Annotated in this window: 104 protein-coding genes, 1 tRNA gene, 1 other RNA gene, 1 pseudogene and 1 riboswitch (1 of these 108 running past the window's edge); of the genes and pseudogenes, 55 read left to right on the top strand and 52 right to left on the bottom strand. The window is 73.9% G+C overall.

Annotated features, from left to right (window positions below; genetic code table 11):
* Nucleotides 1-64: 64 nt before the first annotated feature.
* Entirely contained in the window at nt 65-1276 is a 1212-nt protein-coding gene (locus ACZ501_RS02910) for a PucR family transcriptional regulator (protein WP_361604162.1), read from the bottom strand.
* Nucleotides 1277-1357: 81 nt separating this feature from the next.
* Between ACZ501_RS02910 and ACZ501_RS02905 the strand changes: the two genes are divergently transcribed.
* On the top strand, nt 1358-2017 hold the full coding sequence (locus ACZ501_RS02905; protein WP_361604165.1) for a pirin family protein: 660 nt from the start codon (nt 1358-1360) through the stop codon (nt 2015-2017).
* On the opposite strand, the gene ACZ501_RS02900 is transcribed toward ACZ501_RS02905, so the two are convergent.
* Complete coding sequence (locus ACZ501_RS02900; RefSeq protein ID WP_362460031.1) at nt 2018-2836, bottom strand: serine hydrolase domain-containing protein; 819 nt, start codon at nt 2834-2836, stop codon at nt 2018-2020.
* A gap of 60 nt (nt 2837-2896) precedes the next feature.
* Between ACZ501_RS02900 and ACZ501_RS02895 the strand changes: the two genes are divergently transcribed.
* Entirely contained in the window at nt 2897-3340 is a 444-nt protein-coding gene (locus ACZ501_RS02895) for a MerR family transcriptional regulator (RefSeq protein WP_361604168.1), read from the top strand.
* A 30-nt stretch (nt 3341-3370) separates the two neighbouring features.
* Here the strand turns inward: ACZ501_RS02895 and ACZ501_RS02890 are convergent, their stop codons facing one another.
* The 3 genes from ACZ501_RS02890 to ACZ501_RS02880 all read right to left on the bottom strand — a co-directional run bounded on the left by ACZ501_RS02890 (nt 3371) and on the right by ACZ501_RS02880 (nt 6403).
* Nucleotides 3371-4225 carry a DUF4429 domain-containing protein gene (locus ACZ501_RS02890; RefSeq protein WP_468792045.1) on the bottom strand — a complete coding sequence of 285 codons (855 nt, stop codon included), beginning with the start codon at nt 4223-4225 and terminating at the stop codon, nt 3371-3373.
* Nucleotides 4226-4322: 97 nt separating this feature from the next.
* Nucleotides 4323-5552, bottom strand: a complete 1230-nt coding sequence (locus ACZ501_RS02885; protein WP_468792665.1) for an alpha/beta hydrolase — start codon at nt 5550-5552, stop codon at nt 4323-4325.
* Nucleotides 5553-5716: 164 nt separating this feature from the next.
* Complete coding sequence (locus ACZ501_RS02880; protein ID WP_468792042.1) at nt 5717-6403, bottom strand: TetR/AcrR family transcriptional regulator; 687 nt, start codon at nt 6401-6403, stop codon at nt 5717-5719.
* A gap of 143 nt (nt 6404-6546) precedes the next feature.
* On the opposite strand from ACZ501_RS02880, the gene ACZ501_RS02875 reads away from it, so the two are divergent.
* Both ACZ501_RS02875 and ACZ501_RS02870 read left to right on the top strand, forming a co-directional pair.
* Nucleotides 6547-8142, top strand: a complete 1596-nt coding sequence (locus tag ACZ501_RS02875) for an MFS transporter (RefSeq protein ID WP_468792039.1) — start codon at nt 6547-6549, stop codon at nt 8140-8142.
* A gap of 199 nt (nt 8143-8341) precedes the next feature.
* On the top strand, nt 8342-8731 hold the full coding sequence (locus tag ACZ501_RS02870) for a peptidase inhibitor family I36 protein (protein WP_361604179.1): 390 nt from the start codon (nt 8342-8344) through the stop codon (nt 8729-8731).
* Here the strand turns inward: ACZ501_RS02870 and ACZ501_RS02865 are convergent.
* Nucleotides 8712-9506 (bottom strand): potassium channel family protein, encoded by a 795-nt coding sequence (locus tag ACZ501_RS02865; RefSeq protein ID WP_362459934.1) that lies wholly within the window; start codon nt 9504-9506, stop codon nt 8712-8714. The two genes, ACZ501_RS02870 and ACZ501_RS02865, sit on opposite strands and share 20 nt — an antisense overlap.
* A gap of 139 nt (nt 9507-9645) precedes the next feature.
* Nucleotides 9646-12393, bottom strand: a complete 2748-nt coding sequence (gene aceE, locus ACZ501_RS02860) for a pyruvate dehydrogenase (acetyl-transferring), homodimeric type (RefSeq protein WP_361604186.1) — start codon at nt 12391-12393, stop codon at nt 9646-9648.
* A gap of 446 nt (nt 12394-12839) precedes the next feature.
* Here aceE and ACZ501_RS02855 point away from each other — a divergent pair, with 446 nt between their 5' ends.
* From ACZ501_RS02855 to ACZ501_RS02830, 6 genes are all read left to right on the top strand, one after another.
* Nucleotides 12840-13265, top strand: coding sequence for a DUF3052 domain-containing protein (locus ACZ501_RS02855; protein WP_361604189.1), 426 nt, complete (start codon nt 12840-12842; stop codon nt 13263-13265).
* Nucleotides 13266-13439: 174 nt separating this feature from the next.
* Complete coding sequence (locus ACZ501_RS02850) at nt 13440-13898, top strand: peroxiredoxin (RefSeq protein ID WP_361604212.1); 459 nt, start codon at nt 13440-13442, stop codon at nt 13896-13898.
* 159 nt (nt 13899-14057) lie between these two features.
* Nucleotides 14058-14633, top strand: coding sequence for a TerD family protein (locus ACZ501_RS02845; protein ID WP_030160471.1), 576 nt, complete (start codon nt 14058-14060; stop codon nt 14631-14633).
* Between the two features lie 123 nt (nt 14634-14756).
* The gene (locus ACZ501_RS02840; RefSeq protein ID WP_007263892.1) at nt 14757-15332 is read left to right on the top strand and encodes a TerD family protein; all 576 of its coding nucleotides are present in this window, start codon (nt 14757-14759) and stop codon (nt 15330-15332) included.
* A gap of 25 nt (nt 15333-15357) precedes the next feature.
* A complete protein-coding gene (locus ACZ501_RS02835) occupies nt 15358-16491 on the top strand; it encodes a DUF475 domain-containing protein (protein WP_468792036.1) in 1134 nt (377 codons plus the stop codon).
* A 117-nt stretch (nt 16492-16608) separates the two neighbouring features.
* Entirely contained in the window at nt 16609-17349 is a 741-nt protein-coding gene (locus ACZ501_RS02830; RefSeq protein ID WP_361604197.1) for a TerD family protein, read from the top strand.
* A 39-nt stretch (nt 17350-17388) separates the two neighbouring features.
* Here ACZ501_RS02830 and ACZ501_RS02825 read toward each other — a convergent pair whose 3' ends face one another.
* Entirely contained in the window at nt 17389-18186 is a 798-nt protein-coding gene (locus tag ACZ501_RS02825) for a TerD family protein (RefSeq protein WP_468792663.1), read from the bottom strand.
* A gap of 194 nt (nt 18187-18380) precedes the next feature.
* On the opposite strand from ACZ501_RS02825, the gene ACZ501_RS02820 reads away from it, so the two are divergent.
* From ACZ501_RS02820 to ACZ501_RS02805, 4 genes are all read left to right on the top strand, one after another.
* A complete protein-coding gene (locus tag ACZ501_RS02820) occupies nt 18381-19556 on the top strand; it encodes an HpcH/HpaI aldolase/citrate lyase family protein (protein WP_468792033.1) in 1176 nt (391 codons plus the stop codon).
* An 11-nt stretch (nt 19557-19567) separates the two neighbouring features.
* Entirely contained in the window at nt 19568-22111 is a 2544-nt protein-coding gene (locus ACZ501_RS02815; RefSeq protein ID WP_468792030.1) for a phosphoribosyltransferase, read from the top strand.
* Nucleotides 22108-22929, top strand: a complete 822-nt coding sequence (locus tag ACZ501_RS02810; RefSeq protein WP_468792028.1) for an HAD family hydrolase — start codon at nt 22108-22110, stop codon at nt 22927-22929. Before ACZ501_RS02815 ends, ACZ501_RS02810 begins: the two co-directional genes overlap by 4 nt.
* Nucleotides 22930-23052: 123 nt before the next feature.
* Nucleotides 23053-23712, top strand: a complete 660-nt coding sequence (locus tag ACZ501_RS02805) for an O-methyltransferase (protein WP_468792025.1) — start codon at nt 23053-23055, stop codon at nt 23710-23712.
* Between the two features lie 16 nt (nt 23713-23728).
* Here the strand turns inward: ACZ501_RS02805 and ACZ501_RS02800 are convergent, their stop codons facing one another.
* From ACZ501_RS02800 to ACZ501_RS02790, 3 genes are all read right to left on the bottom strand, one after another.
* The gene (locus ACZ501_RS02800; protein WP_468792022.1) at nt 23729-23938 is read right to left on the bottom strand and encodes an FmdB family zinc ribbon protein; all 210 of its coding nucleotides are present in this window, start codon (nt 23936-23938) and stop codon (nt 23729-23731) included.
* Between the two features lie 9 nt (nt 23939-23947).
* On the bottom strand, nt 23948-24685 hold the full coding sequence (locus ACZ501_RS02795; RefSeq protein WP_468792020.1) for a DUF4383 domain-containing protein: 738 nt from the start codon (nt 24683-24685) through the stop codon (nt 23948-23950).
* 118 nt (nt 24686-24803) lie between these two features.
* Nucleotides 24804-26048, bottom strand: coding sequence for a hypothetical protein (locus ACZ501_RS02790; protein ID WP_468792017.1), 1245 nt, complete (start codon nt 26046-26048; stop codon nt 24804-24806).
* Between the two features lie 106 nt (nt 26049-26154).
* Here ACZ501_RS02790 and ACZ501_RS02785 point away from each other — a divergent pair.
* Nucleotides 26155-26229: transfer RNA gene (locus ACZ501_RS02785), tRNA-Val, on the top strand.
* 121 nt (nt 26230-26350) lie between these two features.
* Here ACZ501_RS02785 and ACZ501_RS02780 read toward each other — a convergent pair.
* Nucleotides 26351-26425: a 50S ribosomal protein bL37 gene (locus ACZ501_RS02780; protein ID WP_099895366.1), complete on the bottom strand. Its 75-nt coding sequence runs from the start codon at nt 26423-26425 to the stop codon at nt 26351-26353.
* Nucleotides 26426-26527: 102 nt separating this feature from the next.
* On the opposite strand from ACZ501_RS02780, the gene ACZ501_RS02775 reads away from it, so the two are divergent.
* A complete protein-coding gene (locus ACZ501_RS02775; protein ID WP_468792014.1) occupies nt 26528-27169 on the top strand; it encodes a TRADD-N-associated membrane domain-containing protein in 642 nt (213 codons plus the stop codon).
* Nucleotides 27170-27176: 7 nt separating this feature from the next.
* Nucleotides 27177-27404 carry a DUF2277 domain-containing protein gene (locus ACZ501_RS02770; protein ID WP_361605018.1) on the top strand — a complete coding sequence of 76 codons (228 nt, stop codon included), beginning with the start codon at nt 27177-27179 and terminating at the stop codon, nt 27402-27404.
* 36 nt (nt 27405-27440) lie between these two features.
* Here ACZ501_RS02770 and ACZ501_RS02765 read toward each other — a convergent pair whose 3' ends face one another.
* From ACZ501_RS02765 to ACZ501_RS02750, 4 genes are all read right to left on the bottom strand, one after another.
* Nucleotides 27441-27935: a hypothetical protein gene (locus tag ACZ501_RS02765; protein WP_468792011.1), complete on the bottom strand. Its 495-nt coding sequence runs from the start codon at nt 27933-27935 to the stop codon at nt 27441-27443.
* A gap of 463 nt (nt 27936-28398) precedes the next feature.
* Nucleotides 28399-29010: a DedA family protein gene (locus tag ACZ501_RS02760; protein WP_468792008.1), complete on the bottom strand. Its 612-nt coding sequence runs from the start codon at nt 29008-29010 to the stop codon at nt 28399-28401.
* A 104-nt stretch (nt 29011-29114) separates the two neighbouring features.
* Nucleotides 29115-30776: an alkaline phosphatase D family protein gene (locus ACZ501_RS02755; RefSeq protein WP_468792005.1), complete on the bottom strand. Its 1662-nt coding sequence runs from the start codon at nt 30774-30776 to the stop codon at nt 29115-29117.
* A 173-nt stretch (nt 30777-30949) separates the two neighbouring features.
* On the bottom strand, nt 30950-31624 hold the full coding sequence (locus tag ACZ501_RS02750) for an HNH endonuclease family protein (RefSeq protein WP_468792002.1): 675 nt from the start codon (nt 31622-31624) through the stop codon (nt 30950-30952).
* 519 nt (nt 31625-32143) lie between these two features.
* Here ACZ501_RS02750 and ACZ501_RS02745 point away from each other — a divergent pair.
* Nucleotides 32144-32725, top strand: coding sequence for a TMEM165/GDT1 family protein (locus ACZ501_RS02745; RefSeq protein ID WP_468791999.1), 582 nt, complete (start codon nt 32144-32146; stop codon nt 32723-32725).
* Nucleotides 32726-32779: 54 nt separating this feature from the next.
* Here the strand turns inward: ACZ501_RS02745 and ACZ501_RS02740 are convergent, their stop codons facing one another.
* Nucleotides 32780-33397: a TetR/AcrR family transcriptional regulator gene (locus ACZ501_RS02740; protein ID WP_468791996.1), complete on the bottom strand. Its 618-nt coding sequence runs from the start codon at nt 33395-33397 to the stop codon at nt 32780-32782.
* A gap of 87 nt (nt 33398-33484) precedes the next feature.
* Here ACZ501_RS02740 and ACZ501_RS02735 point away from each other — a divergent pair, with 87 nt between their 5' ends.
* Nucleotides 33485-34261, top strand: a complete 777-nt coding sequence (locus ACZ501_RS02735) for a glucose 1-dehydrogenase (protein ID WP_468791993.1) — start codon at nt 33485-33487, stop codon at nt 34259-34261.
* Between the two features lie 43 nt (nt 34262-34304).
* Here ACZ501_RS02735 and ACZ501_RS02730 read toward each other — a convergent pair whose 3' ends face one another.
* Together ACZ501_RS02730 and ACZ501_RS02725 are read right to left on the bottom strand one after the other, a co-directional pair.
* Nucleotides 34305-34991: an HAD-IA family hydrolase gene (locus tag ACZ501_RS02730; RefSeq protein ID WP_468791990.1), complete on the bottom strand. Its 687-nt coding sequence runs from the start codon at nt 34989-34991 to the stop codon at nt 34305-34307.
* A 132-nt stretch (nt 34992-35123) separates the two neighbouring features.
* Complete coding sequence (locus ACZ501_RS02725; RefSeq protein WP_468791987.1) at nt 35124-36131, bottom strand: peptidoglycan-binding domain-containing protein; 1008 nt, start codon at nt 36129-36131, stop codon at nt 35124-35126.
* A 1062-nt stretch (nt 36132-37193) separates the two neighbouring features.
* Between ACZ501_RS02725 and ACZ501_RS02720 the strand changes: the two genes are divergently transcribed.
* Entirely contained in the window at nt 37194-39269 is a 2076-nt protein-coding gene (locus tag ACZ501_RS02720; protein ID WP_468791985.1) for a DHA2 family efflux MFS transporter permease subunit, read from the top strand.
* 43 nt (nt 39270-39312) lie between these two features.
* Here ACZ501_RS02720 and ACZ501_RS02715 read toward each other — a convergent pair whose 3' ends face one another.
* On the bottom strand, nt 39313-39903 hold the full coding sequence (locus ACZ501_RS02715; protein WP_468791982.1) for a GNAT family N-acetyltransferase: 591 nt from the start codon (nt 39901-39903) through the stop codon (nt 39313-39315).
* A gap of 106 nt (nt 39904-40009) precedes the next feature.
* Here ACZ501_RS02715 and ACZ501_RS02710 point away from each other — a divergent pair, with 106 nt between their 5' ends.
* On the top strand, nt 40010-40405 hold the full coding sequence (locus ACZ501_RS02710; protein ID WP_468791979.1) for a nuclear transport factor 2 family protein: 396 nt from the start codon (nt 40010-40012) through the stop codon (nt 40403-40405).
* Nucleotides 40406-40502: 97 nt separating this feature from the next.
* On the opposite strand, the gene ACZ501_RS02705 is transcribed toward ACZ501_RS02710, so the two are convergent.
* Complete coding sequence (locus ACZ501_RS02705; protein WP_361604983.1) at nt 40503-40832, bottom strand: antibiotic biosynthesis monooxygenase family protein; 330 nt, start codon at nt 40830-40832, stop codon at nt 40503-40505.
* A gap of 119 nt (nt 40833-40951) precedes the next feature.
* On the opposite strand from ACZ501_RS02705, the gene ACZ501_RS02700 reads away from it, so the two are divergent.
* Nucleotides 40952-42961 (top strand): bifunctional glycosyltransferase 87/phosphatase PAP2 family protein, encoded by a 2010-nt coding sequence (locus ACZ501_RS02700; protein ID WP_468791976.1) that lies wholly within the window; start codon nt 40952-40954, stop codon nt 42959-42961.
* Nucleotides 42962-42977: 16 nt separating this feature from the next.
* Here ACZ501_RS02700 and ACZ501_RS02695 read toward each other — a convergent pair whose 3' ends face one another.
* A complete protein-coding gene (locus tag ACZ501_RS02695) occupies nt 42978-43913 on the bottom strand; it encodes a GlxA family transcriptional regulator (protein ID WP_468791973.1) in 936 nt (311 codons plus the stop codon).
* Between the two features lie 109 nt (nt 43914-44022).
* Here ACZ501_RS02695 and ACZ501_RS02690 point away from each other — a divergent pair, with 109 nt between their 5' ends.
* Nucleotides 44023-44544: a PaaI family thioesterase gene (locus ACZ501_RS02690; protein ID WP_468791970.1), complete on the top strand. Its 522-nt coding sequence runs from the start codon at nt 44023-44025 to the stop codon at nt 44542-44544.
* A 249-nt stretch (nt 44545-44793) separates the two neighbouring features.
* Here ACZ501_RS02690 and ACZ501_RS02685 read toward each other — a convergent pair whose 3' ends face one another.
* Nucleotides 44794-46038, bottom strand: coding sequence for a cytochrome P450 (locus ACZ501_RS02685; protein ID WP_468791967.1), 1245 nt, complete (start codon nt 46036-46038; stop codon nt 44794-44796).
* A 266-nt stretch (nt 46039-46304) separates the two neighbouring features.
* Between ACZ501_RS02685 and ACZ501_RS02680 the strand changes: the two genes are divergently transcribed.
* Nucleotides 46305-47474, top strand: a complete 1170-nt coding sequence (locus ACZ501_RS02680) for a steroid 3-ketoacyl-CoA thiolase (protein ID WP_361611362.1) — start codon at nt 46305-46307, stop codon at nt 47472-47474.
* A 112-nt stretch (nt 47475-47586) separates the two neighbouring features.
* Here the strand turns inward: ACZ501_RS02680 and ACZ501_RS02675 are convergent, their stop codons facing one another.
* The 7 genes from ACZ501_RS02675 to ACZ501_RS02645 form a co-directional block, all read right to left on the bottom strand.
* Nucleotides 47587-47991: an aggregation-promoting factor C-terminal-like domain-containing protein gene (locus ACZ501_RS02675; RefSeq protein ID WP_468791964.1), complete on the bottom strand. Its 405-nt coding sequence runs from the start codon at nt 47989-47991 to the stop codon at nt 47587-47589.
* Between the two features lie 330 nt (nt 47992-48321).
* On the bottom strand, nt 48322-49188 hold the full coding sequence (locus tag ACZ501_RS02670) for an ECF transporter S component (RefSeq protein ID WP_361604278.1): 867 nt from the start codon (nt 49186-49188) through the stop codon (nt 48322-48324).
* Nucleotides 49185-51278 (bottom strand): ABC transporter ATP-binding protein, encoded by a 2094-nt coding sequence (locus tag ACZ501_RS02665; protein ID WP_468791961.1) that lies wholly within the window; start codon nt 51276-51278, stop codon nt 49185-49187. The genes ACZ501_RS02670 and ACZ501_RS02665 overlap by 4 nt, the downstream gene beginning before the upstream one ends.
* Nucleotides 51275-52570 (bottom strand): energy-coupling factor transporter transmembrane protein EcfT, encoded by a 1296-nt coding sequence (locus ACZ501_RS02660; protein ID WP_468791958.1) that lies wholly within the window; start codon nt 52568-52570, stop codon nt 51275-51277. Before ACZ501_RS02660 ends, ACZ501_RS02665 begins: the two co-directional genes overlap by 4 nt.
* Entirely contained in the window at nt 52567-53271 is a 705-nt protein-coding gene (locus ACZ501_RS02655) for an SCO2322 family protein (RefSeq protein WP_468791955.1), read from the bottom strand. The genes ACZ501_RS02660 and ACZ501_RS02655 overlap by 4 nt, the downstream gene beginning before the upstream one ends.
* Complete coding sequence (locus ACZ501_RS02650; RefSeq protein WP_468791952.1) at nt 53268-54515, bottom strand: prenyltransferase/squalene oxidase repeat-containing protein; 1248 nt, start codon at nt 54513-54515, stop codon at nt 53268-53270. The genes ACZ501_RS02655 and ACZ501_RS02650 overlap by 4 nt, the downstream gene beginning before the upstream one ends.
* 131 nt (nt 54516-54646) lie before the next feature.
* A riboswitch (cobalamin riboswitch) is annotated at nt 54647-54724 on the bottom strand.
* 153 nt (nt 54725-54877) lie between these two features.
* Nucleotides 54878-55987, bottom strand: a complete 1110-nt coding sequence (locus ACZ501_RS02645) for an MBL fold metallo-hydrolase (RefSeq protein ID WP_468791949.1) — start codon at nt 55985-55987, stop codon at nt 54878-54880.
* A gap of 205 nt (nt 55988-56192) precedes the next feature.
* On the opposite strand from ACZ501_RS02645, the gene ACZ501_RS02640 reads away from it, so the two are divergent.
* The 3 genes from ACZ501_RS02640 (at nt 56193) to ACZ501_RS02630 (ending at nt 58980) form a co-directional block, all read left to right on the top strand.
* Nucleotides 56193-57644 (top strand): aldehyde dehydrogenase, encoded by a 1452-nt coding sequence (locus ACZ501_RS02640; RefSeq protein ID WP_361604263.1) that lies wholly within the window; start codon nt 56193-56195, stop codon nt 57642-57644.
* Nucleotides 57644-57877: a ferredoxin gene (locus ACZ501_RS02635; protein WP_361604260.1), complete on the top strand. Its 234-nt coding sequence runs from the start codon at nt 57644-57646 to the stop codon at nt 57875-57877. Before ACZ501_RS02640 ends, ACZ501_RS02635 begins: the two co-directional genes overlap by 1 nt.
* 503 nt (nt 57878-58380) lie before the next feature.
* The gene (locus ACZ501_RS02630) at nt 58381-58980 is read left to right on the top strand and encodes a DJ-1/PfpI family protein (protein WP_361604257.1); all 600 of its coding nucleotides are present in this window, start codon (nt 58381-58383) and stop codon (nt 58978-58980) included.
* A gap of 483 nt (nt 58981-59463) precedes the next feature.
* On the opposite strand, the gene ACZ501_RS02625 is transcribed toward ACZ501_RS02630, so the two are convergent.
* Nucleotides 59464-60108: a TetR family transcriptional regulator gene (locus ACZ501_RS02625; protein WP_361604254.1), complete on the bottom strand. Its 645-nt coding sequence runs from the start codon at nt 60106-60108 to the stop codon at nt 59464-59466.
* A gap of 227 nt (nt 60109-60335) precedes the next feature.
* On the opposite strand from ACZ501_RS02625, the gene ACZ501_RS02620 reads away from it, so the two are divergent.
* The 5 genes from ACZ501_RS02620 to ACZ501_RS02600 all read left to right on the top strand — a co-directional run bounded on the left by ACZ501_RS02620 (nt 60336) and on the right by ACZ501_RS02600 (nt 64705).
* Nucleotides 60336-61646 carry a glycosyltransferase family 4 protein gene (locus ACZ501_RS02620; protein WP_468791946.1) on the top strand — a complete coding sequence of 437 codons (1311 nt, stop codon included), beginning with the start codon at nt 60336-60338 and terminating at the stop codon, nt 61644-61646.
* 83 nt (nt 61647-61729) lie between these two features.
* A complete protein-coding gene (locus ACZ501_RS02615) occupies nt 61730-62473 on the top strand; it encodes a class I SAM-dependent methyltransferase (RefSeq protein WP_361604248.1) in 744 nt (247 codons plus the stop codon).
* On the top strand, nt 62470-63558 hold the full coding sequence (locus tag ACZ501_RS02610; protein ID WP_361604245.1) for a prenyltransferase/squalene oxidase repeat-containing protein: 1089 nt from the start codon (nt 62470-62472) through the stop codon (nt 63556-63558). Before ACZ501_RS02615 ends, ACZ501_RS02610 begins: the two co-directional genes overlap by 4 nt.
* Before the next feature lie 256 nt (nt 63559-63814).
* Nucleotides 63815-64294 (top strand): hypothetical protein, encoded by a 480-nt coding sequence (locus ACZ501_RS02605; protein WP_468792660.1) that lies wholly within the window; start codon nt 63815-63817, stop codon nt 64292-64294.
* Between the two features lie 24 nt (nt 64295-64318).
* The gene (locus ACZ501_RS02600) at nt 64319-64705 is read left to right on the top strand and encodes a hypothetical protein (RefSeq protein WP_361604239.1); all 387 of its coding nucleotides are present in this window, start codon (nt 64319-64321) and stop codon (nt 64703-64705) included.
* Here the strand turns inward: ACZ501_RS02600 and ACZ501_RS02595 are convergent.
* The 5 genes from ACZ501_RS02595 to ACZ501_RS02575 form a co-directional block, all read right to left on the bottom strand.
* Entirely contained in the window at nt 64695-65705 is a 1011-nt protein-coding gene (locus ACZ501_RS02595) for an LLM class F420-dependent oxidoreductase (RefSeq protein ID WP_468791943.1), read from the bottom strand. The two genes, ACZ501_RS02600 and ACZ501_RS02595, sit on opposite strands and share 11 nt — an antisense overlap.
* 144 nt (nt 65706-65849) lie before the next feature.
* Entirely contained in the window at nt 65850-66641 is a 792-nt protein-coding gene (locus ACZ501_RS02590; RefSeq protein ID WP_361604233.1) for a hypothetical protein, read from the bottom strand.
* Nucleotides 66642-66758: 117 nt separating this feature from the next.
* Nucleotides 66759-67751, bottom strand: a complete 993-nt coding sequence (locus ACZ501_RS02585) for an N-acetylmuramoyl-L-alanine amidase (protein WP_361604230.1) — start codon at nt 67749-67751, stop codon at nt 66759-66761.
* A 99-nt stretch (nt 67752-67850) separates the two neighbouring features.
* Nucleotides 67851-68498 carry a class I SAM-dependent methyltransferase gene (locus ACZ501_RS02580; RefSeq protein ID WP_468791940.1) on the bottom strand — a complete coding sequence of 216 codons (648 nt, stop codon included), beginning with the start codon at nt 68496-68498 and terminating at the stop codon, nt 67851-67853.
* 259 nt (nt 68499-68757) lie between these two features.
* Nucleotides 68758-69171: a DUF3224 domain-containing protein gene (locus ACZ501_RS02575; protein ID WP_468791937.1), complete on the bottom strand. Its 414-nt coding sequence runs from the start codon at nt 69169-69171 to the stop codon at nt 68758-68760.
* Nucleotides 69172-69284: 113 nt separating this feature from the next.
* Here ACZ501_RS02575 and ACZ501_RS02570 point away from each other — a divergent pair, with 113 nt between their 5' ends.
* From ACZ501_RS02570 to ACZ501_RS02545, 6 genes are all read left to right on the top strand, one after another.
* The gene (locus ACZ501_RS02570) at nt 69285-70289 is read left to right on the top strand and encodes a helix-turn-helix transcriptional regulator (protein WP_361604221.1); all 1005 of its coding nucleotides are present in this window, start codon (nt 69285-69287) and stop codon (nt 70287-70289) included.
* Nucleotides 70290-70321: 32 nt separating this feature from the next.
* Nucleotides 70322-71911: a serine/threonine-protein kinase gene (locus ACZ501_RS02565; protein WP_468791934.1), complete on the top strand. Its 1590-nt coding sequence runs from the start codon at nt 70322-70324 to the stop codon at nt 71909-71911.
* The gene (locus ACZ501_RS02560) at nt 71908-73518 is read left to right on the top strand and encodes a serine/threonine-protein kinase (RefSeq protein ID WP_468791931.1); all 1611 of its coding nucleotides are present in this window, start codon (nt 71908-71910) and stop codon (nt 73516-73518) included. Before ACZ501_RS02565 ends, ACZ501_RS02560 begins: the two co-directional genes overlap by 4 nt.
* Nucleotides 73519-73528: 10 nt before the next feature.
* Nucleotides 73529-75304, top strand: a complete 1776-nt coding sequence (locus ACZ501_RS02555; protein WP_468791928.1) for a protein kinase domain-containing protein — start codon at nt 73529-73531, stop codon at nt 75302-75304.
* 98 nt (nt 75305-75402) lie between these two features.
* Nucleotides 75403-77541: an acyl-CoA dehydrogenase gene (locus tag ACZ501_RS02550; protein ID WP_468791925.1), complete on the top strand. Its 2139-nt coding sequence runs from the start codon at nt 75403-75405 to the stop codon at nt 77539-77541.
* Between the two features lie 12 nt (nt 77542-77553).
* Nucleotides 77554-78738, top strand: coding sequence for a lipid-transfer protein (locus ACZ501_RS02545; RefSeq protein WP_468791922.1), 1185 nt, complete (start codon nt 77554-77556; stop codon nt 78736-78738).
* 16 nt (nt 78739-78754) lie between these two features.
* Here the strand turns inward: ACZ501_RS02545 and ACZ501_RS02540 are convergent, their stop codons facing one another.
* Nucleotides 78755-79921 (bottom strand): amidohydrolase family protein, encoded by a 1167-nt coding sequence (locus ACZ501_RS02540; RefSeq protein ID WP_468791919.1) that lies wholly within the window; start codon nt 79919-79921, stop codon nt 78755-78757.
* Between the two features lie 235 nt (nt 79922-80156).
* Between ACZ501_RS02540 and ACZ501_RS02535 the strand changes: the two genes are divergently transcribed.
* Nucleotides 80157-81461, top strand: coding sequence for a cytochrome P450 family protein (locus ACZ501_RS02535; RefSeq protein ID WP_468791916.1), 1305 nt, complete (start codon nt 80157-80159; stop codon nt 81459-81461).
* Nucleotides 81462-81528: 67 nt separating this feature from the next.
* Here ACZ501_RS02535 and ACZ501_RS02530 read toward each other — a convergent pair whose 3' ends face one another.
* Nucleotides 81529-81888, bottom strand: a complete 360-nt coding sequence (locus tag ACZ501_RS02530; RefSeq protein WP_468792657.1) for a response regulator — start codon at nt 81886-81888, stop codon at nt 81529-81531.
* Nucleotides 81889-82137: 249 nt separating this feature from the next.
* Between ACZ501_RS02530 and ACZ501_RS02525 the strand changes: the two genes are divergently transcribed.
* Genes ACZ501_RS02525 through ACZ501_RS02515 form a run of 3 tightly spaced genes read left to right on the top strand, consistent with a single transcriptional unit; the run spans nt 82138 to nt 85098 of the window.
* Entirely contained in the window at nt 82138-83010 is an 873-nt protein-coding gene (locus ACZ501_RS02525) for a MaoC/PaaZ C-terminal domain-containing protein (RefSeq protein ID WP_361604949.1), read from the top strand.
* A 22-nt stretch (nt 83011-83032) separates the two neighbouring features.
* Complete coding sequence (locus ACZ501_RS02520) at nt 83033-84109, top strand: Zn-dependent alcohol dehydrogenase (RefSeq protein WP_468791913.1); 1077 nt, start codon at nt 83033-83035, stop codon at nt 84107-84109.
* Between the two features lie 47 nt (nt 84110-84156).
* Nucleotides 84157-85098: a 3-oxoacyl-ACP reductase gene (locus ACZ501_RS02515; RefSeq protein ID WP_468791910.1), complete on the top strand. Its 942-nt coding sequence runs from the start codon at nt 84157-84159 to the stop codon at nt 85096-85098.
* Here ACZ501_RS02515 and ACZ501_RS02510 read toward each other — a convergent pair.
* Entirely contained in the window at nt 85095-85508 is a 414-nt protein-coding gene (locus tag ACZ501_RS02510; protein ID WP_468791907.1) for a winged helix-turn-helix transcriptional regulator, read from the bottom strand. The two genes, ACZ501_RS02515 and ACZ501_RS02510, sit on opposite strands and share 4 nt — an antisense overlap.
* A gap of 21 nt (nt 85509-85529) precedes the next feature.
* Between ACZ501_RS02510 and ACZ501_RS02505 the strand changes: the two genes are divergently transcribed.
* Nucleotides 85530-86273 carry an NADPH-dependent F420 reductase gene (locus tag ACZ501_RS02505; protein WP_361604937.1) on the top strand — a complete coding sequence of 248 codons (744 nt, stop codon included), beginning with the start codon at nt 85530-85532 and terminating at the stop codon, nt 86271-86273.
* 62 nt (nt 86274-86335) lie between these two features.
* Here ACZ501_RS02505 and ACZ501_RS02500 read toward each other — a convergent pair whose 3' ends face one another.
* Together ACZ501_RS02500 and ACZ501_RS02495 are read right to left on the bottom strand one after the other, a co-directional pair.
* Complete coding sequence (locus ACZ501_RS02500; RefSeq protein ID WP_468791904.1) at nt 86336-86977, bottom strand: HAD family hydrolase; 642 nt, start codon at nt 86975-86977, stop codon at nt 86336-86338.
* A 47-nt stretch (nt 86978-87024) separates the two neighbouring features.
* A complete protein-coding gene (locus ACZ501_RS02495) occupies nt 87025-88389 on the bottom strand; it encodes a hypothetical protein (RefSeq protein WP_468791901.1) in 1365 nt (454 codons plus the stop codon).
* 176 nt (nt 88390-88565) lie between these two features.
* On the opposite strand from ACZ501_RS02495, the gene ACZ501_RS02490 reads away from it, so the two are divergent.
* Genes ACZ501_RS02490 through ACZ501_RS02480 form a run of 3 tightly spaced genes read left to right on the top strand, consistent with a single transcriptional unit; the run spans nt 88566 to nt 91569 of the window.
* Nucleotides 88566-89426, top strand: coding sequence for a Nif3-like dinuclear metal center hexameric protein (locus ACZ501_RS02490; RefSeq protein WP_361604928.1), 861 nt, complete (start codon nt 88566-88568; stop codon nt 89424-89426).
* The gene (locus ACZ501_RS02485) at nt 89423-90166 is read left to right on the top strand and encodes a zinc ribbon domain-containing protein (protein WP_468792655.1); all 744 of its coding nucleotides are present in this window, start codon (nt 89423-89425) and stop codon (nt 90164-90166) included. Before ACZ501_RS02490 ends, ACZ501_RS02485 begins: the two co-directional genes overlap by 4 nt.
* Nucleotides 90166-91569: a bifunctional RNase H/acid phosphatase gene (locus ACZ501_RS02480; RefSeq protein WP_468791898.1), complete on the top strand. Its 1404-nt coding sequence runs from the start codon at nt 90166-90168 to the stop codon at nt 91567-91569. The genes ACZ501_RS02485 and ACZ501_RS02480 overlap by 1 nt, the downstream gene beginning before the upstream one ends.
* A gap of 62 nt (nt 91570-91631) precedes the next feature.
* Here the strand turns inward: ACZ501_RS02480 and ACZ501_RS02475 are convergent, their stop codons facing one another.
* Complete coding sequence (locus ACZ501_RS02475; protein WP_468791895.1) at nt 91632-93632, bottom strand: serine/threonine-protein kinase; 2001 nt, start codon at nt 93630-93632, stop codon at nt 91632-91634.
* Between the two features lie 187 nt (nt 93633-93819).
* Between ACZ501_RS02475 and ACZ501_RS02470 the strand changes: the two genes are divergently transcribed.
* The 3 genes and pseudogenes from ACZ501_RS02470 to ACZ501_RS02460 form a co-directional block, all read left to right on the top strand.
* The gene (locus ACZ501_RS02470; RefSeq protein WP_361609043.1) at nt 93820-94554 is read left to right on the top strand and encodes a hypothetical protein; all 735 of its coding nucleotides are present in this window, start codon (nt 93820-93822) and stop codon (nt 94552-94554) included.
* Between the two features lie 171 nt (nt 94555-94725).
* Nucleotides 94726-94917 (top strand): DUF8108 domain-containing protein, encoded by a 192-nt coding sequence (locus ACZ501_RS02465; RefSeq protein ID WP_361609045.1) that lies wholly within the window; start codon nt 94726-94728, stop codon nt 94915-94917.
* Between the two features lie 165 nt (nt 94918-95082).
* Nucleotides 95083-95214: pseudogene (locus tag ACZ501_RS02460) on the top strand (DUF6087 family protein); the annotation flags it as partial.
* Nucleotides 95215-95268: 54 nt separating this feature from the next.
* Here the strand turns inward: ACZ501_RS02460 and rnpB are convergent.
* Nucleotides 95269-95671: RNase P RNA component class A (gene rnpB, locus ACZ501_RS02455), an RNA gene on the bottom strand.
* A gap of 77 nt (nt 95672-95748) precedes the next feature.
* Between rnpB and ACZ501_RS02450 the strand changes: the two genes are divergently transcribed.
* Nucleotides 95749-96483, top strand: a complete 735-nt coding sequence (locus ACZ501_RS02450) for a MerR family transcriptional regulator (RefSeq protein ID WP_361609047.1) — start codon at nt 95749-95751, stop codon at nt 96481-96483.
* Complete coding sequence (locus tag ACZ501_RS02445; protein ID WP_468791892.1) at nt 96480-97289, top strand: hypothetical protein; 810 nt, start codon at nt 96480-96482, stop codon at nt 97287-97289. Before ACZ501_RS02450 ends, ACZ501_RS02445 begins: the two co-directional genes overlap by 4 nt.
* Before the next feature lie 113 nt (nt 97290-97402).
* Here the strand turns inward: ACZ501_RS02445 and ACZ501_RS02440 are convergent, their stop codons facing one another.
* Entirely contained in the window at nt 97403-98119 is a 717-nt protein-coding gene (locus ACZ501_RS02440) for an AraC family transcriptional regulator (RefSeq protein WP_468791889.1), read from the bottom strand.
* Between the two features lie 471 nt (nt 98120-98590).
* Nucleotides 98591-100033, bottom strand: coding sequence for an RNB domain-containing ribonuclease (locus tag ACZ501_RS02435; protein WP_468791886.1), 1443 nt, complete (start codon nt 100031-100033; stop codon nt 98591-98593).
* A 116-nt stretch (nt 100034-100149) separates the two neighbouring features.
* Here ACZ501_RS02435 and yaaA point away from each other — a divergent pair, with 116 nt between their 5' ends.
* Nucleotides 100150-100950 carry a peroxide stress protein YaaA gene (gene yaaA / locus ACZ501_RS02430; RefSeq protein WP_468791883.1) on the top strand — a complete coding sequence of 267 codons (801 nt, stop codon included), beginning with the start codon at nt 100150-100152 and terminating at the stop codon, nt 100948-100950.
* Between the two features lie 234 nt (nt 100951-101184).
* Here yaaA and ACZ501_RS02425 read toward each other — a convergent pair whose 3' ends face one another.
* On the bottom strand, nt 101185-101934 hold the full coding sequence (locus ACZ501_RS02425; protein ID WP_361609057.1) for a bifunctional DNA primase/polymerase: 750 nt from the start codon (nt 101932-101934) through the stop codon (nt 101185-101187).
* Between the two features lie 149 nt (nt 101935-102083).
* Nucleotides 102084-102710 carry a TetR/AcrR family transcriptional regulator gene (locus ACZ501_RS02420; protein ID WP_468791880.1) on the bottom strand — a complete coding sequence of 209 codons (627 nt, stop codon included), beginning with the start codon at nt 102708-102710 and terminating at the stop codon, nt 102084-102086.
* Between the two features lie 126 nt (nt 102711-102836).
* Here ACZ501_RS02420 and ddaH point away from each other — a divergent pair, with 126 nt between their 5' ends.
* A complete protein-coding gene (ddaH, locus tag ACZ501_RS02415) occupies nt 102837-103676 on the top strand; it encodes a dimethylargininase (RefSeq protein ID WP_361609061.1) in 840 nt (279 codons plus the stop codon).
* Nucleotides 103677-103694: 18 nt separating this feature from the next.
* On the opposite strand, the gene ACZ501_RS02410 is transcribed toward ddaH, so the two are convergent.
* Nucleotides 103695-104702 (bottom strand): small ribosomal subunit Rsm22 family protein, encoded by a 1008-nt coding sequence (locus ACZ501_RS02410; RefSeq protein WP_361607341.1) that lies wholly within the window; start codon nt 104700-104702, stop codon nt 103695-103697.
* Nucleotides 104703-104711: 9 nt separating this feature from the next.
* Entirely contained in the window at nt 104712-106130 is a 1419-nt protein-coding gene (locus tag ACZ501_RS02405) for a multidrug effflux MFS transporter (protein ID WP_468791878.1), read from the bottom strand.
* A gap of 108 nt (nt 106131-106238) precedes the next feature.
* Here ACZ501_RS02405 and ACZ501_RS02400 point away from each other — a divergent pair, with 108 nt between their 5' ends.
* Complete coding sequence (locus ACZ501_RS02400) at nt 106239-107000, top strand: SDR family oxidoreductase (RefSeq protein ID WP_361607335.1); 762 nt, start codon at nt 106239-106241, stop codon at nt 106998-107000.
* 28 nt (nt 107001-107028) lie between these two features.
* The gene (locus ACZ501_RS02395; RefSeq protein WP_468791875.1) at nt 107029-107892 is read left to right on the top strand and encodes a PhzF family phenazine biosynthesis protein; all 864 of its coding nucleotides are present in this window, start codon (nt 107029-107031) and stop codon (nt 107890-107892) included.
* Nucleotides 107893-107964: 72 nt separating this feature from the next.
* On the opposite strand, the gene efeU is transcribed toward ACZ501_RS02395, so the two are convergent.
* The 3 genes in view from efeU to efeO are tightly spaced (at most 31 nt apart) and all read right to left on the bottom strand, a layout consistent with a single transcriptional unit that may run on beyond the window.
* Nucleotides 107965-108837 carry an iron uptake transporter permease EfeU gene (gene efeU / locus ACZ501_RS02390; protein WP_361607329.1) on the bottom strand — a complete coding sequence of 291 codons (873 nt, stop codon included), beginning with the start codon at nt 108835-108837 and terminating at the stop codon, nt 107965-107967.
* A gap of 22 nt (nt 108838-108859) precedes the next feature.
* On the bottom strand, nt 108860-110122 hold the full coding sequence (gene efeB / locus ACZ501_RS02385; protein WP_361607326.1) for an iron uptake transporter deferrochelatase/peroxidase subunit: 1263 nt from the start codon (nt 110120-110122) through the stop codon (nt 108860-108862).
* A gap of 31 nt (nt 110123-110153) precedes the next feature.
* Nucleotides 110154-111104 carry the 3' portion of an iron uptake system protein EfeO gene (gene efeO, locus ACZ501_RS02380; protein ID WP_468791872.1) on the bottom strand. The gene runs 201 nt beyond the window's last position, so the window shows 951 of its 1152 coding nt (coding positions 202-1152); the start codon falls outside the window, past its right edge; it ends in the stop codon at nt 110154-110156.

Raw genomic sequence — 111104 nt, 5'->3', positions numbered from 1 at the left:
CTCCGCCGCCCGTGGGGACAGGGACGAAGAACGGTCGGGGTAATTGTCGATGTCCGACAAAAGTCTAGGACTGAGGATCTCCGTCGGCCAGACGCCCCAGGATCAGGGCGATCCGCAGCGTGAACGCCGACCGGACATCCGACGGTGACCAGCCGGTGACGTCGGTCACACGTCGGAGCCGGTAGCGCACCGTGTTGGGGTGCACGAAGAGCATCCGTGCCGCCCCCTCCAGACTGCTGGCCTGCTCCAGATAGACGCTCAGCGTCTCCAGCAGCGCCGAGCCCGCTTCCTCCAGCGGTCTGTAGATCTCCTCCACCAGCTGTTCCCTGGCCGACGGATCCGAGGCGATCGCGCGCTCCGGCAGCAGATCGTCCGCCAGCACGGGACGCGGCGCGTCCTGCCAGGCCGTGCAGGCCTTCAGCCCGGCCGCCGCGGCCTGCGCGGACTTCGTCGCGTTCAACAGGTCGGGGACCACCGGCCCCGCCACCACCGGACCCGCCGCGAACGGCCCGATCAGGGACTTCGCCACCTGCATCGGGTTGTCGCTGCCGCCCGCGATCACCACCAGGCGGTCGCCGAGCACCCCGGTGAGCACCTGGAGCTTGTGGTGGCGGGCCGCACGGCGGATCGCCTCCACCGTCAGCTCGCTGTCCCCCTCCGGGGCGGTGCCCAGGACCACGCACACGTGCTCCGGAGAGTTCCAGCCGAGCGCCGCCGCCCGCGACAGCGCGCCCTCGTCGGCCTCGCCCGACAGCACCGCGTTCACGACCAGGGACTCCAGCCGGGCGTCCCACGCCCCGCGTGCCTCGGCGGCCTGGGCGTAGACCTGGGCGGTGGCGAAGGCGATCTCCCGGGCGTACACCAGCAGTGCCTCGCGCAGGATCGACTCGTCGCCGGGGGCCGCCACCTCGTCGATCGCGGCCTCCATGACCTCGATCGTCGTACGGACCATCTCGACGGTCTGGCGCAGCGTGATCGCCCGGGTCAGCTCGCGCGGGGCCGTCCCGAAGACGTCGGTGGAGATGGCCTGCGGGGTCTCCGGGTGCCGGAACCACTCCGTGAAGGCCGCGATGCCGGCCTGCGCGACCAGGCCGATCCACGACCGGTTCTCCGGAGGCATCGCCCGGTACCAGGGCAGGTTCTCGTCCATCCGCGCGATGGCGTTGGCGGCGAGCCGCCCGGCGGACTTCTCCAGCCGGCGCAGCGTCGCGGTGTGCGGGTGGACCGGATGCACGGGACGGCTGTCGGGGGACTGCTCACGTTCGGGTTGGGGCACGGGACAAGACTGCCTTATCGGCGCACCGGCGCGGACTCGGGTCCGCGTGCCGGGCTCCCGGCTGCGGATACGGTGGCCCCCATGATCGATGTACGCCGCGCCGCCGACCGGTACGCGGGAGGGGATCCGGCCGCCGGGATCACCACCCGCCACGCGTTCTCCTTCGGGTCCTTCTACGACCCCGACAACATCCGCTTCGGTCCGGTGCTGGCCTGCAACGAGGAGAGCCTGGCCCCGGGCGCCGGCTTCGACGAGCACCCGCACAGCCACACCGAGATCGTCACCTGGGTGGTGGAGGGCGAGCTCACCCACGAGGACAGCACCGGCGCCCACACCGGCACCGTCCGGCCCGGCGACGTCCAGCGGCTGGGCGCCGGATCCGGGGCGCGGCACGTGGAGCGCAACGACGCCGGGGTGCCGCTGCGGTTCGTGCAGACGTGGCTCGCGCCGCTGACGGCCGGAGGGGAGCCCGCGTACGAGGTCGTACGGGACCTCGCGGACGGCACCCCGTACGAGGTCCCGGCGGCGGGCGCCGTGCTGCACGTGCGGCGGCCGGGCGCGGGCGAGCGGGTCCCCGTACCGCCGGCGGAACGGGTCTACCTGCACGTGGTGCGCGGGGACCTGCGGCTCGACGGGCAGGAACTGGGCCCGGGGGACTCGGCGCGGATCACCGGCGAGAAGGACCTGGAGATCACCGCCGGGTCCCCGGGCGAGCTGCTGATCTGGGAGCTGCCGGCCTAGCTAGGCCGCGCGCAGCTCGGCGAGGACCGCGTCGGTGAACGGGGTCCAGGCCTCGACGGCCCAGGGGCCGAAGGCGCGGTCGGTCAGTGCCACGCAGGCGGCGCGGACGTCGGGGTCCACCCACAGGAAGGTGCCGGACTGGCCGAAGTGGCCGAAGGTGCGCGGGGAGGACGTCAGGCCCGTCCAGTGCGGGGACTTGCCGTCACGGATCTCCAGGCCCAGGCCCCAGTCGTTGGGCGACTGGTGCCCGTAGCCCGGCAGGACGCCCTTGAGGCCGGGGTGGACCACGGAGGTGGCCTCGGCGACGGTACGGACGTCGAGCAGCCGGGGCGCCTGGAGTTCGGCGGCGAAGCGGGCGAGGTCGGCGACGGTGGAGACGCCGTCCTTGGCGGGGGAGCCCTCCAGGCTGGAGGAGGCCATGCCGAGCGGCTCGAAGACGGCCTGGTGCAGGTACTCCGCGAAGGGGATGCCGGTGGCCTTCGCGAGGTGGTCGCCGAGCACCTCGAAACCGGCGTTGGAGTACAGCCGGCGCTGCCCGGGCGGGGCCGCGGCACGGTGCTCGTCGAAGGCCAGGCCGCTGGTGTGCGCGAGGAGGTGACGGACCGTCGACCCCTCGGGTCCGGCCGGCTCGTCCAGTTCGAGCGCCCCCTCCTCGTACGCGACGAGGACGGCGTACGCGGCGAGCGGCTTGGTGACCGAGGCCAGCGGGAAGCGGCGGGCCGTGTCACCGTGGGAGCCGGCCAGGCTCCCGTCGGCGCGTACGACGGCCGCCGCGGCGGACGGTACCGGCCAGGTGTCGATGGCCCGCAGGCTCTCCATGCTCTCCATGCGGCCGAGCCTACTTGCTTGGAGTGCACTCCAGGGTTTTAGCGTAGGGCCATGAGCCTGACGCAGACGCAGACGCAGACGCGGTACACGATCAGCGAGGTCGAGGCCCGGACCGGTCTGACCCAGCACACCCTGCGCTGGTACGAGCGGATCGGCCTGATGCCGCACGTGGACCGCTCCCATTCGGGACAGCGGCGGTTCAGCGACAAGGACCTCGGCTGGCTGGCGTTCGTGGGCAAGCTGCGCGCCACCGGGATGTCGGTGGCGGACATGGTGCGCTACGCCGAACTCGTCCGCGAGGGGGAGCACACCGTGGACGAGCGCCGGGAGCTGCTGGAGCGCACGCGCCGCGAGGTCCGGGCGCGGCTCGCGGAGCTGACGGACGCGCTCGGCGTCCTCGACCTGAAGATCAGCATGTACGCGCTGAACGGGACGTGCACGGACACGGCGGGCCGGCGCTCGGGGGACGCGGCCGCGCGGACGGCCCAGGCGTGACGGAGCGCCGTCCGCGCCCCCGGTAGGCGCTCAGGCTCCCGCGGCGAAGCGGTCGCGCAGCGCCGCGTACTCGGCGTCCGTCAGCAGCCCCGTGCTGTGCAGCTCGCTCAGGTGGGTCAGCCGGTCGTCGGACGTCCGGGCGCGCGGCACCGCGCCCACCGGCGCCCGCTCCCGCAGCGCGGCGAGGACGGCGGCCGCGAACGGCAGGGACTCGTGCACCGCCCCGTACCCGGCCCCGAACACCGCGGCCGCGAGGTCGTGGTCCGGCGGCGCGGGGTCCCCGGCGGCGTCGCGGGGCCGCAGCCGCAGGTGGCCGCCGCCCGGGCGGTCCGGGGAGGCCCACTCGACGCCGGACAGGCCGGCCAGCGCGAACCGCTGGTCGCCCGCCCGCCACTTGGCGCTGCTGGCCCCGGTGCGGGACCACTGGAAGGTGACCGCGGAGCCGTCGAAGCCCACCCGGGCGTCGTACGCCTTCAGCTGGAGCGGCGGCCGCGCCACCCCGACGAGGAAGCGGTCGGCGGGCTCGGCGGCACGGGGCCCCAGCCGCCCGCGCACCGCGTCGGCGAAGGCCGCGGCCTGCGGCGCCCGGTCCGCGGGCAGCACCAGCCGGTACGGGTCGCAGCCCTCCTTCAGCTGCCCGGCGGCAGCCTCCATCAGCGGATCGGCGCCCGCGCGCGGTACGGCGCGCAGCACGACCGTGTCCCGCCGGCCCATCGCCCCGGCGGCGGCGCTCACATCGATCCCGGACAGCGCTTCCAGGGGGATCCGGCGCTCGCCCAGTGCGTGCCAGAGGCGTGGAGTTCGCATCCCCCGTGCGAAGCGGATGAGCACCGAGTCCGAGTCGAACTCCCAGACGGCATGATTTCCGGCCAGTACGTCACCCATGCGGCACATCGTAAAGGGACACGCCCCCGCGCGTCCCCCTCGTCATCCGGCCCGGTTTTTTCGGCTTGCTACGGGTGCGGGGCGGGGGGTGTCCCCGTCAGTCACCCTGCGTGCCGGAAATTCCGAGCCGGCAGTCGTCGGTTCCGTTCGCGCACGCGACGGAACCGAAGGCGCCGGTTCCGATCTTGGCGAAGTTGCCCAGGGAGGCCGTACCTGGCTCGAAATAGCCGGTGTGGCTGCGGGCGCCCTCGGAGGACAGCAGCCGCGCGCCGAAGGCGGGGGACACCGGGTCCGCGCCGTGGCCCACCCCGCCGACCTCCAGGTGCGGCACGCCGGAGATCCAGTCGCCCTCGTCGCGCATCGCCCAGACGCGCGCGGTGGTGTGCAGGCCGGCGGCGTTGTCGGTGCGCATGCCGGGGCTGCCCGCGACCACCAGGTCGGTCACCCGGGCCGGCAGCCGGTGCGCGGCCACCCCGCACACGACCGACCCGTAGCTGTGGCAGAACAGGGCCACGCTCGCGTCCCCGGGCAGGGCCGCGGCCAGGGATTCCAGCCGTACGGCGCCCTGGACGGCGAGCCGACCGGTGGCGGCGTCCACGCCGACCCCGGTGGGGGCGGTGTAGCCGGCCCAGGCGATGACGGCGGTGCGGCCGGCCGGCGCGGCCGCGCGCTCGGCCTCGTACAGGGACCGCCCCATGCCGGCGGGGGCGGTGAGGCGGCGCTGGCTGCGCTCGAAGGTGACGGCGTCGGTGTCGACGCCGGGGACGACCACCGAGACCCGGCGGGCGGACGCGAGGTCGCCGAAGACCTCGGCCACGAGGCCGCCGCCGGTGGGGTCGAAGACGAGGATCTGCCGGCCGGGCTCGGCGAGGGACTCGAAGCGGTGGGCGCGCCGGACGGCCGTGGCGCGGTCGGCGGGGGTCAGGGCGACGTCCCGGCCGCGGGACTCCTCCGCCCGCGCGGCCCGCGCCAGGGAGCGGCGGTTGGCCCGGTAGCGGGTCTCGGCGGGGGCCCCGTCGAGGTTGCCGACCACGAGCGGGTAGCCGTCGGCGAGGTGGGCGCGCTGGGCGCCGTCGAGCCCGGCGAAGAAGCGGGCCACCGTCCGTACGGGGGCGTCGGCGGGCGGCACGGCCCGGCCGTCGATCCGGGCCGCGGCCCACGCGGTGAGCTCGGCGGCCCGCGCCTGGATCCCGGTGTCGGGGCGGTGCACGGCGGTCCAGCCGGTCGTCGCCAGCATCAGGAACACGACCGCGAGCGCGAGCAGGGCGCGCAGGGCGGCGGGACGCGCGGGGGCGTCCGGGAAAGTGGGGGCGGGGCGGCCGGGCAGTTTCACTGGAGCCAGACTAAAAGACCGCTGGAGGCCGTGGCGTGCCGGGTGACCGGGCTCACGGCCGGTCGTGGGACACATCTCCCGGCCGGTCACGCTCCGTTGCGCCGGACGGCCTCCGGGCCGGATGGGCGCGGGCGCCGCGACGGCCGTCGGCGCCACTCCTAGGCCGTGTCCTTCGGCTCGTTCCGGACGGCGACCGGCGGGCGGCGCCAGTCCGCCGCGAGGGCCGGGCCGATCTGGTCGAGGTAGGCCTCGGTCATCCGCCGGATCGCGGCCACGCTGGTGTCCTCGCCCTGGCCCCAGAGCCGGCCGGTGACCCGCATGACCCCGCAGAACGCGGCGACCGCCACCCGGGGCCGCGGGTCGGTGTCCAGGTCGGCCCCCTCGCGGGCGGCGATCAGCCGGGCGATCTCCTCCTCCAGCTCGGTCGAGCGCCGCAGGTGGACGGCGAGCAGGGCCGGGGTGGACTCGATCAGCTGGTAGCCCCGCATGTAGAGGTCGATGGGCACGACGTCGGAGATGGCCTCCTCGACGGTGTCCCAGGCGGCCAGCACCGCGTTGCGCATGGCCTCCAGCGGGGCCTCGTCCGCCGGCCGGGCCCGCAGGGCGGCCAGGAAGTGGGACTCGACCAGGTCCTGGACGGCGAACGCGACCTCTTCCTTGTTGGCGAAGTAGCGGAAGAAGGTGCGCTGGGACACCTCCACGGTGTCGGTGATCTCGTCGACCGTGGTCCGTTCGTAGCCCTGCGAGATGAACAGGAGCAGCGCGGCGCGCAGCAGCGCGTCCCGGGTGCGCCGTTTCTTGCGCTCGCGCAGTCCGGCCACCGGCGCGGGCCGCTCGTCGGTCATCACCGCGGGGGTCCTCTCTGATCCCGAGCGCACGGGCTCGATCTGACGCTGAGTAAGCGGTCAGGGTACCTGTGACGGACCTGACAGCCGCTGCCGCGTTGAGCCGTCTGTGAAGTGTCAGCCGCTGTCATTAGCCTGTTCGTATGACTGGTCAGATCACCCTCGCCAAGGACTCAGGCCCCGCCCCGGCGCGTGCCGGACTGCGCGGCCACCCGTGGTTGACCCTGTTCGCGGTGGCGATCGGGGTCATGATGGTCACCCTCGACGGCACGATCGTCGCCGTCGCCAACCCCGCGATCCAGAAGGACCTCGGCGCCAGCCTCGCCGAAGTGCAGTGGATCACCAATGGCTACCTGCTGGCCCTCGCGGTCTCCCTGATCACCGCCGGCAAGCTCGGCGACCGCTTCGGGCACCGCCAGACCTTCCTCATCGGCATCGCCGGCTTCGCGCTCTCCTCGGCCGCGATCGGCCTGTCCACCGGGGTCGGGCTCGTCATCGGCTTCCGCGTCGCCCAGGGCCTCTTCGGCGCCCTGCTGATGCCGGCCGCCCTCGGCCTGCTGCGCGCCACGTTCCCCGCCGAGAAGCTCAACATGGCCATCGGCATCTGGGGCATGGTCATCGGCGCCTCGACCGCCGCCGGGCCCATCGTCGGCGGCCTGCTCGTCGAGCACGTCAGCTGGCAGTCCGTCTTCTTCATCAACGTGCCGGTCGGAGTGATCGCGCTGCTGTTCGGCCTGTTCATCCTGCTCGACCACCGCGCCGAGAACGCCCCGCGCTCCTTCGACCTGCCGGGCATCGCGCTCCTGTCGGCCGCGATGTTCTCCCTGATCTGGGCGCTCATCAAGGCCGCCGAGTGGGGCTGGGGCGACACCAGGACCCTGCTCTTCCTCGGCGGGTCCGTGGTGTGCTTCGTGCTCTTCGCGCTCTGGGAGACCAAGGTCTCCGAGCCGCTGATCCCGCTCGGCATGTTCCGCTCGCTGCCGCTGTCCGCCGGCACCGTGCTGATGGTCCTGATGGCCTTCGCCTTCATGGGCGGCCTGTTCTTCGTCACCTTCTACCTGCAGAACGTGCACGGCATGAGCCCGGTCGACAGCGGCCTGCACCTGCTGCCGCTCACCGGCATGATGATCATCGGCTCGCCGCTGGCCGGCGCCGCCATCACCAAGGTCGGCCCGCGCGTGCCGCTCGTCGCCGGCATGGCCGCCACCGCCGTCGCCTGCTTCGGGATGGCCCGGCTCACCCCGGACACCGGCACCCTCACCATGTCGCTCTGGTTCGCCCTGCTCGGCCTCGGCCTCGCCCCCGTCATGGTCGGCGCCACCGAGGTCATCGTCGGCAACGCCCCGCTCGAGCTGTCCGGCGTGGCCGGCGGCCTCCAGCAGGCCGCCATGCAGGTCGGCGGCAGCCTCGGCACGGCCGTCCTCGGCGCGGTCATGGCCGCCGAGGTCAGTGACACTTTCGGGGACAACTGGCAGCGGGCGAACCTGCCCCCGCTCACCCCGGAGCAGCTCGAACTCGCCGAGAAGGGAGTCCAGGTCGGCATCGCCCCCGTCCCGCCCGGCCTCCCCGAGCCGGTCGCCCAGGCCATCTCCACCGTCGCCCACGACACCTTCGTGTCCGGTATGAGCACGGCCTTCACGTGCGCCGGAGCCGTCGCCGTCCTCGCCGCGATCGTCGCCTGCTTCACCAAGCGCGGGCAGAACGCCGAGGCCGGCGCGGGCGGTGCGGCCCACATCTGAGCAGCTCCGACCGGCGTTACGGGCCCGTCAACCCCGCGCCCGCCACAGCCCCGCCGGGCGGTTCCGGCGGGGCTGTCGCCTATCAGGATGGACCCGCGCCGAGCCCCTTCCGCCCGGCCGTCGCCGCAGGTCAGCGTGGTGTCGACGGAGCACCGGAAACGGTCCGGGGCCCGTCCGTCAAGGAGGAGCTGACCCCGTCATGCGTACGTGGAGCACCGCACGCGTCATCACCGTCGCCGCCGCCCTGCTGGCCGCCGCCACCCTGATCCCCGGCACGGCCGCCGACGCCCACGCCGCCGGCCCGCCCTGCGCCACCGGGCAGCTGTGCCTGTGGCTGAAACCGGACTTCAAGGGCACCAAGCAGACCTACGACCTGAGCACCCTCGACATCAACAGCTGCACCGCGCTCCCCCCGGGGCCCGCCGGGGCCGCCTACCAGTCGCTCGTCAACCGGACCGGGCGCCCGGTGACCACGTACCAGTCGGACGTGTGCGCGGAGACCGGGGAGTTCCAGACCTACCCGGGCGACGGCATCTGGCTGCCCCAGTCCGCCTACCAGATCAAGGCGTTCAAGATCTGGGAGCGGTAGCCCCCGCCTGCTCGCCGGCGGCGGCGGTCTGCGCGGGCATCGCGCCCTGGCCGCCGCCGCCCAGCAGGGACACTTCCGCACGCAGCGCCCGTACCTCCGCCTGGAGTTCCCGGATGGCCTCCAGCTGGAGCCGCTCCACCTGGTCGTCGCGTTCGAAGCGGGCGATGAACCAGGCGGCGATGTTGGCGGTCACCACACCGAGCAGGGCGATCCCCGACAGCATCAGCCCGACCGCCAGCACCCGGCCCAGACCGGTGGTGGGGGAGTGGTCCCCGTACCCGACGGTGGTCATCGTGGTGAAGGACCACCACACCGCGTCGCCGAGGTTCCTGATGTTGCCCTCGGGGGCGTCCCGCTCCACGCTCAGCACCGCCAGCGAGCCGAACATCAGCAGCCCCACCACCGCACCGGCCACATAGGTGGTCAGCCGGACCTGCGGAGCCATCCGGGCCCGCCGCCCCACCAGCAGCAACGTCGCCACCAGCCGCAGCAGCCGCAGCGGCTGGACCAGCGGCAGCACCACCGCGGCCAGGTCCAGCCAGTGCGTGCGCACGAAGTGCCCGCGGTCCCGCGTGAGGCCCAGCCGTACGAGGTAGTCGACGGCGAAGGCGCCCCACACCACCCACTCCGCGTACGTGCACGCGCGGTGCACGGACGCCTCCGCTTCCGGGGCGACGATCGGCACCGCGTACGCGACGGCGAAGGCGACGGCGAGGACGAGCAGCGGGGTCTGGCTCCGCCGCTCCCACAGCAGCTGGCGGGAGGTTTCCTTCATGCGCAGCATCGTAAGGAACGGGTAAAGCGAAGGCGCCCCGGCGGAGCCGGGGGCACCCGGCCGGGGTACGCGCGGGCCCCCGCCCGGCATCCGGACGGGGGCCATCGCGGGGCCGGTACCGGCCGGCCCGCCGCAGGCGTCAGGCGTCGCCGCCCGCCGGACCCGGGTCCGCGGCCGCCACGTCCAGCAGCTGGTAGCGGTCGACCGCCTGCTTGAGCACCGAGCGGTCGACCTTGCCCTCCCGGGCCAGCTCGGTCAGCGTCGCCAGCACCACCGACTGGGCGTCGATGTGGAAGAAGCGCCGCGCCGCGCCCCGCGTGTCGGCGAAGCCGAAGCCGTCCGCGCCCAGGGAGGTGTACGTACCGGGCACCCAGCGCGAGATCTGGTCCGGCACCGCGCGCATCCAGTCCGAGACCGCCACGAACGGCCCCTCCGCACCCGACAGCTTCTGCGTCACGTACGGGACGCGCTGCTCCTCCTCCGGGTGGAGCAGGTTGTGCTCCTCCACCGCGACGGCGTCGCGGCGCAGCTCGTTCCAGGAGGTCGCCGACCAGACGTCCGCCCGCACGTTCCACTCGTCCGCCAGGATCCGCTGGGCCTCCAGCGCCCACGGCACCGCCACGCCCGAGGCGAGGATCTGCGCCCCGACGGCGCCCGAGGTGCCCTGCGACACCCGGTGGATGCCCTTGAGGATGCCGTCCACGTCGACGTCCGCCGGCTCGGCCGGGTGCTGGATCGGCTCGTTGTAGACGGTCAGGTAGTAGAAGACGTCCTCGCCCGGCTCGTTCTCCGCGGTCGGCCCGTACATCCGCCGCAGACCGTCCTTGACGATGTGGGCGATCTCGTAGCCGTAGGCCGGGTCGTACGCGACGCAGCCCGGGTTGGTCGACGCCAGCAGCTGGGAGTGACCGTCGGCGTGCTGGAGACCTTCACCCGTCAGGGTGGTCCGGCCGGCGGTCGCGCCCAGCACGAAACCGCGCGCCAGCTGGTCGGCCATCTGCCAGAACTGGTCACCGGTGCGCTGGAAACCGAACATCGAGTAGAAGACGTAGACCGGGATCAGCGGCTCGCCGTGCGTCGCGTACGCCGAACCCGCGGCGATCAGCGAGGCCGTGCAGCCCGCCTCGGAGATGCCGTCGTGCAGCATCTGGCCGGTCGGGGACTCCTTGTAGGCGAGCAGCAGGTCGCGGTCGACCGCCTCGTACTGCTGGCCGAGCGGGTTGTAGATCTTGGCGCTCGGGAAGAAGGCGTCCATGCCGAAGGTGCGGTACTCGTCGGGCGCGATCAGCACGAAGCGCTTGCCGATCTCCTTGTCCCGCATCAGGTCCTTCAGGATGCGGACGAAGGCCATCGTGGTGGCGATCGACTGCTGCCCCGAACCCTTCTTCGCCGCCGCGTAGGCCTTCTCGTCCGGCAGCTCCAGCGGCTTCGCGCGCACCACGCGCGTCGGCACGTAGCCGCCGTGCGCGCTGCGCTGGTCGTGCATGTACTGGATCTCGGGCGAGTTGCGGCCCGGGTGGTAGTACGGCGGTGCGCCGCTCTCCAGCTGCGCGTCCGTGATCGGGATGTGCAGGCGGTCGCGGAAGCGCTTGAGGTCGTCGACCGTCAGCTTCTTCATCTGGTGCGTGGCGTTGCGGCCCTCGAAGTTCGGTCCGAGCGTCCAGCCCTTGACCGTCTGCGCCAGGATCACCGTCGGCTGGCCCTTGTGGGCCTTGGCCGCCGCGTACGCCGCGTAGACCTTCTTGTGGTCGTGGCCGCCGCGGCCCAGGTGCTGGATCTGGTAGTCGGTCATGTTCTCGACCATGGCGCGCAGCCGCTGGTCGCCGCCGAAGAAGTGCTCGCGGATGTACGCGCCGGACTCGGTGGCGTACGTCTGGAACTGCCCGTCCGGGGTGGAGTTCATCTTGTTGACCAGGATGCCGTCGCGGTCCTGGGCCAGCAGCGGGTCCCAGGAGCGGTCCCAGATCAGCTTGATGACGTTCCAGCCGGCGCCCCGGAAGATCGACTCCAGCTCCTGGATGATCTTGCCGTTGCCGCGGACGGGACCGTCGAGGCGCTGGAGGTTGCAGTTGACGACGAAGGTCAGGTTGTCCAGACCCTCGCGGGCGGCGATGGACAGCTGGCCGAGCGACTCCGGCTCGTCCATCTCGCCGTCACCGAGGTACGCCCAGACGTGGGACCTGGAGGTGTCCGCGATGCCGCGCGCCTCCATGTACCGGTTCATCCGGGCCTGGTAGATGGCGCCGAGCGGGCCGAGGCCCATCGAGACCGTCGGGAACTCCCAGAAGTCCGGCATCAGCCGCGGGTGCGGGTAGCTGGACAGACCGTAGGGCGCCTTCGACTTCTCCTGCCGGAACGCGTCGAGCTGCTGCTCGGAGAGCCGGTCCAGGAGGTAGGCGCGGGCGTAGATGCCCGGGGAGGCGTGGCCCTGGAAGAAGATCTGGTCGCCGCCGTCGCCCTCGTCCTTGCCCCGGAAGAAGTGGTTGAAGCCCACGTCGTAGAGGGAGGCGGAGGAGGCGAACGTGGCGATGTGGCCGCCGACGCCGATCCCGGGGCGCTGGGCGCGCGAGACCATCACGGCGGCGTTCCAGCGGGTGGCGTTGAGGACCTTGCGCTCGATCTCCTCGTTGCCGGGGAAGAACGGCTCGTCCTTGGTGGCGATGGTGTTGACGTAGTCCGTGCTGCGCATCTCCGGCACGGCCACGCGCTTCTCGCGGGCCCGCTCGATCAGCCGCAGCATCAGGTAGCGGGCGCGCTCACGGCCCCGCTCGTCGACGGCGGCGTCCAGGGAGTCGAGCCACTCCTGCGTCTCCTCCGGATCGAAGTCCGGGACCTGGCTCGGAAGGCCGCCAATGATGATCGGGTTGCGATCGGATGCGGAAGCCACGCTGTTCCTTCGCTGTCGGGGGAGTCGTGCCTTGGGTCGCCGCCTCCCATGGTCTTACGCCCGGCCGGAATCTTCACCTCTACCAATGGGTAACACCTGGAGCGGCGAAGGAGCGCCGGCAAGCCGTGCCGCTGCCGCCCGGGGGGCGGGCAGAACCGCAACCCTACGCCCAAGTCGATCAGCGGGTTCGTAAGCACGTTCGTCCCTCAAACAGGTGGGAAAGTCCTCTTGCGATGCCGAATGCGCTGGAATGGTGTGGGATGAATCACCGGAGGTGCGCCGGGGAAGCCTCAAAGATGCGGCGAGACGGCCGCAATCGTCACCGTTTCGACGGTCTCGGCGGCCGGGTACTTGCGCGATCCGCCGCGCCCGTGTGGACTACGCCCAATGCTGCGCGTACGCGCGCCGCCGAAAGACATTCACCGAACATGAGCAGGAGGCACCCCGTGAGCGCGACCGCGGACCACGCGGAGAGCCTGGCCGCCCGGCTGGGTTTCCAGTCCGAACAGGTGGTCCAGGAGATCGGCTACGACGACGACGTCGATCAGGATTTCCGTGACGCCGTCGAGAGTCTCGTCAGCGAGCTCGCCGACGAGGACTACGACGACGTCGCCGACGCGGTGCTGTTGTGGTTCCGCGACGAGGACGGCGACCTGACGGACGCCCTGGTCGACGCGACCGAGCTGGTCGAGGACGGCGCACTGATCCTGCTGCTGACCCCCAAGACGGGCCGTGACGGTTACGTCGAGGCCAGCGACATCAGCGAGGCCGCCGAGACGGCGGGCCTCTCGCTTGCCAAGGGCGGGCCCGTCGGCAAGGAGTGGACCTCCACCAAGCTGGTGACGCCGAAGGCCGCCAAGGCCAAGCGCTGAGCCGCGCCCCGCAGCCAAGCGGAAGAGCACACCCCGCCGACCGGGTCAGCCCCCGGCCGGCGGGGTGTGTGCGTTCGGCGCGCCGCTCCGGCCCGCTCCGCGAGGACACCCCCTAGGGTGGGACTCACCCGAACGGCCCCGTGCGGGGACGCAGGAAACGAAGGGATGCGAGAGATGGCGATCGAGGTCGGACACAAGGCCCCGGACTTCGAGCTCAAGGACAACCACGGCGCCACCGTGCGGCTCTCCGACTTCCGGGGCGAGAAGGCCGTGGTGCTGCTCTTCTACCCCTTCGCCTTCACCGGCGTCTGCACGGGCGAGCTGTGCGAGCTGCGCGACCAGCTGCCGCGCTTCCAGAACGACGACGTGCAGCTGCTCGCCGTCTCCAACGACTCGGTCCCGACCCTGCGGGTCTTCGCGGAGCAGGAGGGCCTGGAGTACCCGCTGCTGTCCGACTTCTGGCCGCACGGCGAGACCTCCCGCGCCTACGGCGTCTTCGACGAGGACAAGGGCTGCGCGGTCCGCGGCACCTTCATCATCGACAAGGACGGCGTCGTGCGCTGGACCGTCGTCAACGGGCTGCCCGACGCGCGTGACCTGAACGAGTACATCAAGGCCCTCGACAGCCTGTGACGGCGCCCGCGCCGGGCCGTGCGGAACCCGCCGCCGGCCCCGGCGGCGGGTTCCGCACGAAAACCGCCTGCGGGCGGGAACCCGTCACTAGGATCGGCACGTTGATCCGGTAGAACGCACGACGGGGCCCCGCCCCACACACATACCAATGGAGGACCCGTGGGAGTCAGCCTCAGCAAGGGCGGCAACGTCTCGCTGACCAAGGCCGCGCCTAACCTGACGGCGGTCATCGTCGGTCTCGGCTGGGACGCTCGCACCACCACCGGAGTCGACTTCGACCTCGACGCCAGCGCGATCCTGACCAACGACCAGGGCAAGGTCGCCAACGACTCGAACTTCGTGTTCTTCAACAACCTGAAGAGCCCGGACGGCTCGGTGGAGCACACCGGCGACAACACCACCGGTGAGGGCGAGGGCGACGACGAGGCCATCAAGGTCAACCTCGCCGGCGTCCCCGCCGATGTCGCCAAGATCGTCTTCCCCGTCTCGATCTACGAGGCCGAGAGCCGCCAGCAGAGCTTCGGCCAGGTCCGCAACGCCTACATCCGCGTCGTGAACCAGGCCGACAACAGCGAGCTCGCCCGCTACGACCTCTCCGAGGACGCCTCGACCGAGACCGCCATGGTCTTCGGCGAGCTGTACCGCAACGGCGCCGAGTGGAAGTTCCGCGCCATCGGCCAGGGCTACGCCTCCGGTCTGCGCGGCATCGCGCAGGACTTCGGCGTCAACGTCTGAGCCGACACCGAGAGCAGTTCGTCCGTCCGGCGCCGTGCACCCCTGTGTACGGCGCCGGACCGGCTTTGCCACCATGAGCGGGTGGCTCGGCCACCACCACCACGTCGTCGGGGAGGACACATCATGGGCGTCACACTCGCCAAGGGGGGCAACGTCTCCCTGTCCAAGGCCGCACCGAACCTCACCCGGGTTCTGGTCGGCCTCGGATGGGACGCGCGTTCCACCACGGGGGCCGACTTCGACCTCGACGCCAGCGCACTGCTGTGCAACAGCGGCCGGGTGCTGGGAGACGAGTACTTCGTCTTCTACAACAACCTCAAGAGCCCCGAGGGCTCCGTCGAACACACCGGGGACAACCTCACCGGTGAGGGTGAAGGCGACGACGAGTCGATCATCATCGACCTGACGAAGGTCCCCGCCCAGGTCGACAAGATCGTCTTTCCGGTCTCGATCCACGAGGCGGATTCCCGCCGGCAGAGCTTCGGCCAGGTGAGCAACGCCTTCATCCGCGTGGTGAACATGGCCGACGACCAGGAACTGGCCCGCTACGACCTCACCGAGGACGCCTCCAGCGAAACCGCGATGATCTTCGGCGAGGTCTACCGGTACGGCGGCGAATGGAAGTTCCGGGCGGTAGGGCAGGGGTACGCGTCCGGGCTGCGGGGCATCGCTCTAGACTTCGGGGTCAACGTTTCGTAAAGCCGTACAAGACGATGGGGTGCCAGTGGTTCTCAAAACCTTCGGCTGGTCGTTCGCAGTCACTGCGCTCGGTCTGGTCGCAGCGGTGTTCTACGGGGGGTGGACCGCTTTTGGGATCGTGGCGATCCTGTCGATCCTCGAGATCTCGCTTTCCTTCGACAACGCGGTGGTCAACGCCGGAATCCTGAAGAAGATGAATGCCTTCTGGCAGAAGATCTTCCTCACCGTCGGCGTCCTCATCGCCGTCTTCGGCATGCGCCTGGTCTTCCCTGTCGTCATCGTGGCGATCAGCGCCAAGATCGGGCCCATCGAGGCCGTCGATCTGGCGATGACCGACAAGGACATGTACAAGCAGCTGGTCACGGACGCCCACCCGTCCATCGCCGCCTTCGGCGGCATGTTCCTGCTGATGATCTTCCTCGACTTCATCTTCGAGGACCGCGACATCAAGTGGCTCGCCTGGCTGGAGCGCCCGCTCGCCAAGCTCGGCAAGATCGACATGCTGTCCGCGTGCATCGCGCTGATCGTCCTGGTCATCACCTCGATGACCTTCGCCGCCCACGCCCACCAGCACGGCGGCACCCACGTGGACAAGGCGCAGACCGTCCTGATCTCCGGCATCCTCGGCCTGATCACCTACATGATCGTCGGTGGTCTCTCCGGCTACTTCGAGAACAAGCTCGAGGAAGAGGAGGAAGCCGAGCACGAGGCCGAGGAAGCGGCCAAGAAGAGCGGCAAGCCGGTCTCGGCCGTCGCCATGGCCGGCAAGGCCGCGTTCTTCATGTTCCTCTACCTCGAGGTCCTCGACGCGTCCTTCTCCTTCGACGGCGTCATCGGCGCCTTCGCCATCACCAACGACATCGTGCTCATGGCCCTGGGCCTCGGCATCGGTGCCATGTACGTCCGGTCGCTCACGGTCTACCTGGTCCGCCAGGGCACCCTCGACGACTACGTCTACCTGGAGCACGGCGCGCACTACGCGATCGGCGCCCTCGCCGTGATCCTGCTCGTCACCATCCAGTACGAGATCAACGAGGTCATCACCGGCCTCGTCGGCGTCGTGCTCATCGCCTGGTCGTTCTGGTCCTCCGTGCGCCGCAACAAGCGGATCGCGGCCGAGGGCGGCGAGAGCCCCGCCGAGGTCGGAGCCGGGGTGTGACCCGGCCCTGATTGCGGAACGCTTCCAGTAACGACGGGGCGGCCGCGCGGATCCACTGGACCGCGCGGCCGCCCCGCCGCATTCTCCGCTGCACGCACCGACCTGGGGGGTTGGGACATGGGGTTCTTCGACGGGATCAGGGGCGCTCGCGCCATGGGCTTCGACTCGGGCAACGCCTCGTCGAACGCCATCGAGCTGACGAAACGGCATCCGACGGTGTCGCTCACCAAACAGCAGGCGGTCCACGGCAACCTGCGCGTGAACCTCTCCTGGCGGATGCGCACCTCCGACTTCGGCGGCCGCTCCGGCCAGAGCGGCCAGCTCTTCCGGCACCCGTTCAAGCTCTTCAAGCCCGACATCGTGCAGGCCCACACCCAGGGCATGGTCAACGTCGACCTGGACATGGGCTGCCTCTACGAGCTGACCGACGGCACCCGGGGAGCCGTCCAGCCCCTGGGCAACCTGCTGGGCGACCTCAACGACCCGCCGTACGTGAAGCTCAGCGGCGACGACCGGTTCGGCTCGGGCTCGGGGGAGACCCTCTACGTCAACCTGGACCACGCCGAGGAGATCAAGCGGCTGCTGGTCTTCGTCTACATCTACGACCAGACGCCGGCCTTCGACCGGACGCATGCGCTGGTCACCCTCTACCCGACCGCCGGACCCCGGATCGAGATCCCGCTGGACGAACGGCACCCGCAGGCCCGCTCCTGCGCCGTCCTCTCCCTGGAGACCGTCAGGGGCGAGCTGATCGTCCGCCGCGAGGTGAAGTTCGTGTACGGGTTCCAGGCCGAGCTGGACCGGCTGTACGGCTGGGGGCTCCAGTGGGGCCGGGGCTACAAGAGCACCAAGGCCTGAGCCGGGCGCCGGCCTCGGCCTCGGCCCCCCCGGTCCCGGTCAGCGGCGGATGAACTGCGGGCCCTGCACCGGCAGCCGGAACGCCGGGTCGCCGCCCGGAGCCGGCACCGGGGCCGGCGACACCGACTGAGGGTAGCCGTACGCGGGCGGTACGGCCGGCGGGGCCTGGGTGGCGGGGGCGGGCGCCGGCGGGCGCATGGCGGCGGTCTGTTCGCCGCCCTGCCCGGCCGCCGGGGTGCGCGCGGCTCCGGGAGCCGCCTCCGACCCGGACCCGGCCGCGGCCTCGGCGGCGTTCTCGTCGACGGAGATCCCGTGGTCGGTGGCCAGCCCCACCAGGCCGTCGGAGTAGCCCTCGCCCAGCGCGCGGAACTTCCAGCCCTCGCCCCGGCGGTACAGCTCACCGCAGATCAGGGCCGTCTCGGCGCCCGTCTCGGGCCGGACGTCGAAGTGGGCCACCGGCTCGGGGGCGCCGCCCGGACCGGCGTCGTACAGCTGGATCCGCAGGTCCCGCACCTGCTCGAAGGGCACGTCTTCGGCGGAGGCCACCACCAGCACCCGGTCCACGGCGGCCGGCACGGCCCGCAGGTCCGCCTGGACCGCGTCGGTGACGGCCTCGCCCAGCTGCTTCTTGCCCAGCCGCCAGACGGACCCCGAGGGGTGGCGGGGCTGGTTGTAGAACACGAAGTCCTCGTCCGAGCGCACGCGCCCGTCCGCGCCCACGAGCAGTGCCGAGGCGTCCACGTCCGGCACCTCGGGCCCGGTGGTCCAGCGCAGCACCGCCCGGACCGCCGTGGCGGTCACCGGGATGTTGGAGCCCTTCTGCATCGCGTGCGTCATGCCCGTCATCCTGCCCTCCCGGGCCCGACCGGGACAATGCGGCCCCCCGAAGGGCCTTGTACCGGGGGCAAGACCTGGGCATGGTGCAAGAGGGTTACCTGAACTTCATGTGCTTGAGGAACTCTTGACTCACGTTCGTACGTACTATTACCGGCCACGCCAGTTGGGCCGCCGAGGCAGTACGGGGGAAGCACATGCGTCACTTCGGGCACATATCGCCCACTGTCCGCAAGGACCTCTTCCACCAGGAGCCGGCCGAGTTCACCCTGGCCTCCCCGGCCCGCATCCTGGCCGCCGCGCTCGGAGCGACCCTCTACAGCCCGGCCACCCGGCCCAGGCTGGCGGACGACATCCGCAAGCAGGCCGGCCGGGGAGTCGTCTCCATGGTGCTCTGCCTGGAGGATTCCATCAGCGACGCCGACGTCGTGGACGGCGAGGAGAACCTCGTCCGGCAGTTCGCGGCCCTTCACGCCGAGGGGGAGGACCCGGACGGGCTCCCGCTCCTCTTCATCCGCGTCCGCACCCCCGAGCAGATCCCCGACCTCGTCCGCCGGCTCGGCGGCTCGGTGCGCAACCTGGCCGGATTCGTACTTCCGAAGTTCACCGAGAGCCGCGGAACGGCCTTCCTCGACGCCGTAGCCCACGCCGAGGCCGCCGCCGGACTGCCCCGGCTGTATGCCATGCCGGTCCTGGAGACCCCCGACCTCCTCCATCTGGAGACCCGCGTCCACGCCCTCGCCGGCATCTCGCGCACCGTCAACCGCTACCGCGAACGGGTCCTCGCCCTGCGCCTCGGCGTCACCGACTTCTGCTCCCTGTACGGACTGCGCCGCACCCCCGACATGACCGCGTACGACGTCCAGATCGTGGCCGGGGTCATCGCCGACGTGGTCAACGTCCTCAGCCGTGCCGACGGCACCGGCTTCACCGTCACCGGCCCCGTCTGGGAGTACTTCCGCAGCCAGCAGCGCCTCTTCAAACCGCAGCTGCGCCGCAGCCCCTTCCTGGAGGAGGGCGTGGAGGAGCTGCGCACCGCGCTGATCGAACACGACCTGGACGGGCTGCTGCGCGAGATCGAGCTCGACCGCGCCAACGGGCTCCTGGGCAAGACCTGCATCCACCCCGCCCACGTCACGCCGGTGCACGCGCTGTCGGTGGTCTCCCACGAGGAGTTCAGCGACGCCCAGGACATCCTGCGCCCCGAGCGCGGCGGCGGCGGCGTGCTGCGCTCCGCTTATACGAACAAGATGAACGAGGTGAAGCCCCACCGGGCCTGGGCCGAGCGCACCATGCTGCGCGCCGAGGTCTTCGGTGTGGCGAGGGAGGAGGTCGGCTTCGTCGACCTCCTGACGGCCGGGCTCCAGGTGTGAGCCGGCCGGCCATGACGAGGAAGGGCAAGACGATCGACACGGTGTGGTCGGGAACCTGGGTCGCCGAGCGGCTGGGCGTGGAGCTGGGCCAAGGCGCCGACGAGGGCGCGCCGCGGCTGGAGGAGCTGCTCGGGCTGGCCCTGCGGCGCAATCCGAAGCGGGCCCACCTGCTGGTCTCCCAGCTGCTGGGCAAGCACGTCCCGCAGTCGCCCGAAGCCGTGTACGCGGCCGGACACGGGCTCGGCGTACGGGTGCGCGAGCTGCTCGGGGACACCGCCGCCTCCGCGGTGGTCCTCGGCTACGCCGAAACCGCCACCGGCCTCGGACACTGCGTCGCCGACGGCCTCGGACCGGCCCCCTACCTGCACTCCACGCGCCGCCCGGTGGCGGGCGTGCGGCCCGCCGGCGGGTTCGAGGAGGCCCACTCGCACGCCACCTCGCACCTCCTGCTGCCCGAGGACCCCGAGCTGCTGGCGGGCGACGGGCCGCTGGTCCTCGTGGACGACGAGTTCTCCACCGGCAACACGGTCCTCAACACCATCCGCGACCTGCACGCCCGCCACCCGCGCGGGCACTACGTGGTCGTCGCCCTGGTGGACGTGCGCTCGGCCGCCGACCGCGACCGGCTCACCGCCTTCGCCGCCGAGCTGGGCGCGCGCGTGGACCTGATCGCCCTGGCCTCCGGTACGGTCACCCTCCCGGACGGGGTCCTGGCCCGCGGGCGGGCACTGGTGGAGGAGTACGAAGCCGCGGACGCGCGGCAGCCGGAGGCCGGCGCCGCGGATCCCGCGGGTGCCGGTGAGGGCACCGCGCCGGACGGCGTTCCGGCCCGGGCGGCGGATCCCGGCGCCGCGGACGTGCCCCCCGGCCCCCGCCCCGTCACCCGGGTGCGGCTCGGCTGGCCCGCCGGGCTGCCCGACGGCGGCCGCCACGGCTTCACCCCCGCGCACCGCGAGGCGCTGGAGGCCGCCCTGCCCGCCATGGCCGGCCGGCTCACCGCCGCGCTCGGCGAGCGGCCCGGGCGGGTCCTCGTACTCGGCAACGAGGAGCTGATGTACGCGCCGCTGCGCCTCGCGCGGGCCCTGGAGGCATCCGGGGCCGCCCGCGAGGTGCGGTTCTCCAGCACCACCCGCTCCCCGGTGCTCGCCGTGGACGACCCCGGCTACGCCATCCGCACCCGGCTCGTCTTCCCCGCCCACGACGCCCCCGCCGACGGGCCCGGCGACCGCTACGCCTACAACGTCGCCGGCGCCGGCTTCGACACCGTCGTCGCCGTCGTCGACTCCGCCGGGGACACGCCCGAGCTGCACGCCGGGCTGCTCGCCCGGCTGGCGCCGCACACCGGCCGGGTCGTGCTGGCCGTCGTCCCGTCCTACGCCCCCGACCGCCAGGAGCCGACCGTGACCGAGCCGCAGCTGCCCGAACCGCTGCGGGGGCCGGCCTTCTCCTCGTACGCCCCCGAAGACGTCGGTTGGCTCCTCCAGGACCTGTCCGGCGTACGGCTGGAGGCCCCGACCGAGGAGCGGGAGGAGGCCATCCAGGCGGGCGGCGCGCACTACGCCGAGTCCCTGCCCGTCGAGTACCAGCCCTCGCCGCAGTACCAGGAGCTCTACCGCAGCGCGCTGAGCGCCTCGGCGGCCCGCATCGCCCGGGCCGTCGGCACGGTCACCGAGACCGTGCTCGCGGAGCGCTCCCCGCGTCCCGTGCTGGTGTCCCTGGCCCGCGCCGGCACGCCCGTCGGCGTGCTGATGCGCCGCTGGGCCCGCGCCCGGCACGGCCTGGACCTGCCGCACTACGCCGTCTCCATCGTGCGCGGCCGCGGCATCGACGCCAACGCCCTGCGCTGGCTCGCCGCCCACCACGACCCGGCCGACGTCGTGTTCGTCGACGGCTGGACCGGCAAGGGCGCCATCACCCGCGAGCTGCGGGAGGCCCTGACCGGCTTCGAGGGCTTCGACCCGGAGATCGTCGTCCTCGCCGACCCAGGCTCCTGCGTGAAGACGTACGGGACCCGCGAGGACTTCCTGATCCCCTCCGCGTGCCTGAATTCCACCGTTTCCGGACTGGTCTCGCGTACGGTGCTCAGGGCCGACCTGGTCGGCCCGGACGACTTCCACGGGGCGAAGTTCTACCGGGAGCTGGCCGCGGCCGATGTCTCCGCCGCCTTCGTCGACACGGTGGCCGCCCGCTTCGACGAGGTCGCCGACGCCGTCGCCGCCGAGGTCAAGGAGCTGCTCGCCGCCGACCGCACCCCGACCTGGGTGGGCTGGGCGGCGGTGGAGCGGATCAGCGAGGAGTACGGCATCCACGACGTGAACCTCGTCAAGCCGGGCGTCGGCGAGACCACGCGGGTGCTGCTGCGCCGCGTGCCGTGGAAGATCCTGGCCCAGCGCGGGGCCGGCCCCGACCTCGACCACGTACGCCTGCTCGCCGAGCAGCGCGGGGTACCGGTCGAGGAGGTCGACGACCTGCCCTACACGTGCGTGGGACTCATCCACCCGCGCTTCACGCGCGGCGCCACGGGCGCCGACGGAAAGGCTGTGTCCTCCCAGTGACCGTCCTCGTAGCGAGCGACCTCGACCGTACGCTGATCTACTCGGCGGCCGCCCTCGGCCTGACCATGCCCGACCCGGAGGCCCCCCGGCTGCTGTGCGTCGAGGTCCACGAGGGCCGGCCGCTGTCCTACATGACGGAGACGGCGGCGGCGCTGCTGACGGCGCTGGCCGCCGACCCGGCCGCGGTCTTCGTCCCGACCACCACCCGCACCCGCAAGCAGTACCAGCGCATCCGCTTCCCCGGCCCCCCGGCCCAGTACGCGATCTGCGCCAACGGCGGCCAGCTGCTGGTGGACGGGATGCCGGACCGGGACTGGCGGCGCGCGGTGGCCGGACGCCTCACGGCGGAGTGCGCCCCGCTGGAGCAGGTGCACCAGCACCTGCTCGCCGTGTCCGACCCGGCGTGGCTGCGCAAGGCGCGCGTGGCGGAGGACCTGTTCGCGTACCTGGTCGTCGAGCGGGAGCTGGTCCCCGACGAATGGCTCAAGGCCCTGGCGGAGTGGGCCGAGGCCCGCGGCTGGACGGTCTCCCTCCAGGGCCGCAAGATCTACGCCGTCCCGCGCCCGCTGACGAAGAGCGCCGCGATGTACGAGGTCGCCCGCCGGACGGGGGCGGCCACCACCCTCGCGGCGGGTGACTCGCTGCTGGACGCCGACCTGCTGCTGGCGGCCGACCGGGGCTGGCGGCCGGGCCACGGGGAGCTGGCGGACGCGGGCTGGACGGCCCCCACGGTGACGGCCCTGGGCGTGGCCGGAGTGCTGGCGGGGGAGGAGATCGTCCGGGAATTCGGCAGGGCGGTCGGCACACTGAGGGCATGACGCCGGGCTGAGGGCACGATGCCGTGCGGACGGCATGACGCCGTGCCGTTGGCACACTGACGGCATCACGGCGCGCTGTGGGCACGTCGACGGCATGACGCGTGCCGTTGGCACACTGGCGGCATGACCAAGGGCAACAGCACCAAGATCACCGACGAGCTCTACCAGTACGTCCTGGCGCACAACCCCCCGCTGGACGAGGTCCAGCGGGGGCTGGTGCGCACCACCTGGGAGAAGTTCCCCGACTCGGCCGGCATGCAGTCCGCCGAGGAACAGGGACCGCTGCTGGCCTTCCTCGTCCGGCTGACCGGCGCGCGGCACGTCGTGGAGGTGGGCACCTTCACCGGCTTCTCGGCCCTGTCCATGGCCCAGGCCCTCCCGGCCGACGGCCGCCTGATCACCTGTGACGTGTCGCAGGAGTGGACGGCGTACGCCCGCGAGGCCTGGGCGGCGGCGGGCGTCGCGGACCGGATCGACCTGCGCCTCGCCCCCGCCCTGGAGACCCTGCGCGCCATGCCGGCGGACCCGCACATCGACATGGCGTACGTCGACGCGGACAAGGAGAACCAGATCCTCTACTGGGAGGAGCTCGTCCCGCGGATGCGCCCCGGTGCACTCATCGTCACCGACAACACCCTGTTCCACGGGACGGTGCTCGACGAGTCGCCCACCGGCCGGGGCGCGAGCGTCCGCGCGTTCAACGAGCACGCCATGGCGGACACCCGGATGGACTCCGTCCTGCTGGCGATCTCGGACGGCCTGACCCTCTCGCGCAAGCGCTGAGGCCCCGCCGGGAACCTCAGCCGCAACCGCCCCCGCCGCAGCAGCCCCCGCCCCCGCCCCCGCCGGCGGGGGCGGCACTGGTACCGCCGACGGCGACGGCGGAGAGCAGCTTGACGGTGTCCGCGTGCCCCGCGGGGCAGTCGGCGGGGGCGGACGACTCGGCCATCGGACGGCTCACCTCGAAGGTGTCGTCGCAGGTCCGGCAGCGGTATTCGTAACGAGGCATGCGCCCAGGCTACGCAGTCGGCCCGCTGTACCGGAATCCCTCGCGGATCCGCGTCTCGCGCGCCGCCTGCTCCGGGTGGCGGGCGCGCCAGTACGGATTGTCGTGCGGCAGGGCGCTGCCGACCCGCCCGTACATCCCGAACCACATCAGCATCACGCCGACGACGAAGCTGAACAGCACGTTCTGGATCCGGAACGCCAGGAAGTTCAGGCCGGAGTCCAGCAGGGCGAGGTTGACGAACCCGCTCGCGATGAACGCCAGCCCCAGCACGATGTTCAGGGTGGAGGCGAACGTCCCGCCGATCACCATCCCGGCGAACAGCAGCCCGCCGATGCAGATCGACAGGACGCTCAGCGCGCCGTTGGTGTTCAGGGCCAGCACCGTGTCGCCACCGGTGTCGAAGAACCCGATCCGGTCGATCAGCCCGAGGATCCCGAAGGCGATCAGCAGCAGGCCGGTCAGGCCGGCGCCGACCCGGTAGACCTTGCTGAGCTTGTGGTCGGCGGGCAGGTGCTCGTCCAGCCGGGCGTTGACGGGATGCAGGACGCGCTGCACCAGCCGGGGGCCCTGCGGCTCGGGGGGAGGACCGTACGGCTCGTGGGGCACGTAGGGCGCGTAGTGCTCATGGGGCTCGGTGCACCCGAACGCCGCGTGCGGCACGTAGGACGCGTGGGGGGCCGGGGGTGCGGGAGGCGAGCGGCGCGCGCGGGTCCGGGTCCGTGTCCGGTGGAAAACGTGGACGGCCATGGCGCCCTCCTCTACTCCCTAGCGGGCCCCTCCAGCATCCGCCGCCCCCCACCCCCGGACAACTCCACCAGCCCCCGGCGGGGGCGCCCCGGCCCCGGACCCACCGGGCACTCCGCCGCTACCCGGCTGCGCGCTGGTCCCGGATGTCCGCCACGACCCGGCCCACCGCCGCCCGGACCTCCCCCATCTCCTGGAGGAAGTGCCAGTAGTCCGGATGGCGTTCCTCCAGCCCGGCCAGGGCCCGCTCCATCCGCGCCACCGCCTCGTCCAGCGGCCGCGCGTGCCGCGGATCCGGCACGCTCCGGCCGGCCATCGCCAGCCGCTGCGCGTCCCGGATCGCGAAGCGGGTCCGCTCCGACTCCGCCTTGGGATCCCGTGCCACCGCCTCCAGCCGCGTGAGCCGGTCCTGCGCGGCCGACACCGCCTCGTCGGTGGCGTCCAGCGCGGCCCGTACCGCCTCGACCAGTGCCGATACGTCGGCCCAGCGCTGCTCCTCCCGCGCCCGGCCGGCCTCCCCGAGCCGGTCCTCCGCCCGCGCGACGTCCCGCAGCGCCTGCTCGGGAACGTGCTGGAGGTCCTGCCAGCAGGCCGCACTGAACCGGCGCCTCAGCTCGCTGAGCACCGGATCCACCCGGTCCGCCCGGTTGCGCAGCGCCTGCGCCCGGGTCCGCAGGCTCACCAGCCGCCGGTCGATCTCCGCGGCCCGCTCGGGCAGCCGCGCCGCCTCGGCCCGTATGGCCTCCGCGTCCCGCAGGATCCGGTCGGCACGCTGCACCGTCTCCTGGACGCCGTGCTGGGCCGCGCCCTGGTTCAGCTTCGTCAGCTCGGGACCCAGCGCCGCAAGCCGCGCAGCCAGGTCGTCGGCCCGCATCCCCGGCGCCCGTACCGCGTCCAGCGCGTCACTCGCCGCCAGCAGCGCCGCCTTCGCCCGCTCCCGGGCCGGCGCGACCCGCGCCAGCTGCGTCTCCGCCTTGTCCAGCAGCGGCTGCAGCCCCTGGGCGAACCGCTCGAGCTCCCCCTTGACCCGCACCAGCTCGTCACGCGCCCGCGTCAGCTGCTCCCGCGCCTGCGCGGCGACGGAGCCCTCCAGATCGACCCGGTCCAGGTCGTGCGCGTCGACGGCCTCGATGTACGCGTGGCTGACCTCGTCGATGCGCCGCCCGAGCGCCGCGAACCCCTCGGTGGCCTGCCGCGCCGCGGGCGACCCGTCGGCGGCCGCGATGGTCTCGATCGAGATCCGCAGGTCCCGCTGCGCGGTGTCCAGCTCGTAGAACGCGGCCGCCGCGGCATCCTTCGCCGCCTGCGCATCCGCCCGCCGACTCTCGTCCCGCCCGCCGAACCACCGCCGGGATGCCGTCGTCACAATCCCTCTCCCGTGCCGCGTCCGCCCATGCCCCGCTCCATTCTCCCCCACGAGAACGGGATTGCGTGGGGGGTCGGCCCTGCATGTAGGCTGTCCACTCGTCCACGGGTGTGTAGCTCAGGGGTAGAGCGCTGCTCTTACAAAGCAGATGTCGGCGGTTCGAAACCGTCCACGCCCACCAGCACGAAGGCCCCCAACCGATCACGGTTGGGGGCCTTCTGCATCTGGCCGGTTGCGCCTCGTGCAGGAGACCCCCCGGCCGCGTGGGGCAGGGGGGTCTGCTGGGGGCTGGGGGGGCGGGGTCAGGCGTTGGGGCGCTTGCCGTGGTTGGCCTTCTTCTTCTTGCGGGCGCGCTTCTTGTTTCCTCGCTTGGCCATGGTGTGGCTCCCTCGGGGATCCCTTGTGCCGGACATGTCGGGCGTTCGCCAGTCTAGGGTCCGGGCTGGTTTCCCGCGCGGCGACGCGGGGATCTGGAGGGTGTGGCAGGGGGAGCGGAGTGGGTCGGGGCCGCCGGGCTCGCGGTGGCGGGGCTCGGGCTGCTCGTGGTCGGGCTGATGGGCCAGGCCCGGTTCGAGCGGGACCGGGACGCCGAGCGGGAGCGGCTGCTCGCGCGGCTCGGGGAAGGCGCGCGGGAGGCCGGGGACGTCCGGCTGGTGGACGCCGGGGCCCGGCACGGGGACGTGGCCGAACGGGCCGACCGGCACGACGACTTCACCCCGATCCTCGTCGAGTACTACGCCTACGGGCTGACGCAGGCGCGCAGCAGCTTCGCGACCAGCCAGCGGTTCGCGGGGGTCGGCGCGGCCGTGCTGCTCTTCGGGGTCGGGCTCGCCGTGTGGAAGGCCGAGACGTCGGGCGACGCGTACCTGGGGGTCGTCACCAGCTCCGTCGGCTTGGTCGTCACTCTCGTCGGGCAGCTGTTCCACCGGCGCGCCGACCTCGCCCTGCGGCACATGGCTGCCCAGACCGCCTCGCTCCGCGAGGACCGGCGGGCCGCCGAGAGCACCCGGCAGGCCATCGGGCTCCTGGAGGAGGTCGCCGACCCGGAGTTGCGGGGGAGGCTCCAGGCTGGGCTCATCATGCGGCTTTCCGGGGCGGAGCTGCCGTCGGCCGCACCATAGTGGAGGTATGTGCCGCTCCATTAAGACCCTGCGCCCGCCCGCCATCCCCGAGAAGGCCACCGAGGAGGAGATCCGCGCGGCCGCGCTCCAGTACGTCCGGAAGGTGTCCGGCTTCCGGGTGCCGGCCGCACACAACCAGGAGGTCTTCGACGCCGCCGTGGACGCCGTCGCGGAGGCGACCGCCGCACTGCTCGACGGCGTACAGGTACGCGGCCGCACGCCCGCCGCGGTCTGACCGGCCCGGCGGTCCCCGCCGGTGACCGGCTGCCGGTCAGGCGGCGTGGGACCAGCGGCGCCGCAGCAGCCAGAGCCCGGTGCCGAGCGCGCCGGCGGCGAGGGTGGCGCCCAGGGCGATCTGGCCCGGGCTCATCGAGTCGATGCTGCCGCCGAGGCCGCCGCGAGCGGCACCGGGGGAGACCTGGAGGGTGACGGTGACGCGCCGGCCCCCGGACCCGCCGCACTCGAAGGTGACGGGGTACGAGCCGGCGGCGGCGTCGCCGTAGACGGTGGCGGAGCCGGAGAGGCTGGCCCGGCTGCCCGAGGACAGCGAGACGTCGCCGAAGGCGCGGGAGGACGCCCTGGCGGTCGAGGTGTCGCAGCCGTCGAGGGTGAGGCTGACGCGGCTGCCGGGGGCGACGGTGCCGGGCGAGACGGTGGCGGAGGGGGCGGCGGAGGCGAGAGTGGCGGGTGTGACGGCCGCGAAGACGAGTGTCGCGGCCGCGACCCCGGTCAGGCGGTGCCGGGCGGGCGTGCGCGTGGGGGACATGGAGAGAACTCCTCGGGCTCCTCGGAACGGCGCGGCCAGGGCAGGGACGTGACGCGGATGCGCTTGCGCCGTGTTCTGGACGCTAGAAGCCGGGGAGGACGGCGGCGATCCCTGCCGGGTGAACGGGTGACCGGCCTACTCCCTCCGGGGGGAATCGAGGGCGCCCGCGCGCAGACCGCCCAGCGCCGCCACGGCCCGCGGGCACCCTCCCCGGGTGCCGGGTGCCGGGTGCCGGGTGCCGGGTGCCGGGTGCCGGGTGCCGGGTCGCCAGGGCCGAGCTGCGGGGCCGGTCGGGTGGGCTCCAGGGTGAGGTGGGGCGCCGGGGGATCGGCCCTCGCCGGGTTGACGGGCCCGTGCCGGGCGCGGGTGCGGGGCGACGCCGGAGGATCGGCCCTCAGTGGGTGGGCGGGGTCGGGGTGAGGTGGGGGCTGGGGGCGAGCGGTGGGGGTGGAGCGGGGGTTGGTCAGGCTGTGGCTGGGGTGGGGGGTGGGCGGCGGATGAGGTATGCGGCCAGGGAGCCCGCCGCGAAGAGGGCGACCAGCGAGACCGCGCTGCCCAGCCAGGCCGTGCCCAGCCACTGCGTGCCGAAGTAGCCGAGCGCCACGCTGTAGCTCGCCCAGCTCATGCCCGCCAGCACCGACCAGGGCAGGAACTCCGTCACCTTGCGCTGCGTCCGACCCGCGCCCAGCGACACCACCGAGCGGCCGGCCGGGGCGAAGCGGGCGATGACCACCAGCGCGCCCCCGCCCTTCACCAGGGCGGTGCCCAGGCGTTCCTGCGCCACGCTCAGACGCCGCGAGCGGGCGATGGCACGGTCCAGCCGGGGCCCGCCCCGCCGGGCCACCCGGTACGCCGCCATGTCACCCAGCACCGAGGCCGTCGTGGCGGTCACCAGCAGCAGCATCAGGTCCGGGACCCGGGCGGGCGCACCCGTGGCCGTCGCGGCGGCCGCCGCAGCGGTGATCACCAGCATCCCGCTCGGCAGCACCGGCAGGAACACGTCGAGCACCACCGACACCGCCACCACGGCGTAGATCCAGGGGCTCGCGGTCAACGACCCCAGAGTCTCAAGCAAGACGGGACTCCCCAGTCCGAAGCGCCGCGTCGTCGCGGGGAGCGGCAGGGGCGGCTTGACAGCCATACAGCGTACGCCCGGCGCAGGGCCTGCGAACCCCCGGCCTACTCCGGGCCGGTGAGTTCGCGGTCCAGCACCTGGACGAGCCGGGCCCCCGGCCGGCCCGACCGGGCCTGGTCCAGCCGCAGCCGTGCGCTCCGGCCCGTCAGGGCCAGCGTCATCAGCTGGTTGCCGAACCACGGGCCGCCCGTACGCCGCCAGCTCACCGGCGGCCTGCCCGTCCGGCCGTGGCGTGAGAAGCCGCGCCCCAGCCACCGGCCCAGCCGGGACCAGCCCAGCCGGAATCCCCACTTCACCAGCGGGTGGATGGAGTTGTGCACCGGGGAACACGTCAGCTGGAACACACGGGCCGTGCTCGGTATGCGCGGCTCGGCCACGTACGCGTGATGGACGTCCCCGGACAGGACGGCCACCGTCGCCGGGGCCCGCGGGCCCGTGCCCACCTCCTCGATCAGGTCGCTCAGCGCGGCGAACGACGCGGGGAACGCCGCCCAGTGCTCCAGATCGCTGCGCCGGCGCAGGTCCTCCCCGATCCGCGCCCACCGCGCCCCGCGCTCCCCCCGGCACAGCGCCGCGTTCCACACTTCCGCGTCGTGGACCAGTGGCGGCATCAGCCACGGCAGCGAGGAACCGATCAGCAGGTGGTCGTAACCCCCCAGTCCTTCCAGTGCGTTCTCCCGGAGCCAGCGCTGCTCGGCCGGGTCGAGCATGGCCCGCCCGTCCTCGGCCAGCACGCGGGCCGCCCGGGTGTCCACCATCAGCAGCCGCGACCGGCCGAAGTCCCGGCGGTAACTCCAGCGCACCGAAGCGGGATCGGCGTCCGCCGCGGCCGCGTGGGCGCGCAGCGCGTCGGTGCCGTCCGGAGTGGCCCGTACGGCCGCGTACAGCGCGTCCGCCGCGAGTTCGGCGGGGGAGAGGTTGCCCAGGTGCTGGTAGACCCAGTACGACATCAGCCCGCTGAGCACCCGCTCCGGCCACCACGCGGTCGCGCGCATCTGCGCCAGCCAGGCGGCGCTGGTGTTCCAGTCGTCGATGACGTCGTGGTCGTCGAATATGTGCAGGCTCGGGACGGTCGACAGGAGCCAGCGGATCTCCGGGTCGAGCCAGGACTCGTAGTAGAGGCGGGTGTACTCCTCGTAGTCCGCGACCTGGGCGCCCGGTGGCTCCCGCAGGTCGCGGCGGGCCGCGAGCCATCTGCGGGTCTCGCGGGAGAGGTGGTCGGCGTAGACCTGGTCGCCGAGCAGCAGCAGGACGTCCGGCCGGACCTCCTGCGGGTCGCGGGCCAGCTGCGCCGCGAGGGTGTCGAGGGCGTCCGGGCCGTGCGGTCCACGGCGGCCGGCAGGCGGCGCCGCCTGCCGGCAGGAGCCGAAGGTGACGCGCAGTCCGGGGGCCGGCTGCCCGGGACCGCCGCCCACCCCGGGGGTGCTGATCGTGCTGGGCGGGAAGCCGCCGCCGGCCGCCGGCCAGACGAGGTGGCCGTCGAGCAGCACCTCGTAGGCCGTGGTCGTGCCCGGGGTGAGGCCCGTGACCGGCACCAGCGCGTAGTGGTGGCCGGCGATCTGGAAGGTGCGGGCGCTGCCGCCGGCCCCGTCGGCGCACCGCACCTCGGCGGTGCACGGGCGGTCCGCCTCGACCCATATCGTGGCGCAGTCGCCCGTGTTCCAGTCGACGTAGCGCAGCAGCGGTCCCAACCGCAGTCCGGCCATCCAACTCCCCCTCCTCGGCAGCCCTTTCGATCACGGTACGGGGCGGGGAGGGGAGCCGGCCTCCCCCTGGCGGGGGATAGCGGGGGTGAAGACCCCGAGAGGCTCCCGGGGCGTCCGGGGCGTCCAGGGGATCCGCCAGGGGGTAAGGGCGAGAGGCGCGCGCCGGTTCCTTGTCAGCAGCCGTTCAGGATGTTCACCAGGGCCGTCTTCTCCCCCGAGTCCATGCTCAGACCCCAGTACTGCTTCACCTGGACCCACATCCGGGCGTACGTGCAGCGGTAGCCGGTCCGCGGGGGCAGCCACTTGCCGGGGTCGAGGTCGCCCTTGGCCTGGTTGACGTTGTCCGTGACGGCGATGAGCTGCGGCCGGGTGAGGTCGTTTGCGAACTGCTGGCGCTTGGTGGTGGTCCAGGAGGCGGCGCCCGAGCGCCAGGCCTCGGCGAGGGGGACCATGTGGTCGATGTCGACGTCTGATGCGGCGGTCCAGGTGGCGCCGTCGTACTCCGAGTACCAGCTGCCGCTGACGGAGGCGCAGGCGGAGTCGGTCACGACGTTCACGCCGTCCCGCTTGAGGACCGTCTCGCGGGTGTTGCAGGTCCCGGAGACCGTGCTCCAGTGGGGAAACTGCGAGCGGCTGTAGCCGGTGAGGGAGCCCTCGGCGGCGGGGGTGACCGTGGCCAGGTAGGAGCGGGCCTCGGCCGCGCTGATGGGGGCGGGCGGGGAGGCCAGGGCGGCCGGGGCGTTCACGAGCGAGGTGAGGGAGGCGAGCGCGACGGCGGACGCGAGGACGCCCGCGCGGCCGATGCGACGCGCGTAGACGGAGGGCGTGCGGGTGGATATGAGGGCCATGGAGGGCTCCCTGATGCGGGGGGTGGTGGCCGAGCGGCCCCGGCGGGACGCGGCCATGCTGGCGGCGCCAGGTGTCGGGGGGACGGGCGCCAGGTGACAGATTGCCGACATGGGCACGTCACATCAAGACGCTCAAGGGCGCCCGTTCAAGGGGAAGTTGAGGTTCCGGGCGCCGAGGTGGGGCGGAGTGGGGTCAAGCTCACATACCGGGCGCCTTCGTCCTGTCGGCGGCGTCGCGTACCCTGGGCGGAGCAGAAGGGGAGTAGCTCTTCGCCGGACCGTCGACATACTGCTGGGTCACCCAGCCGGCGCCCGGAGGCAGGCAGCGTCAGCGGCCGGCCAGCGAGACCTTCGGCCGCAGTGCCCTGTTCATGTGACACGGCGCGTGCGACGCATCATGCGTGGCGCGTGGTGTGTTCACGCCTCCCAGGGCGCCGCTGAGCCGAAGCGACCCCTGAAACATCCCAGGTCTCTCGGTCCGACGGCGTCCTGCCGACCGACCGATCGAGGTTCCACCCCGTGTTCAGCTTCAGCGTCCTGGCCATCGCCTTCGGCGTCGTCTTCCTCGCCGAACTCCCCGACAAGACGGCCCTCGCCGGCCTGATGCTCGGCACCCGCTACCGCGCCTCGTACGTCTTCGCGGGCGTCGCCGCCGCCTTCGCCGTCCACGTCGCGCTGGCCATCGCCGCGGGCAGCGTGCTGACGCTCCTGCCCCACCGGCTCGTCCAGGCCGTCGTCGGCCTCCTCTTCCTCGTCGGCGCGGCCATGCTGCTGCTGAAGAAGAACGACGAGGACGAGCAGGTCAAGGCGCCCGCCGACCAGTCCTTCTGGAAGGTCTCGGGGGCCGGCTTCATGCTGATCCTGGTGGCCGAGTTCGGCGACCTGACCCAGATCATGACGGCCAACCTCGCGGCCCGGTACGACGACCCGCTCTCCGTCGGCCTCGGCGCGGTGCTGGCGCTCTGGGCCGTCGCGGGCATCGGCATCCTGGGCGGGCGCACCCTCATGAAGTACGTACCGCTGCGGCTCATCACCAAGATCGCGGCGGGCGTCATGGCGGCGCTGGCCGGTTTCTCGCTGTACGAGGCGATCGCCGGCTGACCCGGCCGCGCCCCCGGGGCCGCGGTGCGGCTCCCTTTCCGCCCGTCGGGCGGGTCAGGGCCGTACCGCGGGCCACGCGGCAAGGGCCAGCTCGGCGGTCTCGGTCAGCTCGGCCGCGGTGGCCCCGTCGCGGGCCCGCTGCGACATGCCCTGGATGACCGCGGCGAAGTACGCGGCCAGCGCGCGGGGGGCGGCCGTGTCGGGGAGCTCGCCCGCCCGCTGCGCCGAGCGCAGGCGGGTCTCGAAGGCGCCGATGTTCTCGTTGCGCAGGTCGCGCAGGAACGCCTCCACCTCCGCGTCCTGCGGGGTGACGTTGGTGGCCGCGCTGATCGTCAGGCACCCGGCCGGGTGGGAGGGGCAGGGGTAGGTGACCGCCGCCTCGCGCAGGATGCGGGTGAAGGCGGCGCGGGCGGTGGCCTCCTCCTCGAGGGCGACGCCGACGAAGGCGCCCACCGGTGAGCGCCCGTAGCTGTGGACCACCTCCTTGAACAGGGACTTCTTGTCCCCGAAGGCCGCGTACAGGCTGCCGGGCCTGATGCCCATCGCCTCGGTGAGATCGCCGATGGAGGTGGCCTCGTAGCCGCGTTCCCAGAAGAGGCGGGTGGCCGCCGTCAGTGCCGCGGCGCGGTCGAAGGTCCTGGGCCGCCCTCGCTTGGCGGGTGTCTCGGTCATGGCCTCATTTTAGAGCGCTCACTCAAAAACACCTGCTACCGTATTTGTTGAGTAATCGCTCAAGAAATAGGGGAGGGGTCCGTCGCCATGGGCAACGCACGCGCACTCGAGGGAAAGACCGCACTGGTCACCGGCGGCAGCCGCGGCATAGGCCGGGCCATCGCGCAGCGTCTCGGCAGGGACGGCGCAACCGTCGCGGTCGCCTACGCACGCGACGAGGCGGCGGCGGACGAGGTCGTCGAGCGCATTCGCAAGGACGGCGGCCGGGCCTTCACCCTGCGGGCGGAGCTGGGACGGCACGGTGACGCGGCCTCCCTGTGGGCCGCGTTCGACGCCCGGGCCGAGGCCCACGCACCCGGCGGAGCGGTCGACATCATCGTCAACAACGCCGGCATCGGCCGCAGCTCCGATCTGGCATCGCTGACCGAGGAGGGCTTCGACGAGGTCTTCGCCGTCAACGTCCGCGCACCGTTCTTCATCGTGCAGCAGGGGTTGCGGCGGCTGCGCGACGGAGGGCGGATCATCAACATCTCCAGCGGCGCGGCCCGCCTCGCCATGCCGGAGGTCATCGCCTACGGGGCCACCAAGGGCGCCCTCGACACCTTCACCCTCAACCTGGCGAAGGAGCTGGGGCCCCGGGGCATCACCGTGAACTCGGTGGCGCCCGGCGTCATCGACACGGACGTCAACGCCGACTGGCTGCGCGGCGACCCGGAGGCCGAAGCGCAGGCGGCGTCCCTGGCCGCACTGGGCCGGGTGGGGCAGCCGGAGGACGTGGCCGACATCGTGGCCTTCCTCGCCTCCGACGACGCGCGCTGGGTGACCGGCCGTGTGATCGACGCGACGGGCGGTTCGGGGTTGTGAGCCCCCGACGTCCTGCCCGTGGGGCCCGCCAGTTCGGGGGCCGTTAGGCGGGCGGCGTGAGGGTGAGGCGGATCGTGCCGGCCCCGGCGTGCTCTACGCGGACCGAGGTCAGGTCGGGGACGTGGGCCGTCGGGCCGTGGGCGGCGGCGCGGGGGCCTATGCCGATCACCCGCATGCCGGCGGCCAGGCCCGCCGCGACGCCGGCCCCCGAGTCCTCGAAGACCACGCAGTCGGCCGGGTCCACCCCCAGCTCGGCCGCGCCCTTGAGGAAGCCCTCGGGGTCCGGCTTGCTGGCCCCGACGGACTCGGCGGTGACCCGCACCTGCGGCATCGGGAGCGCGGCGGCCGTCATCCGGGCCTCGGCCAGGGCGGCGTCTGCCGAGGTGACCAGGGCGTGCGGCAGGCCGGCGAGCGACGCCATGAACTCGGGGGCGCCCGCGACGGGGACCACGCCGTCGGTGTCGGCCGTCTCGCGGGCCAGCATCACGGCGTTCTCGGCGTGGTTGAGCTCCATCGGGCGCTCGGGCAGCAGGATCGCCATGGTGGCGTAGCCCTGGCGGCCGTGCACCACCTTCAGGGCCTCTCGCGGATCCAGCCCGTGCGACACCGCCCATGCGCGCCAGCAGCGCTCGACCACCGCGTCGGAGTTGACGATGGTCCCGTCCATGTCCAGGAGCAGTGCCCGGGCGGTGAGGACGGTGGGTGCGGTGGTGGTGGTGCTGGCCGGCATCGGCGGGGCTCCAGACGGGTGGCACAAGAGAACAAGCGGTTCCGTCCACCGGTCAGGGGTTGCGGACGGAACCACTTTGTTTTCTCACGATACAAAACCCTGGGGGGTACGCGCCACCGACAGCCGAGTGACTTATCCCTCCAGAGCGCGGCGGGTCGCGGGGCCGTAGACGCCGAACTCGTCCTCGAACACCCCCTGCTCCATCTGGAAGTCCGCCACCGCCCGCTCCACGCCGCGGCCGTACCGGCCGTCGAACCGGCCCCGGTACAGGTCCTGCTCCGCCAGCAGCCGCTGGAGCTTCTCCACCTCGGCCCCGGAGTCGCCGGGACGCAGCGTCACCGGCTTCGCGGGCCGCGGAGGGGGAGTGGGGCTCGGGCTGCGGGACGCGCCGGCGGACGGCGTCGGCGACGGCGAGGCCGAACGGGACGCGCTGGGGGAGGCGGACACCGAACGGGAGGCACTCGCCGACGGGGACGGCGGGGCCGACGCGGAGGTACTCGCGGACGGGCCGGTCGGCGCCTCCGACGGGCCGGCGGGGGCCGACTCCGTCACGAGCGCCGACGGTTTGGGGTCCACCAGTGCGGCGTCGCTCTTCTCGGAGCCCGTGAACATGACGAGGGCCAGCCCGACCGCGCCGACGGCCACGGCCGCTCCCGCCGCGGCCAGCAACGGCAGCCGGGACCGCTGCCGCTTGGCGGGGCGGTCATCGGGCCACCGCGGGGGCACGGCCCGGAGCTGCACGGTCTGCTCCGCCGGCGGTACGGGGGCCACGGGTATCCCGTACGCCGGAGTGCCGGGCTCCGCCGCGGGCACGGGCCCGAGCATGGCCGTCGGCGCCTCGTCGCCGCCGGCGCGGGGCCCGTGTGCGGGGCCCTGCGGGGCGTACAGGCCCCCGGCTGCCCCCTGCTCCGCCGCGGGGACGGGCGCGAGCATGGCCGTCGGCGCCTCGTCGCCGCCGGGCCCGTGTGCGTACGGGGCGGCGGCCGCGCCCTGGGCCTCCGGGCCGCCCGCAGATCCCGCGATCGGGGGCGGGGGAGAGTCCGCCGAGCCCGTGAGCCCGCCGTGCGGGGCCCCGGGGCTGCCGTCGGCGAGGCTGCCGGAAACACCGGGCTGGGCGGAGGCGTCGCCGTGCGGCGTCATGGGGTCACCGAAGGGCCCCCCGGTCGCCCGACCGCCCACCGGAGCCGCGGTCGCGCCGGCCGAGGCCACCGCACCATCCGGGACGGCACCGGCTGAGCCGGTCGGAGCCGGGGTCGCCCCCGCAAGGGCATCCGGATGGACCCCCGCCACGCCGGGCTCCGGCGTCGGGGCGCCCGACGGCGAATCCGGAACGGCCGGCTGCGCAGTCCAAGCCTCCGGCGGCACCGGTGGGGCGTCGGGCTGTGGCGCCCAGGCCTCCGGCGGGGCCGCCTGGGCGGTCGGGGCTCCCGGCTTTGGCGACCAGGCTTGCGGCTGTGCCGGCCAGTCGTCCGGTGTCGTCGGGGCGCCTGCCTGGGCGGCCGGGTCACCTGCTCGGGTCACCGGGGCTCCCGGTTCGGTCGGCCGGGCTGCCGCCTGGGCCGGCCAGTCGTCTGCTGGTGTCGCCGGGGCGCCCGCGGGGGCGTCGGGCTGTGGTGCCCAGGCCTCCGGCGGGGCCGCCTGGGCGGTCGGGGCTCCCGGCTCTGCCGACCAGGCTGCCGGCTGGGTCGGCCAGTCGTCCGGTGTCGCGGGGGCGCCCGCCTGGGCGGCCGGGTCACCTGCTCGGGTCAGCCGGGCTTCCGGCTCCGTCAGCCGGGCTGCCGGCTGGGACGTCGGTTCGGTTGAACGGGCCTCCTGGGGCGTCGGCCATGGCGTCTCCGGCCGGGGTGCGGACGCCTGGGCCGGCTGTTGCGGCGGGGCCGTGGCCGGGAACGGGGTGCCCTGGGGCTGGTCCGGCCGGGCCATGGCCCCCAGGACCGGTTGCGGGGGCGGCGGGGCCTGGTCGGCTTCCGGCATGGTCACGTACGGGCGAATGCGCAGCGGGTTGAAGCCCACCCCCCGCGCGCACTCGCAGCCGACGCCCGCGGCGCCGCAATCCGGACAGCGCTCTGCGCTCACTGGTACCCCTCCCTGGACACTGCCAGCGATTATGCAGACCCCTTCGGCCCCACCCAACCCTCCCGAGAGGCCATAACCGGACACACCGCTCAGGATGGAGATGTTGTCCGGCCTGAGGAGGAGCCGATGGCTCAGGATGTGACCGCGTCGGCCGTGGGCCCGAGGCCCGGTGCCGAGCACGCCTCGCGCGAGGTGCTCGTCTCGATCGGGGCCCTGCTGCTGGGCCTGCTGATCTCCGCACTCGACCAGACCATCGTCTCCACCGCGCTCCCCACGATCGTCAGCGAGCTCGGCGGCATGGAGCACCTGTCCTGGGTGGTCACCGCCTACATGCTGGCCTCCACCGCCGCCACGCCCCTGTGGGGCAAGCTCGGCGACCAGTACGGGCGCAAGAGGCTCTATCAGGCCGCCATCGTCATCTTCCTGATCGGGTCCGCCCTGTGCGGCCTCGCCCAGGACATGCCCCAGCTGATCGGCTACCGCGCCCTCCAGGGCCTCGGCGGCGGCGGACTGATGGTGCTGTCGATGGCGATCGTCGGCGACATCGTCCCGCCCCGGGAGCGCGGCAAGTACCAGGGCCTCTTCGGCGCCGTCTTCGGCGCGACCAGTGTGCTCGGCCCCCTGCTGGGCGGCCTGTTCGTGGACCACCTCTCCTGGCGCTGGGTCTTCTACATCAACCTCCCCATCGGCCTCGTCGCGCTCGTCGTCATCGCCACCGCCCTGCACATCCCGGCGCGGTCCTCCCGCCACACCATCGACTACCTCGGCACCTTCCTGATCGCCTCCGTCGCCACCTGCCTCGTCCTCGTCGCCTCCCTCGGCGGCACCTGGGGCTGGGGATCGGCCCGGATCATCGGGCTGGCCGTCCTCGGCGCCGTGCTCCTCGCGGCCTTCCTCCTCGTCGAGCGGCGGGCCGCCGAACCCGTGCTGCCGCTGGGCCTGTTCCGGATCCGCACCTTCACCCTCTGCTCGGTGATCAGCTTCGTCATCGGCTTCGCGATGTTCGGCGCGATGGTCTACCTGCCGACCTTCCTCCAGGTCGTACGGGGCGTCTCACCCACCATGTCGGGCGTCCACATGCTGCCGATGGTGTTCGGCCTGCTGATCGCCTCCACCGTCTCCGGCCAGATCGTCAGCCGCACCGGCCGGTGGAAGGTCTTCCCCATCGCCGGCACTGCCGTCACCGCCCTCGGCCTGCTGCTCCTGCACCAGCTGGAGCGCACCAGCTCCGACTGGGAGACGAGCGTCTACTTCTTCGTCTTCGGCACCGGTCTCGGCCTGGTGATGCAGGTGCTCGTCCTGGTCGTGCAGAACGCGGTCAGCTACGCCGACCTCGGCGTCGCCACCTCGGGCGCCACCTTCTTCCGGTCCATCGGCGCCTCCTTCGGCGTCGCCATCTTCGGCACGGTCTTCACCAACCGGCTCGGCGACAAACTGTCCGCCGCCCTCGCCGGAATCCCCCTGCCGCCCGCCGCCGCCCCCGCCCGGCTGGAGGCCGACCCGCGAGCCATCGGCGCCCTTCCGCCCGCGCTGCGCCCCCGGGTGCTCGACGCCTACTCCTCCGCCATCACCGACGTCTTCCTCTACGCGGTGCCGGTGGTCCTCCTCGCCTTCCTGATTTCCTGGTTCCTCAAGGAGGACAAGCTCCGCGCGTCCGTCACCGCACCCGATGTGACCGAGACCCTCGCCTCCAACCCCGTGCACCGCTCCTCGCACGAGGAGGTCGCCCGCGCGCTGTCCGTGCTCGGCACCCGCGAGGGCCGCCGTCACGTCTACGAGAAGATCACCGCCAAGGCCGGATACGACCTGCTCCCCGCCGCCAGCTGGCTGCTGCTGCGGATGAACAAGTACGGCTCCGTCGAGCCGGCCCTGCTCGCGGAGCGCACCGCCGTGCCGCTCAGGGCCGTCACCGAGGCCGCCCGCCAGACCGAGGAGCGCGGACTCGCCGCCCGGGAAGGACTGCCGCTCGTCCTCACCGACCGCGGCCGGGAGGTCGCGGCCCGGCTGGCGCAGGCCCGGCAGGAGTCCCTGGCGGAGCTGCTCGGCGACTGGTGGGGCCCCGAGCGCCCCACCGACCTCGTCAAACTGGTCGAGGAACTCAACCGGGAACTGTGCGGATCCGACTCCGAGGAGCCCTACGACCACCCGCCGCGCCGGGACCACTCCGCCCCACCGCCCTCGCGCGGCACCCAGCGGCGCTGAGCGCGTCGGACCGCTTCCCGGGACGGGCTCGCCCGGATCCGTCCTAGGAGGCGGCCGCGTCCAGGGTCTTCTCGAACCAGTGCTGCGCGTAGGGCACGGAGTTGTACGCAGGTATCTCCCGGTACCCGTGGCGCGCATACAGGGCGCGGGCCTCCACCAGGTCCGTACGGGTGTCCAGGCGCAGGCGCGTGGCGCCCAGCTGGCGCGCGGCCTCCTCCAGGGCGGCCAGCAGGGCGGCCCCGCCGCCGGTGCCGCGGGCGCGCCGGTCCACGTACACCCGGGTCAGCTCCGCCGTGGCCGGGTCGAGCAGGCGTATGCCGCCGCAGGCCAGGGGCCGCCCGTCGAGCCGGCCGACCACGAACCAGCCCGTCGGCGGGACGAGGTCGTCGGCAGGGAAGTCCAGTAGTCCCTGGTCGATCTCGGCCTCGGTGACGGACCGCTTCCAATACCGTCCGGCGACCTCCGCGTAGTAGGCGCGGCGCAGCGCCGTGGCGTCCGGGGTGGTGAAGTGCTCCGCTGCCACCTCCCAGCCAGCGGCGGGCGCCGCAACGCCCGCCCCCGCAACGCCCGCCCCCGCAGGGTCCGCCGCGCCGTCCGCCGTGCTGTCGGTCGTGATGATCGAGTTCCTGTCCATGGCGCCATTGTGGAGCGCCTCCCGATCCTCCCGCGTGGAATATCCACAGGCACGGGCCGATGATGAGGAAAGGCGAACATCACACAAATGGAGGGTGGGAACCGCCATGTCGGAGCATCCGGACTGTGCCCTGATCCGCCGCGGCTACGAGGCCTTCGGCAAGGGCGACATGGAGACCCTGGGCAGCCTGATGACGGCCGACGTCATCCACCACGTGCCCGGCAACAACGCGCTCTCGGGGCACCACAAGGGCCGTGAAGCCGTCCTCGACCTCTACCGCCGCTTCGCGGAGGAGACCAACGGCACCTTCCGGGTCCGCCTGGAACAGGTCATGGTGGATGGCCGCGGCCACGCGATGTCCGTGCACGTCGCCCAGGGCGACCGCGGCGACCGGGGCATCGAGATCCACGAAGGGCTCTTCTTCACCATCGTCGGCGGCAAGATCACCGACATCGACCAGTGCACCCAGGACATCGACGAGTACGACGCCTTCTGGCACTGACCGGCCCGGTACCGGCTCCTGCCCGCCCGGCCGGACCGAAGGGACCCGGGCCGACGCGCACCCCGGGTCCCTTCCCACGCCCAGCCCCCGGAAAGCCTCAGGCCTTCTTGGGCGCCGCCTGCTGCACTACCTCGAACGACCACACCTGCGACCCGGAAGCCGCCGGCTTCGGCCGCTCGCCGCCGGCCCCACCGCCACCCTGGTGCGCGGCCTTCATCGGACCCTCCATCCACGCCTGGAAGTCCTCCTCGGACCGCCACCGGGTGTACACGAGGTACTGGTCCGTGCCCTCGATCGGCCGCAGCAGCTCGAACCACTCGAACCCGTCCGAACCCTCCACTGCGCCCGCCCGCGAGGCGAACCGCTGCTCCAGCAGCTCCCGCTGCTCGTCCGGCACGGTCAGCGCGTTGATCTTCACGATGCTCATGGCCGCCATCCTAGGGATCCCGCCCGGGATATCGTCGTCCAGGTAATGAAACGGGGCACGACGCGCGGCAGCCAGGCGAAGTCACGGTTGCGGTCGACAGGGCGGGAGGACGGCGAGGCGTGGCTAACGCGGCGGAGCACGGCGGTGCCAACGGACATGCCGGGGTCATAGGCGGTAGCGGCAGACTCGGGGCGGTACGCCTCCTGCTGTGGGCGCTCGCGGCCGTCCTCGGCATCAGACAGGCGGCCGCGGTGCTGCGCGTGCCACCGGGGGAGTGGCTCAGCGGCTTCCACCTGCCCGGCAGCCTGCCCGGCTCGCTCTACGACGCCGAGCAGTTCACCGGCACCCCCTTCGCCGGGCTCGTCCTCAAGCCCCTCGCCGGGTTCGCCGCCCCCTCCGTGGAGGTGGCCTGGACCTGCGTGACGCTGCTCTTCGTCGCCGGGATCGGCCTGGTCGCCGCCCGCGCCCTGCCCGACCCGGTGCCCCGCCGCACCGCGCTGCTCGCCGCGCCCGTGCTGGTCGCGCTGATGATGGTCTCCCTGCCCGTCCGCGAGGCCGCCTCCCCGGGGCAGACCGCCGTCCTGCCGGTGCTGCTGGTGCTCCTCGCGGTCTTCCGGGTCCCCGGCGGACGCCCCGCCGGGTTCCTCGTCGGCCTCGCCGCCGCCCTCCAGCCCGCGCTGCTGCTCTTCGCCGCCCTGCTGTGGCTCACCGGCCGCCGCCCCGCCGCCAAGGCCGCCGCCGTGACCTTCGCCGGCGCCACCGCCCTGGCCTGGGCGTCACTGCCGCGCGACTCCTGGACGTACTGGGTCGCGCACCTCGCCGGCACCGGCCTCGGCGGCGCCCCCGACGGCCTCGCCAACCAGTCCCTGCACGGCGCCCTGCTGCGCCTCGGCCTCAGCGGCCCTGCCGAGATCGCCCTCTGCCTCGCCCTCGCCGCAGCCGTCGCCTGGACCGGCCTGCGCCGCGCGGCCCGCTACGCCCGCGACGGGCAGCTGCTCCTCGCCGTCGCCGTCACCGGCTGCGTCGCCGTCGCCGTGTCCCCGGCCGGGTGGCGCCACCAGCTGCTGTGGGTGCTCCTCGCGGTGGCCGGCAAGGTGGGCGAGCGTGCCGCCGACCGCCGGGTGTGGCCCGTCGCCGTGGTGCTGGCCATGACCCTGCCGAGCGCCGTGCTGCTGCCGAACCTGGCCGCGCTGGCCCCCGTACGGGACAACGTGCTGCTCCTCGCGGCCCTGGCGGCGGCCTGCGCCGTGCCGTTCCTGCCCCGCTCCTCCCCGTACTGGCGCGAGCCGGTGCCCACCGTCTACGGGCAGCCCGCCGACGCGCGCTGGTCGTGGGTGCCGCTGCTGCCGTTCTGGCGGCGGGTGCTCTCCCGGCCCAACCTGCTGCTGGAGCTGCTGCTGATACGGGTCGGCTACTCGCTCTACTCCCACATCCGCGCCGCGGCCCCCACGAGCCGCTCCCTCGCCGAGGGCAACGGCAGCCGGATCCACGGCATCGAGCGGGCGCTCGGCATCGACATCGAGCACGCCGTGAACCACGCCGTGGTCGACACGCCCTGGCTGGAGGCGTTCTTCAACTTCTACTACACCTCCTTCCACTTCGTGGTCCCGCTCGGCATCCTGGCCGTCCTGTACTGGCGCCGCCCCGGCGACTACCGCTGGGCGCGGGCCTCCCTCGGGCTGGCCACCGTCATCGCCCTGGCGGGCTTCTGGCTGTACCCGCTCGCGCCGCCGCGGCTGATGCCCGGCCTCGGGTTCATCGACACCGTCCACGGGGTGCAGGACCTGGCGAACCCCTCGTACGGGGCGATGACCGCGATCTCCAACCAGTACGCCGCGATGCCGTCGCTGCACTTCGGCTGGTCCCTGTGGTGCGGGATCGTGATCATGGTCCTCGCGCCCAGGGGGTGGCAGAAGCTGCTCGGCGCACTGCACCCGCTGATCACGGTGTGCGCGATCGTGGCGACCGCCAACCACTGGGTGCTGGACGCGGTGGGCGGCGCGGCCGTCGTCGCCGCCGGCTTCGGCCTGGTCCACGCGCTGTCGGGGCCGCGCGGGCTGAAGGTGACCCTGCCCGTGCAACGCCGGGCCGCCGAGGACCCGGTACGCACCCCCGCGCGCTCGGCGTGACCCGAAGGGGCTGGGCCTACGTCCGCACCCGGCGCAGCAGCGCGCGCAGCGGGCCGGGGTTCTCGTAACCGACCCGGCGGGCGACCGCGGCCAGCGGCAGGCCGGTGGTGCGCAGCAGGTGCTCGGCCTGCTCGACCCGCAGGTCCTGCACCAGGCGGATGGGGGAGCAGCCGAGCGTGCGGGCCATGGTGCGCTGGAGGGTGCGCTCGCTGACGCCGAGGTCGCGGGCCGCGTCGGCGATGGACAGCGGCTCCTCGATCCGGGCGCGCACCCAGCGCTCGAAGGCGGCGACCAGCGGCTCGTGCCGGGCCATAGCCCCGGGGATCATGTACGCGGCCTGCGAGGCCCGGTCGTCGACCACCAGGTAGCGCCGCACCAGGTCCGCCAGGGCCGGGCTGCGCATGCCGACGACGGCCAGCGCCAGGTCGAGGTGGCTGAACGCGGCGCCCGCCGTGGTGACCCCGTCCGCGGTGGTGACCATCCGGGTCTCCTCCAGCGCCACCCGGGGGTAGCGCCGGCGGAACACCGGCGCGAGCCACCAGCTCGTCGTCGCCCGCAGCCCGTCCAGCACCCCCGACTCGGCCAGCAGGAAGGTGCCGGTGCACGCGGAGGCCAGCGGTGTGCGCCGCTCGCGGGCCTCGGCCAGCAGCCGGCGGGCCGTACGCCGGCCGGGCGCGGCCACGGTCTCCAGGAGCGCGGACGGGCGGCGCTCCATGAGGGCGGGCAGCACGAGGAGCCCGGCGTCCTCCGCCTCCTCGGCGGGCTCGGTGTCGATGCGGTGGCCCAGGCCGCTGCTGACGCGCCGGCGGACGCCGACCGTGCGGATGTCGAAGGCGGGCGGAGCGGCGCCGGGCAGCTCGCGGCGCAGGGCGTTGGCGGTGTGCAGCACGTCCAGGACGGCTGAGATCCCGGAGTCGAACACCCCGTCGAGGGCCAGAACGGCGACTTTCACCGGCCCACCGTAGCCGCTCGGCCGGCATCCCGCGCCCTGTCGGATTCGGATCGGAAACCGCCGGATCCGACACTCGCGTCCGCGGGGCGCCCTGCCTAGGGTCGATGGCATGACCACGTACCCCGCCACCGCCCCCGAGGGCCTGCGCAGCCGCACCCACACCTGGCAGCCGAGGCCCGACGCCACCCCGCAGATCCAGGACATGAGCGGCCTGGAGATCCTTCAGGCCGCGTTGAAGGGCACCCTGCCGGCCGCCTCGATCACGAGCACCCTGGGCTTCCGGCTCACCGAGGTCGGCGAGGGCACCGCCGTGTTCGAGGGGGAACCGGGCGACCACCTGCTCAACCCCATGGGCACGGTCCACGGCGGCTTCCTCGCCACCCTGCTGGACTCGGCGCTCGGCTCGGCCGTCATGACCCGGCTGCCGGCGGGGACCGCCTACACCACCGTCCAGCTCGGGGTCCACATGATCCGCCCCGTCCTCGGGGACACCCCGGCGCTGCGCTGCGAGGGCACCGCCCTGCACGTCGGCCGCACCACCGCCACCGCCGAGGCCCGCGTCATCGGCACCCACGACGGCAAGCTCTACGCCCACGGGACGACGACCTGCGCGATCCTGCGGACCGCCTGAAACGGCCTTCCGGCAGGCCGGCCCGAGAAGCCGCGCCCGGAAAGCCGGCCCGCAAGGCCGCGGAGGGGCGCCGGGGCGTGAGGGCCCCGGCGCCCCTCCGGTGGATCGCCGCGTCCTGTCAGGATCGGCCGGGTCCCGCGGACCCGCCACTCGGGCGGTCGCGCCCCGACGGACGGCAGGGGCCGGGGCGTGGGAGGTACGGCCCCTGCCGTCCTGGCTCCCGGCCGGCTCGGGCCGGCCCGGAGTCCGTCAACCCGCGCTGACCCGCAGCTCCTTGATGCCGTTGAGCCAGGCCGCGCGCAGCCGCCGCGGGCCGTCCGAGGCCGGTCGCAGGTCGGGCAGGGTGTCGGCCAGGGCGTTGAAGATGAGGTCGATCTCCAGGATCGCCAGGGACTTCCCGAGGCAGAAGTGCGGGCCCCCGCCGCCGAATCCGAGGTGCGGGTTCGGGTCGCGGGTGATGTCGAAGACGTCCGGGTCCGCGAAGACCTCGGGGTCGTGGTTGGCGGAGGAGTAGAACAGCCCCACCCGGTCGCCGGCCTTGATCTTCTGGCCGCCCAGCTCGGTGTCCCGGGTGGCGGTGCGCTGGAAGGAGACCACGGGCGTGGCCCAGCGCACGATCTCCTCCGCGGCGGTGGCCGGCCGGGTCGCCTTGTACAGCTCCCACTGTTCGGGGTGGGTGAGGAAGGCGTGCATGCCGTGGCTGATGGCGTTGCGCGTGGTCTCGTTGCCGGCGACCGCCAGCAGCAGGACGAAGAGGCCGAACTCGTCGGAGCGCAGGTTGCCCTCGCCCTCCGCGGCCACCAGCTGGGAGACGATGTCCTTGGCCGGGCACTCCTTGCGCTCGGCGGCCAGGTTCATCGCGTAGCCGATGAGCTCCACGGCCGCGTGGGAGCCGGCCTCCTCCGTGATCGCGTACTCCGGGTCGTCGTACGCGATCATCTTGTTGGACCAGTCGAAGATCCGGGAGCGGTCCTCCTGCGGCACGCCGATCAGCTCGGCGATGGCCTGGAGCGGGAGTTCGCAGGCCACCTGGGTGACGAAGTCGAAGGCGCCGTCCGCCGAGGCCTCCCGGGCCTCCTCCACGATCTTCCGGGCCCGCTCGCGCAGGGCCTGCTCCAGGCCGCGGATGGCGCGGGGGGTGAAGCCCCGCTGCACGATCTGCCGTACCCGGGTGTGCTCCGGCGGATCCATGTTCAGCATGATCAGGCGCTGGGCATCTATCTGGTCGCGCTGGATGTGCTCGTTGAAGCGGATGATCGCCGTGTTGGTGGCGGAGGAGAAGAGTTCCGGGTGCGTGGAGACGTACTTGACGTCCGCGTGCCGGGTGACGGCCCAGTAGCCCTCGTCGTCGAACCCGGTGACGCCCCGCCGCTGGGGACACCACCACACGGGGGCGGTCTGCCGCAGCCGAGCGAACTCCGGGAAGGGGACCCGGTCCTGGAGGACGTCCGGGTCGGTGGCGTCGAAGCCTTCGGGCAGCGCGGGACAGGGCATCGGGCGACTCCAAGGTCTGACGAGGGTCTGACGGCCCATCAGAAGTTGGCTTGAAGGTAGTAACGAGTTCTAGAAGTCACAAGGGCTCCCGCGCCAACTGTTGCGTGGGGAAAGCGTGTAAGCCGCGTGCAAGACCCTTGCGTGCCGGGCGTCGAGGTCATAAGACTGCGGGGGAGAACTAGAACGCGTACTAGTTCGTGCGGGGCAGCCGCCGGGACGGCCCGCCACGCCGGCGCTGTGCAGAGTGTGCAGGAGAGGACGAGCTCATGGCCGCGGAACCCGTCATCGTCGAAGCCGTACGCACCCCCATCGGGAAACGCGGGGGAGCCCTGGCCAACCTCCATCCCGCCTACCTGCTCGGCGAGACCTACCGCGAGCTCCTGGCCCGTACCGGAATGCAGCCCGACTGCGTCGAGCAGATCGTCGGCGGCACCGTCACCCACGCCGGCGAGCAGTCCATGAACCCCGCCCGCAACGCCTGGCTCGCCATGGGGCTCCCGTACGAGACCGCCGCGACCACCGTGGACTGCCAGTGCGGCAGCTCCCAGCAGGCCAACCACATGGTCGCCAACATGGTCTCCGGCGGGGTCATCGACATCGGCATCGCCTGCGGGGTGGAGGCCATGAGCCGGGTCCCGCTGGGCTCCGGCTCCAAGCACGGGCCCGGCAAGCCCTTCCCGGACGAATGGAACGTCGACCTCCCCAACCAGTTCGAGGCCGCCGAGCGCATCGCCCGCCACCGGGGCCTGACCCGCGAGGACGTCGACCGGCTCGGCGTGCTCTCCCAGGAGCGGGCCGGGACGGCATGGGCCGAGGAGCGCTTCAAGCGCGAGACCTTCGCGGTCCAGGTCCCGACGACGGAGGAGGAGCAGGCCGCCGGGCAGGGCATGTGGCGCCTCGTCGACCGGGACGAGGGCCTGCGGGACACCACCATGGAGGGCCTGGCCCGGCTCAAGCCGGTCATGCCGACGGCCGTGCACACCGCGGGGAACTCCTCCCAGATATCCGACGGCGCCGCAGCCGTGATGTGGGCCTCGCGCAAGATGGCCCGTGCGCTGAAACTCAAGCCGCGCGCCCGGATCGTCGCCCAGGCGCTGGTCGGCTCGGACCCGCACTTCCACCTGGACGGGCCGATCGACGCGACCCGGGCGGTCCTCGGCAAGGCCGGGATGTCCCTCAAGGACATCGACCTCGTCGAGATCAACGAGGCCTTCGCCTCCGTCGTCCTCAGCTGGGCGCAGGTCTTCGGCCAGGACCTGGAGAAGGTGAACGTCAACGGCGGCGGCATCGCCCTCGGCCACCCGGTTGGCGCCACCGGCGCCCGGCTGATCACGACCGCGCTGCACGAGCTGGAGCGCCGCGACAAGGAGTTCGCGCTGATCACCATGTGCGCGGGAGGCGCGCTGGCGACCGGGACGATCATCCAGCGGCTGTGAGGGGATGCGGGACGCGGAAGGCCCCGGTGGCCGGCCTGGTGGGGCCGGCCACCGGGGCCTTCGGGTGCACGCTGTGCTGTCGTGCCGTGTTGCTGGGGGTGTGGCCGCCGGCTTAGTACCAGTGGTTGGCCTTCCAGAAGTTCCAGGCGCCGACGGGGCTGCCGTAGCGGTCGTTCATGTAGTCCAGGCCCCACTTGATCTGGGTGGCCGGGTTGGTCTTCCAGTCGGAGCCCGCGGAGGACATCTTCGACGCGGGCAGGGCCTGGACCAGGCCGTAGGCGCCGGAGGAGGAGTTGGTGGCGGTGTGGTCCCAGCCGCTCTCGTGGGAGACGATCTTGTCGAAGGCGGCGAACTGGGCCGGGTCCTTGATCATTCGCTGGGCGATCGCCTTGGCGCTCGTCGGGGCGGCCTGCGCGGGCACGGTGGCGAGCATGGAACCCGCGACGCCCAGAGCGAGGACAGAACCGGCGAGGGTCTTCTTCGAAGCGGCGATGCGGCGGATGACGGCGTTGGACACGGAGGGAACCTTCCGACGGGAACAGGGGCGGTCGCGGCATGCCGAAGACATGCGTGAGCCACTCACGCGGTGGAGAGGGGTTCGTCCGGCGGGGGCCGTGGGGCCCGGCCGCCTCGGCGACATCACCAGTTAGCCAGGCCCCCGCCGCCCTGGCAACGCCCCCCTGCTACTAGCGGCCTTCGCAGGTGGGGAGGAACGGCCCGCCCCGCCCGGGCCGGGGTTCGGGCAGGTGGCCGGGGGTGCCGGCGGGTCGGCGGGGTCTACTACCGCGGGCCGAATGTGACGTGGGTCCTGTGGGCCGCCTCACCGCCCAGCGGCCCGATTGTCACGTTATGTACCCGGTTGAGGCCTCTTGGGTGGGTGTCCCAGGTCACTTCCGGCCCCCGAATCGAAGGAGACCGGGGCGTCGAACGCAGCTTTCCGAGTCGCGCGCCGCAGCGCCTTCAGCAGGGTGGCCCCGAGCGTGAGGGTCAGGACGACCGTCAGCGCGGCCCGGCCCAGGTCCCAGCCGACCGAGGTGGCCAGGCAGTACGCGACGAACCGGGCCAGGTTCTGCGGCACCGGGTCGCCGGGGTGGAAGGAGACGCCCTGCCCCATGCCCTGGAGGAGCACCCAGCCCTGGAGGTTCATGACCGTCCCGTAGGCGAACGAGCCGAGGAACCCGTACGCCGCGAGCAGCGCGAGCTCGGCCCGCCCCCGGATCCGCTCCGGCCCCGGCAGCAGCCCGGCACCCAGCGAGAACCACCCCAGGGCCAGCATCTGGAACGGCATCCACGGCCCCACCCCGCCCGTGAGCAGGGCGGACGCGAACATGGTGACCGAGCCCAGGACGAACCCGAAGCCGGGACCGAGGACGCGGCCGCTGAGCACCATCAGGAAGAACATCGGCTCCAGGCCGGCCGTGCCCGCGCCGAGCGGCCGCAGGGCCGCCCCCACGGCGGCGAGCACCCCCAGCATCGCGACGGCCTTCGAGTCCATGCCCTGGTCGGCGATGGTCGCGACGACGACCGCCACGAGGAGGGGCAGCAGCGCGGCGAAGAGCCACGGGGCGTCCTGGGAGTGGGCGAGGCCGGACTGGCGGTCGGCGAGCAGGGGCCAGCCGAAGGCGGCGATGCCGATGAGGGTGACCAGCGCCAGGGCCGCCGCCGCGCGGGGACCGACACGGACGGGGCGGGGGCGGGGTGCGCGGCCGCTCATGCGGGGGCTCCGGGGGCCGGGGCTTCGGGGGCGGGGGCTTCGAGCGTGGGGGCTTCGAGGGCGCGGGCTTCGAGGGCGGCGGCGACCTGGGACACCGTGAGCCAGTGGCCCGGGGCCAGGACCTTGGCGACCTGCGGGGCGAAGGCGGGGGAGGACACCACGACCTCGGCCGTCGGACCGTCCGCGACGATCTCCCCGCCCGCCAGGACGACCACCCGGTGGGCCAGCTCGGCGGCCAGCTCCACGTCGTGCGTCGCGAGGACGATGGCGTGGCCGTCGGCGGCGAGGCCGCGCAGCGTCTCCACCAGGCGGGCCTTCGCGGCGTAGTCCAGGCCGCGGGTCGGCTCGTCCAGCAGCAGCAGGGCCGGCCGGCCGGTCAGGACCAGCGCGAGCGCCAGGGTCAGCCGCTGGCCCTCGGACAGGTCACGGGGGTGGGTGCCGTCCGGTACGCCGGGCAGCAGGGCGCTGACCAGGGCGCGGCAGGTCCCCGGGGCCGCGTCGGCATCGGCGTCGGCCGCCGCACACTCGGCGGCGACCGTGTCGGCGTAGAGGAGGTCACGGGGCTCCTGGGGGACCAGGCCGACCCGGCGGACCATCTCCTGCGGCGGAGTCCGGTGGGGGACCCGGCCGCCGACCGTCACCTGGCCGGTGGAGGGGGCGAGGGTGCCGGTGAGGGCGGCGAGGAGGGTGGACTTGCCGGCGCCGTTGCGGCCCATGAGGGCGACGGTCTCGCCGGGGGCGACACGGAGGGTGACGTCGCGCAGCACCTCGGCGCGGCCGCGGCGGACGCCGAGGGCGGTGGCGGTGGCGGCCGCGTCGGCCGGGGCCGCGGGCTCCGCGGGGGCGGTGCGGCGCCGGCCGAGGATCCGGGTGAGCCACCCGTGGGGGGCGGGGCCGGTGCCGGGGGCCGCTGCGCGGAGCTGCTCCCCGCCCCGCCCTTCGCCCGTTCCCCGGGGCGCTGCCCCGGACCCCGCTCCCCCGGGGGCTCCGCCCCCGGACCCCCGCGCCTCAAACGCCGGCGGGGCTGGGAGGGGGGCTTCGGCTCCGGGCTCCCGGGCCTTGAAGGTCGGCGGGGCCGGGGTGGGGGCTCCGGCCCCGGACCCCCAGGCCTCAAAGGTCGGCGGGGCCGGGGTGGGGGCTTGGGCCCCGGGCTCCCGCGCCTCGAAGGGCGGCGAGGCTGGGAGGGGGGCTCCGGTCGCGGACTCCCGCGCCTCGCACGTCGGCGAGGTTGGGGCGGGGGCTTCGGCTCCGGGCTGGCGGGTCTCGGAGGGCGGCGGGGTCAGGCGGGAGAGGAGGGGGGCGGCGTGGCGGCGGGCGTCGCGGATCGAGAGGGGGAGCGGGGACCAGCCCGCGAGGCGGCCCAGGGAGACGACCGGCGGGTGGACCGGGGACACCGCCATGACGTCCGCCGGCGAGCCCAGCACCGGCGCCGCCCCGCGGGACGGCAGGAGCAGCACCTGGTCGGCGTACTGCACCACCCGTTCCAGGCGGTGCTCCGCCATCAGGACCGTCGTGCCCAGGTCGTGGACCAGGCGTTGCAGCACCGCCAGGACCTCCTCCGCCGCCGCCGGGTCCAGCGCGGAGGTGGGCTCGTCCAGGACCAGGACGCGCGGGTGCGGCGTGAGGACCGAGCCGATCGCCACCCGCTGCTGCTGCCCGCCCGACAGGGAGGCGATCGGACGGTCGCGCAGCTCGTTCAGTCCGAGGAGGTCCAGCGTCTCCTCCACCCGGCGGCGCATCACCGCGGGCGGCAGGCCCAGCGACTCCATCCCGTACGCCAGTTCGTCCTCCACCACGTCCGTCACGAAGTGCGCCAGGGGGTCCTGCCCCACCGTGCCCACCACGTCCGCCAGCTCACGCGGCATGTGCGTGCGGGTGTCCCGCCCCGCCACCGTCACCCGCCCCCGCAGCGTGCCGCCCGTGAAGTGCGGGACCAGTCCGGACACCGCCCCCAGCAGTGTCGACTTGCCGACACCCGACGGGCCGACGAGGAGGGTCAGCTCCCCCTCCGGGACGGTGAAGTCCGCGTCGCGGAGGGAGGGGTGCGCGGCGCCGTCGTATGTCACCGACACCTGCTCGAAGCGGATCAACGGGAAGACTCCTCGGGAGGAACGGGGGCCACGAAGGCCGGGAGCAGGCCGATCAGGACGGCCGCCGCCGGCCACAGCGGCAGCGCGGGAACCACCAGCGGGACCACCCCCGGCCGCAGCCCCTCCGGGTCCACCGACCCGGCGTGGACCAGCAGCGCCGCCACCGCCGCCCCCGACCCGGCGACCAGCCAGGCCCGCGCCCCCCACCGGTCGGGCCGGTAGCGGGTGCGGATGCTGCGCCGCCCGCCGAGCCGCAGCCCCGCGAGGGCCAGCGCGAGGCCGGTGCCGAGCACGGGCAGCCCGTACGCGGCGCCTTCCGCCGCGAGCAGCCCGTACGTACCGGCGCACATGCCGAGGAGGCCGCCGAGGGTGAGGGCGTTGGTGGTGCGCCGCACGGCCGGCGGAACCTGCGCCGTACGCCCGTAGCCGCGCGCGTCCATCGACGCGGCGACCGCCACCGAGCGCTCCAGCGCCCCCTCCAGCACCGGCAGGCCGATCTGGAGGACGGCCTTCACCCCGCCGGTGGGGCGCCCGCGCAGCCGGCGGGCGGTCCGCAGCCGGGCCACGTCGGCGACCATGTTCGGCGCGAAGGTCATGGCGACGACCACTGCCACGCCCGCCTCGTACAGTGCGGCGGGCAGCGACTTCAGCAGCCGCGCCGGGTTGGCGAGCGCGTTGGCGGCGCCGACGCAGATCAGCAGCGCGGCCAGCTTCGCGCCGTCGTAGAAGGCGAAGACCAGCTGCTCGGCGGTGACCCGCCCGCCGAACCGGACGCCCTGCGCCCAGGCCGGGAGCGGGACTTCGGGCAGGGTGACGAGGGTGTGCGTGCCGGGGATCGGGGAGCCCAGCAGCACGGAGAAGAGCAGCCGCAGCCCGATGACGAAGAGGCCGAGCCTGACGAAGGCGCCGTAGGAACGCGCCCACGGCGCCTCCGTGCGGCGGGCGGCGACCACGTACCCGGCGACGGCGACGATCAGCCCCAGGAGGAGGGGATGGGTGGTCCGGGACGCGGCGGTGGCGAGCCCGAGGGCCCACAGCCACCAGGCCCCCGCGTGCAGGGCGTTCCCGCGCCGGGCCTCGGGGGCCCGCCAGGGCCTTTCCCTTTTGTACGACGGCCCGTGCGGGGCGCCCGCCCGCCCGGCGGCACCGGTCCGGGCCGGGGGTAGGTGCGCGGGTGCCGCGCCGTGCGTGGTGCGCCCGACGCCGCGCCGGGCGGGGTACCCACCCGTGCGGGTGGACCCCGTGGGCGGCCGGCCGGCGCCGGCCGGCCCGCCGGGAGGGCGCGCCGTCATCGCCTGCGGCGGCGGGACTGCCAGACGGTGGCCCCGCCCAGGGCCAGCAGCGCCGCGACCCCGAGGAACAGGCCCGCCGAGGGACCGGAGGAGTCCTCCTGCGCCGACGGGGCGGCTTCGGCGGGCGCCGGGCTCCGCGGCTCCCCGTCGGCGATCGGCTCGCCACAGCCCGTCTTCGGGAAGCCGGAGATCCCGCACAGCAGCGCCGCACTGTTGTAGCGCAGCGGCTTCGCCACCTCCGCCAGCGCCTCCGCCGCCGTGGCCTCCGGGGCCAGCTGGGCGCAGGCGGTGCGCGGGGTGTCCTGCGGCGGGGTCTCGCCGCCGGGCGCGTCCCCGGGCACCCCGAAGTCGATGACCACCGCCACCCGCTTGCGGCCGTCCGCCGGGGCGGTGCCGGCGCAGACGGCCTGGAAGTCGGCGGCCGCGCGCGGCCGGGCGGCCTCATCGGCGGCGTCCTTGCTCACCGAGAAGCGGAAGCCGAGCGTGGCGCCGTCCGCGGGGCGGGCCGTCGAGGGGCCCTGGGTGGCGTACGCCCAGCTGCCGCCCGCACCGTCCCAGAACGACCAGTAGCGGTAGCCCGCCGCCAGGGCCGGGGAGGCCGCGAACAGGGTGAGGGCCAGACCCAGGACGCCCAGGCCGCCCAGGACGCCGAGGACGCCCGCGACCGCACCCGCCGCCGTGTGCGGACGGCGGCCGGTCACAGCTGGTTCTTCTTCCGGCGGCCGCTCAGCAGGATGCCGATGCCCATGCCGGCGGCGGCGCCCGCTCCGACGATCCACCAGATGCCCTGGTTGCCGGAGCCCGGCTCCTCCTTGCCCTCCACCTTCTGCGCGTCGGCGTCCGCGCGCTGCGGGGCCGGGCCCGTGGCGTTCAGGGCCGAGACCAGGTCGGTGCCGCCGAAGGACTTCGGGTCGGTGCCCGTCGCGTGGGCGGTCAGGACGAGGGTGGCCAGGGCGGCCGGGTTGTCCTTGGACCACTGCGCGGAGTTCTTCTGGAGCCACTCCAGCGCGCCCGCCGCCGACTGCCGGTGGCCCGCCGCGGCGAGGGCGATGACGGCGTCGGCGGTGTTGCCGGTGTCCGCCACGGGCTGGTCGGAGCCGGGAGTGACGGCCGTGAGGTGGCCGTCCTTCCTGAGGGCCTCGGCCAGGTAGCCGGCCGCGCCCCGGGCGGCGCCCGCCGGGTCGGCGGGGCCGGCCGGGCAGGCGAGCGCGGCGGCCGCGGTGTCGGAGGCAGCCGGCTCGACGAGGATGCCCTTGCCCAGACCCGCCAGGGCGGCGGCGGCCGTGGCGTCGGCGTTGGCGGCGAGCTTGCCGTCGGCCGGCTGGTAGCCGAAGGCGCCCCGGTCGGAGGCCGGCTCGGTTGAGCAGCCCAGCTGGAAGGAGAGCAGGCCGTCGTACGCGGACTTGCCCGCCTTCGACTTCACCTGGTCCGGCGTCTCGCCCGCCGTGGCCAGCGCGCTGATCACGATCGCGGTGGAGCTGCCCTCGCTGGGGGAGCCGGGGACGTAGGCCCAGCCGCCGTCCTCGTTCTGTACGGACTTCAGCCAGTCGGTCGCCTTCTTGACCTCGGCGTCCTTGCCGCCGAGGGCCTTCAGCGCCTGCACGGCGACGGCGGTGGCGTTGGTGTCGAACACCGTCTTCGCGTCGCATGCGGCGCCCGCGTCCGGCCGGAAGGAGGCGAAGCCGCCGTTCGCGCACTGCTGGCCGGTGAGCCAGGCCACGGCCTGCGGGGCGGGCTTCACGCCCGCCGTCCGCTGGGCGAGCAGCGCGAGGGACTGGCGCCACACGCCGTCGTACGTCGGGTCGGCCTTGCCGAACAGGCCCGAGGGGAGGACCGGGGGCGCGGAGGGGGAGGGCGGCGGGGTGTCGGCGAGGGCGGCGGGAGCGACGCCGACGCAGAGCACGGCGGATGCGGCGAGCGCTGCGGCGCTGCGGCGGACGTTCATGGCGGGGCGGGTGCCTCTCGTACGGGGGGCGGGAGACAGGCACGCGCAGGCACCGGGCTCCGGCTCCGTTTACCTCGACGGTGCCGGCCGCCGGAGGACCCGGCGGCACGAGCCGCGCACCTCCGGTACGGGGCATTCCGGCTCGCCGTCCCGCGTGCTGCGGGCCGGGTCACGGTTGCGGGTCAGCGCCGGATTCGCACCGGCTTCCCCCCATACGGAAGTGTGGACGACGGGCTCACTGTACCGGCCCGTAGCCAGCGGGTCGGGGGGCCCGGGGCGGCAGTGCCCCTTACCGGGGGCGGCCCGGAGTGCGGCCCCGTGGCCGGGCGCGGCGGGCGGGGGCCGGCTCCGGCCGCACCGGATCACAGCGCCCGGTACGCCACCGGGTCCGTGCCCGGCACCGCCTCCGCCCGGCCCTGCTTCACCAGCCGCCGCAGGTGGGCCTCCGCTTCCGAGACGGCGATGTTCCGGGATCCGTACGGGATCTGCTCCCAGGGCCGGTTCCACTCCATCCGCTCCGCGAGCCCCCAGGGGGTCAGGGGCTCGGCCAGCAGCCGCCACAGCCCGGTCAGCCGCTCCTCGTGGTGCTCCAGCAGCTCCCGCACGCGGGCGGGGGCGTCGGTGAAGGCGTGCTGGTGGGCGGGTAGCACCTCGGCGGGCCCCAGGCGGCCGACGCGTTCGAGGGAGTCGAGGTAGTCGCCCAGGGGGTCGGTGACGCGGGTGTCCCCGGGGGCCTCGTACAGGCCGATGTGCGGGGAGATCCCGGGCAGCAGGTGGTCTCCGGAGAAGAGCCGGCCGTTGCCGGGCAGGCCCGCGGGGTGGGCCTCCTCCAGGTGCAGGCAGACGTGGCCGGGGGTGTGGCCCGGGGTCCAGATCGCGCGCAGGCGGCGCCCGGCGAGAGGCAGCAGCTCGCCGGGGACGATCTCCCGGTCGGGGACGGCGGCGCGCAGCCCGGGCAGGGTCCGCATCCGCCCGCTCGCCCGGGCCGCGCGCAGGGGGGCGACGTGCTCCTCGGGGGCCCCGGCGGCGGCGAGCTTCTCGCCCATGTAGTCGAACCAGACGCCCGGCTCGGCGGAACGGGTCCGCACGACGACCTCGGTGTCGGCGGCGTGCATGGCGATCCACGCCCCCGAGGCCTCCCGAACCTGGCCGGACAGGCCGTGGTGGTCGGGATGGTGGTGGGTGATGACCACCCCGTGCACGTCGGCGACCGCGAGGCCGAGCACGCCCAGCCCGGCGATGAGGGTGTCCCAGGAGGCGGGGTCGTCCCAGCCGGTGTCGACCAGGACGGGCCCGCGGCCGGTGTCGAGTACGTGGACGAGGGTGTGGCCGAGCGGGTTGTCGGGGATGGGCACCTTCAGGGCCCAGACACCCCCGCCGTGGTCGGTGACGTGGGGGGTGGTGGTCGGGGTGGGGTGAGGTGCCGGTCGGGGGGTGGGGTGAGGCGTGGGCTGGGGTGCGGCCTCTGACATGGGGGCTCTCCCTGCTGACTGGCCGGTGACGAGAACGCGTTTCAGTAGGAGCCCAAGTCGACCATCTCGCGGGCTTCCTGACTACCCGCAGGATCTTGCGGCAGCCCGCGCCCGGCCGTGTGCGGACCGTGGACTCCTCGAACTAGAACTGGTATCAGTTCTGCGACATCGGTGAGATCGTGCGCAGCCCCTGGAGGCATCGGACATGACCGAGCTCGTGGAACACGCCCAACTGTTCATCGGCGGGGAATGGACGGATCCGCTGGGCACCGGCACCATCCGGGTCGTCTCCCCCCACACCGAGCAGGTCATCGGCAGCGTCCCGCACGCCTCCGAGGCCGATGTGGACCGCGCCGTGGCCGCCGCCCGCAAGGCCTTCGACGAGGGCCCCTGGCCGCGCCTGTCGCTGGAGGAGCGGACCGCCGTCGTCTCCCGGATCAAGGACGCCATCGCCGTCCGGCACGAGGAGATCGCCCGCTCCATCAGCTCCCAGAACGGCTCCCCGTACTCCTGGAGCATCCTCGCCCAGGCCCTCGGCGCGATGATGGTCTACGACTCCGCCATCAAGGTCGCCGCCGCATACCCCTACGAGGAGCGCCGTCAGGGCGCGCTCGGCCCGATCCTCGTGCGCCGCGAACCGGTCGGGGTCGTCGCCGCCGTCATCCCGTGGAACGTCCCCCAGTTCGTCGCGGCGGCGAAGCTCGCGCCCGCGCTGCTCACCGGCTCCGCGGTCATCCTCAAGCCGTCCCCCGAAGCCCCCCTGGACTCCTTCATCCTGGCCGACATCGCACGGGAGGCCGGGCTGCCGGAGGGCGTGCTCTCGGTCCTGCCCGCCGACCGCGAGGTCAGCGAGTACCTGGTCGGACACCCGGGCGTCGACAAGGTCGCCTTCACCGGCTCCGTCGCCGCCGGCAAGCGCGTCATGGAGGTCGCCGCGCGCAACCTGACCCGGGTCACCCTCGAACTCGGCGGCAAGTCCGCCGCCGTGATCCTGCCCGACGCCGACGTGGAGAGCACCGTCGCCGGGATCGTCCCGGCCGCCTGGATGAACAACGGTCAGGCCTGCGTCGCCCAGACCCGCATCCTCGCCCCGCGCAGCCGGTACGCGGAGGTGGCCGAAGCCCTCGCGGCGGCGGCCGGCGCCCTGGTCGTCGGAGACCCCCTCGACCCCGCGACGCAGCTCGGCCCGCTCGTCGCCGAGCGCCAGCAGCGGCGCTCCCTGGACTACATCCGGATCGGCCAGGAAGAGGGGGCCAAGATCCTGGCGGGCGGCGGCCGCCCGGCCGGCCTGGAACGGGGCTGGTACGTGGAGCCCACCCTCTTCGGCGACGTCGACAACTCGATGCGGATCGCCCGCGAGGAGATCTTCGGCCCCGTGGTGTGCCTGATCCCCTACGGGGACGAGGAGGAGGCGGTGCGGGTGGCCAACGACTCGGACTTCGGCCTGAGCGGCAGCGTCTGGACGGCCGACGTCGAGCACGGCATCGACTTCGCGCGCCGGGTGCGCACGGGCACCTTCAACGTGAACACCTTCAGCCTGGACATGCTGGGACCGTTCGGCGGCTACAAGAACAGTGGCGTGGGGCGGGAGTTCGGCCCGGAGGGACTGAGCGAATACCTGGAGCACAAGATGATCCACCTCCCGGCGGGTGCGTGATGGGGGACCGCTGGCAGGTCGAGGTCGACCGGGGGGTCTGCATCGGAGCGGGCATGTGCGTGAACCACGCCCCGGACGCCTTCACCCTCGACTCGGCCCGCCAGTCCCACCCCCGCTCCCCAGTCACGGACGCCAACGAACCCACGCTGACGGCGGCGGAGGGCTGCCCGGTGGAGGCCATCCTCATCACCCTGTCCCCGTCGGGGGAGGCGGTGTTTCCGCCGGAGGAGTGAGGTGTGGGGTGGGGGGCGGGGTGGGGGAGCGGGGTTTCGGTGGGGCGGTGTCAGGGCTGGTTCGGGGGTTTCCCGTCAGTCCCATCGTCGTTCCGTGTCGTGCCGGCCCGTCAAGGGCGCTCCTTCGTCGCGTCGCTTCGCGATGGCCTTCGGCCACCCTTGACAGCCCGTCCCGCCCCGGAAAGCCGAAAGACTGCCGGGAAGCCCCCGAAAGAACGGTCACCAGGGAGAGGTCCCAGGAGCGGGTCTCTCAGGGACGAGGCGAGGGGGTAGGGGTCATGACCCCTTCCCGGATCCGGGCCCATCGAGGCAATGCCCGTGTCCCGGGTCGCTACGCGGTTCTCTTGGTTCGGCGACCGGCGGCCGTCTGGGGTTGATACCCGCACCAGACGTTGACCAGGAGACCATCCGGCGGGCTGCGCAGGCCACCAACCGCCAATTGGCCCGCGTGCGGGGGGTGATGGGCCTGACAGACTCGAAGCCTGACTACTCAGGGAGTTGTGATGCAGGTAGCCGTGGTCACCTTCGACGGGTTCAACGAACTCGACAGCTTCATCGCCTCAGCACTGATCAACCGGTCCGGTCTGGAGGCCTTCATCACGACGCCGACCCCGGTGGTCACGTCGATGAACGGCGTCGAGGTGACCGGGCAGCGGTCGATGGATTTCGTGACCGAAGCGGATGTCGTGCTGATCGGCAGTGGGGTGAAGACGCGTGACGTGGTCGCCGACGACCGGCTCCTGTCCATGCTGCCGCTCGACCCTTCGCGCCAGCTGATCGGTTCGCAGTGCTCCGGCGCGCTCGTGCTCGCGCGGCTCGGCTTGCTGGGTGACATGCCCGCCTGCACGGACATGACGAGCCGGCCCTTCGTCGAGGCCTGCGGCGTCACCGTGCTGGACGCCCCCTTCCACGCCGAGGGGAACATCGCCACCGCCGGCGGCTGCCTGGCCTCCCAGTACCTCGCCACCTGGGTGATCAGCCGCACCCTCGGGGAGGAAGCCGCTCGCGCTGCCATCGACTACGCCGCCCCGGTCGGTGAGAAGCTGGAGACCGTCCAGCGCTCCCTGCGCGCTGTCCACGCCGGTGAGAGTGCCTTGATCTGACACGCCTACTGCTGCCGGATGGGCTCCTGATCAACATTTGGTGCAGGTACCAGCCCCAGACGGCCGCCGGACGCCAAGCAATGAGGAGCACGTAGCGATCTGATGCGCCCATCGGCTTCCCGCGCTGCTCTGGTCGCTGTTCGGTGCGGGTGGGGCCGGGCCCCCGGTCCTGGGCGTGGGACAGGGGGCCCGGATGCCCGGCGGGCCATGGCCCTGGCCCCTCGCCTCGTCCCTGAGAGGCCCGCTCCTCGGACGTGTCCCTGGTGACCGTTCTTTTGGGGGTTTCCCGGCAGTCTTTCGGCTTTCCGGGGCGGGTCGGTCGGTCAAGGGTGGCCGAAGGCGATCGCGAAGCGACGCGACGAAGGAGCGCCCTTGACGGGCCGGCCCGACGCGGAAGGACGATGGGACTGACGGGAAGCCCCCAAACCTCCCTGATCCGGTCCCGGGAGACCCCGCACCCGCACCCCCACCCCTACGCCACAATCAGGCCTTTCGCGCCGCAGCCGCCCCCGCCGGAGCCGAAGCCCCCGCCCCCGTCAGGTCGATCAACCGGCACACCGTCTCGATGTCGATCTTCACCTGGGCGATCGACGCGCGGCCCGAGAGCCAGGTGATCAGGGCCGAGTGCCAGGTGTGCTCGATGACCCGGACCGCAGAGAGCTGTTCCGCCGTCGGCGGGGCGTCGAGGCCCATGGCGTCCAGGATGATGGCCGTCGTCAGCCGCGAGACCGTGTCCACCTCGGGCGAGACGCTCCGGTCCGCGAAGGTCAGGGCGCGCACCATCGCGTCCGCGAGGTGCGGTTCCCGCTGGAGGGCGCGGAAGGCGCGCATCAGGGTCTCCGCGACGCGGGCCGCCGGCTCCTCGCCCGCCGGGGGGCGCTTGCGCAGGGTGGTGTGCATGTGCTGGAGCTGGTCCTGCATGGTGGCGACGAGCAGGTGCACCTTGGACGGGAAGTAGCGGTAGAGGGTGCCCAGCGCGACGTTCGACGACTCCGCGACCTCCCGCATCTGCACGGCGTCGAAGCCGCCCCGGCTGGCCAGCTGCGCGCTCGCGTGCAGGATGCGGCGCCGGCGCGCCTCCTGGCGTTCCGTCAGGGGAGGCGTCACGGCCTTCGCTTCCGCTGTCATGTGTCCCGTTCCTGGCGTTCCGTGTCGTTGCGGCGGCTGATTCCGGGATGGTCCGCGGGTCAGCATGTCAGGCGCCCGAGCCGTGGCGCGAATCACCTGCTCCGCCTCTTACGGTGTGGTTTCCGGCCGGTAGATTCAATGGTCTTCAGGGGATCAACTCTGAAACTTGTTCTACATTATCCGAGCGGTTACGCTCCGGCGAAAGTGCAGGGAGAAGGGGGCCGAGAGTGACCGCAGAGGCCATGGTGACGAGCCCTTTCGCAGGGTCCGCCACCGACGGCGACCGCCCGTTGCGCATCGCACTCCTCACCTATAAGGGGAACCCGTTCTGCGGCGGCCAGGGCGTCTACGTCCGCCACCTCTCCCGGGAGCTCGTCAAGCTCGGGCACTCCGTCGAGGTCATCGGCGCGCAGCCCTACCCGGTGCTGGACACCGGTGCCACGCTCACCGAGCTGCCGAGCCTGGACCTGTACCGCAGCCCCGACCCCTTCCGCACGCCCAAGCGCGGCGAATACCGGGACTGGATCGACGCCCTCGAGGTCGCCACCATGTGGACCGGCGGGTTCCCCGAGCCGCTCACCTTCTCGCTGCGCGCCCGGCGCCACCTGCGGGCCCGTGCGGGCGAGTTCGACGTCATCCACGACAACCAGACGCTCGGCTACGGACTGCTGGGCGACCTCGGCGCGCCCCTGGTCACCACCGTCCACCACCCCATCACCGTCGACCGCAAGCTCGACCTCGCCGCCGCCAAGGACCGCAAGAAGCGCGCCTCCGTCCGGCGCTGGTACGCGTTCACGCGCATGCAGGGCCGTGTGGCCCGCCGGCTGCCCTCGGTGCTGACCGTCTCGGGCTCCTCCCAGCACGAGATCGCCGAGCACCTCGGCGTGCGCGACGACCGCATCCACGTCGTGCACATCGGCGCGGACACCGACCTGTGGTCTCCGGACCCGTCCGTCACGGAGGTCCCCGGGCGGATCGTGACCACCTCCAGCGCCGACGTCCCGCTCAAGGGGCTCGTCCACCTCGTCGAGGCCCTCGCCAAGCTGCGCACCGAGCAGCCCGACGCCCACCTCGTCGTCGTCGGCAAGCGCGCCGAGAGCGGGCCGGTCGCCCGCGCGATCGAGACGTACGGGCTCCAGGACGCGGTGCGGTTCGTCAAGGGCATCACCGACGCCGAACTCGTGGACCTCGTGCGCAGCGCCCGGGTCGCCTGCGTTCCCTCCCTCTACGAGGGCTTCTCGCTCCCGGCGGCCGAGGCCATGGCCACCGGCACGCCGCTGGTCGCCACCACCGGCGGGGCCATCCCCGAGGTGTCCGGCCCCGACGGGGAGACCTGCCTGGCCGTGCCGCCCGGCGACGCGGGGGCGCTGGCCGGCGCGTTGGGCCGGCTGCTGGGCGACGCCGAGCTGCGCGCCCGCCTCGGGGCCGCCGGCCGGGCGCGGGTCCTGACCCGGTTCACGTGGGCCAAGGCCGCCGAGGGCACCGCCGCGCACTACAGAGCCGCCATCGCGCAGGCCGCCGCCGCCCGTACCCGCTGAGCGCGCCGCCCAGCGCACCACCGAGCCCCACCGCAGTGCATCCGCACCACCCTTCACCCCCGTGACCGCGAAGGCAGGACCCCGTGCTGACCGTCGATTTCTCCCGGTTCCCGCTCGCCGCAGGCGACCGAGTGCTCGATCTGGGGTGCGGCGCAGGCCGGCACGCCTTCGAGTGCTACCGGCGCGGCGCCCAGGTCGTCGCCGTCGACCGCAACGGCGAGGAGATCCGCGAGGTCGCCAAGTGGTTCGCCGCCATGAAGGAGGCCGGTGAGGCCCCGGCGGGCGCCACCGCCACCGCCATGGAGGGCGACGCCCTCGCCCTGCCCTTCCCGGACGAGTCCTTCGACGTCGTCATCATCTCCGAGGTGATGGAGCACATCCCCGACGACAAGGGCGTGCTCGCCGAGATGGTCCGCGTGCTCAAGCCGGGCGGCCGCATCGCGGTCACCGTGCCGCGCTACGGCCCGGAGAAGATCTGCTGGGCGCTGTCCGACGCCTACCACGAGGTCGAGGGCGGCCACATCCGCATCTACCGGGCGGACGAGCTGCTCGCGAAGATGGAGGCCGCGGGCCTCAAGCCGTACGGCACCCACCACGCGCACGGCCTGCACTCCCCGTACTGGTGGCTCAAGTGCGCCTTCGGCGTGGACAACGACAAGGCGCTGCCCGTCAAGGCGTACCACAAGCTGCTGGTCTGGGACATCATGAAGAAGCCGCTGGCGACCCGCCTCGCCGAGCAGGCCCTCAACCCGCTCATCGGCAAGAGCTTCGTGGCGTACGCGACCAAGCCCCACCTGCCCGTCGGCGCCGCCGGCTCCGCCCAGTGAGCTCGCCGGGGCGCACCGTACCCGAGCACCTCGTCCTGGACGGGGTGCTGTCCGCCGAGCAGGCGGCGCAGACGGTGGAGGGGATCCTCGCCGTGCAGCGCGCGGACGGGGCCATACCGTGGTTCCGCGGCCACCACCTCGACCCGTGGGACCACACCGAGGCCGCCATGGCCCTGGACACGGCGGGTGAGCACGAGGCGGCCGAGCGCGCCTACACCTGGCTGGCCCGGCACCAGAACCCGGACGGCTCCTGGTACGCGGCGTACGCGGACCGGGCCGACGGGGTGGACACGGGCGCGCCGCAGGACCCGGGCCGGGAGACCAACTTCGTCGCGTACATAGCCGTCGGGGTCTGGCACCACTACCTGGCCACCGGTGACGACACCTTCCTGGACCGCATGTGGCCGTCGGTCGTGGCGGCCGTCGAGTTCGTCCTCGCGCTCCAGCAGCCGGGCGGCGAGATCGGCTGGAAGCGGGAGGCGGACGGCACCGCCGTCACCGACGCCCTGCTGACCGGTTCCTCCTCCATCCACCAGGCGCTGCGCTGCGCGCTGGCCATCGCGGACCACCGCGGTGACCCGCAGCCGGACTGGGAGCTGGCCACGGGCGCGCTCGGGCACGCGATACGCCGCCACCCGGAGCGGTTCCTGGACAAGGACCGCTATTCAATGGACTGGTACTACCCGGTGCTGGGCGGGGCGCTGTCCGGACCGGAGGCGAAGGCGCGCATCGAGCGGCGCTGGGAGGAGTTCGTCGTCCCGGACCTCGGGGTGCGGTGCGTGCTGCCGAACCCGTGGGTGACGGGCGGGGAGTCCTGCGAGCTGGCGCTGACCCTGTGGGTGATGGGGGAGTCGGACCGGGCGCTGGAGGTCCTGCGCTCGATCGGGCACCTGCGCGCCGAGAACGGCATGTACTGGACGGGTTACGTCTTCCAGGACCGGGCGGTGTGGCCGGTGGAGCAGACGACCTGGACGGCGGGTTCGCTGCTGCTCGCGGTGGCGGCGCTGGGCGGGGACGAGGCCACCGGGGAGGTCTTCGGCGGGCTGGCCCTGCCCGCGGGCCTGGAACCGGACTGCTGCCGCTGAGTTCCGTGCGGGGGACCCCCGAACGGGTCCCCCGGGTGGTGGGGGCCGGTGCCCGGGGTGAGGCTGCGGGGGACACCTCAGCCCCCCGGAGGCAACCGTGCCCGTACCCGCAAGCGTCCGTTTCCGTCGAGCCCTCACGGCGGTGGTGCTGTCCACCGCGCTGCTGGCCGGTGCCGCCGCGTGCGGCAACGGCGGCGACCGTGGCCGGCGCGATGAGGTCTCCTCGGCCGCCGCCACGGAGCTGGCCGTCCTCGCCGTGGCGGAGCCGGACGCGGCCGAGGCCGACGAGCTGGCCGCCGCGGCCCCCTCGCCGAGCACCTCCGCCGAGAAGCAGAAGTTCGCCAAGACGCGGTTCGTCGCCAACGCCGGTCTCGCGGCCGGGGCGACGTACCAGTGGATCATCAAGCCGTACCGCGAGGGCAAGTTCAAGAAGGGCGCCAAGGGGCGTACCTTCGCGCTGATCAAGGCGGGTCTGGCCGGGGCCTTCGCGTACAACCGGCTGAAGGCGGCCGCCGACAACGCCAAGGGCGACCCGCTGCTGTCGAAGGCGATGGTCCCGCTGACCGCCGGCATCGACTCCCTCAAGGGCCTGGCCGGCAAGCTCCGCAAGGGCGACGCGGGCGACGCCGACATCGACGCCTTCGACAACGTCATCAACGGCGTCAAGGACGCGGGCAAGAGCTCCGGCGCCGTGGTGACGGACAAGGTGCCGAGCACCTCGCAGCTGACCGGCTGAGACCCGCCTGCTTGAATGGCCGGTGTGATCGAGTTCCTGCTGTGCGCCCTCGCGGCGGCCGGCCTGGGGTGGCTGCTGCGGCGCAGGCACCGGCAGCGCCTCGCCGCCGGCACCCCCGCCGGGATCCCGGGCATGGCCCGGATCCCGGCCGGTGAGGGCCGCTGGCGCCCGGGCCGGGTGTACGCGGACCAGGGCGCGGCCCGCTGGCAGCCCGGGCGGGGCCCGGCGGTGCCCCTGGCGGGCGCCCGGGCCACCGCCGTACGGGCCCCCTCCGTCCGGGAGGGGATCTCCATCAACCCGGGCTCGCGGATCGTGGCCTGCGCCCTTGAAGGCGCAGGGACGATGGAGATCGCCGTGATGCCGCTGGACCTGCGCGAACTCCTCGACGTGGTGCCCGGCCTCAGCCGTTGAGCTCTGCCAGCACCCGCAGGGTGCGGGGGTCCGGGGCCGTGACGAGCAGGTCGGTGACGGGGCCCTTGCGCCACAGTTCCAGTCGTTCCGCGATCCGCTCCCGGGGGCCCACGAGGGAGATCTCGTCGGCGAACGCGTCGGGGACGGCGAGCACCGCCTCCTGCCTGCGCCCGGCCAGGAACAGTTCCTGGATGCGCCGGGCTTCGGCCTCGTAGCCCATGCGGGCCATCAGGTCGGCGTGGAAGTTGCGGGCCGCGTGGCCCATGCCGCCGATGTAGAAGCCGAGCATCGCCTTGACCGGGAGCAGCCCTTCGGCGACGTCGTCGCAGACCTGGGCCCGGGCCATCGGGGCGATCATGAACCCGTCGGGGAGGTCCGTCAGCGAGGCCTGGTAGACGTCGGTGCGGGTGGGTGACCAGTACAGCGGGAGCCAGCCGTCCGCGATGTGGGTGGTCTGGGCGATGTTCTTCGGGCCCTCCGCGCCCAGGAGCAGCGGGAGGTCCGCGCGCAGCGGGTGGGTGATGGGCTTGAGGGGTCGGCCGGTGCCGGTGCCGTCCTGCCCGCGGTAGGGGTGGCTGTGGAAGCGGCCGTCCAGGGTGACCGGGGCCTCGCGGCGCAGCACCTGGCGGACGACGTCCACGTACTCCCGGGTCGCGGTGAGCGGGCTCGCCGGGAAGGGGCGCCCGTACCAGCCCTCCACCACCTGCGGCCCGGACAGGCCGAGGCCCAGCATCATGCGGCCGCCGGAGAGGTGGTCGAGGGTGAGGGCGTGCATGGCGGTGGCGGTGGGGGTCCGGGCGGCCATCTGGGCGATGGCGGTGCCGAGCCGGATGCGGGAGGTGTGGGCGGCGATCCAGGTCAGCGGGGTGAAGGCGTCGGAGCCCCAGGCCTCGGCGGTCCACACCGAGTCGTAGCCGAGGCGCTCGGCCTCGGTGGCGAGGTCGAGGTGGGCGGGGGAGGGCCCGCGCCCCCAGTAGCCGAGTGCGAGTCCCAGGCGCATGGACGGTCCCCTCCGCGAAGCCGGATCTGACGGTACGTCAGGTAGCGGAAGGCGACTGTAGGGCACGCGCGCCCCGCCGGGAAGTGCGCGACGGCCCCCCGCCCGGGCGGGCGGGGGGCCGTGGGGTCGTGACGGGGCGGGCGGTCAGCCGCGCTGGATCCCGGAGGTGTCGTTGAGGACGCCGCGCCGGCCGTCCTGGGTCTGCGCCACCAGGGCCGACGGGCCGCGCTGGTCGACCGCCAGGTACCAGGTGCCCGGGGTCAGTTCGGCGACCGGGACGGGGGAGCCGTCCTCGCCGTAGAGGGGCCGGGCCACCGGAACCGCGAACCAGAACGGCGTGAAGTCCGCCGCCGGGGCGGCCGCCGCGTCCTGCGGGCCGGGCGCCGGCGTGCCGCCGTAGGGCGGAACCGGCTGCGGGTTGCCCCCGTAGCCCTGCGGCTGCTGGCCGCCCGGGTACCCGTACCCGCTGCCGGGCTGGGCGCCGTACGGCTGGGGGGCGGCGGGACGCGGCTCGGGCACGAGCGGCCCGGCCAGCGCGGGGATCTTCGCACCGGCGACGGCCACGCCCGCCAGGGCCAGGTTGGCGAGGAAGGCGATGATGCAGCCGGCGCCCAGGTCGGCCCTGGCCGGGCTGGTGATCAGCGACCACAGCGCGGCCCAGGCCGCCGCCACGGCCAGTACGGTGCCCCACGCCGTCAGGGTCAGGCCGCCGAGCTTGCGGCCCTCGGGCTGGAAACGGGCCGCGATCAGCAGGCCGGCGGCGATGAAGCCGGTCAGGAAGACCGTCGGCAGGGCCAGCCCGTAGACGTCGGTGTCCCACGCACTCGGGAGGTCCAGGCCGGTGGCGGAGTAGAAGTCGAGGAACGAGGCGATGAACAGCAGTACCGCTGCTCCGATCACCACGCCGTCACCTCGAGTGAGGGAGCGGATGTTCACGTCTTGGGGTGTCCTTCTCGGTCTTGGCTGGGGCGGAGCGGGCGCCCCCATGGTACGGAGGTTCACGCGGCCGAGAGGATCGGGGCGGCGGGCCGCCCCTGGACGACTCCCCGTGAACTACCCGCCCAGGAAGCCCACGATGCCGTCCGCGATGCCCTGGGCCGCCTTCTGCCGCCACTCCGGATTCATCAGCTGCGCCGCGTCCTTGTCGTCACGCATGTTGCCGCATTCGAGGAACACCTTGGGCCGGGTCGAGAGATTGAGTCCGCCCAGATCGTCGCGGACCACCAATCCGGTACCGCTGCCGAGGTAGTTGGCGGGGTCGGATCCGGTGGTGCGGCCGAAGTTGCGGGCGATGCGCTCGCCGAGGTCGCGGGAGGGCCCGACGATCCGCGCGGTGTCCGCCGCACCGCTCTTGACCCGGGCCGGGAGGATGACGTGGAAGCCGCGGTTGCCGGCGGAGGCGCCGTCGGCGTGCACGGAGACGACGGCGTCGGCCGCGGCCTCGTTGCCGATCCGGGCGCGCTCGTCGATGCAGGGACCCCACGGGCGGTCGGCCTCGTGGGTGAAGACCACCTTGACGCCCTTGGCTTCCAGCAGGGCGCGCGTCCGGCGGGAGACGTCGAGGGAGAACTCCGCCTCCATGTAGCCGGAGTTGGTGGTGGTGCCGGTGGTGTCGCACTCCTTGCGGTTGGTGCCGATGTCCACCTGCTTGTTGATCTCGGAGGCGTGCTGGAAGTTGCCCGTGTTGTGGCCGGGGTCGATGACGACGGTCCGCCCGGCGAGCGGCCCCTTGGCCGGGGCGGCCGACGGAGCACCGGTACCCGCCGCGGCGGGGCCGGGGGTGGCGCTCGGGCCGGCGCCCGGGGTGGCGCTGGACTTCGCGTCCGACGCCGCCGCCGTGCGCGAGGCCGTGAGCGGCATGCCCGCGGGCTGCCGCCCGTCGGGTCCCGGGCCGGTCAGGACCTGGGTCAGCACCCAGCCCGCCAGGCAGGCCGGGGCGAGCGCGGCCAGCGCCACCGTCAGGGCGGGCCGGCGCGCGAACCAGGGCCGGTCCGGGCTGATCGAGGATCGGGACTCGGGAAGCGGGGGACTGTCGTCATAGCGCACCTCGCGATGCTAGAACGCCCGCCCCGGCCCCGTACGGACCATCCGCCATCCGAGGGCGTGGTGTGATGGTCGTTCTGTCGGACCGGGACCGGACCGCCCTCAGACGCCCTCGGCCGTGCGGCGCAGGACGCGCAGGGAGTCCGTTGCCGACACCTCCTCGAAGGCGCCGGAGGCCAGGGCGCGGAGGTAGATCCGGTACGGGGCCTGGCCGCCGTCCGCCGGGTCGGGGAACACGTCGTGGATGACGAGCGTGCCGCCCGGCGCGACGTGCGGGGCCCAGCCCTCGTAGTCGCCCGTGGCGTGCTCGTCGGTGTGGCCGCCGTCGATGAAGACGAAGCCCAGCTTCCCGCCCCAGGCGGCGGCGACCTGCGGCGAGCGGCCGACGACGGCGATCACGTGGTCCTCGAGGCCGGCCCGGTGCAGGGTGCGGCGGAAGGTCGGCAGGGTGTCCATCAGGCCGATCTCCGGGTCCACCACCGTCGGGTCGTGGTACTCCCACCCGGGCTGCTGCTCCTCGCTGCCGCGGTGGTGGTCGACGGTGATCGCGGGGACCCCCGCCTCGCGGGCCGCGTCGGCCAGCAGGATCGTGGAGCGCCCGCAGTACGTGCCGACCTCCAGCAGCGGCAGCCCGAGGGCCGCGGCCCCGGCGGCCGCCGCGTACAGGGCGAGGCCCTCGCGCACGGGCATGAACCCCTTGGCGGCCTCGAAAGCGGCGAGGGTCTCCGGCTTGGGAGTGGCGGCGGCCATGGGTGTTCCTCCGGCGGTGAGCGGGTGCGGCTTGGCGGCCCATGGTGCCCTACCGGCCGGTAGGGCACCATGGCCGGGGTCCGCCCCGGCCGCGGGTCCCGGCCTGGCCGCCTCGACCTGCGGTCCCTGCGGCTCGCGGGCGGTTCCTCCGCGGGGCTACCAGAGCCATGACCATTCCAACGCCCTCGGCCCCGCCCGGCTATGGGCCGTGGGCCGGACGGGGCGCTCCGGGGGAGCGGATACCGGCTCCGGCGGCGGGTCAGCGGTCCAGCTCGTAGGCGAAGGTGTAGGGGACGGACGGTTCGCCGTGCCGGGCGAGGAAGCTGCCGGTGCCGCGCAGGCCGGCCAGCTCGCCCGTGCCGGATCCGGGGACGACCTCGAAGGAGCAGCGCGTGGTGCCGTCCTCGTGGAACGTGCCGCGTTCCTCGACGGCGAAGCCGCCCTTGCGGCCGTCGAGGCTTCCGGTGAGCAGCTCGATGCCGGTGTAGGTGCCGGTCGTCGCCGTCAGGTACGCGATCGTGTACGCGCAGCTGGTGCCCGCAGCCTCGATGCCGCCGGAGAAGGTGTTGGCCACCGAGGCCCGGGCGAGCCTCGGCAGCACGTCGGCCGGGCCGGCCGGGTCCTCCTCCCAGCGGGTGAAGGTGAAGTGGCCGGTGGCGGTGCGCGTGGGCATGGGCGGGTCCTTTCGACGGGCGGCGCGGGTTCCGTCCCGCGCTGTGACCAGCCTGGGCGGCATACCTGACACCCCCTGTCAGGTATGGTCCCGCCCGGCCGACAATGGGCCCCATGCGCGCCGACCGGCTTCTCTCCCTGCTCCTGCTGCTCCAGAACCGCGGCCGGATGACCGCCCCCGAGCTGGCGGCGGAGCTGGAGGTGTCCGTCCGCACCGTCTACCGGGACGTCGAGGCGCTCGGCGCGTCCGGCGTGCCCGTCGTCGCCGACCGGGGGCCCGCGGGCGGCTACCGGCTGATGGAGGGCTACCGCACGCGGCTGACCGGACTCACCGACGCCGAGGCGGGCTCGCTGTTCCTGGCCGGGGCACCGGGACCGGCGCGGGAGCTGGGGCTGGGGGCGGTGCTGGCCACCGCGCAGCTGAAGCTCCAGGCGGCGCTGCCGGCCGGGCCGGCGGACCGGGCCCGCCGCGTGCAGGACCGCTTCCACCTGGACGCGCCCGCCTGGTTCCGGGACGCCGACCCGGTCCCCCACCTGGCGGCGGCCGCGCGGGCGGTGTGGGAGCAGCGCGTGGTGGAGGCGGAGTACCGGCGCTGGTCGGGGGAGCTGCGCCGGCGGGAGCTGCACCCGCTGGGCCTCGTCCTCAAGGGCGGCATCTGGTACCTGGTGGCGGCGCCGGCCGAGGGCGGCATACGCACCTACCGGGTGTCGCGGCTGCTGGCGGTGCGGGAGACCGGGGAGGGCTTCGAGCGGCCGGCCGGGTTCGGGCTGGCGGCCTACTGGGCGGAGTCCTCCCGGCGTCTGGAGGCCGCGCTGCGCCAGGGCGTGGCGCGGCTGCGGCTCTCGCCGCGCGCGCAGCGGCTGCTGCCCGTGCAGTTCGGGGCGCCGGGGGTGCGGGCCCTGGAGGGGGCCGGGCCGCCGGACGCGGACGGCTGGGCGGAGGTGGAGCTGCCGGTGGAGTCCCTGAACGTCGCTGTGGGGGACCTGCTCCGGCTGGGCGCGGAGGCGGAGGTGCTGGGTCCGCCGGAGCTGCGGGCGGCCGTGGCCGGGGCGGTGGCCGTCCTGGCGGGCCGGTATGCGGTGCCCGTACCGGCGGCGGGAGTCGAGGGATCTGTATGATCCCCTCCCGTACCGGGGAGGGCGGGGGCCGCATGCAGGGTTTAGGGCCGGGCGGGTCGGCGGGGACGGGGCCGTTCCGGGCCGTCGGTGTGCTCGGGCAGGGCGGGATGGGCCGGGTCGTGCTGGCCGTCGCGCCGGAGGGCCGCCTGGTCGCGGTCAAGCAGGTGCACGCCGAACTGGCGGAGGACGACGGTTTCCGGGCGCGGTTCCGGCGCGAGGTCGCCGCCTCCCGGAAGGTGTCGGGTGCCTACACGGCGCCGGTCCTGGACGCCGACCCCGACGCCCCGACACCGTGGCTGGCCTCGCAGTTCGTGCTCGGTCCCTCGCTGGCGCAGGCCCTGGAGGCGGCCGGTCCGCTGGCGGAGGAACCGGTGCGCCGACTGGCGGCCGGGCTGGCCCACGCCCTGGCCGACGTACACCGCACGGGGCTGATCCACCGCGACCTCAAGCCGTCGAACGTGCTGCTCGCCGAGGACGGCGTACGCGTCATCGACTTCGGCATCGTGCGCGCCGCCGGGGACCAGACCAGGATCACCCACACCGGCGCCCTGATCGGCTCGCCGGCCTTCATGTCGCCCGAGCAGATCACCGGCGGGGAACCGACCGCCGCCGGCGACGTGTTCTCCCTCGGCGCCACCCTGGTCATGGCCTGCACCGGGAAGCCGCCCTTCGCCGCGGACTCCGTCCCGAGGCTGCTGCACGACGTGGTGTACGCCGAACCCGACCTGGACGGGGTGCCGCCCGCGCTGCGCGGGATCATCGCCCCCTGCCTGGCCAAGGATCCGGCCGCCCGGCCGACCCCGCGCGAGCTGCTCACCATGGTGGGCGCGCTCGCGCCGGCGGCCCGGCCGTGGCCGGAGCCGGTGAACGCGCTCATCGCCGCGCAGAAGGCGCAGGTCGAGGCGCTCCTCGCGCAGGCCCCCGGGCCGGAGCCCGTGGCGGCCGCCGCCGCGGGGGCGCCCGGCCGGACCGTACGGCCGCGGCGCCGGTGGAGCCGGCGTACGCGGCTGCTGGTCGGCGCCGGTGTCCTGACGGCCTGCGCCGCCGCCGGACTGACGGTCGGGCGGCCCTTCGTCGAGGACGTCTACTACACCGTCGTACCGGAGACCGTGCCGACGCCCGGCACCACGCCCCTGTCCCAGGTGGCCGACAAGTACGTGCCCCAGCCGTTCTCGTGCTCCGACGTCGCGGGCAAGGTGACGGTGCCCGCCGACTTCGACGCCCCGCAGGGGTACGGCTTCACCAAGAGCGAGAACTACGGCTGGGGCGGCCCGTCCCACCTGTGCGTCTGGCACAGCCGCTACGGCGACGAGATCTACGTCTCGTGGGGCCTGTACGTCACGGAGCCGGGGGTCGGCACCGGAGCCCAGCAGGCGAAGAAGGAGCACGAAGACTTCTACATCCGCGGCAGGATCCGGCGCGACCTCGGCCTGGGATTCGCCGAGGAGGGGATGTGGCTGCCGCCGGACGACGACAAGGACCCCGGCTGCGTCCTGTACCTGCGCGACGTCAACCAGACGGTCTACGTCCAGGTGAAGGGCAACCGCTACCCCGCCGGTTCGTGTGAGACCGTCGCCCGGGACGCGGGCCGCAGCGCGCTGGCGGTGATGGCGCGGCCATGAGGCAGCTCAGGGAGAGCGACCCGCGGGCGGCGGGCCCGTACCGGCTGCTCGCCGAGCTCGGCCGCGGCGGGATGGGCCGGGTGCTGCTGGGCGCCGCGCCCGACGGGCGGCTGGTCGCCGTCAAGCAGGTGCACGCCCGGTTCGCCGACGACGAGGGCTTCCGCGCCCGGTTCCGGCGGGAGGTCGCCGCCTCCCGGAGGGTGTCCGGCGCGTACACCGCGGCCGTGATGGAAGCCGACGCCGAGGCGGAAACCCCGTGGCTGGCCTCGGTGTTCGTGCCCGGGCCGTCGCTGGGCGCGGCGGTGGAGGCCGGCGGGCCGCTGCCCGAGCAGACCGTGCGCCGCCTCGCGGCCGGGCTGCTGCGGGGGCTCGCCGAGATCCACCGCGCGGGGCTGGTCCACCGCGACCTGAAGCCGGACAACGTGCTGCTGTCCGAGGACGGCGTCCGGGTCATCGACTTCGGCATCGCACGGGCCGCGGAGGGCCCGGACGGCGCCGAGCTGACGCAGACCGGACTGGTCGTCGGCTCGCCCGCCTTCATGGCGCCCGAACAGGCCGAAGGCCGCGAACTGGGCCCGGCCGCCGACGTGTTCGCGCTCGGCTCGGTGCTCGCGCTGGCCGCCACCGGCCGGAGCCCCTTCGCGGGGGCGTCCACCCTCCAGACCCTGTTCAACCTGGTCCACGCGGAACCCGACCTGGCGGGGCTGCCGCCGGGGCTGCGCCCGGTGGTCGAGTGGTGCCTGGCCAAGGAGCCGGCCGCCCGCCCGGTCCCGGAGCAGCTGCTGGAGCTGCTGGGGCCGGTTCCGGCGGTGCCCGGCGGCTGGCCGCCCGCCGTGCACCGGCTGATCGCCGCACAACGGGCGGACATCGAGCGGCTGCTCGGCGGTGACCCGGAGCGGACGGCGGTGACGGCGGGGGAGCCCGGGCAGCGGCCCGGAGCGGGCCCGGACCGGGTGTCCGCGGCCGCGCCGACCGCCGTGCTCACGCAGGCGGTGGGCCCGGCCGCGGGCGGGCCGCGCCGCCGTTCGGGCGGGCTGGTGGTGCTCGCCGCCGCGGGGGCGGCCGTGCTCGGCGGCGGGGCGTACCTGCTGAGCCCGTGGTCACCGGTGTCACCGTCGGCGAAGGGACCGGCCGTACCCGACCGGTACGCGCGGATGCCGGTGTGCGCGGAGGTGGCGGGACAGCTGCCGCTGCCGCAGGCGGAGCGCCGGCAGGACGAGGACCGCTACACGGAGCTGGACAACGACGCCAAGGCCGCCTGTTCCTGGTACGAGCCGCCGTACGAGGTGAGCGGCGGCGGCACCTACCAGCCGCCGGGACCGCACGCGACCGTCGGCTGGGATCTCAAGCGCAGCGGGAGCGGCTTCGCCAACGGGACGGAGCGCCAGCGTGCGGAGTTCGGCGAGGGGAGACCCGAGACCGGACTGGGGGCGGGTGACGCCGCCTACTGGGACACCCCGGCCACGGGGGAGACCTGCGTACTGGCCGTCCGCGACGGGAACCTCGTCGTGCGGGTGGAGCTGGGCGGCGACCGGCATCCAGCCGAGAGTTGCGAGACGGAGGCGAAGGCGACGGCCCGCGCCGCACTGGCGGTGATGCCGCGATGAGGGGACGGGTATGGAGCCGATAGGACCGTCGGGTCCGGCGCACGTGGGGCCGTACCGGGTGCTGGGCGTGCTCGGCGAGGGCGGGATGGGACGGGTGCTGCTGGGTGCCGCGCCGGACGGGCGGCTGGTCGCCGTCAAGCAGGTCCTCGCTCGGTTCGCCGACGACGAGGGCTTCCGCGCCCGGTTCCGGCGGGAGGTCGCCGCCTCCCGGAAGGTGTCCGGGGCGTACACGGCGGCGGTGATGGAGGCCGACGCGGACGCGCGGACCCCGTGGCTGGCCTCGGTGTTCGTCTCCGGGCCCTCGCTGGGGGCGGCCGTCCAGGCGGTGGGGGCGCTGCCCGAGGAGACCGTACGCCGTCTCGCGGCCGGTCTGGCGTCGGCGCTCGCGGAGATCCACCGGGCGGGGCTGGTCCACCGGGACCTGAAGCCCGAGAACGTGCTGCTCGCCGAGGACGGCGTCCGGGTGATCGACCTGGGCATCGCGCGGGCGGCCGAGAGCGGCGTCGACACCCGGCTGACGCACACCGGGCTGGTGATCGGCTCGCCGCCGTTCATGTCGCCGGAGCAGGCCGAGGGGCGGGAACTCACGGCGGCCAGCGACGTGTTCTCCCTCGGGTCGGTGCTGTACCTCGCCGTCACGGGCCGCAACCCCTTCGCGGGCTCCTCCACCCTCCAGACCCTGTACGACGTGGTGCACGCGGAGCCCGACCTGGACGCGGTCCCGGCGGGGCTGCGCGAGGTCGTGGAGCGGTGCCTGGCCAAGACCCCGGCCGCCCGGCCGGCCCCGGCCGAGCTGTTCGCGCTGCTCGGGCCGGTCGTCCCGGCGGGCCGGCTGCCGTGGCCGCCGGCGGTGCACCGGATGATCGCCGACCAGGGAGCGGCCATCGACCGCCTGCTGCGCGGGGGCGCCGATCCCCGGCGGGCGGCGGAGCCGGACCCGGTGACGGTGGTCGCCGAGCTGGTCCCGGAGCCGGAGCGCGGTCGGGAGCCGGCGCGCCGTCCGGAGCCGGAGCGCACTCCCGAGCCGGCGCGCGATCCGGAGCCCGGGCGGGTCCGGATCCCGGACCGCGGGCCCGGTCCGGCGCGGACTCCGGATCCGGGGCCCGCCGCCCGGCCGGCCCCCGTACGACCGGGAGAGGCGCCGCGGGCGGAGGCACCGCAGGCAGAGGCACCGCCCGCCACCCGGACCGCGCCGGCCTCCGGACCGCGCCGGGGAGCGGGGCGCGTGGCCGTTCCGCTGCTGGCGGCCGTCGTGCTGGCGGCGGCCGGTGCCGCCGTGTGGGTGACCGGGCGCCAGCCCGGCGGCTGGTGGGGCGAGGCGGTGCACACGCGGCTGGACCGCTGCGACGCCGCGGCGCCGAAACTCCCGGTGCCGCCCGGCGCGGAGCGGGCGCCGAACCTGGACACCACCCTGCCGATCCGCAGCGACTACGGCCCCACCACCGCGGTGCGCTGCTACTGGTTCGGCGGGGGGACGACCCGCGTGATCGCGGACTGGTCCCTGAAGCTCGACGGCGAGGGCGGCCGGAACGGGCCGGAGGAGCAGCGCAAGCGGCTCGCCTCGGAGCGGAAGACGGTGGCCACCGCCGTGCAGCAGGTGGCGCAGACGGACACGAAGATCGGCGACGAGACGCTGTGGAGCGGTCCCTGCGAACTCGTGGTCCGTGACGGGAACCTCAGGATCTCCGTGTGGAGCGCCACCGGGGCGGACGCCGATCCGGCCGAGTGCCGGCCGACGGTCGAGGCGATCGCCCGCGCCGCCCTGAAGGCCGTGCCGGCCGGCTGAGCGGGCCGCCGCCTCCCGGCCGGGAGGCGGCCGCCCCGCGCGAAGAACACCTTCTACTGACCTTCCGTCAGATTGAAACGTGTTCTAATCTGCCGCGCATGGGCATCGGAATCACGCAGGAACAGCGGGAGTTGGCCGAGGCCGTACGCGGCTGGGTGGCGCGCACCGTACCGCCCGAGGAGGTACGCAAGCTGCTCGACGCCCCGCCGCGGACGGGGGCGCGGCCCGGCTACTGGGACGGGCTGGTGGAATCGGGGCTGGCGGTGCCCCATCTGGAGGGCGGGACCCTGCTGGACCTGGCCGTCGTCGTGGAGGAGGCCGCCCGGGCGGCGCTGCCCGGGCCCTTCCTGCCGAGTGCGGTGGCCTCCGTACTCCTGGACCGGGCGGGGGCCGCACCGCTCGACGGCCGCATCGGGGCCGTCGCCCTCGGCCCCGGCACCCTCACCGCCGTTCCCGTCGAAGGCGGCGCACACCTCCTGGACGGGGTCGCGCCCCCCGTACTCGGCGCCGGCGAGGCCGACCTCGTCCTCCTCGCCGCCGAAACCGCGCACGGCACCCGCTGGTACGCGGTGGACGCCGACGCGCTGGACGTCCGCACCCACGAGGGAGCCGACCCCACCCGCCCCACCGCCGAGGTCCGGGCGCGGGCGGTCACCGTCGAGCCCGGCCGGCTGCTGAACCTGGACGCCGCCCTCGTCCACGACCTGGCCTGCACCCTCTTCGCCGCCGACGCCTGCGGCACCGCCGCCTGGGCGGTGCACACGGCCGCCGAGTACGCGAAGACGCGCGAGCAGTTCGGCAGCCCCATCGGCCGCTTCCAGGGCGTCAAGCACCTGTGCGCCGACATGCTGGTCCGTCTCGAACAGGCCCGCGCGCTCGCCTGGGACGCGGCGAACTGCGCCGCCGAGACCCCCGGCGTGCGCTCGCTCGTCACCGCCCTCGCCGCCGCCACCGCCCTGGACGCCGCGTACTCCTGCGCCAAGGACTGCATCCAGGTCCTCGGCGGCATCGGCTTCACCTGGGAGCACGACGCCCACCTCTACCTGCGCCGCTCCCTCGTCGCCCGCCAGCTCCTCGGCCCCGGCGAGGGCCACCTCGTCCGCGCCGTACGCCTCGCGGCGTCCGGCGTCCGGCGCGAGCTGCGCCTGGAACTCCCGGCCGGCGCCGAGGCCTACCGGGCGGCCGCCCGCGCCGCCGCCGAGGGCGCGCGCGGCCTCGACCCGGCCGCCGCCCGCCGGGCGCTGGCACCCACCGGGTACGCGGCTCCCCACCTCCCGCCGCCGTACGGGCTCGGCGCCGGGCCCGTGGAACAGCTCGTCGTCCAGCAGGAGCTGAAGGAGGCCGGGGTCAGGCTCTCCGACCTCGGCATCGCCACCTGGGTCGTGCCCTCACTGCTCGCCTACGGCACCGGCGCACAGCAGGCCGCCCACCTCCTGCCCACCCTGCGCGGGGACGTCACCTGGTGCCAGCTCTTCTCGGAGCCGGGCGCGGGCTCCGACCTGGCCTCCCTGCGGACCCGGGCCGAGCGGACCGGGGACGGATCCGGCTCTTGGAAGGTCAACGGCCAGAAGGTGTGGACGAGTTCCGCGCACACCGCCGACCTCGGGATCCTGCTGGCCCGGACGGACCCGGCCGCGCCCAAGCACAAGGGGCTCGGCTACTTCGTCGTCGACATGAAGAACACCCCCGGCATCGAGATCCGCCCGCTCAAGGAGATCACCGGCGAGGCCCTCTTCAACGAGGTCTGGTTCGAGGACGCGCTGCTGCCGGCCGACGCCCTGGTCGGGGCGGCCGACGGCGGCTGGAAGGTCGCCCGCAACACCCTCGGCAACGAACGCGTCCACATGGCCGACCAGATGACCTTCGACAGCGGGCTGGAGGCCCTGATCGCCCGCTCGGCGGAGCTCGACGGCTCCTACCCGGCCCGCATCGGCGCGCTGGCCGCCGAAGCGCACGCCCTCGCCTGCATCGGCCTGCGGACCACCCTCCAGCAGGTGTCCGGACTGGAGCCGGGCGCCGGGGCGTCCGTACGCAAGCTCGTGCAGACCCCCCACCAGCAGCGGACCGCCGAACTGGCCCTCGAACTGCTCGGCCCGGCGGGCGCCGTGTGCGAGGGCGCGGGGGAGCGGGCGGTGCACGGGATGCTCATGTCCCGCTGCCTGACCATCGCCGGGGGCACCACACAGGTCCAGCTCAACGTCGTCGCCGAGCGGATTCTCGGCCTCCCCAGGGACTAGGAGTCATCGGGCATGAAGTCGTACATCGTGGGCGTCGGCATGACGAAGTTCGAGAAGCCGGAGTCACGGGACTGGCAGTACTGGGACATGGTCGGGGAGGCCGGCGGCGCGGCGCTCGCGGACGCGGGCGTGGACTACGGGCTGGTGCAGCACGTGCCGGCCGGGTACTGCTTCCAGGCCTCCACCGCCGGGCAGCGGGCGGTGTACGAACTGGGCCTGACCGGCGTCCCCGTCTACAACGTCAACAACAACTGCGCGACGGGCTCGACGGCCCTGATGATGGCGCGGCAGTTCGTCCAGGGCGGCCTCGCCGACTGCGTGCTCGCCGTCGGCTTCGAGAAGATGAAGCGCGGCGCGCTGGGCGGCGGCGCCGACGGCGGCGACTTCGCGACGTCGCCGGTGGCCCGGCACTACGGGATCATGGCGGCCGCGCACGGCTTCGAGATGTCCCCGCCCACCGCGCAGATCTTCGGGAACGCCGCCCGCGAACACATGGAGCGGTACGGGACCACCCCCGCCCAGCTGGCGGCGGTCGGCGCCAAGAACCACCGGCACTCCGCCAACAACCCGAACGCGCAGTTCCAGGACGTGTACACGGTCGAGGAGATCCTCGCCTCCAAGACCATCCACGACCCGCTGACCAAGCTCCAGTGCTCCCCCACCTCCGACGGGGCCGCGGCGGCGCTGGTCGTCTCGGAGCGGTTCGTGGTGGCGCACGGACTGCACGACAAGGCCGTCGAGATCGTCGCCCAGGCCATGACCACCGACACCGCCGAGAGCTTCGGCGGCTCCTGCATCGACGTCGTCGGCAAGCCGATGACGGCCGCCGCCGGGCGGCAGGTGTACGAGGCCTCCGGGCTCGGCATCGAGGACGTCGACGTCGTCGAACTGCACGACTGCTTCTCCGTCAACGAACTGCTCACCTACGAGGCCCTCGGCATGTGCGCCGACGGGGCCTCCGGCAAGCTCGTGGAGAGCGGTGCCACCACGTACGGCGGGCGGTGGGTGGTCAACCCCTCGGGCGGCCTCATCTCCAAGGGCCACCCGCTCGGGGCGACGGGGCTGGCGCAGGCGGCGGAACTGGTGTGGCAGCTGCGCGGCGAGGCGGGAGCCCGCCAGGTGCCCGGAGCCCGGGTCGGGCTGGCGCACAACATCGGGCTGGGCGGTGCGGCGGTGGTGACGCTGCTGCGCAGGTGACGGGCTCCCGGACTGCCTACACGGGCGCGAGCTGCGGCATCAGGCGCAGCGCGTTCTCCCGGTTGACGGCGCGGCGGAGCGCGGGCGTCAGCGCGGGGTCCGCGGCCAGCGCGGGGACGGCGATGTCCGCGACCATGTCGGCGGGGCAGGCCGGCCAGTCGCTGCCGAAGAGGATCCGGGCCGGGTCCACGGTGGCCAGCAGGGTGCCGGCCGGGGACATCGGGCCGGCCGTGTCGTAGTAGAAGCGGTGCAGGTGGTCCCGGACGGCGGCCGGGTCGACCGGCGGGTGGAAGGAGCCCGCGAAGGCCTCCAGCCGGGTCGCGATGTGCGGCAGGAACCCGCCGCCGTGCGGCAGGATCACCGACAGGTTCGGGAAGCGGTCGAGGGTCCTGGTGCGGATCATGTTGGCGGCGGCGCGGGTCGTGTCGAGGAGGAAGTCGCACAGGAAGTTCGGCACCCCCGGCACGGTGACCCCCGGCGGCCCGCCGGCCCCCGGCCGGCCGCCGCCCGCGGGAGTACGCGGCCCCCCGCCCTCCGGCGCCCCGGACCCGGTGCCGGGCTCGGCCGCACCGCCCGCACCCGGCCTCCTGCCCCCGCCCGGGGCCGGACCGGCCGCCGGGGTGGCCGGCAGGTTGTGGGGGTGCGTGTCCACCACGGCCGCCCGCTCGTCGAGTTCGGCGAAGATCCCGTCGTAGACCGGGTCCCCCAGGTACACCCCGCCGTAGTTGGCGGTGATGTTCACCCCGGCCGCGCCCAGTTCGTCCAGCCCGAGCCGCAGCGCCCAGGAGGAGACCTCCGGGTCGTCCAGGAAGAGCGGGGTGTGGAACGCGAACCGCCCCGGATGCGCCTGCACGGCCTCCACCGCAGCCCGCAGCGTCACCGTGATGGCCTCCCGCAGCTGCGCGGAGGTCTCGTACCGCGCGGGCAGCATCGGCTTGAGCACGGCCGTGGCGATCCCCGCCCGGTCCATCAGCGCCAGCGCGGACTCCGCGTCCCAGTGCGCCCAGGGCGGCAGCGCCCGCGGGTCGACCAGTCCCTGCGCCTCCCCCCACTCCCGCCAGGCCGGCGCGCAGAAGTGGTGGTGCACGTCGATCACCGCCCGGCTGCCGTCGTCCTCGGCGGCCGCCGAGCCGGGCCGTGCTGCTCCACTGGCGGTGAAACCGCCGACGCCGTATTCCGGCATGCGCGCATTCCCTCTCTTCGGGCCGCGGAGCGGTTTCGCGAACCGGTGCGGAGCGGTTCGCGAACGGGCCGCGGAACGGGTCAGCGAACACCTTAGGACGGGCCCGGCCGGCCGCCGCCCGGACATTCCAGAGGGGGAGGATTCGGCGCCGAACGGCGCAACGCGGTTTTGCCGTCATTCGGCCCAGGGAAAGGAGCCGACTGTCAATTCCGGGTTACCCGAGAGGCATGCGCGCGTGACGACTGAACCGACAGTGGCAGTGGGGGACGGGCCCGGGCTCGAAGAAGCGGTGGCGGCGGTGACGAAGGGCACGCCCGAATACCGCCAGTGCCCCTACCCGGTCTACCGGTCGCTGCGCGAACAGGCCCCGATCGCCCGGCTGACCCCGGGGCACGGGGTGGACACGTACCTCGTCACCCGGTACGAGGACGCCCACGCGCTCTTCGCCGACCACCGCATCGGCAAGGACATGCACGAGGCCATCGACACCTACCACGCCCTCTTCGGCGACGCGTGCGAGGCGCTCGACGACAACCTCCTCTTCGCCGACCCGCCCCGGCACACCCGGCTGCGCCACATCGCCAAGACCGCCTTCACCCCGCGGCACGTCAAGGACCTGCGCCCGCACATCCAGGAGCTGGTGGACGACCTGCTGGACCGGTGCCCGACCGACCGGCCCGTCGACCTGATGACGGCCTTCGCCCTGCCGCTGCCCATCATGGTCATCTGCGAGCTGCTCGGCATCGTCGGGGCCGAGCGCGTCGAGGTGCTGGAGTGGTTCGCCCAGGTGACCCGTTCCCGCTTCAGCCGCGACCTGAAGGACGACCTCGTCGAGGCCGAGCACTGGCTGCGCAATTACTTCACCGGGCTGATCCACCGCACCCGCGAGAATCCCGCCGACGACTTCCTGAGCCTGCTGGTGCAGACCCCGCACGACGAGGAACCGCTGACGGACGACGAACTCGTCTCGATGATCTGGGTGCTGCTCTTCGCCGGCCACAAGACCACCACCCTCCAGATCGGCAACTGCGTCCACAGCCTGCTGACCCATCCCGAACAGCTGAAGGCCGTCCGGGAGAATCCGGAGCTGCTGCCGCAGGCGATCGAGGAAATGGTCCGTTTCGAGGGCTCCGTGGAAACGTCCACCTTCCGGTACGCGCTGGAGGACGTGGAAATCGGCGGGACGGTCATTCCGCGGGGCGCGGTCGTCCAGATCGCGATCGCCTCCGCGAACCGCGACCCGGAGAAGTTCCCCGAGCCCGACAAGCTCGACGTCCGCCGCGAGGGTCTCCAGGGCAACCACCTCGGCTTCGGCTTCGGGACGCACTACTGCCTGGGCGCGCCGCTGGCCCGCCTGGAGCTGGAGATCTGCCTGACGTCGCTGCTGGACCGCTTCCCCGACATGGTGCTGGCGCTGCCGTCGACGCACGGCGGTGACTGGCTCAAGAGCCCCTTCCCCGCCTTCCGGGGGCTGGAGCGGCTCCCCGTGGCGCTGGACCCCTCGCGGACCGTCGACGACTGGACGAAGCCCTCCGGCTGAGCCCCGGCGCCCGGCGCGGGCGTCCAGCGGCCCCCCGCCGTCACGGGCGGGGGGCCGCGCCGTGCGCCTACGGGCCCGCCAGCGCCGGGTCCACCACCGTCTCGCCCGCGGAGGCGCGGCGCAGGCAGTCCGCCAGGTCCTCGACCGGGCCGTCCCGCAGGACCAGCCCCGCCGCGCCCGCCGCCAGGGCCGCGTCGAGCAGGCCGGGACGCGCCGAGCCGGCGCTCACCAGGACCCGGCACTCGGGATCCTCGGCCAGCAGGGCCGTCACCGCCGCGACCTCCTCCACCAGCGCCACCGCGGGCCGGGCCAGGGCGGAGTCCACCACCTCGATGTCCGGCTGGAGGCCGAGGCGGAGCGCGAGGGGCGGGTCCGGCGGTTCCAGCAGGACGCGCAGCGAGCGAGCGGGCCGGTACGTCACGGGCATTTCGTCCACCGCCGCAGCGTAACGGGACGTGCCCGGTGGAGGCGGCAACACGCCGCGCCCGACAACGATCTGACGTCCTGTCAGCAGTCTTCCCAAGTGCGGGGGCGTGCGTTATACATGCCTTCAGCCGACGCTAGAACGCGTTCTAGAACGTGTGCCGGCGGGCGGCCCCGCATACGACCTCGGTGCGGCCGACGGTGCGGACGGCCGTGCCGAGGTCTTCCAAGGAACCGAAGGAGCAGCATCCTCATGCCGATCGATGCCGCCAAGGCCCTCGCCGCCGAACCCCGCCGGGGCGACATCGGCTGGGACCACAAGGACATCCAGCTCTACCACCTGGGCCTCGGAGCGGGAGCGCCCCGGCACGGGCAGAGCCTGGCGACGGACCCCGACGAGCTCCGCTACACCCTGGAGTCCAGGCTCCACGTCCTGCCGAGCTTCGCGACCGTCGCCGGAGCGGGCATGGCCATGCTGGGCGGTCTCGCCGCCCCCGGCCTCGACGTGGACCTCGCGGCGGTCCTGCACGGCGGGCACTCCATCGAGCTGCACCGGCCGATCCCCGTCAAGGGCCGTGCCACCTCCACTTCCAAGGTCGCCGCCCTCTACGACAAGGGCAAGGCCGCCGTGATCGTGCTGCGTTCCGAGGTCGCGGACGCCGACGGACCGCTGTGGACCAGCGACGCGCAGCTCTTCGTACGCGGTGAGGGCGGCTTCGGCGGCGAGCGCGGTCCCTCCGTCAGCGCCGAGGCACCCTCGCGGGACCCGGACCGCACCGAGGAGCGGGGGATCCGCGAGGAGCAGGCGCTGCTCTACCGGCTCTCCGGCGACTGGAACCCCCTGCACGCCGACCCGGAGTTCGCCAAGCTGGCCGGCTTCGACAAGCCGATCCTGCACGGCCTGTGCTCGTACGGGATGACCCTCAAGGCCGTCGTCGACACCCTGCTCGGCGGGGACGTGTCCCGGGTCCGCGCCTACCGGACGCGCTTCGCCGGGATCGTCTTCCCGGGGGAGACGCTGCGCATCCGGATGTGGCAGGAGGCGGGCCGCGTCCTGGTCTCGGCGACCGCCGTCGAACGGGACGACGCGCCGGTCCTCGCCGACACCGTCGTCGAACACTCGTAGCATCCACCCAAGGAGCCGCACCGTGCGCGCAGCACTGCAGAGCGAGATAGGCCAGGACAAGCTCGAGGTCGTCGACGACATGGAAGCCGTGGGCTTCGGCCCCGGCAAGGTCCGGATCCGCGTCAAGGCCACCGGCCTGTGCCACTCCGACCTCTCCGCGATGAGCGGCGTACTGCCGCAGCCCGCCCCCTTCGTCCCCGGCCACGAGGGCTCGGGCGTGATCACGGACGTCGGCGACGGGGTCACCGGCCACGCGGTCGGCGACCGCGTCCTGGTCTGCTGGCTGCCGCCGTGCGGCCACTGCCCCGCCTGCACGCGCGGCCAGGGCCACCTGTGCCTGGAGGCCTTCGGGAACGTCGCCACCCCCAACTTCAGGCGGGCGGACAGCGACGTCTTCGGCTTCGCCGGCACCGGTACCTTCTCCGAGGAGATGGTCGTCCCGGCCGCCTGCGCCATCCCGATCCCCGACGACCTGCCCTTCGACATCGCCGCGCTGATCGGCTGCGGGGTCACCACCGGACTCGGCGCGGCCATCAACACCGCGGCCGTCGGGGCGGGTTCCTCGGTCGCCGTCATCGGCTGCGGCGGCGTGGGCATCTCCGTCATCCAGGGCGCCAAGGTCCAGGGCGCGGCCCAGATCATCGCCGTCGACCCTGTCGCCTCGCGGCGGGAGGCGGCGCTGCGGTTCGGCGCGACCGAGGCCGTGACCCCGGAGGAGTTCGCCGACGCCAAGAACCGGATCACGGCCGGCGAGGGCTTCGACTACGTCTTCGAGGTCGTCGGGAGGTCCGCGACCGCGCAGAAGGCGTACGAGATGACGCGGCGCGGCGGCTCCGTCGTCGTGGTCGGCGCGGGCGCCCTCGACGACGACTTCAAGGTCAACATGTTCTCGCTGTTCTTCGACGAGAAGAAGATCCTGCCGTCGATGTACGGCGGCGGCGACGTGCTCCGCTCCTACGAGCGCACCATCGCGCTGTGGCGGGCCGGCCGCATCGACCTGGAGAACCTGATCACCCACCGGGTGAAGCTGGCCGAGATCAACGACGCCCTGGACCAGATGCGCACCGGCGTCGCCCTGCGCACCTGCATCGAACTCTGAGCACTGCGAAGACCGCCGATCCGACACCGCTGAGAGGAACGTTACGGATGTCACTCCCACTTGAGGGGCTCTCCGCCATCGTCACCGGCGCCGGCCGCGGGCTCGGCCGGGCCGAGGCGCTCGAACTGGCCCGGCTCGGCGCGAGCGTGGTCGTCAACGACTACGGACAGAGCGGCCGCGACGGCTCCGGAGAGGCCTCCGCCACCCCGGCGGAGGAGGTGGCCGAGGAGATCCGCGCGGCCGGCGGCCAGGCGGTGGCCCACCTCGGCGACGTGGCCGACTTCGAGCAGGCGCGGGACCTGGTGGGCCTGGCGGTGTCGCGTTTCGGCAAGCTCGACGTCCTGGTCAACAACGCGGGCATCCTGCGGGACCGGATGGTCTTCTCCATGACGGAGGACGAGTGGGACTCGGTGATACGGGTCCACCTCAAAGGCCACTTCAACACCACCCGCTTCGCCTCCGCGCACTGGCGCGAGCGCTCCAAGGCGGCGGGCGGCCCGGTGTACGGGCGGATCGTCAACACCTCCTCCGAGGCGTTCCTCGGCGGTTCGGCCGGCCAGCCCAACTACGCGGCGGCCAAGGGCGGCATCGTGGGCCTGACCACCTCCACCGCCCTGGCCCTCGCCAAGTACGGGGTGACGGCGAACGCCATCTGCCCGCGTGCCCGGACCCGGATGACCGAGGACGTCTTCGCCGGATTCCAGGTCCCGCAGGAGGGCGAGCTCGACGCCCTGGCCCCCGAGCACGTCGCCCCGCTGGTCGGCTACCTGGCCTCGCCGGCCTCCGCCAAGGCCAACGGACAGCTGTTCGTGGTGCACGGCGGGATCGTCGTCGTGATGGAACGCCCCCGGGTGGCCGCCAAGTTCGACACGGCCAAGGAGGCCTTCTCCTTCGAGGAGCTCGACGCCCTCCTCACCCCGCACTACGAATCCCGCCCGGCGAACGAGACCTTCGCGGCGGCCGAGGTCCTGGGCCTCAAGCACGGCTAGGTGCTGTCCGGCCGGTCCTCCCGGCGGCCGAAGCGCTCCTGGGCCGCCAGGACGGCTTCGGCATGGCGACCCGCCCATGCGCCCATCGCGCGGATCGGGCCCAGCAGCGCGGTGCCCGCCTCGGTGAGGGAGTAGTCGACGCGGGGCGGGGCCTCGGCATACGCCTCGCGTACGACCAGGCCGTTGTACTCCAGGCGTCGGAGGGCTTCGTTGAGCACCTTGGGGCTGAGCCCGCCGATGCGCGTGAGGAGCGCGCGCGGCCTCATCGGTCCGTTCTCGCCGAGGACGTACACGATCACGCTGTCCCAGCGGTTCGACAGGACGTCGAAGGCCACCCTCGCCCGGCAGTCCGCGGCGTACCCGCCGCCGTCCAGGTCCTGTTCCCGAGTCTCTTCCGTCGCGTCGGCCATGCGCTCATCCTGCCCGGCCCGATGCACACCGGATGGTGTGCGTCGGCGCGCCTAGCGTCCTGTCCGTCACACCTCGCGGATCGCCGCACGGACGACAGGAGCGAACACATGCGCATCGGCATTCTGGGGACGGGGGCCATGGCCACGGCCCTCGGCGCGGCCTGGGTACGGGCCGGTCATGACGTCAGGGTGGGCGGCCGGGACGCCCAGGCGGCCTCCCGCACCGCCCGGCGCACCGGTGCCTCCGGGGCCGGCAGCCTTGCCGAGGCCGCGGCCCACGGGGAGGTCGTACTGACCGCCGTACCGGCGCAGGCCGCCCCGCGGCTGGCCGGGGAACTGTCCCCCCTGCTCGCCGGGCGGACGCTGATCGACTGCACCGTCCCGATGGAGCCGGGGGCGGACGGCCCGGTCCTGACCACGGACGGCGCCACCTCCGTCGCCCGGATCGTCGCGGACGCGGCCCCCGGCGCCCAGGTGGTGAAGGCGTTCGGCGTGTGCCACGAGAGCATCTGGACCCTGGACCGGCCGAGCTTCGAAGGGGCCCCGCTGGCGGTGCCGTTCTGCACCGACCAGCCGGACGCCGCCGCGCGGGTGGCGGAGCTCATCACCTCGATGGGCTGCACGCCGCTGCCCTGCGGAGGGCTCGGTCGGGCGGCCCTGCTGGAGGCCGCCGCCGTGTTCGCCATCGGTGTCTGGTGGTCGGGCGCCGAGGTCCGTTCCGCGTTTCCGGCGCCGGCCCTGGCCCCGGGGGCCGTGGACGATTAGCCGGTCCGGTCCGGCCCGGGAGGGGTGTGGCGGCCCCCCGGGCCGGCGTGCCCCTTCCGCCCTCAGTTCAGGAAGGCGAGCGCCGCGTGCAGGTCGGCGGGCCCGCGATAGTGCACCCCGGTCATCCCGAAGGCGACGGCCGCCTCGACGTTCTCCAGCCGGTCGTCCACGAAGAGGCAGCGCTCGGGGACGGCGCCCGCCCGGTCGGCGGCGATCGCGTAGATCTCCCGGTCCGGTTTGGCCACTCCCTCCAGGGCGCTGCTGACGACGTGGTCGGCGAGGTCGGTGAGCCCCATCGCCGCCAGGTCCTCGTCCAGGTCCAGGGAGGCGTTCGTCACCAGGACCAGGCGGAGCCCGGCCGCACGGACCCCGCGCAGTACGGAGACCACCGCCGCGTCGGCCGCGAACGGCGCCCGGGTCATCGCCGCGGCCAGTTCCCGCGCCCCCTCCCCGGATATCCGGCCCGAGCGGGCCAGCCCGTCGGCGACCGCCTCCTGCCACTGGTCCCGGGTGATCCGGCCGAGCAGCAGCGGTCCGTCCAGCTCCTCGGAGAAGGCCAGCGCCGCCGTGGTGCCCTCGGGCAGTCCGGCGAGGCGCTCCAGCTCGGCGAGCCGCGACGAGTCGTAGAAGCGGATGACGTTGTCGAGGTCGCAGAGGACCGCGTCGAAGGGCCGGTCCGTACCGGGGGCCGTGGAGGTCGTCATCCGCCCTCTGTATCACGGCACTTGGTGGCGCTGGACGGTGCGTCCGCTCAGCGCAGCGGCGCCTGCTGGAGCGGCACCGGCCGGGCGGGCGGCGGGGGAGGGTCCACGCGCACGCGCACGGGGGGCGGCGGGGCCGGCGGCTGGCTCAGGCTCACGATCCCGCAGGGCACCTCGGGGGTGGCACAGGGCAGGCGCAGCCGCCCGTCCGGGGTCCACCGCCCGCTCCCGAGCCAGCCCGCCGGGGCGCCGAGCCGGAAGACGTACCGGTCGGCGGGACGCCACAGGGCGAGGCCGGCCGCGCCCACCCGGAGCGCGACCCCGCAGGTCTCCGGCATCAGGACCTGGCCCGGCTGCACCGCGAACGGGTGGGCGTCCTCCAGCCGCAGGCACTCCGGGAAGCGGACCGGGCGCCGGCTGCCCAGCACCCCCCAGCCGAGCCGCGGCTCCCCGGGGGCGTCCGAGCGGATCAGCAGCAGCCCGCTGTCCGGGGCCGCCAGCAGCAGCCGGTCGTCGCTGTCCTCGGCGATCTGCAACAGCGGACTGACCACCCCGCCGCGCCCCAGGTCCACGGCGACGGCCTTGGTACGGCCGTCCACCTCCCGGTCCAGCGCCAGCAGCCGGCCCGCGCGGTCCAGCCAGACGCCGCCGGAGCAGCGGCCCGGGACCACGGCGGCCCGCCGGGGCCCGCCGGAGCACCCGGCCACCTGCCAGACGGTGCTCTCCTCCGCCCCCACGGCCAGGGCGTAGGCCCCGCATCCGTCGGGGGACGGCGGCAGCAGGCGGACCCGTAGCCCCTCCCCGGCCTCGACCGAGCCGAGCTGGTGCTCCCCGGTACGGGGGCCGGCGGCGGCGCCCGAGGGATAGAGCAGGGCGAACGCGTGCCGGTCGGCGACCCGGCGGTGGATCAGCACCTGCCCGTCGGCCAGCGCCAGCACTTCGCTGTCCGCCTCCTCCGGCTGCGCGAGCGGAAGCGGCACGGCGTAGGGCTCCGGACCGTCGAACGTCCAGCGCTCCGGGTAAAGGGCATCACCCTGCCCGGCCAGCCGCGCCGCGTACGCCCCGTCGGCGGAAATCGCGAACGCGGGCGGCGCGGACGCCGCGCCCCCGCCCGACACCGGACCGGGGGCCGCACCGAAGGGGGCAGCCGCTCCGAGGGCCGTGACTCCGGGGGTAGCGCCCTGGGCGGCCGTGGCTCCGGGAGCCCCGCCGAGGGGCGTCGCAACGCCGGGGGCCGTGGTTCCGGGGCCCTCGCCCTGCGGGGCCGTGGCTCCGGGACCCGCGCCCGAGGGGCCCCAGGCTCCGGGGGCCGTGCCCTGCGGGGCCGCGCCCAAGGGCTCCGTGGCCTCGGGCCCCGTGTCCTCCGGGGCCGGGAGCGCGTTGGTCGTCGTGATCTCGGTGGCACAGACAGTCATCCGGGCCGTCACCTCCGGAGAGGAAGCTAGTTTTCGCACTTCCAGCCGAACAGCACGACCCAGCCCGCTTCACACGTACGGGTGGCCACCCGACGATTCCCCTGTGGCGGGGGATGCGCTTGTGCTGCCGCCCCGGCCAGGGGACCACCGCGCGCCACGGACGGTAGCCTTGCCCCGTGCCCCGTCTCTCTGAAGTCATCGCCGCGCTGGACGCTCTCTGGCCCCCCTCGCGGGCCGAGGAGTGGGACGCCGTCGGCACCGTCTGCGGCGACCCCGATGCCGAGGTCACCCGGGTGCTGTTCGCCGTGGACCCCGTACAGGAGATCGTCGACGAGGCGGTGAAGCTCGGCGCCGACCTGGTCGTCACCCACCACCCCCTCTACCTCCGCGGCACCACCACCGTCGCCGCGGACACCTTCAAGGGCCGTGTCGTGCACACCCTGATCAGGAACGGCATCGCCCTCCACGTCGCCCACACCAACGCCGACACCGCCGACCCCGGCGTGTCCGACGCCCTCGCGGGCGCCCTCGACCTCCGCGTCACCGGGCCCCTCGTGCCCGACCCCACCGACCCGGCGGGCCGCCGCGGCCTCGGCCGGATCTGCGAGCTGGACCACCCCGAGACCCTGCGCGAGTTCGCCGCCCGCGCCGCCGCCCGGCTGCCGCGCACCGCGCAGGGCATCCGCGCCGCCGGCGACCCGGACGCGCTGATCCGCACCGTCGCCGTCAGCGGCGGCTCCGGCGACAGCCTCTTCGCGCAGGTGCGCGCCGCCGGCGTGGACGCCTTCCTCACCGCCGACCTGCGCCACCACCCGGTGTCCGAGGCCCGCGAGCAGAGCCCGCTCGCCCTCGTCGACGCCGCCCACTGGGCCACCGAGTGGCCCTGGTGCGAGCAGGCCGCGGCCGAGCTCGACGCCGTTTCCGAGCGCCACGGCTGGGGTCTGCGGACCCACGTCTCGCGCACGGTCACCGACCCCTGGACGGCGCACGCGCCGTCCGCCACACCCCCTTCTAGTGCCTCTGGAGCCCCCAACTGAACGCCGAGCCCGCCGACCAGATCCGACTTCTCGACGTCCAGGCCCTGGACGTCCGGCTGTCTCAGCTCGCCCACAAGCGCAAGTCGCTGCCGGAGCACGCCGAGGTCGACTCCCTGACCAAGGACCTCAGCCAGCAGCGCGACCTCCTCGTCGCCGCCCAGACGCAGGCCAGCGACGCCGCCCGGGAGCAGACCAAGGCGGAGCAGGACGTCGACCAGGTCCGCCAGCGCGCGGCCCGGGACCAGCAGCGCCTGGAGTCCGGCGCGGGCATCTCGGCCAAGGACCTGGCGAACCTGCAGAGCGAGGTCGCCTCGCTCGCCAAGCGGCAGGCCGACCTGGAGGACGTCGTCCTGGAGGTCATGGAGCGCCTGGAGGGCGCCCAGGAGCGGGTCACCGAGATCACCGCGCGCGTCGCCGCGCTGGAGGCCAAGCTGACGGACGCGACCGCGCGCCGCGACGCCGCCGCCGGTGAACTCGACACCGAGACCGCGAAGATCACGAAGGACCGCGAGGTCATCGTCGCCTCCATGCCGTCCGACCTGATGGCCCTGTACGAGAAGATCCGCGTCAAGCAGGGCGGGGTCGGCGCCGCGCGCCTCTACCAGCGCCGCTGCGAGGGCTGCCGGCTGGAGCTCGACATGGCCGAGATCAACGAGATCAAGGCCGCGGCCGCCAACCAGGTCGTCCGGCACGACAACTGCGGCCGCATCCTGGTCCGTGCGGCGGACTCGGGCATCTGATGCCGCGTTTCGTCGTGGAGGCGGACGGCGGCTCCCGGGGCAACCCGGGCCCCGCCGGCTACGGGGCGGTCGTCCTCGACGCGGCCACCGGTGAGACCCTGGCGGAGCGCGCCGAGTTCATCGGCGTCGCGACGAACAACGTCGCCGAGTACAAGGGCCTGATCGCGGGTCTGAGGGCGGCGCGCGAGCTGGCGCCGGACGCGGTGGTCCGCGTCCGGATGGACTCCAAGCTCGTCGTGGAGCAGATGTCGGGCCGCTGGAAGATCAAGCACCCGGACATGAAGCCGCTCGCCGCGGAGGCGGCGACGATCCTCCCGCGCGGCCAGGTCACGTACGAGTGGATCCCGCGCGAGAAGAACAAGCACGCCGACCGGCTCGCCAACGAGGCGATGGACGCGGGCAAGCGCGGCAAGCAGTGGGAGCCGTCCGCCTCCACCGCCGACCTGGCCCCCGCCGGTCCGCCCGGCGACGCGGCGAAGGGTGCCGCGGCGGTCCGCGCGGCTCTCGCCTCCGGCGGTGCCGCGGGCACCCGCGCGGCCGCCGCCTCCGGCGGTGTGGCGGAATCCCGCGCGGCCGACGCCGACGTCCGGGCCGCCCGGAGTGCGGCCGCCACCGAGGCGGCGGCGCTCTTCGGCGAAGCCGAGGCCCTCGCACCGGCACCGGCCGCGGTCCGCGTCCCGGCTCCCGCGTCCGGCACGGCCGTCCCGGTCTCCGGCCCCGCGGTCCAAGGGGTCCCGGCCGCGGCCGGCACCGGCACCGGGTGGGGCGGGCCCGACATGGGCACCCCCGCCACCTTCGTGCTGCTGCGCCACGGCGAGACCGCCCTGACCCCGCAGAAGCGCTTCTCCGGCAGCGGCGGCACCGACCCGGAGCTGTCCCCGGCCGGCCGGCGCCAGGCGGCCGCCGTCGCGGAGGCGCTGGCCGCGCGGGGCACCGTATCGGCCGTCGTCAGCTCGCCGCTGCGCCGCTGCCGGGAGACCGCGCAGGCCGTCGCCGACCGCCTCGGGCTGCCGGTGGCGCTCGAAGAGGGCCTGCGCGAGACGGACTTCGGGGCGTGGGAGGGGCTGACCTTCGCCGAGGTACGGGAACGCTTCCCGGACGACCTCCAGGCGTGGCTGGACTCCCCGAGGGCGGCCCCCACGGGCGGCGGCGAGAGCTTCACCGCCGTCACCCGCCGGGTCTCGGCGGCCCGTGACCGGCTGCTGGCCGCGCACGCGGGCCGTACCGTCCTGCTGGTCACGCACGTGACGCCGGTCAAGACGCTGGTCCGCCTCGCCCTGGGCGCCCCGCCGGAGTCGCTGTTCCGGATGGAGCTGTCCGCGGCCTCCCTCTCGGCGGTGGCGTACTACGCCGACGGGAACGCCTCCGTCCGCCTCCTGAACGACACCTCGCACCTGCGCTGACGGCCGCGCCGCGAGCACCCGAAGGCCCCCGCCCGTCCCCGGGCGGGGGCCTTCGCGCGCGGTCAGTCGCCGCAGCTGCCGGCGGTGCCCCAGCGCAGGAACTCGCCGCCTCCGGAGCCGTCTTCGGCGAAGACCGCGTACCGCGTGTAGGACCATCCGGCCGACCTCGCGGACTCGGAGGTGAGGTCCGCGCAGGCCCGCCGCGCGGCCTTGAGCGCCCAGTTCTCGCGGGTGGCCCGGTCCCACTGGGGCTTGACCGCCCAGACGTACATGACCCGGCCGGCCGGGTCGAAGCCGACGGCCAGGTTCTCGTGGCCGAGCCGGCCGCCGACGGCGCCGCTGTTCCACTCGTCGATGACCGACGTGGCGGTCCGGTCGGCCACGCGGATCTCGTCGGCGTCGCTGGAGGGGATCTTCGCGACGGCCAGCCCGCCCGGGGCCGGGTACCAGTCGGCGGCCTGCCCCACCCGCCGGCTGCCCGCGGCGGTGTCTCCGGAGGTGTCCCCGGCAGTGCTCCGGTCGGTGCTCCGGTCGGTGAGGGAGGCGGAACAGGTGGTGTTGGTACGGAAGTCGTCCGACCACGCGATGCCCGGGCCGCCCGCCCGCCCGGTGTCGACGATCACGAAGGTGCCGTACGGGAGGTCCGGGTAGGCGCTGCGGAGGTGGCGCAGTCCCAGGCACGCGGCCCTGGCGACCTCGCGCAGCGAACCCCCGTCGAGCGCCCGGCCGCCGGAGGTGACGTACACCTCGCCCCGGGGCTGGTGGAAGGTCAGGGCGAACGCCTGGTCGGGATGGTCGCCGGTGTCGAGCCAGGGGCCCGTTCCGATGGACGGGTGGGCGTCGTGCTCGGCGGGCGTCTGCGCCGGGCGGGCCTGGCGCCAGGTGGCGAGGGTCGGCCCGCCGTCCGCCGGCGTGCCCTTGGCGTCGGCGGTGGGGCCGGGGGCGGACGGGGTGCCGGTGGTGCGGGACGCGTTCCCCGGGGTGGCGAGGGCCGGGGCCCCGGCCGCCCGGCCGTCGTCGCGGTGGGCGGCCGGCAGCGAGAGGAGCCCGCCGACGGCCCCGCCGAGGACGGCCGCGCCCACGGTGACGGCGAGCAGCAGGCGCCCCCGGCCGGGGGCGGGCGGGGCCGGCCACGCGGGGTCGTCGACGGCGGGCAGGTGCCACTGGGCGGCGATCGGGTCGCCGGCCAGGGTGGGCGCGAGGCCGGCGGCGAGCAGCTGGGTGGCCTCCGCGGCGAGCAGGTCCGCGCAGCGGGCGGCGGCCCGCTCGGCGGTCGGCCGGGCCTCGGGGGCCTTGGCGAGGGCCCCTTCCACCACCTCGCGGAGCGCGGCGGGCAGTCCGTCGAGGTCGGGGTCCCCCGACATGACGCGGAACGCGACCACGTCGGGGGCGCCGGTGCCGAAGGGGAGGCGGCCGGTGGCGGCGTGGGCGACGAGGGCGCCCCAGGCGAAGAGGTCCCCGGCCGGGCCGGTCGTGCCGGAGCGGTAGTGCTCGGGGCTGATCCAGCCCGGCGTGCCGGTCATGACGCCGGTCCGGGTCACGGACGTGCCGTCGGCGGCGTGGGCGATGCCGAAGTCCAGCATCCGGGGGCCGGCCGGGCTCAGGATGACGTTCTGCGGTTTCACGTCCCGGTGGACCACGCCCGCGCGGTGGATGGCCGCGAGCGCCTGGGCGGTGCCGGCGGCGAAGGCGTACAGGCTCCCGCCGGTGAGCGGGCCGTGGGCGGCGAGGTGCCGGTCCAGGGTCGGGCCGGGCACGTACTCCGCCGCGAGCCAAGGGCGTTCGGCCTCGGTGTCGGCCGCCAGCACGGGCACCAGGCAGGGGCCCTGGACCCGGGCGGACAGGGCCACCTCGCGGCGGAACCGGGCCCGGAACTCCGGATCCTGGGCCTGTGCCGGGTGAACGGCCTTGATCGCGACCCGCGTTCCCCGGGGGTCGAGGGCGGCGTGGACGGTGCCCATGCCGCCGCTGCCGAGGCGCCCGATGATCCGGTAGGGGCCGATCCTCTTCGGGTCGCCGGGGTGGGCGGGGTGAACCCGCCCGCCGGGGGCGGTGCTTCTCAAGGGGGCTTCTCTCTGTCAGCGCGGCTGATTCGGAAGCGACCGTCTCATTTTTGGGACTCCCTATGGCACCCTTTGACATTTTATTTAAGCTGGGCACCGCTCATGTTCCGAGTTCGTGGCGCTCCTCCCGAGGGTGTTCGGCATCCGGCCCTGAGCCAGACGGCAACCACCCAGCGGAGGAGTCCCCATGACCACCCCTCACCCCGGCCAGCAGCCGCAGCCGCCCTACGGCCAGCAGCCGCCTTACGGACAGCCGCCCTACGGGCAGCAGCCCCCGCCGCCGCCCTACGGGCAGCAGCCCCCGCCGCCGCCCTACGGGCAGCAGCCCCCGCCGCCCTACGGCTACCCGGCCCCGCCGCCGCCCCCGCAGAAGAGCAACGCCGGCAAGATCATCGGCTTCGGCTGCGGCGGCATCGTCCTCCTGTCGCTGGTCCTCTTCGCCTGCGGCGCGGTGTTCACCGGCGCCTCCAAGAGCAGCGCCAAGAAGGACACCCCGATCACGGTTCCCAGCGGCGCCCCCTCGGCCCCCAACGCGGCACCGATGCAGCCCGCGCCCGGGAACTCCGAGGCGCCGGCCGGGACGGCCGACAAGAACGCCGACGTGACGCTGACCGCCTCGCCCACGGCCTTCAAGCCCAGCGTCCTGGCCCAGAGCGGCGACTACACCTCCGTGCAGGTGACCATCGTCAACAACGCCGCCAAGCAGGTCGACGTCAACGTCTTCTACTTCGAGGTGACGGGCGAGGACGGCACGCGCAGGCAGATCGAACTGGCGGCGGCCGAGGACCAGATCGACACCGTCAAGCTCGCCAAGGGCGAGAAGGCCACCGGCACCATCACGGTCAAAGGCAAGATCGCCGCGAAGACGGTCACCTTCCGGAACGGCTTCATCGGCAAGACGTACACGGCCCCGGTGAACTGACCACCCGGCCCCGCCATCGAGTGGCCGGCCGCGGCTTCGTCGTGTCTGCGTCCGCCTGCCGTCCGTTATGCCTTCCTGAACCGACTTGCTTCAGGAAGGCATTCCGTGGCCCACCCGCCGAACCCGTACCAGCCTCAGAACCAGCCGTATCAGCAGTATCAGCAGCCGGGCATGCCACCCATCATCATCAACAACTCCGCCTCCTCCGCGGCGTCGGCCGCAGCAGGCGGCTACGGGTGGCGCCCTCCCCACCGCCGTCAGTCCATCGGCGTGCACCTTCTCCTGCTCGTGTTCACCGGCGGAATCGGCAACATCATCTACGCGATGAACGTCAGCTCCTGGAACCGCCGACACGGCCTCTGAGGCAGATGCACATCGAGCCCCCTCCCGGGCGCACGGGGAGGGGCTCGATGTGTTGCGGCCGGATCGTGGACATCGCCTGTACGCCTCCCGCCCCGAGGGCATCGCCGATAGCGTGGCGCCCTTCGACACGGCACCCTCCCGGAGGTCTCCTCGGACGGCTACGCATGGCAGCCGCTCACGACCGTGGAGAACTGTGCGGCGGCACGCGCGTGGATGTACCCGGCCCCCGCCCCACAGCCGCAGCAGCCCGCACAGCCCGTGCCGAAGAAGGCGCCCGGCCGCCACCGGAAGCCCTGACCCCCCAGTGCGGGGAAGAGGGGCCCCACTCCGACTACGGCCAAAGCGGGGGGACAGACGAGTCGGCCTGTACGCCGGGTTCTGTCGCCCGGAGACCTCGCGGTCGCCGGGGAGACGGCCATCCATCTAGGACCGGCGTTGCCGCCGGCCTCGTGCGGTCTACCCGCGAACATCGGGCGGGCAGCCCTCAAGCGTTCGCGCAGACCCGTCCGGGGACGGATCCTCTTGACCTTGCTCCAGGTGGGGTTTACCTAGCCGCCTGAGTCACCTCAGGCGCTGGTGGTCTCTTACACCACCGTTTCACCCTTACCGAGGGCCGAAGCCCCCGGCGGTCTGTTTTCTGTGGCACTGTCCCGCGGGTCACCCCGGGTGGGCGTTACCCACCACCCTGCCCTGTGGAGCCCGGACGTTCCTCGGCGGGATCCGGGGATCCCGACGCGGCCGCCCGGCCGACTCGTCTGTCGTGCCGACCATGCTACCGGCTGTCCGTGGCGGCTTGACCTTGACGCAGCGGCAGGGTTTCTACTGAGGGGCATGCGGATCGGAGAGATCGCCGCGCTCGTCGGGGTCACCACCCGGGCGATCCGGCACTACCACCATGTCGGGCTGCTCCCGGAGCCGGAGCGGCGCCCCAACGGATACCGGGCCTACACCGTCCGCGACGCCGTGCTGCTGGCCCGGGTGCGCCGGCTCACCGAGCTGGGTCTGGGCCTCGACGAGGTGCGGGACGTCCTCGCGGACGACGCCGGGCGGGAGCTCGGCGAGGTCCTGGCCGAGCTGGACGCCGACCTCGCGCGGCAGGAGGCCGAACTGGCCGGGCGCCGCAGGCGGCTCGCGGTGCTGCTCGCCGCCGGGCCGGGGGAGGGGGAGCCCCTCTCGCCGGCGCTCGCCGCGCTGCTGGCCGAGGTCCCGCCCACCGGCTCCCCGGCCGCCGCCAAGGACCGCGAGCACCTCACCCTGCTCGACGCATCCGGCGCCGGCGGCGAGGAGCTCTACGCCCTGCTCGGACCGCTCGCCTCGGACCCGGCCGTGCTCGCGCTGTACGAGCGGTTGGACGAGCTGGCCGAGGCCCCCGCCGGCGATCCCCGCATCGCCCCGCTCGCCGCGGAGATGGTGGCGGCCGTGCCCGACGCCGTCTTCGACGCGATCCCGTCCGACGGGCCCGTCGTGGCCGGGCTGGGGGAGGCGCTGCTCGCCGAGTACCCGCCGGCGCAGGCCGAGGTCGTACGCCTGGTCATGCGGGCCTTCGTGGAAAGGGGGCGGAGATGACGGGCCTCCGCGCCGCCCGGACGGCGGCCGCGGTGGTGATACCGGGCGAGCTGGTCCTCGTACTCTGCCTCGTCGCCGGGGTGCGCGTGCCCGGGTGGGCGCTCGCGGCCGCCGAGGCGGCCGTGCTCGGGGTGCTGCTGCTGGAGGGCTGGGTGCTGGGCCGGCTGTACGCGCGGACCCGGTCCTGGCGCGAGACCGTGCGGGCCGCGGTCCCGGTCCCGGTGCGGCAGCTGCTGCTGCACGAGGTGCGGGCCGTCGGCTCCCTCGGGCGGTGGGCGCTGCGCCGCGAGCACGGCGTGGGCGCGGGCGACCGTGCGGCTCCGTACACCGGGCCGCAGACGGCCATGATGTACGGACTGCTCTTCGTGGCGGTGGTCGAGACCGTCGGGCTGGCCGTGCTGGTCCCCTGGCCCGCCGTGCACCGCGTGGTGCTCGTCCTCGACGTGTACGGGGTGGTGATGGTGCTCGCCCTGCACGCCGCCTGCGTCACCCGCCCGCACGTGCTGCGGGCCGACGGGTCGCTGAGGATCCGCTACGGGGCCCTGTTCGACCTCACCGTCCCACCGGACGCGTTGGTTTCCGCGCGGGTGGAGCACCGCTTCCCCGAGGGGCGGCTCGTCACCCTCTCCGGTGACGGGGTGCTCGACCTGATCGTCGGCGGCCAGACGACGGTCACGCTGGAGCTGAACCGCCCGCTGGACTTCCGCCGGCCGCTCGGGGCCCGCGGCCGGGCCCGTACCGTCCGCTTCCACGCCGACGACCCCCGCGCGCTGGTGAGCGCACTGCGGCAACCCGCACCCCCGTGACGGGCTGCCGCACTGCGTGGGGACCCTCCGGGGGGAGGCGGAGTCGTACGCCGAGCGTGGCAAGCCGGCCGGGACCTGTCTTGTACAAAACGGCCCCCAACCCCCGCGGGGGGTCAGGCCCGCGGGGGCGGCAGCAGCACGCTCGTGATGCGGCCCGGCACCCGGTCCAGCGCCGAGCCCGGCGGCAGGCCCCCGCGGAGCACCGCGAACCGCGCGGGCGGCAGCCCCGTCATGGCCTTCACCTCCCGGCCCAGGTGCGCCTGGTCGTGGTAGCCGCAGGCGGCCGCCACCTCCGCCGGCGCCGAACCGGCCGCGAGCCGGCGCAGCGCGTGCTGGAGCCGGAACAGCCGGGCCACGGCCTTGGGCGGCAGCCCCACCTCCTCGCGGAACCGGGCCCGCAGGCGGCGCGCGCTCCAGCCGGCCTCGGCGCCGGCGCGGGCCAGGGCGCCCGGCCCGCTGTCGGCCCACAGCCGGGCGAGCGCGCCGCGCACCTCGGGGGCGGCCGCCGGACCCCGGTCCAGGCGGGCGGCGAGGACGGAGTCGAGCAGGTCGAAGCGGGCGCCCCAGCCGTCCAGGGCCTGGAGCCGCTCGGCCAGCTGCCGGCCGCCGGGCCCGAACACCTCGGCGAGGTCCACCAGGCTCTCCCCGAGATGGGCCATCGGGACGCCGAACAGCCGGTACGCGCCGAGCGGGCTCATGTTGACCTCCAGCCCGTGCACCGCGCCCGCGTGCACCCCGATCACGGGGACCGTGCCGGGGCCGGCGACCAGGCCACGCGGGGCGGCGGCGGGCCGCAGCCGGGCGGAGGCGGCCTGGCCGCCGCGGCTCACCCACAGGCCCTCGTCGAAGGTGAAGACGAGGGTGACGAAGCCGGTGGGCAGCTCCAGGCGCCGCCGGGGGGGGCGGGGAAGCGGGTGTGGAAGCCGGTGTAGCCGAGGACGTGCGGACGCAGCACGGCGGCGGGCCGGCGCGCGGCGCCGGCCGGGGCCCCGGCGGGGCGGGGTCCGCCGGGCAGGTCGACGGCAGCCAACTCCGCTCCCTCCCGAGGCGCTCGCGCGGCGGGGGACACCGCCGGGTGCGCAGATGATGGCAGACCCCCCGCGGCGCAGGCCATACCCGGACGCACCGCCCGGAGCACCCCGCCGGCCCCCGTCGCGCTCCAGCGCAACGCCGCGCAACGCCGCGCAACGCCGCGCAACGCCGCGCAACGCCGCGCAACGCCGCGCAACGCCGCGCAACGCCGCGCAACGCCGCGCAACGCCGCGCCGCGCCGCGCCCGCCGCGCCGGCGCCGCACCTGGCCTACACGGGGGCGAAGAGGACCTTCGCCGTGCCCGGGTCGGCGTGGGTGAGGCGCACCCGGATGCGGTCGCCGAGCGGCAGGCCGGCGTGCCCGGACTCGACCCGGCCCACCACCGCGGGGTCCTCCAGGTGGACGGTCCCGACCAGAGGTTCGTGTTCCTTGACGTCGATGACCGTCGCCTCGAAGGTCTCCCCGACGCGGTCCTTGAGCAGGGCCGCCTCCACCAGGTCCACGCATTCCCGCTCGACCGCGTTGGCCAGCCGGCTGCCCTGCGCCATCTCCTGCGGCAGCGCCTCCAACGCCTCGGCCGCCCACGCCGGCGGCTCCGCCCCCGCCACCGCCGCCAGGCACAGCTCGCCGGCGTAGCGGTCGACGAGCCGCCGCAGCGGGGCGGTGCAGTGCGCGTACGGGGCCGCCACCGCCGCGTGCAGGGCCGGGTCCGGGGTCCGGCCGCCGGTGAACGCCGTGTACCCGGCGCCGCGCAGCAGGGTGGTGCACTCCTGGAGGAACGCGGCGTGCGCGGGGACGCGCGGGTCCAGGGAGCGTACGAGCGCCGCGTACGGGACGTGGTGCGGCCACTCGATCCGCAGGGCCTTCGCCGCGCGCCGCAGCCGCCCGACCGCGCCGTCGGGGGCGGCGGGCAGGGTGCGCAGGATGCCGGTGCCGGCGGCGAGCATCAGGTCGGCCGCCGCCATGCCGGTCATCAGGGAGATCTGGGCGTTCCAGCCGTCCGCCGGGAGCGGGACCCGGTAGGCCAGGCTGTACGAGCCGTCCCGCGCGACGACCTCCTGCTCGGGCACGTTCAGGGAGATGCCGCCGCGCTCCGCCTCCAGGGCCTCGCGCAGGGTCCCGATCTCATTCAGCAGGGCCACGGAGGGCTCGGCGGTGCCCGTGTCGACGGCCCTCTGGACGCCGGCGTAATCGAGCCTGGCCCGGCTGCGCACCAGGGCCCGGCGGACGTCGGTGGTCTCGACCCGGCCCTCGGCGTCCAGGTCCAGCCGCCACACGAGGGCCGGACGGGTCCGCTCGGGCAGCAGGCTGGCCGCGCCCTCGGAGAGCACCGGCGGATGCAGCGGGACCTTCCCGTCGGGGAAGTAGAGGGTGGTCACCCGGCGGTGGGCTTCGGCGTCGAGCGCGCCGCCGGGGTCGACGAAGGCGGCGACGTCGGCGATGGCGTAGTAGACGCGGTAGCCGCCGGTGGATCGTTTCACCAGGTGCATGGCCTGGTCGAGGTCCACGGAGGACGGCGGGTCGACGGTGAAGAAGGGGAGGCCGGTCATGTCCTCGGACGGCATCCGGGGAGCGGCGGCCGCCCGCTCGGCCTCGGCGAGGACCTCGGCCGGGAAGGCCGCGGGCACGCCGAGGCGGATCCGCAGGTCGCCCAGCGCGGCGCGCAGGACCGCCCCGTCCGCTCCGGCCATGTGCATGTGACGGCGTGGCATGGACCGAGCCTAGGCCCTGCCCGGCGGATCCGCGCGGGCCCGGACCCGGGGGCGGGCCGTCTACCCTGGCTCGGGGGCCGCACCCCCTGCGCCGCGTCGTATGAAGGAGAACCACCGTGCTCGTGCTGCTGCCGCCCTCCGAGGGAAAGGCCGCCGGCGGCTCCGGCGCACCGCTCGATCCGGCGTCCCTGTCGCTGCCGGGGCTGGCCGGCGCGCGGGCGGCCGTACTGGAGGAGCTCGTCGAGCTGTGCGCGGGGGACGAGCTGAAGGCGCGCGAGGTGCTCGGGCTCAGCGAGGGCCTGCGCGGGGAGGTCGCGAAGAACGCCGCACTGCGGTCGGCGCCCGCCCGCCCGGCCGGGGAGGTCTACACCGGGGTGCTCTACGACGCCCTCGACCTGGCGGGGCTGCCGGCGCCCGCGCGGAAGCTGGCCGAGCGGACGCTGCTGGTGTTCTCGGGGCTGTGGGGCGCGGTGCGGGTGACGGACCGGATCCCCTCCTACCGGTGCTCGATGGGCGTCAAGCTGCCCGGGCTGGGTGCGCTGGGCGCTTACTGGCGTACGCCGATGGCGGAGGTGATGCCCGGGGCGGCGGGGGACGGGCTGGTGCTCGACCTGCGCTCGGCGGCCTACGCGGCCGCGTGGAAGCCGAAGGGCGAGCTCGCGGGGCGGACGGCGACGGTGCGGGTGCTGCACGCGCAGATCGTGGACGGCGTGGAGAAGCGGTCGGTGGTGAGCCACTTCAACAAGGCCACCAAGGGCCGCCTGGTACGCGACCTGCTGCTGACCGGCGCCGTGCCGGCGTCGCCGGCGGAGCTGGTGACGGCGCTGCGGGACCTGGGGTACGTGGTGGAGGCCGAGGCGCCGGCGAAGCCGGCCAAGGCGTGGTCCCTGGACGTCGTGGTCTCCCACATCCACTGAGCCCCTTCTCCTTCGTGACGCGCCGCTGCGACGGCCTGCGACCGTCGGATGCGGGGCGGGGCCGGTGGGCCGGGTGCGGGTGGCTGTGCCGCTGCGCGGGGCTTGCCCCTCCCCGCCCTTCCACCGTTCCCAGGGGCTCCGCCCGTGACCCCGCGCCTCGAACGCCGGCGAGGCCGGCATACCGAGCTCCGCCCCGAGGAAGGGTCCGGGCGCACCCGGGGGAAGGCGGGGCGGTTACCGGCCCAGGGGCCAGGCCACTGCTGCCGGGGTCTGGTCCGCCGCACCCGCGTACTGGGCGCAGGCGTCCGTGAGGGTCTCCAGGAGCGTCAGCGGGTCCGGCAGCGGGTGGCGCACGTCGCGCAGCCAGCTCACCGCGTGGTCGCCCGGGAGGGCCGCCGGGGGGAGCAGGACGTAGCTGCCGCGGCAGTGCCAGCGCAGGCCGGGGTGTTCGTCCATCGTCTCGGGGTGGCAGTCCAGTTCGCAGGGCCACCACTCGTCCTCGTCCTCCGGCGTCCCGCGGGTCGCCGTGAAGAAGAGCATCCGGGCCTGGTCGCCCGTCCCGCCGGACTCGGCGACGGGGCCGACCTCGATGCCGGCGGCCAGCAGGCGCTCCAGCGCGCTGCGCCCGGCCTCCAGGGGGACGTCCAGGACGTCGTGCACCATGCCGGTCGCGGTGATGAAGTTGGCCTGGGGCTGGGTGCGGGCCCAGCGCTCGATCTGCGCGCGGTCGGTGGTCGACTGGGTCTGCCAGGCGAAGGAGACGGGGTGCCGGGCGGGGGTGGGACAGCCGATGCGGTCGCACGAACACCGGTAGCCGGCGGGGTGGGCGGCCGGGGCGACCGGCAGGCCCGCGGCGGCGACGGCGATCAGGAGGGCTTCGCGCTCCTTGCCGGGGTCCTCCGGGGCGGGTTTCGAGCGGCGGCGCAGCCACTGCGCGATCCTGCTCTGCTCGCCGCGTTTGACGCGGCCGGATCCAGACCCCATCTATCCCCTACCTCACCGTTGCCCCGGCAGACCGTTCCATGGTCCCACCATCGGGAGCACCGGGTGACCGCACCCCCCGATCGGACTCCTCGACCGAGTTCCCCACATAACCGCATCATCCGGCCATATGGTTCCCGGCCATGCTGCTGTCACCGGCCCGTCGGCCGCCCCGCGGTGACGTATCCCACGCCGCCCAGCACCGCGTCCACCAGCGCGTCCGCGTACGCGTGCGTCAGCGGCGCGGTCCGCATGAGCCACCGGTACGTCAGCGGGCCCACCAGCATCTCCACCACCAGTCGTAGGTCGGTGTCCGCCGGGAGCTGACCGGCCTGCTGGGCGGCGCGCAACCGCGTCTCGTACAGCGCGAGCTGGGGTTCCAGCAGCTTCTCGGTGAAGCGGGCCCCCAGCTCCGGGTCGGCCGCCCCGGCGGCGGTCAGGGCGCGCGCGGGCGCCTCGTACCGGGCGTCGCCGAACTCGTCGGCCGTGGCGCGCAGGACGGCCTTCAGGTCCGCCGCGAGGTCCCCGGTGTCCGGGAAGCCGCTCCAGCCGCCGTCCGTGCCCGCCTCCCCGGCCAGCGCCAGTGAGGCGTCCAGCAGCACGGCGGCCTTCGAGGGCCACCAGCGGTAGATGGTCTGCTTGCCGACTCCCGCGCGGGCCGCGATGGCCTCGATGGTCAGCTTGTTGTAGCCGACCTCGCCGACCAGTGCGAGCGCGGCGTCGAGGATGGCCCGCCGGGAGCGGTCGCTGCGGCGGGTGGCGTCGGGGGACTTGTTCACCGGTCCAACGTACCAAGCCGGTCCGAGACGTATCGTCTTTCAGCCGTTGTGGTAAACCACCCGATCAGTTCACTGCGCGGCCACCTCGGAGGAGGGACGATTCTCTCGGCACACGCACCACACCACGTGTCCGCAGTCAGTCGTGAGGAGCCTTCTTTGCGCAGAGACGCCACACCCCGGCGCTACCTGATGTGCCCACCCGCACACTTCAAGGTCACGTACTCCATCAACCCGTGGATGGACCCCGCGAAACCGGTGGACCTGCCCCTCGCACTCGCCCAGTGGGAAGACCTGAGGGACCGCTACCTCTCCCTCGGCCACACCGTCGAGACCCTCGACCCCGATCCCGGCCTGCCCGACATGGTCTTCGCCGCGAACGGGGCCCTCGTCGTGGACGGCCGGGTGCTCGGCGCCCGCTTCGCCTATCCCGAACGCGCGGCGGAGGCGGAGATCCACCTCGACTGGTTCCGCGCGCACGGCTTCGCGGACGTCCACGAGCCCTCCCACGTCAACGAGGGCGAGGGCGACTTCGCGGTCACCGCCACCTACATCCTGGCCGGCCGCGGCTTCCGCTCCAGCCCGCTCTCCCACGACGAGGCGCAGGAGTTCTTCGGCCGCCCCGTCATCGGCCTCGACCTGGTGGACCCGCGCTACTACCACCTGGACACGGCGCTCTGCGTCCTCGACGGCGACGAGATCATGTACCACCCGCCGGCGTTCTCCCACGGCAGCCAGGCCGTCCTGCGCAGGCTGTTCCCGGACGCCCTGCTGGTGGAGGCGGCCGACGCGGCGGCCTTCGGCCTGAACTCGGTCTCCGACGGGCGGCACGTGCTGCTCCCGCAGGCCGCGACGGGGCTGCTGGCACCGCTGCGCGACCGGGGGTTCGAGCCGGTGCCGATGGACCTGGGCGAACTGCTCAAGGGCGGCGGCAGCGTGAAGTGCTGCACCCAGGAGCTGCGGCCCTAGGGGGACACCCCCTGGGGCTCAGCGGGGGTCGGCGGGCGGCCACTGCTCGCCCCACTCGACGTCCCGGGCCGCCTTGTAGAGGTCGCCGTGGCGCTTGGTGACGGTGGCCCGGGACAGGCCCGCCTCCCGCGGACCGCACAGGTCCAGCAGGACGAGCCCCTTCCGGATCTGCGGCCTGCGCGTGATCCGGGAGGGGACCGGTGCGACGGGGAAGCGGGTCGCCGCGACGTAGCTGAACTTCTCGTCCTCGTACGGCAGCGACCCGCCCTTGACCTGCCGGTGCAGGGAGGAGCGGCTGACCCGTGCCGAGAAGTGGCACCAGTCCTGCCCGACCTCGATGGGGCAGGTCCCGTCGTGCGGGCAGGGCGCCGCCACCGTCATCCCGGCCGCGATCAGCTGCTCGCGGGCCTCGCGGATGCGCAGGTACCCCTCGGGGGTGCCCGGCTCGATCAGCACCACCGCCCGGCCCGCGCGGGCCGCCTCGGCGACGACCGCCAGGCGGGCCTGCGCGGTCAGCTCGCCGAGCACGTACGACACCGTCACCAGGTCCGCCTCGGGCAGGCTGATCCCGCTGCCGATGACGGCCCTGCGCCACTCGGCCGCGCGCAGCACCCCGGAGGACGAGCGCCCCGCCAGCTCCTTGCCGAGCGCCAGGGCCGGCTCCGCCCAGTCCAGCACCGTCGTCTCGCGGGGCCCGTCCCAGGTGGCGTCCACCGCCCAGGTCGCGGCCCCCGTCCCGCCGCCCACGTCCACGTGCGAGCCCGGCGCCCAGTCGGGGGCGGCCGTGGCCAGCCCGTCCAGGGCGGAGCGTACGGCTTCGAAGGTGGCCGGCATCCGGTACGCCGCGTACGCCGCGACGTCGGAGCGGTCGCGCAGCACGGGAGCGTCGGTGGGGGTGGTTCCCCGGTAGCTGGCGATCAGGCGCTCGACGGCGGCCGTAGCCTGCTTCGGCGGGAGCCCGTCGAGCAGCCCGGCGAGGGCGCTGCGGAGGGTGTCGGCGGTGGTGGGGGCGGGGGCGGCGTTCACCTCCGAAGTTTACGGCGCCCCGGGCGCGCCGGACGCGGGCGGTCCGGACGACGCGGGCGGGCCCGCCGGTGCTTCCGCCGCAGCCGAGGCTTCCGCCGCGTCCGGTGCTCCCGGCGCGGCCATGGCCTCCCGTGCGCGCCAGGGCCGGCACAGCCCGAGGAAGCAGGCCACCGCCAGCAGCGAGCAGCTCAGCTGGACCAGCGCCATCGGCACCGCCGTGTCCTCGCCCGCGATGCCGACCAGCGGCGAGGCGACCGCCCCGACCAGGAACGAGGAGGTGCCCAGCAGCGCGGACGCCGACCCGGCGGCGTGCGGGGTGCGCATCAGGGCCTGCGCGTTGGTGTTGGGCAGCACCAGGCCCATCGCCGACATCAGCACGAACAGCGCGGCGGCGACCGGAACCAGCCCGGCCTCTCCGAACACCCCGGCCGACATGAGCAGCAGCGCGACGGAGGCGGCGGTGATGACCGCGAGCCCGGCGGCCAGCGCCTTGTCCAGGCTGACCCGGCCCACCAGCAGCTTGCCGTTGACCTGGCCGACCGCGATCAGCCCGACGGAGTTCAGGCCGAACAGCAGGCTGAAGGCCTGCGGGGAGGCTCCGTAGATCTCCTGCACGACGAAGGGCGAGGCGGAGATGTACGAGAAGAGCACCGCGAAGGCGAAGCCGCCCGCCAGGGTGTAGCCGGCGAAGACCCGGTCGCCGAGCAGTCCGCGCATGGTCCGCAGCGCGGCACCCACCCCGCCGGTCTGGCGGCGTCCGGGCGGCAGCGTCTCGCCGAGGCTGCGCCACACCAGGAGGGTGAGGGCGAGGCCGACGGCGGTGAGGACGAGGAAGACCCCGCGCCAGTCGGCGAAGCGGAGCACCTGGCCGCCGATGAGCGGGGCGATGATCGGGGCGGTGCCGGATATCAGCATCAGGGTGGAGAAGAAGCGGGCCATCTCCACCCCCTCGTACAGGTCGCGGACGACGGCCCGCGCGATCACGATGGCGGCCGCCCCGGCCAGGCCCTGGAGCAGCCGGAAAGCGATGAGCAGCTCGGCGCTCGGGGCGAGGGCGCAGATCGCGGTGGCGAGGACGTAGACGGCCATGCCGGTCAGCAGGGGCCTGCGGCGTCCCCACTTGTCGCTCATCGGGCCGATGACCAGCTGGCCCAGCGCCATGCCGGCGAGGCAGGACGTGAGGGTGAGCTGCACGGTCGCGGCGGGGCTGCTCAGGGCGGCGGTGACCTCCGGCAGGGCCGGCAGGTACATGTCCATGGACAGCGGGGGGAGCGCGGTGAGGCCGCCCAGGACGAAGGTGACCAGCAGCCCGGTGCGGCGCGCCGCGGCCAGGGGGGCGCGGGTGGCGGGGTCGGCGGGGGACTTCGGGGACGACGGCTCGGGCGACGGTCCCGGTGAGGAGGCCGTCGAAGGGCCACTCTCCGACATGCGGAACTCCAGTCTTTTGATCTGCTTTATGCACCCCTGACCGACCCATGCTCTCAGCTGTCGGAACGTCCCGGGCCGGATGTCCGCTGTGACGTACTCTGCGGCCCCATGAGCGCACCCGTGAAGAAGATCGCCGTAGTGACCGGAGCCGGTTCCGGGATCGGCCGCTCCGTGGCCCTGGCCCTGGCCGGCGCCGGCTGGTCGGTCGCCGTGGCCGGGCGCCGCACCGAGCCCCTGGAGGAGACGGCCGCGGCGGCCGGAGCGGGCGCGGACGTGCTGCCCGTACGGGCCGACGTGAGCGACCCGCAGGACGTGGCCGCGCTGTTCGCGGCGGTGCGGGAGCGGTACGGGCGCCTCGACCTGCTCTTCAACAACGCCGGCACCTTCGGCCCCGGGGGCGTCCCGCTGGAGGACATCGCGTACGAGGCCTGGCGACAGGTGGTGGACGTCAACCTGACCGGCTCGTTCCTGTGCGCGCAGGCGGCGTTCCGGATGATGAAGGAGCAGGACCCGCAGGGCGGCCGGATCATCAACAACGGCTCCATCTCCGCCCACGTGCCGCGCCCGAACTCCATCGCCTACACCGCGACCAAGCACGCCATGACCGGCCTGACCAAGTCCCTGTCGCTGGACGGGCGCCCGTACCGGATCGCGTGCGGGCAGATCGACATCGGCAACGCGGCGACCGAGATGACCGAGCGCATGCAGACCGGCATCCTCCAGGCCAACGGACAGCTGGCGGTGGAGCCGGTGATGGACGCCGCCGACGTGGCCCGCACCGTGCTGCACATGGCGGAGCTCCCGCTGGAGGCCAACGTCCAGTTCGCGACGGTCATGGCCACCGCGATGCCGTACATCGGGCGCGGCTGACCGGACCCCGATGACGGATCATGGCCGCATGACCGATACCGAGACACTGCGCTACACGGCCTTCTCCGAGGACCCGGAAGGCGGCAACCCGGCCGGGATCGTCCTCGACGCCGCCGGCCTGGACGAGGCCGCCATGCTGGGGATCGCGGCCCGGCTCGGCTACAGCGAGACGGCCTTCCTGACCGCCCCGCCGGAGGGGTTCGGCGGCGAGCCCGGCCGGGCGTTCACGGTGCGGTACTTCAGCCCGAAGGCGGAGGTGCCGTTCTGCGGGCACGCCACCGTCGCCACCGCCGTGGCGCTGGCCGAGCGCATCGGGCCCGGGGACCTGCTCTTCGCCACCCCGGCCGGAACCGTCCCGGTCACCGTCACCGCCGAGGAGGGCCGGCTGCGGGCGACCCTGACCAGCGTCGCCCCCCACACCGAGGAGATCGCCGCGGCCGACCTGGCGGAGGCGCTGGCCGCCCTCGACTGGCCGCGGGCCGACCTGGACCCGGCCTTCCCGCCGCGGATCGCCTTCGCCGGAGCCCGCCACCTGGTGCTCGGCGCCGCCACCCGCGCCCGGCTCGCGGACCTCGCGTACGACTTCCCCCGGCTGGAGGCGCTGATGCGGCGCCTGGACCTGACCACCGTCCAGCTGGTGTACCGGTCGGGCCCGGCCGAGTTCCACGTACGCGACCCCTTCCCGGTCGGCGGCGTCGTGGAGGACCCCGCCACGGGAGCCGCCGCGGCCGCCTTCGGCGCGTACGCCCGCGAGCTCGGCCTGGTGCCCGAGCAGGCGGAGCTCACCCTCCACCAGGGCGAGGACATGGGCCGCCCCGGCACCCTGACCGTGACCCTCCACGCGGCCGACCCCCGCGTACGGGTCGGCGGCGCGGCCGTCCGGATCCCCTGACGGGAGCTCGCACGAACGGCCCGGCCGCCTTCCGCGGGGGAAGGCGGCCGGGCCGTCGGGTGTGCGTACGGGTCAGTCCCGGGCGGGGCCGCTCGCCGACGCCGCCGGAGCCGCGGTCGCGGCCGGGGAGGCCGAGGAGCGGCCGGAGCGGGCCGGGAGCAGGAAGAGGGCCAGGACCACCGCCAGGTACAGGCTCCACACCGTCAGCTGGAGCACCGTCGGGTCCGGCTGGAAGTTGAAGACGCCCTTCAGCAGGACGCCGTACCAGCTGTCCGGTGCGATCACCCCGCTGATGTCGAAGGCCCGGTCGCGCAGGCCGCCCAGGAAGCGGGCCTCCTGGAGGTCGTGGACGCCGTACGCGAGGACGCCCGCGGCCACGATCACCAGCATCCCGCCGGTCCACTGGAAGAACTTCGCCAGGTTGATCTTCAGTGCGCCCCGGTAGAAAAGCCAGCCCAGGACGATGGCGGTCGCGATGCCCAGCAGGACGCCGATCAGCGGGGCCGAGGAGCCCTCGCCGCTCGCCCGTACCGACGCCCACACGAACAGCGCCGTCTCCAGGCCCTCGCGGCCCACCGCCAGGAAGGCGGTGGCGACCAGCGCGCCGGTGCCCATGGCGAGCGCCGAGTCCAGCTTGCCGTGCAGCTCGGCCTTCAGGTGCCGCGCGGTGCGCTTCATCCAGAAGACCATCCACGTCACCAGGCCCACCGAGATGATCGAGAGGCTGCCGCCGAGCAGCTCCTGCGCCTCGAAGGTGAGCTCCTGCGTGCCGAACTCGAGCAGTGCGCCGAAGGCGAGCGAGATGCCGCAGGCGATCCCGATGCCGAGCCACACCGGACGCAGAGCGGCCCGGTTGCCGGTCTTGACCAGGTACGCGACGAGGATGCAGACGACCAGGCTGGCCTCCAGCCCCTCGCGCAGGCCGATCAGATAGTTGCCGAACACGGCGTTTCCTCTCCGGCGGGGACTACGCGAACAGCGTCCGGCCCCACCAGTCGTCCTTGTCGCGGACGCCCGGCGGGACGGCGAAGACGGCCGAACCCACGTGCTGGATGTATTCGTTCAGGACGTCCGACTTCGCCAGCTGCCGCTGGATCGGGATGAAGCCCTTGCGGACGTCGCGCTGGTAGGCCAGGAAGAACAGGCCCGCGTCGAGCCGGCCCAGGCCGTCGGTGCCGTCGGTGAAGGAGTAGCCGCGGCGCAGGATCATCGCCCCGTTGTTGCTGTCGGGGTGCGCGAGGCGCACGTGCGCCTCCGGCTTCATCGCCTTCAGGAACGGCTCGTCGCGCTCCTTGGACTTGCCCACCGGGGCGCCCTCGCCCTTGTCGCGGCCGAAGATGTCCTCCTGCTCCTGCAGGGGGGTGCGGTCCCAGATCTCGATGTTCATCCGGATGCGCCGGGCGACCAGGTACGAGCCGCCGGTCAGCCAGTCGCTGCCGTCGCCGGCGCCGACCCACACGTGCTTGTCCAGGGCGGCGGTGTCGGTGCCCGAGATGTTCCGGGTGCCGTCCTTGAAGCCCATCATGTTGCGCGGGGTCTGCTCGTCGGGGGTCGTGGACGAGGTCTTGCCGAAGCCGAGCTGCGACCAGCGCACCACGGTCTTGCCGAAGCCGATGCGGGCGAGCTGGCGGATGGCGTGCACCGCGACCTGCGGGTCGTCGGCGCAGGCCTGCACGCACAGGTCGCCGCCGGAGCGGGCCTGGTCCAGGTTGTCGCCGGGGAAGAGCTCCAGGTCCACCAGGGCCTCGGGGCGCTTGCCCTCCAGCCCGAAGCGGTCCTTGGCGAACAGGCCGGGGCCGAAGCCGATGGTCAGGGTGAGGCGGGAGGGCTTGAGGCCGAGGGCCTCGCCCGTGTCGGTGGGCGGGGCCTCGGGCGCGCCCTCGTACACGTCGCCGACCGGGTGCCCGGCCGTCATCAGCCGGGCCGCCGCCGTCCAGTCCTTGAGGAGCTTGACCAGTTCGTCGCGGCTCTTCGTCTTCACGTCGAAGGCCGCGAAGTGCAGCCGGTCCTGGACGGCGCTGGCGATACCGGCCTGGTGCTCGCCGTGGAAGGGCACGGCCGCCCCGGCGGAGCCCGCCGGGGAGATGTCGGAGCCGCTGCCGAACGCGGCGACGGCACCGCCGGCCGCGGCCGCGCCGACCGCGAGGCCCGCCCCGCCCCAGCCGAGTACGGAGCGGCGCGAGGGCGCGCCCGCGGCGCCCGTGGTCTCTTCCGACACCTGGTCGGTCATGGTGGATCTCCCGCCTCTGCCTGGCTGTGGACTACTTGACGACCGCGGCGGCCAGCTTGGAGAGCGGCTCGCCCAGGGCGCTCACACCGTCCGACAGCTCCTTGCGCTCGGCCTCGCCGACCTTGTCGTACGAGGTGAACTCGTAGCCGTTCTTGTCGGCGCGGTACTTGTCGAGCAGGGTGTTCAGCGCGGCGAACTGGGTGTCGAGCTGCTTGGCCAGCTCGAGGTCGTTCTTCGCGGTGACCGTCTTGAGGAGCTCGTAGGACTTCTCGGCACCCTCGACGTTGGCCTTGAAGTCGACCAGGTCGGTGTGGCTGTAGCGCTCTTCCTCGCCGGTCACCTTGCCCGTGGCGACCTCGTCGAGCAGCTCCTTGGCGCCGTTGGCCATGGAGGTGGGGGTGATCTCCGCCTGGCCGACCTTCTTCTGCCATTCGGTCAGGTCGGTGATCAGGGTGTCGGCGAGCTTCTTCTCGTCGTCGCCGATCTTTCCGTCCTGGAAGAGGGACTTCTCCAGGCGGTGCCAGCCGGTCCAGTCCTTCGCCGGGTCCTGGCCGGCCTCCAGGCCGTCCTCGCGGACGTCGACCTTCGGGTCGATGTCGCCGAAGGACTCGGCGACGGGCTCGGTGCGCTCCCAGCCGATGCGGGAGGGCGCGTAGGCCTTCTTCGCGGCCTCCAGGTCGCCGGCCTTGACGGCGTCGGCGAAGGCCCGGGCCTTCGGGAGGGTCTCGTCGGCCTGCTCCTGGACGTACTTGCGGTACGCGGCGACGGCGGCGTCCAGCTCGGGGCTGCGCTTCTCGGTCCCGCCCTTGCCGGTCGCCTTGGTCTTCGTGCGGATGCCGTCGCCCTTCATGCCGGGCTTGCAGACGAAGGCGTAGTCGCCCGCCTTGATCTCGGCGGTGATGGTGGCCTTGGTGCCGGGGCCGATGTTCTCGCGCTCGGCGACGATCCGGTCGTCCGGGAAGAGCACGTACAGCTCGGTGAC

It is taken from the genome of Streptomyces sp. NPDC034085, assembly GCF_055575555.1.
The sequence above is the reverse complement of the archived record's forward strand: the minus strand, read 5'-3'. Positions and strand labels throughout refer to the sequence as shown.

Excerpts from the sequence above, each read along its gene's own strand:
- ACZ501_RS02905 (WP_361604165.1), top strand. The coding sequence starts at position 1,358 with ATGATCGATGTACGCCGCGCCGCCGACCGGTACGCGGGAGGGGATCCG.
- ACZ501_RS02900 (WP_362460031.1), bottom strand. The coding sequence starts at position 2,836 with ATGGAGAGCCTGCGGGCCATCGACACCTGGCCGGTACCGTCCGCCGCG.
- ACZ501_RS02895 (WP_361604168.1), top strand. The coding sequence starts at position 2,897 with ATGAGCCTGACGCAGACGCAGACGCAGACGCGGTACACGATCAGCGAG.
- ACZ501_RS02890 (WP_468792045.1), bottom strand. The coding sequence starts at position 4,225 with ATGGGTGACGTACTGGCCGGAAATCATGCCGTCTGGGAGTTCGACTCG.
- ACZ501_RS02880 (WP_468792042.1), bottom strand. The coding sequence starts at position 6,403 with ATGACCGACGAGCGGCCCGCGCCGGTGGCCGGACTGCGCGAGCGCAAG.
- ACZ501_RS02875 (WP_468792039.1), top strand. The coding sequence starts at position 6,547 with ATGACTGGTCAGATCACCCTCGCCAAGGACTCAGGCCCCGCCCCGGCG.
- ACZ501_RS02870 (WP_361604179.1), top strand. The coding sequence starts at position 8,342 with ATGCGTACGTGGAGCACCGCACGCGTCATCACCGTCGCCGCCGCCCTG.
- ACZ501_RS02865 (WP_362459934.1), bottom strand. The coding sequence starts at position 9,506 with ATGAAGGAAACCTCCCGCCAGCTGCTGTGGGAGCGGCGGAGCCAGACC.
- ACZ501_RS02850 (WP_361604212.1), top strand. The coding sequence starts at position 13,440 with ATGGCGATCGAGGTCGGACACAAGGCCCCGGACTTCGAGCTCAAGGAC.
- ACZ501_RS02840 (WP_007263892.1), top strand. The coding sequence starts at position 14,757 with ATGGGCGTCACACTCGCCAAGGGGGGCAACGTCTCCCTGTCCAAGGCC.
- ACZ501_RS02830 (WP_361604197.1), top strand. The coding sequence starts at position 16,609 with ATGGGGTTCTTCGACGGGATCAGGGGCGCTCGCGCCATGGGCTTCGAC.
- ACZ501_RS02825 (WP_468792663.1), bottom strand. The coding sequence starts at position 18,186 with ATGACGCACGCGATGCAGAAGGGCTCCAACATCCCGGTGACCGCCACG.
- ACZ501_RS02820 (WP_468792033.1), top strand. The coding sequence starts at position 18,381 with ATGCGTCACTTCGGGCACATATCGCCCACTGTCCGCAAGGACCTCTTC.
- ACZ501_RS02815 (WP_468792030.1), top strand. The coding sequence starts at position 19,568 with ATGACGAGGAAGGGCAAGACGATCGACACGGTGTGGTCGGGAACCTGG.
- ACZ501_RS02805 (WP_468792025.1), top strand. The coding sequence starts at position 23,053 with ATGACCAAGGGCAACAGCACCAAGATCACCGACGAGCTCTACCAGTAC.
- ACZ501_RS02800 (WP_468792022.1), bottom strand. The coding sequence starts at position 23,938 with ATGCCTCGTTACGAATACCGCTGCCGGACCTGCGACGACACCTTCGAG.
- ACZ501_RS02795 (WP_468792020.1), bottom strand. The coding sequence starts at position 24,685 with ATGGCCGTCCACGTTTTCCACCGGACACGGACCCGGACCCGCGCGCGC.
- ACZ501_RS02770 (WP_361605018.1), top strand. The coding sequence starts at position 27,177 with ATGTGCCGCTCCATTAAGACCCTGCGCCCGCCCGCCATCCCCGAGAAG.
- ACZ501_RS02765 (WP_468792011.1), bottom strand. The coding sequence starts at position 27,935 with ATGTCCCCCACGCGCACGCCCGCCCGGCACCGCCTGACCGGGGTCGCG.
- ACZ501_RS02755 (WP_468792005.1), bottom strand. The coding sequence starts at position 30,776 with ATGGCCGGACTGCGGTTGGGACCGCTGCTGCGCTACGTCGACTGGAAC.
- ACZ501_RS02750 (WP_468792002.1), bottom strand. The coding sequence starts at position 31,624 with ATGGCCCTCATATCCACCCGCACGCCCTCCGTCTACGCGCGTCGCATC.
- ACZ501_RS02740 (WP_468791996.1), bottom strand. The coding sequence starts at position 33,397 with ATGACCGAGACACCCGCCAAGCGAGGGCGGCCCAGGACCTTCGACCGC.
- ACZ501_RS02735 (WP_468791993.1), top strand. The coding sequence starts at position 33,485 with ATGGGCAACGCACGCGCACTCGAGGGAAAGACCGCACTGGTCACCGGC.
- ACZ501_RS02730 (WP_468791990.1), bottom strand. The coding sequence starts at position 34,991 with ATGCCGGCCAGCACCACCACCACCGCACCCACCGTCCTCACCGCCCGG.
- ACZ501_RS02725 (WP_468791987.1), bottom strand. The coding sequence starts at position 36,131 with ATGACGCCGCACGGCGACGCCTCCGCCCAGCCCGGTGTTTCCGGCAGC.
- ACZ501_RS02720 (WP_468791985.1), top strand. The coding sequence starts at position 37,194 with ATGGCTCAGGATGTGACCGCGTCGGCCGTGGGCCCGAGGCCCGGTGCC.
- ACZ501_RS02715 (WP_468791982.1), bottom strand. The coding sequence starts at position 39,903 with ATGGACAGGAACTCGATCATCACGACCGACAGCACGGCGGACGGCGCG.
- ACZ501_RS02710 (WP_468791979.1), top strand. The coding sequence starts at position 40,010 with ATGTCGGAGCATCCGGACTGTGCCCTGATCCGCCGCGGCTACGAGGCC.
- ACZ501_RS02705 (WP_361604983.1), bottom strand. The coding sequence starts at position 40,832 with ATGAGCATCGTGAAGATCAACGCGCTGACCGTGCCGGACGAGCAGCGG.
- ACZ501_RS02690 (WP_468791970.1), top strand. The coding sequence starts at position 44,023 with ATGACCACGTACCCCGCCACCGCCCCCGAGGGCCTGCGCAGCCGCACC.
- ACZ501_RS02685 (WP_468791967.1), bottom strand. The coding sequence starts at position 46,038 with ATGCCCTGTCCCGCGCTGCCCGAAGGCTTCGACGCCACCGACCCGGAC.
- ACZ501_RS02680 (WP_361611362.1), top strand. The coding sequence starts at position 46,305 with ATGGCCGCGGAACCCGTCATCGTCGAAGCCGTACGCACCCCCATCGGG.
- ACZ501_RS02670 (WP_361604278.1), bottom strand. The coding sequence starts at position 49,188 with ATGAGCGGCCGCGCACCCCGCCCCCGCCCCGTCCGTGTCGGTCCCCGC.
- ACZ501_RS02660 (WP_468791958.1), bottom strand. The coding sequence starts at position 52,570 with ATGACGGCGCGCCCTCCCGGCGGGCCGGCCGGCGCCGGCCGGCCGCCC.
- ACZ501_RS02650 (WP_468791952.1), bottom strand. The coding sequence starts at position 54,515 with ATGAACGTCCGCCGCAGCGCCGCAGCGCTCGCCGCATCCGCCGTGCTC.
- ACZ501_RS02645 (WP_468791949.1), bottom strand. The coding sequence starts at position 55,987 with ATGTCAGAGGCCGCACCCCAGCCCACGCCTCACCCCACCCCCCGACCG.
- ACZ501_RS02640 (WP_361604263.1), top strand. The coding sequence starts at position 56,193 with ATGACCGAGCTCGTGGAACACGCCCAACTGTTCATCGGCGGGGAATGG.
- ACZ501_RS02635 (WP_361604260.1), top strand. The coding sequence starts at position 57,644 with ATGGGGGACCGCTGGCAGGTCGAGGTCGACCGGGGGGTCTGCATCGGA.
- ACZ501_RS02630 (WP_361604257.1), top strand. The coding sequence starts at position 58,381 with ATGCAGGTAGCCGTGGTCACCTTCGACGGGTTCAACGAACTCGACAGC.
- ACZ501_RS02625 (WP_361604254.1), bottom strand. The coding sequence starts at position 60,108 with ATGACAGCGGAAGCGAAGGCCGTGACGCCTCCCCTGACGGAACGCCAG.
- ACZ501_RS02595 (WP_468791943.1), bottom strand. The coding sequence starts at position 65,705 with ATGCGCCTGGGACTCGCACTCGGCTACTGGGGGCGCGGGCCCTCCCCC.
- ACZ501_RS02580 (WP_468791940.1), bottom strand. The coding sequence starts at position 68,498 with ATGGCCGCCGCCACTCCCAAGCCGGAGACCCTCGCCGCTTTCGAGGCC.
- ACZ501_RS02575 (WP_468791937.1), bottom strand. The coding sequence starts at position 69,171 with ATGCCCACGCGCACCGCCACCGGCCACTTCACCTTCACCCGCTGGGAG.
- ACZ501_RS02570 (WP_361604221.1), top strand. The coding sequence starts at position 69,285 with ATGCGCGCCGACCGGCTTCTCTCCCTGCTCCTGCTGCTCCAGAACCGC.
- ACZ501_RS02565 (WP_468791934.1), top strand. The coding sequence starts at position 70,322 with ATGCAGGGTTTAGGGCCGGGCGGGTCGGCGGGGACGGGGCCGTTCCGG.
- ACZ501_RS02560 (WP_468791931.1), top strand. The coding sequence starts at position 71,908 with ATGAGGCAGCTCAGGGAGAGCGACCCGCGGGCGGCGGGCCCGTACCGG.
- ACZ501_RS02555 (WP_468791928.1), top strand. The coding sequence starts at position 73,529 with ATGGAGCCGATAGGACCGTCGGGTCCGGCGCACGTGGGGCCGTACCGG.
- ACZ501_RS02550 (WP_468791925.1), top strand. The coding sequence starts at position 75,403 with ATGGGCATCGGAATCACGCAGGAACAGCGGGAGTTGGCCGAGGCCGTA.
- ACZ501_RS02545 (WP_468791922.1), top strand. The coding sequence starts at position 77,554 with ATGAAGTCGTACATCGTGGGCGTCGGCATGACGAAGTTCGAGAAGCCG.
- ACZ501_RS02540 (WP_468791919.1), bottom strand. The coding sequence starts at position 79,921 with ATGCCGGAATACGGCGTCGGCGGTTTCACCGCCAGTGGAGCAGCACGG.
- ACZ501_RS02530 (WP_468792657.1), bottom strand. The coding sequence starts at position 81,888 with ATGCCCGTGACGTACCGGCCCGCTCGCTCGCTGCGCGTCCTGCTGGAA.
- ACZ501_RS02525 (WP_361604949.1), top strand. The coding sequence starts at position 82,138 with ATGCCGATCGATGCCGCCAAGGCCCTCGCCGCCGAACCCCGCCGGGGC.
- ACZ501_RS02515 (WP_468791910.1), top strand. The coding sequence starts at position 84,157 with ATGTCACTCCCACTTGAGGGGCTCTCCGCCATCGTCACCGGCGCCGGC.
- ACZ501_RS02510 (WP_468791907.1), bottom strand. The coding sequence starts at position 85,508 with ATGGCCGACGCGACGGAAGAGACTCGGGAACAGGACCTGGACGGCGGC.
- ACZ501_RS02505 (WP_361604937.1), top strand. The coding sequence starts at position 85,530 with ATGCACACCGGATGGTGTGCGTCGGCGCGCCTAGCGTCCTGTCCGTCA.
- ACZ501_RS02500 (WP_468791904.1), bottom strand. The coding sequence starts at position 86,977 with ATGACGACCTCCACGGCCCCCGGTACGGACCGGCCCTTCGACGCGGTC.
- ACZ501_RS02495 (WP_468791901.1), bottom strand. The coding sequence starts at position 88,389 with ATGACTGTCTGTGCCACCGAGATCACGACGACCAACGCGCTCCCGGCC.
- ACZ501_RS02480 (WP_468791898.1), top strand. The coding sequence starts at position 90,166 with ATGCCGCGTTTCGTCGTGGAGGCGGACGGCGGCTCCCGGGGCAACCCG.
- ACZ501_RS02470 (WP_361609043.1), top strand. The coding sequence starts at position 93,820 with ATGACCACCCCTCACCCCGGCCAGCAGCCGCAGCCGCCCTACGGCCAG.
- ACZ501_RS02465 (WP_361609045.1), top strand. The coding sequence starts at position 94,726 with ATGCCACCCATCATCATCAACAACTCCGCCTCCTCCGCGGCGTCGGCC.
- ACZ501_RS02450 (WP_361609047.1), top strand. The coding sequence starts at position 95,749 with ATGCGGATCGGAGAGATCGCCGCGCTCGTCGGGGTCACCACCCGGGCG.
- ACZ501_RS02445 (WP_468791892.1), top strand. The coding sequence starts at position 96,480 with ATGACGGGCCTCCGCGCCGCCCGGACGGCGGCCGCGGTGGTGATACCG.
- ACZ501_RS02435 (WP_468791886.1), bottom strand. The coding sequence starts at position 100,033 with ATGCCACGCCGTCACATGCACATGGCCGGAGCGGACGGGGCGGTCCTG.
- ACZ501_RS02425 (WP_361609057.1), bottom strand. The coding sequence starts at position 101,934 with ATGGGGTCTGGATCCGGCCGCGTCAAACGCGGCGAGCAGAGCAGGATC.
- ACZ501_RS02405 (WP_468791878.1), bottom strand. The coding sequence starts at position 106,130 with ATGTCGGAGAGTGGCCCTTCGACGGCCTCCTCACCGGGACCGTCGCCC.
- ACZ501_RS02400 (WP_361607335.1), top strand. The coding sequence starts at position 106,239 with ATGAGCGCACCCGTGAAGAAGATCGCCGTAGTGACCGGAGCCGGTTCC.
- ACZ501_RS02395 (WP_468791875.1), top strand. The coding sequence starts at position 107,029 with ATGACCGATACCGAGACACTGCGCTACACGGCCTTCTCCGAGGACCCG.
- efeB (WP_361607326.1), bottom strand. The coding sequence starts at position 110,122 with ATGACCGACCAGGTGTCGGAAGAGACCACGGGCGCCGCGGGCGCGCCC.